This is a genomic window from Candidatus Amarolinea aalborgensis (assembly GCF_900491745.1).
GTDB lineage: Bacteria > Chloroflexota > Anaerolineae > SSC4 > Amarolineaceae > Amarolinea > Amarolinea aalborgensis.
The window spans coordinates 57,672-173,014 of sequence record NZ_UETR01000005.1; the positions used below are offsets into that span (position 1 = coordinate 57,672).

At 61.4% G+C, this 115,343-nt stretch carries 76 protein-coding genes (2 of these 76 cut by a window edge); 42 read left to right on the forward strand and 34 right to left on the reverse strand.

All coding sequences use genetic code 11. From position 1 onward, the window contains the following. From ACPQ6D_RS08440 to ACPQ6D_RS08460, 5 genes are all read left to right on the forward strand, one after another. On the forward strand, positions 1 to 497 hold the 3' portion of the coding sequence (locus ACPQ6D_RS08440) for a DUF2085 domain-containing protein (protein ID WP_423223873.1). 334 nt of this gene lie to the left of the window's left edge; only the last 497 of its 831 coding nucleotides appear in the window; the start codon falls outside the window, past its left edge; the stop codon is at positions 495 to 497. Between the two features lie 131 nt (positions 498 to 628). Next, positions 629 to 1,234 carry a Yip1 family protein gene (locus tag ACPQ6D_RS08445; RefSeq protein ID WP_423223874.1) on the forward strand — a complete coding sequence of 202 codons (606 nt, stop codon included), beginning with the start codon at positions 629 to 631 and terminating at the stop codon, positions 1,232 to 1,234. A 12-nt stretch (positions 1,235 to 1,246) separates the two neighbouring features. Then, positions 1,247 to 1,966 (forward strand): DUF4013 domain-containing protein, encoded by a 720-nt coding sequence (locus ACPQ6D_RS08450; protein ID WP_423223875.1) that lies wholly within the window; start codon positions 1,247 to 1,249, stop codon positions 1,964 to 1,966. A 231-nt stretch (positions 1,967 to 2,197) separates the two neighbouring features. After that, positions 2,198 to 3,337 (forward strand): site-2 protease family protein, encoded by a 1,140-nt coding sequence (locus ACPQ6D_RS08455; RefSeq protein ID WP_423223876.1) that lies wholly within the window; start codon positions 2,198 to 2,200, stop codon positions 3,335 to 3,337. A 39-nt stretch (positions 3,338 to 3,376) separates the two neighbouring features. Then, positions 3,377 to 5,992: an ATP-dependent DNA helicase gene (locus tag ACPQ6D_RS08460; protein WP_423223877.1), complete on the forward strand. Its 2,616-nt coding sequence runs from the start codon at positions 3,377 to 3,379 to the stop codon at positions 5,990 to 5,992. 78 nt (positions 5,993 to 6,070) lie between these two features. Here the strand turns inward: ACPQ6D_RS08460 and ACPQ6D_RS08465 are convergent, their stop codons facing one another. The 3 genes from ACPQ6D_RS08465 to ACPQ6D_RS08475 all read right to left on the reverse strand — a co-directional run bounded on the left by ACPQ6D_RS08465 (position 6,071) and on the right by ACPQ6D_RS08475 (position 12,672). Further along, positions 6,071 to 6,544 (reverse strand): rhodanese-like domain-containing protein, encoded by a 474-nt coding sequence (locus tag ACPQ6D_RS08465; protein WP_423223878.1) that lies wholly within the window; start codon positions 6,542 to 6,544, stop codon positions 6,071 to 6,073. 323 nt (positions 6,545 to 6,867) lie between these two features. Beyond that, positions 6,868 to 12,321, reverse strand: coding sequence for a hypothetical protein (locus tag ACPQ6D_RS08470; protein WP_423223879.1), 5,454 nt, complete (start codon positions 12,319 to 12,321; stop codon positions 6,868 to 6,870). A 147-nt stretch (positions 12,322 to 12,468) separates the two neighbouring features. Then, entirely contained in the window at positions 12,469 to 12,672 is a 204-nt protein-coding gene (locus ACPQ6D_RS08475) for a hypothetical protein (RefSeq protein ID WP_423223880.1), read from the reverse strand. A gap of 174 nt (positions 12,673 to 12,846) precedes the next feature. Here ACPQ6D_RS08475 and ACPQ6D_RS08480 point away from each other — a divergent pair, with 174 nt between their 5' ends. Further along, positions 12,847 to 16,785, forward strand: coding sequence for an ATP-binding protein (locus ACPQ6D_RS08480; protein WP_423223881.1), 3,939 nt, complete (start codon positions 12,847 to 12,849; stop codon positions 16,783 to 16,785). 126 nt (positions 16,786 to 16,911) lie between these two features. Here the strand turns inward: ACPQ6D_RS08480 and ACPQ6D_RS08485 are convergent, their stop codons facing one another. The 4 genes from ACPQ6D_RS08485 to ACPQ6D_RS08500 all read right to left on the reverse strand — a co-directional run bounded on the left by ACPQ6D_RS08485 (position 16,912) and on the right by ACPQ6D_RS08500 (position 23,288). Beyond that, positions 16,912 to 17,565, reverse strand: a complete 654-nt coding sequence (locus ACPQ6D_RS08485) for a hypothetical protein (RefSeq protein ID WP_423223882.1) — start codon at positions 17,563 to 17,565, stop codon at positions 16,912 to 16,914. 141 nt (positions 17,566 to 17,706) lie between these two features. Further along, positions 17,707 to 18,660 (reverse strand): UDP-glucuronic acid decarboxylase family protein, encoded by a 954-nt coding sequence (locus ACPQ6D_RS08490; protein WP_423223883.1) that lies wholly within the window; start codon positions 18,658 to 18,660, stop codon positions 17,707 to 17,709. A gap of 53 nt (positions 18,661 to 18,713) precedes the next feature. Next, complete coding sequence (locus ACPQ6D_RS08495) at positions 18,714 to 21,665, reverse strand: O-antigen ligase family protein (protein WP_423223884.1); 2,952 nt, start codon at positions 21,663 to 21,665, stop codon at positions 18,714 to 18,716. A gap of 24 nt (positions 21,666 to 21,689) precedes the next feature. Next, positions 21,690 to 23,288 (reverse strand): ATP-binding protein, encoded by a 1,599-nt coding sequence (locus tag ACPQ6D_RS08500; RefSeq protein ID WP_423223885.1) that lies wholly within the window; start codon positions 23,286 to 23,288, stop codon positions 21,690 to 21,692. A gap of 247 nt (positions 23,289 to 23,535) precedes the next feature. On the opposite strand from ACPQ6D_RS08500, the gene ACPQ6D_RS08505 reads away from it, so the two are divergent. From ACPQ6D_RS08505 to ACPQ6D_RS08535, 7 genes are all read left to right on the forward strand, one after another. Next, positions 23,536 to 25,011 (forward strand): pyridoxal phosphate-dependent decarboxylase family protein, encoded by a 1,476-nt coding sequence (locus ACPQ6D_RS08505; protein ID WP_423223886.1) that lies wholly within the window; start codon positions 23,536 to 23,538, stop codon positions 25,009 to 25,011. A 9-nt stretch (positions 25,012 to 25,020) separates the two neighbouring features. After that, complete coding sequence (locus ACPQ6D_RS08510; protein WP_423223887.1) at positions 25,021 to 26,523, forward strand: tyrosine-protein kinase domain-containing protein; 1,503 nt, start codon at positions 25,021 to 25,023, stop codon at positions 26,521 to 26,523. An 81-nt stretch (positions 26,524 to 26,604) separates the two neighbouring features. Beyond that, positions 26,605 to 28,008 carry an O-antigen ligase family protein gene (locus tag ACPQ6D_RS08515; protein WP_423223888.1) on the forward strand — a complete coding sequence of 468 codons (1,404 nt, stop codon included), beginning with the start codon at positions 26,605 to 26,607 and terminating at the stop codon, positions 28,006 to 28,008. Next, a complete protein-coding gene (locus tag ACPQ6D_RS08520; RefSeq protein ID WP_423223889.1) occupies positions 28,005 to 29,726 on the forward strand; it encodes a glycosyltransferase family 39 protein in 1,722 nt (573 codons plus the stop codon). The genes ACPQ6D_RS08515 and ACPQ6D_RS08520 overlap by 4 nt, the downstream gene beginning before the upstream one ends. Before the next feature lie 38 nt (positions 29,727 to 29,764). Continuing rightward, the gene (locus ACPQ6D_RS08525; protein WP_423223890.1) at positions 29,765 to 30,958 is read left to right on the forward strand and encodes a glycosyltransferase; all 1,194 of its coding nucleotides are present in this window, start codon (positions 29,765 to 29,767) and stop codon (positions 30,956 to 30,958) included. Positions 30,959 to 30,974: 16 nt separating this feature from the next. Then, the gene (locus tag ACPQ6D_RS08530; protein ID WP_423223891.1) at positions 30,975 to 32,081 is read left to right on the forward strand and encodes a DUF1972 domain-containing protein; all 1,107 of its coding nucleotides are present in this window, start codon (positions 30,975 to 30,977) and stop codon (positions 32,079 to 32,081) included. Between the two features lie 9 nt (positions 32,082 to 32,090). After that, positions 32,091 to 32,963 (forward strand): phosphodiester glycosidase family protein, encoded by an 873-nt coding sequence (locus tag ACPQ6D_RS08535; protein ID WP_423223892.1) that lies wholly within the window; start codon positions 32,091 to 32,093, stop codon positions 32,961 to 32,963. A 34-nt stretch (positions 32,964 to 32,997) separates the two neighbouring features. Here ACPQ6D_RS08535 and ACPQ6D_RS08540 read toward each other — a convergent pair whose 3' ends face one another. Next, a complete protein-coding gene (locus tag ACPQ6D_RS08540; protein ID WP_423223893.1) occupies positions 32,998 to 35,424 on the reverse strand; it encodes a CHAT domain-containing protein in 2,427 nt (808 codons plus the stop codon). A 698-nt stretch (positions 35,425 to 36,122) separates the two neighbouring features. Here ACPQ6D_RS08540 and bcp point away from each other — a divergent pair. From bcp to ACPQ6D_RS08560, 4 genes are all read left to right on the forward strand, one after another. Beyond that, the gene (bcp, locus tag ACPQ6D_RS08545) at positions 36,123 to 36,584 is read left to right on the forward strand and encodes a thioredoxin-dependent thiol peroxidase (protein WP_423223894.1); all 462 of its coding nucleotides are present in this window, start codon (positions 36,123 to 36,125) and stop codon (positions 36,582 to 36,584) included. 145 nt (positions 36,585 to 36,729) lie between these two features. Further along, a complete protein-coding gene (locus ACPQ6D_RS08550; protein WP_423223895.1) occupies positions 36,730 to 38,631 on the forward strand; it encodes a M14 family zinc carboxypeptidase in 1,902 nt (633 codons plus the stop codon). Between the two features lie 221 nt (positions 38,632 to 38,852). Further along, complete coding sequence (locus ACPQ6D_RS08555) at positions 38,853 to 39,521, forward strand: NUDIX hydrolase (RefSeq protein ID WP_423223896.1); 669 nt, start codon at positions 38,853 to 38,855, stop codon at positions 39,519 to 39,521. Between the two features lie 7 nt (positions 39,522 to 39,528). Further along, complete coding sequence (locus ACPQ6D_RS08560) at positions 39,529 to 41,583, forward strand: NAD(+) synthase (RefSeq protein ID WP_423223897.1); 2,055 nt, start codon at positions 39,529 to 39,531, stop codon at positions 41,581 to 41,583. Positions 41,584 to 41,623: 40 nt separating this feature from the next. Here ACPQ6D_RS08560 and galE read toward each other — a convergent pair whose 3' ends face one another. From galE to ACPQ6D_RS08580, 4 genes are all read right to left on the reverse strand, one after another. After that, positions 41,624 to 42,598, reverse strand: a complete 975-nt coding sequence (gene galE, locus ACPQ6D_RS08565) for a UDP-glucose 4-epimerase GalE (protein ID WP_423223898.1) — start codon at positions 42,596 to 42,598, stop codon at positions 41,624 to 41,626. Positions 42,599 to 42,956: 358 nt separating this feature from the next. After that, positions 42,957 to 46,430 (reverse strand): clostripain-related cysteine peptidase, encoded by a 3,474-nt coding sequence (locus tag ACPQ6D_RS08570; RefSeq protein ID WP_423223899.1) that lies wholly within the window; start codon positions 46,428 to 46,430, stop codon positions 42,957 to 42,959. A gap of 15 nt (positions 46,431 to 46,445) precedes the next feature. Continuing rightward, positions 46,446 to 49,829: a CHAT domain-containing tetratricopeptide repeat protein gene (locus tag ACPQ6D_RS08575; RefSeq protein WP_423223900.1), complete on the reverse strand. Its 3,384-nt coding sequence runs from the start codon at positions 49,827 to 49,829 to the stop codon at positions 46,446 to 46,448. A gap of 109 nt (positions 49,830 to 49,938) precedes the next feature. After that, positions 49,939 to 51,369, reverse strand: a complete 1,431-nt coding sequence (locus ACPQ6D_RS08580; protein ID WP_423223901.1) for a hypothetical protein — start codon at positions 51,367 to 51,369, stop codon at positions 49,939 to 49,941. Positions 51,370 to 52,300: 931 nt separating this feature from the next. Between ACPQ6D_RS08580 and ACPQ6D_RS08585 the strand changes: the two genes are divergently transcribed. Beyond that, positions 52,301 to 52,627, forward strand: a complete 327-nt coding sequence (locus ACPQ6D_RS08585; RefSeq protein WP_423223902.1) for a hypothetical protein — start codon at positions 52,301 to 52,303, stop codon at positions 52,625 to 52,627. Between the two features lie 744 nt (positions 52,628 to 53,371). Here ACPQ6D_RS08585 and ACPQ6D_RS08590 read toward each other — a convergent pair. The 3 genes from ACPQ6D_RS08590 to ACPQ6D_RS08600 form a co-directional block, all read right to left on the reverse strand. After that, positions 53,372 to 54,388 carry a GNAT family N-acetyltransferase gene (locus tag ACPQ6D_RS08590; protein WP_423223903.1) on the reverse strand — a complete coding sequence of 339 codons (1,017 nt, stop codon included), beginning with the start codon at positions 54,386 to 54,388 and terminating at the stop codon, positions 53,372 to 53,374. Positions 54,389 to 54,417: 29 nt separating this feature from the next. Then, positions 54,418 to 55,437 (reverse strand): alpha/beta fold hydrolase, encoded by a 1,020-nt coding sequence (locus ACPQ6D_RS08595; protein ID WP_423223904.1) that lies wholly within the window; start codon positions 55,435 to 55,437, stop codon positions 54,418 to 54,420. Positions 55,438 to 55,554: 117 nt separating this feature from the next. Next, positions 55,555 to 56,481, reverse strand: coding sequence for a hypothetical protein (locus tag ACPQ6D_RS08600; RefSeq protein ID WP_423223905.1), 927 nt, complete (start codon positions 56,479 to 56,481; stop codon positions 55,555 to 55,557). Positions 56,482 to 56,902: 421 nt separating this feature from the next. Here ACPQ6D_RS08600 and ACPQ6D_RS08605 point away from each other — a divergent pair, with 421 nt between their 5' ends. Then, a complete protein-coding gene (locus tag ACPQ6D_RS08605; protein WP_423223906.1) occupies positions 56,903 to 59,518 on the forward strand; it encodes a winged helix-turn-helix domain-containing protein in 2,616 nt (871 codons plus the stop codon). 178 nt (positions 59,519 to 59,696) lie between these two features. On the opposite strand, the gene ACPQ6D_RS08610 is transcribed toward ACPQ6D_RS08605, so the two are convergent. Beyond that, positions 59,697 to 60,446 carry a hypothetical protein gene (locus tag ACPQ6D_RS08610; protein ID WP_423223907.1) on the reverse strand — a complete coding sequence of 250 codons (750 nt, stop codon included), beginning with the start codon at positions 60,444 to 60,446 and terminating at the stop codon, positions 59,697 to 59,699. A 387-nt stretch (positions 60,447 to 60,833) separates the two neighbouring features. Between ACPQ6D_RS08610 and ACPQ6D_RS08615 the strand changes: the two genes are divergently transcribed. After that, entirely contained in the window at positions 60,834 to 61,130 is a 297-nt protein-coding gene (locus ACPQ6D_RS08615; RefSeq protein WP_423223908.1) for a hypothetical protein, read from the forward strand. A gap of 100 nt (positions 61,131 to 61,230) precedes the next feature. Here ACPQ6D_RS08615 and ACPQ6D_RS08620 read toward each other — a convergent pair whose 3' ends face one another. Both ACPQ6D_RS08620 and ACPQ6D_RS08625 read right to left on the reverse strand, forming a co-directional pair. Continuing rightward, complete coding sequence (locus tag ACPQ6D_RS08620) at positions 61,231 to 62,223, reverse strand: nucleotidyl transferase AbiEii/AbiGii toxin family protein (protein ID WP_423223909.1); 993 nt, start codon at positions 62,221 to 62,223, stop codon at positions 61,231 to 61,233. Then, entirely contained in the window at positions 62,224 to 63,048 is an 825-nt protein-coding gene (locus ACPQ6D_RS08625; protein ID WP_423223910.1) for a type IV toxin-antitoxin system AbiEi family antitoxin domain-containing protein, read from the reverse strand. Between the two features lie 276 nt (positions 63,049 to 63,324). Between ACPQ6D_RS08625 and ACPQ6D_RS08630 the strand changes: the two genes are divergently transcribed. Next, the gene (locus tag ACPQ6D_RS08630; protein WP_423223911.1) at positions 63,325 to 65,979 is read left to right on the forward strand and encodes a helix-turn-helix domain-containing protein; all 2,655 of its coding nucleotides are present in this window, start codon (positions 63,325 to 63,327) and stop codon (positions 65,977 to 65,979) included. Between the two features lie 116 nt (positions 65,980 to 66,095). Here ACPQ6D_RS08630 and ACPQ6D_RS08635 read toward each other — a convergent pair whose 3' ends face one another. From ACPQ6D_RS08635 to ACPQ6D_RS08645, 3 genes are all read right to left on the reverse strand, one after another. Then, positions 66,096 to 67,967: a peptide ABC transporter substrate-binding protein gene (locus tag ACPQ6D_RS08635; protein ID WP_423223912.1), complete on the reverse strand. Its 1,872-nt coding sequence runs from the start codon at positions 67,965 to 67,967 to the stop codon at positions 66,096 to 66,098. Positions 67,968 to 68,259: 292 nt separating this feature from the next. Beyond that, entirely contained in the window at positions 68,260 to 68,634 is a 375-nt protein-coding gene (locus ACPQ6D_RS08640) for an Ig-like domain-containing protein (RefSeq protein ID WP_423223913.1), read from the reverse strand. Positions 68,635 to 68,726: 92 nt separating this feature from the next. Further along, complete coding sequence (locus ACPQ6D_RS08645) at positions 68,727 to 69,113, reverse strand: hypothetical protein (RefSeq protein WP_423223914.1); 387 nt, start codon at positions 69,111 to 69,113, stop codon at positions 68,727 to 68,729. Between the two features lie 616 nt (positions 69,114 to 69,729). On the opposite strand from ACPQ6D_RS08645, the gene ACPQ6D_RS08650 reads away from it, so the two are divergent. Next, positions 69,730 to 72,351: a helix-turn-helix domain-containing protein gene (locus ACPQ6D_RS08650; RefSeq protein WP_423223915.1), complete on the forward strand. Its 2,622-nt coding sequence runs from the start codon at positions 69,730 to 69,732 to the stop codon at positions 72,349 to 72,351. On the opposite strand, the gene ACPQ6D_RS08655 is transcribed toward ACPQ6D_RS08650, so the two are convergent. From ACPQ6D_RS08655 to ACPQ6D_RS08675, 5 genes are all read right to left on the reverse strand, one after another. Further along, the gene (locus ACPQ6D_RS08655; protein ID WP_423223916.1) at positions 72,348 to 72,659 is read right to left on the reverse strand and encodes a hypothetical protein; all 312 of its coding nucleotides are present in this window, start codon (positions 72,657 to 72,659) and stop codon (positions 72,348 to 72,350) included. The genes ACPQ6D_RS08650 and ACPQ6D_RS08655 overlap by 4 nt on opposite strands. A gap of 274 nt (positions 72,660 to 72,933) precedes the next feature. Beyond that, the gene (locus tag ACPQ6D_RS08660; protein ID WP_423223917.1) at positions 72,934 to 74,331 is read right to left on the reverse strand and encodes a MazG family protein; all 1,398 of its coding nucleotides are present in this window, start codon (positions 74,329 to 74,331) and stop codon (positions 72,934 to 72,936) included. A gap of 223 nt (positions 74,332 to 74,554) precedes the next feature. Beyond that, positions 74,555 to 76,915, reverse strand: a complete 2,361-nt coding sequence (locus tag ACPQ6D_RS08665; protein WP_423223918.1) for a SpaA isopeptide-forming pilin-related protein — start codon at positions 76,913 to 76,915, stop codon at positions 74,555 to 74,557. Between the two features lie 215 nt (positions 76,916 to 77,130). Then, a complete protein-coding gene (locus ACPQ6D_RS08670; RefSeq protein WP_423223919.1) occupies positions 77,131 to 78,705 on the reverse strand; it encodes a YncE family protein in 1,575 nt (524 codons plus the stop codon). Next, a complete protein-coding gene (locus ACPQ6D_RS08675) occupies positions 78,593 to 78,955 on the reverse strand; it encodes a hypothetical protein (protein WP_423223920.1) in 363 nt (120 codons plus the stop codon). The genes ACPQ6D_RS08670 and ACPQ6D_RS08675 overlap by 113 nt, the downstream gene beginning before the upstream one ends. 92 nt (positions 78,956 to 79,047) lie before the next feature. Between ACPQ6D_RS08675 and ACPQ6D_RS08680 the strand changes: the two genes are divergently transcribed. Next, complete coding sequence (locus tag ACPQ6D_RS08680; protein WP_423223921.1) at positions 79,048 to 79,281, forward strand: hypothetical protein; 234 nt, start codon at positions 79,048 to 79,050, stop codon at positions 79,279 to 79,281. 268 nt (positions 79,282 to 79,549) lie between these two features. Here the strand turns inward: ACPQ6D_RS08680 and ACPQ6D_RS08685 are convergent, their stop codons facing one another. Next, the gene (locus ACPQ6D_RS08685) at positions 79,550 to 79,912 is read right to left on the reverse strand and encodes a hypothetical protein (protein ID WP_423223922.1); all 363 of its coding nucleotides are present in this window, start codon (positions 79,910 to 79,912) and stop codon (positions 79,550 to 79,552) included. Positions 79,913 to 82,071: 2,159 nt separating this feature from the next. Here ACPQ6D_RS08685 and ACPQ6D_RS08690 point away from each other — a divergent pair. Next, on the forward strand, positions 82,072 to 82,272 hold the full coding sequence (locus ACPQ6D_RS08690; RefSeq protein WP_423223923.1) for a hypothetical protein: 201 nt from the start codon (positions 82,072 to 82,074) through the stop codon (positions 82,270 to 82,272). Between the two features lie 7 nt (positions 82,273 to 82,279). Here the strand turns inward: ACPQ6D_RS08690 and ACPQ6D_RS08695 are convergent, their stop codons facing one another. The 5 genes from ACPQ6D_RS08695 to ACPQ6D_RS08715 form a co-directional block, all read right to left on the reverse strand. After that, positions 82,280 to 82,570 (reverse strand): hypothetical protein, encoded by a 291-nt coding sequence (locus ACPQ6D_RS08695; RefSeq protein WP_423223924.1) that lies wholly within the window; start codon positions 82,568 to 82,570, stop codon positions 82,280 to 82,282. A gap of 589 nt (positions 82,571 to 83,159) precedes the next feature. After that, the gene (locus tag ACPQ6D_RS08700; RefSeq protein ID WP_423223925.1) at positions 83,160 to 83,285 is read right to left on the reverse strand and encodes a hypothetical protein; all 126 of its coding nucleotides are present in this window, start codon (positions 83,283 to 83,285) and stop codon (positions 83,160 to 83,162) included. Between the two features lie 2,278 nt (positions 83,286 to 85,563). After that, positions 85,564 to 90,156 (reverse strand): SdrD B-like domain-containing protein, encoded by a 4,593-nt coding sequence (locus ACPQ6D_RS08705; RefSeq protein ID WP_423223926.1) that lies wholly within the window; start codon positions 90,154 to 90,156, stop codon positions 85,564 to 85,566. Between the two features lie 203 nt (positions 90,157 to 90,359). Beyond that, positions 90,360 to 90,749, reverse strand: a complete 390-nt coding sequence (locus tag ACPQ6D_RS08710) for a response regulator transcription factor (RefSeq protein WP_423223927.1) — start codon at positions 90,747 to 90,749, stop codon at positions 90,360 to 90,362. A gap of 330 nt (positions 90,750 to 91,079) precedes the next feature. Then, entirely contained in the window at positions 91,080 to 95,297 is a 4,218-nt protein-coding gene (locus tag ACPQ6D_RS08715; protein ID WP_423223928.1) for a C25 family cysteine peptidase, read from the reverse strand. Positions 95,298 to 95,608: 311 nt separating this feature from the next. Here ACPQ6D_RS08715 and ACPQ6D_RS08720 point away from each other — a divergent pair, with 311 nt between their 5' ends. After that, positions 95,609 to 95,950 (forward strand): FmdB family zinc ribbon protein, encoded by a 342-nt coding sequence (locus ACPQ6D_RS08720; RefSeq protein ID WP_423223929.1) that lies wholly within the window; start codon positions 95,609 to 95,611, stop codon positions 95,948 to 95,950. Between the two features lie 111 nt (positions 95,951 to 96,061). On the opposite strand, the gene ACPQ6D_RS08725 is transcribed toward ACPQ6D_RS08720, so the two are convergent. Beyond that, positions 96,062 to 96,361 carry a hypothetical protein gene (locus ACPQ6D_RS08725; protein ID WP_423223930.1) on the reverse strand — a complete coding sequence of 100 codons (300 nt, stop codon included), beginning with the start codon at positions 96,359 to 96,361 and terminating at the stop codon, positions 96,062 to 96,064. A gap of 146 nt (positions 96,362 to 96,507) precedes the next feature. Here ACPQ6D_RS08725 and ACPQ6D_RS08730 point away from each other — a divergent pair, with 146 nt between their 5' ends. Then, complete coding sequence (locus tag ACPQ6D_RS08730) at positions 96,508 to 98,613, forward strand: hypothetical protein (protein WP_423223931.1); 2,106 nt, start codon at positions 96,508 to 96,510, stop codon at positions 98,611 to 98,613. A 212-nt stretch (positions 98,614 to 98,825) separates the two neighbouring features. Further along, positions 98,826 to 101,219 (forward strand): transglutaminaseTgpA domain-containing protein, encoded by a 2,394-nt coding sequence (locus tag ACPQ6D_RS08735; protein ID WP_423223932.1) that lies wholly within the window; start codon positions 98,826 to 98,828, stop codon positions 101,217 to 101,219. A gap of 12 nt (positions 101,220 to 101,231) precedes the next feature. Here the strand turns inward: ACPQ6D_RS08735 and ACPQ6D_RS08740 are convergent, their stop codons facing one another. Continuing rightward, on the reverse strand, positions 101,232 to 101,891 hold the full coding sequence (locus ACPQ6D_RS08740) for an MBL fold metallo-hydrolase (RefSeq protein ID WP_423223933.1): 660 nt from the start codon (positions 101,889 to 101,891) through the stop codon (positions 101,232 to 101,234). A gap of 173 nt (positions 101,892 to 102,064) precedes the next feature. Here ACPQ6D_RS08740 and ACPQ6D_RS08745 point away from each other — a divergent pair, with 173 nt between their 5' ends. The 15 genes from ACPQ6D_RS08745 to prmA all read left to right on the forward strand — a co-directional run. Beyond that, positions 102,065 to 102,733, forward strand: a complete 669-nt coding sequence (locus ACPQ6D_RS08745) for a helix-turn-helix transcriptional regulator (protein WP_423223934.1) — start codon at positions 102,065 to 102,067, stop codon at positions 102,731 to 102,733. Positions 102,734 to 102,782: 49 nt separating this feature from the next. Continuing rightward, entirely contained in the window at positions 102,783 to 103,631 is an 849-nt protein-coding gene (gene sufC / locus ACPQ6D_RS08750) for a Fe-S cluster assembly ATPase SufC (protein WP_423223935.1), read from the forward strand. Positions 103,632 to 103,656: 25 nt separating this feature from the next. Beyond that, positions 103,657 to 105,072, forward strand: coding sequence for a Fe-S cluster assembly protein SufB (gene sufB, locus ACPQ6D_RS08755; RefSeq protein ID WP_423223936.1), 1,416 nt, complete (start codon positions 103,657 to 103,659; stop codon positions 105,070 to 105,072). Between the two features lie 171 nt (positions 105,073 to 105,243). Then, positions 105,244 to 106,596: a Fe-S cluster assembly protein SufB gene (sufB, locus tag ACPQ6D_RS08760; RefSeq protein WP_423223937.1), complete on the forward strand. Its 1,353-nt coding sequence runs from the start codon at positions 105,244 to 105,246 to the stop codon at positions 106,594 to 106,596. 22 nt (positions 106,597 to 106,618) lie between these two features. Then, a complete protein-coding gene (locus tag ACPQ6D_RS08765; RefSeq protein ID WP_423223938.1) occupies positions 106,619 to 107,470 on the forward strand; it encodes a sulfurtransferase in 852 nt (283 codons plus the stop codon). A gap of 115 nt (positions 107,471 to 107,585) precedes the next feature. Then, positions 107,586 to 108,044, forward strand: a complete 459-nt coding sequence (locus tag ACPQ6D_RS08770; protein ID WP_423223939.1) for an iron-sulfur cluster assembly scaffold protein — start codon at positions 107,586 to 107,588, stop codon at positions 108,042 to 108,044. Next, a complete protein-coding gene (locus tag ACPQ6D_RS08775) occupies positions 108,041 to 109,285 on the forward strand; it encodes a cysteine desulfurase (protein ID WP_423223940.1) in 1,245 nt (414 codons plus the stop codon). The genes ACPQ6D_RS08770 and ACPQ6D_RS08775 overlap by 4 nt, the downstream gene beginning before the upstream one ends. 9 nt (positions 109,286 to 109,294) lie before the next feature. Beyond that, positions 109,295 to 109,675 (forward strand): Fe-S cluster assembly sulfur transfer protein SufU, encoded by a 381-nt coding sequence (gene sufU / locus ACPQ6D_RS08780; RefSeq protein ID WP_423223941.1) that lies wholly within the window; start codon positions 109,295 to 109,297, stop codon positions 109,673 to 109,675. A 45-nt stretch (positions 109,676 to 109,720) separates the two neighbouring features. Beyond that, the gene (locus ACPQ6D_RS08785; protein WP_423223942.1) at positions 109,721 to 110,035 is read left to right on the forward strand and encodes a non-heme iron oxygenase ferredoxin subunit; all 315 of its coding nucleotides are present in this window, start codon (positions 109,721 to 109,723) and stop codon (positions 110,033 to 110,035) included. 43 nt (positions 110,036 to 110,078) lie between these two features. Then, positions 110,079 to 110,384 carry a metal-sulfur cluster assembly factor gene (locus tag ACPQ6D_RS08790; protein WP_423223943.1) on the forward strand — a complete coding sequence of 102 codons (306 nt, stop codon included), beginning with the start codon at positions 110,079 to 110,081 and terminating at the stop codon, positions 110,382 to 110,384. A 206-nt stretch (positions 110,385 to 110,590) separates the two neighbouring features. Next, the gene (locus ACPQ6D_RS08795) at positions 110,591 to 110,872 is read left to right on the forward strand and encodes a hypothetical protein (protein WP_423223944.1); all 282 of its coding nucleotides are present in this window, start codon (positions 110,591 to 110,593) and stop codon (positions 110,870 to 110,872) included. Continuing rightward, positions 110,865 to 111,266, forward strand: a complete 402-nt coding sequence (locus ACPQ6D_RS08800) for a hypothetical protein (protein ID WP_423223945.1) — start codon at positions 110,865 to 110,867, stop codon at positions 111,264 to 111,266. Before ACPQ6D_RS08795 ends, ACPQ6D_RS08800 begins: the two co-directional genes overlap by 8 nt. A gap of 98 nt (positions 111,267 to 111,364) precedes the next feature. After that, complete coding sequence (locus tag ACPQ6D_RS08805) at positions 111,365 to 113,038, forward strand: serine/threonine protein kinase (RefSeq protein ID WP_423223946.1); 1,674 nt, start codon at positions 111,365 to 111,367, stop codon at positions 113,036 to 113,038. A 254-nt stretch (positions 113,039 to 113,292) separates the two neighbouring features. After that, the gene (gene dnaJ, locus ACPQ6D_RS08810) at positions 113,293 to 114,438 is read left to right on the forward strand and encodes a molecular chaperone DnaJ (protein WP_423223947.1); all 1,146 of its coding nucleotides are present in this window, start codon (positions 113,293 to 113,295) and stop codon (positions 114,436 to 114,438) included. A gap of 23 nt (positions 114,439 to 114,461) precedes the next feature. Next, positions 114,462 to 115,343: the 5' portion of a 50S ribosomal protein L11 methyltransferase gene (gene prmA / locus ACPQ6D_RS08815; protein WP_423223948.1), read on the forward strand. 39 nt of this gene lie beyond the right edge of the window; the window shows 882 of its 921 coding nt (coding positions 1-882); it begins with the start codon at positions 114,462 to 114,464; its stop codon lies off the right edge, out of view.

Genomic DNA, 115,343 nt, shown 5'->3' on the forward strand with positions numbered 1-115,343 from the left:
TCTTCCTCGGTCTCTGGGCCTTCGATGGCGTCAATTCGTACTTGACTCTCTTCCCTGGCATGCCGCATCTGTACGAGCCGCACAATATCTTGCGCGTGAGCACCGGCCTGCTGCAAGGATTTGCCGTGATCAGCCTGGTATGGCCTGTTTTCAACCTGACGGCCTGGGCGCAGCCTGACCCGCAGCGCTCGCTTGACCATGTGCGCGAGCTGGCCCTGCTGGTGGGCGTAGGCGCGCTGCTCGTGCTGGCGCTGCAGAGCGACGTGGAAGCCATCTTGTTCCCCCTGGCGCTGATCAGCGCGCTGGGCACACTGCTGATGCTGACACTGGTGCTGACGGTAATGGTTCTGCTGATTCTGCGCCGCGCCAACCGCGCACGCGCGTGGCGGCATCTCATTATGACGCTGGCGCTCGGCCTTGCCTCCAGCCTGACCCTCATCGCGCTGATTGACGCCGGCCGCGCGGCATTGACCCAGGCGCTGGGTTTACCGTTTTAACCACGCATCCCGACTGGCCTGGATTGCCAGACGCATCGAAATTTGCTATAATGCGTCTTGTTGTTTGATCCCCACGGTTCTCCCACCCAATTCTCTCTTTTTTTCTCATCACGATCGCAGGAGGCATTGTCATGATTCAGGGTGTCAATTTCAGCGAAATGATCAACCAGAGCATCAAGGTGCTCACCCAACCCCGCATCGAAACCTTCGAGCAGTTCGAGAAGCACGGCGGCCAGCGCGAGGCGCTGACCTATGTGGCCGTGGCCGCGGGCCTGGCCGGCATCGTCGCCTTGATTGTCGGCATTATCACCGGTGGTATTGGCGGCGCCATCATCGCGTTGGTGGGCGCGCTCGTGGCCCCGTTGCTGTCCTTCTTTATCTTTGCCTTTGTCGTCAACTGGATGGGCAAACAGCAGGGCGGCACGGGCACGCAGGATGAGGTGTTCTACTCCTGCGCCCTCTACACCGCGCCCATTCTGGCCGTCACCGGCATCGTGGGCAACATTCCAGTCCTCGGTTGTCTGTTCGCCCCCGTCAGCCTGATTTTGGGGCTCTACCAAATCTATCTCGGCTACCTGGCCACGCGTTCCTCGATGAACCTGGATCAGAATAAGGCGATCATCACTGTAATCGTTGCCATCATCGCGCAGTGGATTGTCTTCGCTGTGATCACCGCGATTGTCGCCGCGATTGCGGTCGGCATCGGTGTGAGTTCAGGCGCCATCAAGCTGCAGTAGGAGGGGACTTTTTTGGACATTCAGAAATCCTTCACCTTCCCGCTCGACGATGAGAAGTGGACCAACAAGGTGCTCGTGGGCGCGGTCATCAGCGCAGTGCCCATTCTGGGCATGGCCGCCAGCGGCTACGGCCTGGACGTGATCAAGAACGTCGTCGAAGATGAGTCGCGGCCCCTGCCCACGTGGGACGACATTGGCGCGATATTCATGCGCGGGTTGATCTACACCATCGGCGTGATCGTCTACTTCTTGCCCTTGCTGATCCTCGGCTGCCTCTTCGCCGTGATTGGCGGCGGCCTGGGCGCAGCCGTGGGCGATTCGCAATCCGCGCAAGACTCTTTCGGGGCCTTGTTGGGCGGAGCCGGTCTCCTCTTCGGCTGCCTGGGTTTGCTCTACACGCTGGCCGTGCTGGTCATCCTGCCCGCGGCCACTGTACGCTTTGCCCTGAGCAACAGGCTGAGCGACATGTTCAAGTTCAGCGTGTTGTTCGATGACATTCGGCGCAATGTCTCCGGCTACCTGACGGTCGTCCTGGTCATCATCGTGGCCGGCATCGTTCTGGGCGCGGTGGTTAGCCTGGTTACCGGCGTACTGGCCTTCATCCCGATTTGCGGCTGGATCGCCGCCTGGCTCATCAGCGCCGGCGCCAGCTTCTACGTCCAGTTGGCGGCCAGCCATCTGTGGGGCCAATTCTATCGCGGCGCCCGCGCCGCAGGCACCGTCGCCCTGTAAACGAGCTGGGCGGTCATAATCAAAAAGGACGCCGACCTTGACGGATCGGCGTCCTTTTTGATTCCCCACAGTCCACCGGGCGCAAGCAACAAACGCTCACCTGTGGTTAATCCTGCTGCTGGCCGTCCTGGTGACGTCAGCCCGGCCAGGGCAGTCTAATAATTGACGTAAAACGAGAACGTCGTACAATCTGGTAAACTATAGAATAAACCACAGTCAGGAGGTCATTCGATGAGCTGGTCGTTTCGGATCGCCCAGGTCTTTGGGATTGACATCAAGATCCATATCACCTTTTTCCTCATTCTCATTCTGGGGGCGGTTCAATGGGGCGGGCCAGCCGGCCTGAGCGGCGCGGCCTTCGGCGTCCTTCTGATGCTGCTTCTCTTCACGTGCGTCACCCTGCACGAACTGGGACACAGCGTGGTGGCGCTGCATTTTGGTATTCCCGTGCGCGAGATCATCCTGCTGCCGCTCGGCGGCGTGGCCGTCATCGGCCGCAACCCCGACAAGCCGCTGCACGAACTGCTGATCGCCATTGCAGGCCCGCTGGTCAACGTTGTCATCGCCATCATTCTGCTGCTCATCAGCGGCTTTGCGATCGGTCTCAACGTGCTCGATGGCCGTGGTCTGCTGAGCGGCCTGCAGATGACGCCCTCGCTCTCCACGCTGCTGGTTTGGCTGTTGTCCGCCAACCTCAGCCTGGTGATTTTCAACCTGATTCCGGCCTTTCCGTTGGACGGCGGCCGCGTGTTGCGCGCACTGTTGGCCATGGCCATGGGTTACCCCCGCGCCACGGTCATCGCTTCTGGCATCGGCCAGGTGGCGGCCATCATCCTGGGCATCGTTGGCGTTCTCAGCGGCAACTTCGTGTTGGCGTTGATTGCCATCTTCATCTTCACCGGCGCCGGGCAAGAAAGCTCCGAGGCGCAGGCGCGCACCGTCCTGGACACCCTGCGTGTGCGCGACGCCTACAATCGGCACGCCATCTCCCTGACCGTGGGCGATCGCATGAGTAAGGTGGTGGGCCACATCCTCACCAGCTACCAGCCCGACTTCGCGGTGACCCAGGGCGACCGCCTGCTGGGCATCATCACGCGCGAGGATGTGCTGCGCGCGCTGAACACAGAAACCAGCGATCTCTATGTAACCCAAATGATGCGTCGCGACTTCGTGCGCGTCAACGCAGACCAGTCGCTGCACGAGGTGCGAGACATCATGAGCGAGAAGGGTGCGCGCACGGTTGCCGTGTACGATAACGAACAGTTCTTGGGCCTGGTGAGCCTGGAGGACATTGCCGAGGCGTTCACAGTGCTCAGCTTTGTGCAGCGCTTCGAGCAGCGGCGCACCACGGCTGGTTCGCAGCCAGCCTGAACACCCAAGCAGGTCAAGCCTGCTCTGCAAGTAGACGCCATGAGCCACCATACACCCGATCCACGAGAAGAAAGCGCGGACAGCAGCCTCGCCGGCAGCGAGTATGAACGCGGCCTGGCGCTGCTCGCCGAACTGCGCGAACGACCAGGCGCGCCAGACGAAACTCTGCAGTTGTGGCGCCTCGCGGTCGCGGGCGCGGCCGCGGCCATGACGCCACACGGTGAGCGCGGCGAAACCGCGTCAGAGATTCTAGCCGAGCTGCCACAGGCGCGCGCAGACCAGTTGATCCAGATGTCCCGCACCCTGCTCAAACAGGCCAATCCACGCGCCTGGCGCGGCGTGATTCTGCTGGCCGAGGCTTTGGCGTTGCGCGCGCGTGTGCTGCGCCTGCCCATTGCGATCGGTGAAGCGCCTGCGCGGCGCGAGCAGGCCATCGGCTTTGCCCTGGCGCAAGCCCAGCGTGCGCTGAAGCGCCGCCAGCATCAGCGCACCCTCAACATTCTGCACGACCTCCTGGCGCTGGCGCCGGACAATCAAGAGGCGCAGGCGCTGCTTGACGCGCTTGCGCAAGCAGCCGAACCGCGCGGCCGCCCATCACGCCGCCGCGATGTGGTTCCTGAGCCGTTTGGCGCGGCCGATGATCCGTTTGCGGAGACGCCGACGCCCCCTCTGTCAATTTGGGATGAAGTCGAACTGCCAGACGCAGAGCCAGAAGCGCCGCGCGCCGCCGCGCCGCTGCGCGAGGTGGATCTGCGCTTCGTCCTGGGACCAGAGGGGCCGGTGGCGCGCTACCTGGGCAACCGCTATGTCTTTCGTCCAGGCCAATTACAAATGGCGGAGACGGTGCTGGAAGCGATACGCAGCGCCAGTCATGCGCTCATCGAAGCCGGCACTGGCTCAGGCAAATCGTTTGCCTACCTGGCGCCGGCCATCTGGTCAGGCCAAAAAGTCCTGGTCGCCACCGCCAATAAGCTACTGCAAGATCAGCTCTGGCTGAAGGACATTCCCGCGCTGCAGCAGGTCGCGCCGCGACCATTCAAGGCGGCGCTGCTCAAAGGGCGCAGCAATTACATCTGCAATCGTAAGCTCGACCAGATGGCGAAACGACCGACCGATGAGCATCTCAAGGCCGGTTTTAGCGCCGGCCGCTTCATCGAGTGGGCGCAGTCCGATTCAGGCGAGATGGATGCGCTGAACCTGCCAGAACGTCTGCGGCCGCATCTGACCATTGAAAATCATGAGTGCCTGGGGAACCGCTGCCCGCTCATCCGTCTTTGCTTCTACGAGCGGGCCAAACGCCGTGTGGAACAGGCGGATGTGGCCGTGGTCAACCATTCGCTGCTGGCCCTGAATCTCAACAGCGAGACGCCTTTCTTTCCCATGCCCGATGTCGTGGTGGTGGATGAAGCGCACGAGCTGGCGAACTACACGGCCGCAGCCCTGCAGTTGACACTGACCTATGGCAAAATCCAGGGCATCATCAACTCGAATCACCTCAACTACAACCTGCCGGGCGACCTGCGCGGCCAGTTGCAGCGCGACAACAACACTCTGTTTGTAGATTTGACCGAAAATGCGCCGCGCGAGGCGTTTGGGCGTTGGGAGCTGCTTGGCGCGCAGCCGGACATGGCGCAGTTGGCGCTGCATTTACAGGAAACGGCCAAGGCGCTGCAAACGATCAAAACGCCCTACGGCAGCGAGGAGATGAACGCGGAGTTCCGGCGCTTCGTGGAGCACTTGACGCTGTCGCAGTTTGAACTGCAGATGATGGCGGCCGAAGTGCCTGCGGGTCGGGTGCGCTTCGTCGAACGCATGAATGACGGCGACCCGCGCTCCATCTTCGTAATCCAGCGGCCATTGGAAGTCAGCGATTTCCTGGCCGAACACCTCTTCGACAAGGTCAAGACGGTCATCTGTACGTCGGCCACGCTGCGCACGTCCGACGGCTATGATTACTTTCGCCGCCAGGTGGGCGCGCCAGAGCGCTGTGTGACGCTGGACGTGCCCAGCCCCTTTGACTACGTTAACAGCGTGTTGATCTACACCGCGCCCCATCTGACGCCGCCGGATCGCAACGGCGATGAGGAGACGTATCAACTCGAATTGGCGCGCGAAGTCTACCGGTTGATCACCTACAGCGGCGGGCGCGCACTCATCCTGTGCACCTCGCTGGCCCGCATGCGCTACCTGTATGACACAATCAGTCCGCACGTCAGGTATCCCCTGCTCAAGCAAGGGGATGCCCCGCGCGCAGACCTCGTGCGCCAGTTTCAGGCCGCGGGCGATGCCGTGCTCTTTGCCACGCGCTCGTTTTGGCAAGGCGTGGACATCCCCGGCGAGGCGCTGAGCCTGGTGGTGATTGACCGCCTGCCCTTTCCGGTGCCGTCCGACCCGGTGGTGGCCGGCCGTGATCGCCTGATTCGCGCCAGCGGCGGCGAGCCTTTCTACCAACTCATGCTGCCCGAAGCGACGCTGGCACTCAAGCAAGGCGTCGGCCGCCTCATGCGCTCCGAATCTGACCGCGGCGTCATCGCGCTGCTCGACTCGCGCCTCTTGCACAAGTTCTATGGTCACAGCGTCCTCGCCGCGCTCCCGCCGGGCCGCGTCACCACGAACCGGCTGGATGTCAAGGCCTTCTTTAATGCTGAATTCTGAACGCGGAATACTGAATGGGGGGAAGAGAGTCCGCGTGCAAAGTACATTCAGCATTCCCTGTTCAGCATTCCACGTTCGTTACGGCCCAGTCACAGTCGGCTGTCCTGCGGCCTGCCAGCCCTTCAACCCGCCGGCCAGGCTGGTCACCTGGGTGAAGCCAGCCTTGAGCAGCACGTCGCGCCCGGTTTGGCTGCGATTGCCGGAGCGGCAGACGACCACGACCGGCTTGTCCTTCGGCACTTCTTGCACACGGCTAGCCAGTTCGCCCAACGGAATGAGCGTTGAGCCTGGAACGTGATAGTCGTTCCACTCAGTCGGTTCGCGCACATCCAAGATGAAGGCGCCCTGGTCCCGCAAGGACGCAGCTTCATTCACGGTAATCTCCGGACGCAGCGCCTGGGCGACAGCGCCTTGGGTCGAGTTGGCGGTTCTCTGCGACAGCAGCACAGCGCCCACGATGCCGATCACCAGGACAATGGCTGCGCCTATCAGCAGCGGCGCGTTGTTGCGCGCCGCCGACGTTCGTTGTTGTTTCGCCGATTTCTTGCTCACAATTGATCTCCTTCTGGCTGTCATGCCGCCATGTCGTGGATCAAACGCTCCACTTGCCCCGGCAAAAATAGAATGTCGAAAACCAGGGCGCCTACATGACGCCTGCTCTGCGTTAGACGCAGAAGGCGCCCAAACGTTGCAACCGCGCAACGAAGTGTAAGGGATGCGCGCCGGCCAACGGCAACCTGGGGTTTGATAGAGCTGCCGCCACAACCCAACTCAGTGCAGGAGCAACGGACCTTGGGCAACAAAATGAGGCTTGCTGGGTGGGCAAGTCTCATTTTTTCATGCAGGGCGCCGATTGATGTGCTCCGCCGCGCCGATTACCGTGTGCGCGTCCACGGCCGACGGGTTGCCAGGCCAGCCAGCAACACAGCAGTCGCCAATAGGACGGCGATGCGCGGCCAAGTCGGTGTGGCGGACATCTGGACCAACCGCACAGCCGTCGGCGTCGTGTAGTCTACACTGACCGGCCCATACCTGGTCGTCACGCCGTAGATGTCCAGGGCCTCAACCCAGTAATAGTACGTGACGCCGGGAACCAAATCAGCGGCGTCTTCCCAGGTATAGACAAAACCGTTGGAGCTGCCCGGCGACTGCGACGGGATCAGCGTCTGATTCAACTGGCGCTCCGGCCCAGTCGCCGACGCGCCGCGATAGAGGTTGAAGCCGAGGTTGCCCAGTTCGCTGACGGTCTCCCACGTGACGAGGATGTGATCTGGATAGGCTTCAGCGTCGAAAGAAGCCAGCATGGCGGCCAGGGGTGAGCCGGAGAACGCCGTGTGGTCGGAGAAACTGTTGACCACGCTGGACAGCGTATTGGTGTCAACGTCTGCCTGGTTCTTGGTCGTCCAGCTCGCTCCGTCCCATACCTTGTGATACAGGTCAGCCTCGGTTTGCGCCGGCGTCCCACCCAACACCACATCGCCATCCGTGTAGGTGAAGGACGCGGCGCAGGTGAAGGTGCTGTCAGTGCTGGTGGCAGTCCAGTAGCGCGTGATGTAGGTTGGGTAGTTTGCCCCCGGCCAGTTCGGATGCCGCGCGTTCGTCACCCGCACGCAGACGGTGCTGGCGCCCAGGTCAGCCGTGAAGTTCAGCGTAGACGGCGAGTACTCCGTCGCGCCATAAGCATCCCCGACTGGGAACTCGAAGCTGCCATTGCCGCTGTAACCCTTGCACAGGAAGCCATCGCCGGCGGCCGCGCCGTCCACATCGGTGACGACCATGCTGGCCGTGGAGCCGAGGTGGCTGATGCTTGCGCCCGCGCCCAGGGTCAGGTTGTATGCCGCGACCTTCAGCAGACCATCGGTCAAGGTGAGAAGGTTATTGACTACCGTATTCCGGCCCAGGCTGACGCCGGCGCTGTCGGCGCTGGTGTTGACGATGGTCAAATAGGCGAAAGTTGTATCCACACTGCCGCCGATGCTTTGCGCCGCGGAGCCATTGAAAGCGACGGTGCTATAGTCAGGAATGAAACTGCTGCTGTTCGTCCAGTTGCCTGCGACGTTGAGAGTTGAGACACCGGTACTCAAGCTAGGTCTCAGTGTTCCCCCGTTGAGGATCACGTTTCCGGCCACATTGACTGTCGGATTGGTTGTGCCGGATGCGCCTGAGATATAGAAGTTTCCACTGCTCACCGTCAGGTTCCCGCCAACATTCAAGGTCAGCGCGCCGGAGCTTCCTGAGACATAGAGCGTCCCGCCATTCACGAGCACATTGCCGGCAACATTGTTTGTTGCGGTGGCAGAATTCGCCAGGCGCACCGAGCCAGTACCGGTGGATGTGACCGTCAAATTCCCATTAACGGTTGCTAAGTTGCCTGACAAACTCATATTGGCTGTTTGACCTGTGGAGTTCCAGGTGACATTGCCAAAGGCTTGGAATGGACTTGGCACACTACTAATAATCCCTGTAAACAAAACCGTTGACGCTACGTTCCATGCTTCCGTTGGAATGGTTCCGCCGTCTCTCGCATGTTGGTAGACACTGCCTGCGCCAAAGGAACCGGTTCCGATCATTGTAACTGTCCCAGCATTGACGAGAGTCCCGCTCACGGTCATATCGGGAGCGCGACTGCCGTTGTTGATCGTCAACGCGCGGCCACTGTTGATGGTTAGCGTCCCACCAGAATCAACTTGCGCACCCATGACGGAGATATCAGCCGTGTTAACCGTTAACGCGCCGCCGCTTTCGATCTGGAGCAGTGAATCGGCATGAGACAGCGTAAAGGCGCTCCCCGTGGTCATACTGTGACCATTTTGGATCACAAAATAGTCAGGGCCGTTAAAGTTAGCGGGTTGGCTGCCGCCACCGCCTCGTGACGTATTCCAACTTGCGAGAGCGCCAGCGTTGAGAGAACCTTGGGAGTAGTAAACATTGGCGCCGGAGGCGCCGATGGCAAAGATCGAGCCGGTGCTCCAGGTCGCCGCTGATGATTCCACATACACACCATTCGCATCACTACCGCCGGAGCCGACATATTTTTCCCAGCTCGTGCCATTGCAGTGATAGATTGCCAGGGTGTAGGGAGGAACAACGGTGTTCCCATTGGCTTCATTTGGGTCGTTGGCGGAAAAGTACAGCCGCATTCGGTACGGTCCATAGGGAGCCGTGCCGCCGCTCGACGTCAGGTCGAATTGGCGTAACACCGGCGTTGTCGGGAACGGATTGACGCCACAAGCCGAAGGCGGTTGCTGATTCGATGTAATGGTGATATTCGTGTCAAAGAGGCTGTTGCCGCTCTGTTTCTGGAGGATGACCGCATCGCGATTGCGCGCGTCTTTGAACGTAAAGGCGCCGAAGTTGATGACCGTTTGCTGCGGGGCTACGCGACGCAGTTTGCCATTCTGAGTGAATTGGGTACAGGCTCCGCCGGTCGCCGCGCTGATAAAGTCATCGGTCGTGTCCACGGTGGTGTTGGCGTTGATCGCGAGATTGCAGAAAGAGAGGGTGCCTTCTGTCTGAGCAGGCACGTTTGCCGTTACAACGCCGTTCTTGGCAAAGACGCTGGCGCCAGTGCCAGCGTTGAAGGTTCCACCCCCTGTCCAATCGCCATTGACAGTTAATGTCGAACTGTCCGCATTCCAGATTCCGCCAAAGAGATTGAAGTTGTTGACCGTGATCGCATAACTTCCACCATTCCAGGTGGCGTTGTTATACAGAGACAAATCGTTGACGGTGATGTCTCCCACGACGTTCACCGTCACGGTCCTGCTGGCCGTCGTAACGCTTTCCAGATAGGTCCCGGCATAAATCGTGACTGTGCCACCGGACGCGACATTGGTCATCGCTTCGCCAATCGTCGCATAGCACGGCGAATTGCCGCCGCACACCAGGCCGGGGTCGGCGTAGGTATTCACATTCGACGATGGAGAGACATCCACCGTCCATGCGCCGCGTCCGTGGGTGCCGGCGATCAAGATAGTGGAACCGGTGCTGTTGCCGCCGCCCATCCATTGCAGGTCGAACGTTGCAACGTTAGCGGGACCATCGCCGTTCGCGGCGCCTGCTGGCACGTTCCAAGTTGCGCCAGTATCAACACTGGCAAAGATGCCGATCTCGGTTCCGACGTAGAGCCAGGCAGCGTTGGAGGGATTGATGGCAAACGCATAGATCGGCGCCTGGGGCAAATTGCTCGTGATATTAGTCCAAGTTGTGCCGCCATCAGCCGTGCGCCACGCGCGATTAGCGCCAAAACCGGTAAATCCCACATAGACGATGTTGCTATTGTTCCGATCAATGGCAATGGCGCCAACCTGCGTCCCAGGCTTGTTAGCGCCGATATTCGTATCCACGCGCGTCCAGGTAGCGCCGCCATCTGTTGTCATATCAATGCGGCTGTTGGCATAGCCCACCCAGATCACGTTCGAGTTGCTCGGTGCAACGGCAATGGAAACAATGTTGCTGCCAATCGAAGCTTTGATCGCCGTCCATTGCGGTCCGCCCGTCGGACTGTTATAGACGTACGGCGTCCGCGCATCGTTGGTGACCCAAAGGGACAAGCCTCCCACCAGGAGCCGATTGGCGTTGTTCGGATCGAGCAAGATGGGCGCGATGAAATTCGCGGCGCCATTGCACGCATCGTCTATCCGGTACGGCGCGGCGCGGCAGACCCAGGCGCTGCCATTGTAATAGGTCCCATAAATAAAATCTGCACTCGATCCGCCATTACTACTGCGATGTACCTGAGCGTTGGTGTATTCGCTGTACAGGTAATTGGGATTGGTTGGGTCGGCGACGGCTTTGCCCCCGTCACCGCCAAACGCATAGGTCCATGCGTTGGGTGCGCCGGGCGTGCCCCTGGCTACGCCGTTGTCCTGGGCGCCGCCATACAGGACGCCGTTGCCGTTCCCCGACACGCCGTAGAATTGCGTAATCCCCAGGTTGTTGTTCAAATACACCCACCCATTATTGTAACCGGGCGGATTGTTCCCAGCCGTCAAAATGTTGCTGGTATACATGAGACCGCCGTCGTTGCCATTGAGCAGCGCGGTGCTGGAGCCGGGAATAGAGACCAGGGCATGGTGATCGGCGTGCGGCGAGGGCGGATCATCCGGCCAACCCCTGGTCCAATCGCTGATCTTGGTAAACGTCGTCCCGCCGTCAGTGGACTGGTACAAGTCGAGACCGCCGCCGACGACATGGTTCGGATCAGTGGGATCCACCCAAAGCGTATTGTCGTACCAGTACTGAGAGCTCGCACTGGCTTGATAACCCGCGTCGGCATTCACCAACGCATAGGTGTGTCCACCATCCGTGCTCTTGTACACGACGGCTGCGGGACCGGCGCTGGCATACACAATAGAGGGATTGCTTGGCGCATAAGCGAGCTCAACTCGATCAAGCGCAGAAGTTCCACTGGCCACACCGGTTGCAACAAGCCAGGTCACGCCGCCATCCGTCGAGTACCGCACTTGAAAATTGGCTCTGCTCGCGATGGCTTTCGTGCTGTCCGTCGGGTCGAACTTCACATCCTTGTAGTAGGAGCTGGATTCGACCCGAGTCCAGGTGCTTCCACCATCAGTACTGCGATATATGCCGGTGTTCGTCGCCGCGAGGAGCGTGGCGCCATTCGGTGAGATGGCAAGCCGGTTCACAAAGTACCAACTCGAATTGTTTGTGCTGGCGAGTTGATTCCACGTGGCGCCGCCATCGGTGCTTTTGAAAACACCCGCGCCGCGCACGGCATCCACGTTGAAGAAACCTTCGCCGGTGCCGGCGTACATCACATTGGCATCCGTGGGATCCAGGATCAAACTGCTGACCGCCAGGTTCGCCAGGAAATCGTTGAGCGGCGTCCAGGTGGTGCTGGTCGAACAGCAGTTGGTCGTCTTCCAGATGCCGCCGGACACGCCGCCGACAAACACAGTCGCGGCACTGATGGGGAGGATCGCCCGAATGCGCCCGCCGACGTTGCCAGGACCACTATTGGTCCAACTGAGATTGTCTATGCCGACGACGTAGGGTCGAAGGCCGTTCGCTCGCTGCCGCTCCATGGTCGCGCGCTGCGCCAGGGCCTTCATTTGCGCGCCATCGGGGATAGCGCCGCTGGCGTCCTTCATTTGATCGAAGCGGTACTGAAAGTAGTCGGCAATTTCTGCACCTTCGCCGGCGTCGGACTTGAAGCGTTCGCGACTGAGGTCTCCGTTTGGCGCGATGGTTTGAAAAGTAGAAGATGACGCTGCCCTGGTTGGCGCCTGGTCAAGCGTCCGCATTGGCAGGAAGGTAAGTATCAAGAGCAGGGCGATGATTGCCCCGCCCATCAATCTGCGGACCATGTGTGTCTTCGTCACAGTGCACCTCGATAGCGTGATTTAGTGGTAAGTTTTGTAGTATCTCGTGCAAGGCGTTGGTCGCCGTTCAAGATCGCGCCAACGTCTTGTTCGCCCTCAACGATTCCCGCAATCGCTGAACTCCAATTCGCTCTATACCACGAGTTCCGGCTCAGACGCCAACTCGCATGATCCGAACTCAGCGCGCAGAAATTCGACGAGCGCATCCAGATCTGCAAACGGGTGCTGCTCGCCGGTGGCCGTACTTTGGAGCGACGGCATCCAGACCAGGCGGCGATTGTTCTCAACCTGCCTCAAACGCAACAGGTATGACGCGTAACTGAGCTTTCGTTCCATGCTGCGCGCTCCTTTCTTCGCTCGTTGACTTAGTATACAGGCGCCCTATCACAAAATTCTCACAACGCCGCCCCAACGCTCACCGCTTTCAGTTTCGCGCCGACTGTTGTATAATCTCATTCTAAAGTTGTCGCCACCCGCAGATCACACACCACGACATGGACACGACAACCAATGCCCCACCTCACACTTTCTTTGCTTGGTGGCTTCGAGGCGCGGTTGGATGGTCAACCGATCACGACCTTTGGCACGGATAAGGCGCGCGCGCTCCTGGCCTACCTCGCCATTGAATCCGGCCGGCCTCACCGCCGCAGCGCGTTGGCCGCCCTGCTGTGGCCCGAGTTGCCGGCCAAGAAGGCCGCTCACAATCTCAGCCAAACCTTGTTACGTTTGCGACAGGCCCTGCACGAGGATGGCAGGCCAGTTCGCGCGGCGCAGCAGCCCTTTTTACTGTACACCAGCCAGGACATCCACTTCAATCCTCTCAGCGATTATCAGCTTGATGTATCTCGTTTCACAGACCTCATCAAAGCCCGTCGGGAGCATCAGCACCCCGACGACCAAATTTGCCAGGTCTGCGCGCAAAGACTGCAGCAGGCGGTGGCCTTGTACCGCGGCGATTTACTGGCCGGCTTCTCCCTGCGCGACGGCGTGTCGTTCGAGGAATGGCTGCTGATCGAGCAGGAGTTACGTCACAGGCAGGTCGTGGAGGCGCTGGCCGAGTTAGTGGTTTACTTTGAGCAGCGCCGCGCGCATGACCAGGTGCAACAGTACGCCCGGCGCCTGGCGGCTCTAGAACCGTGGCACGGCCCAGCGCAATTACAGTTGATGCGCGCGTTGGCAATGGATGGGCAGGCTGGCGCCGCGCTAGATCAGTACGAGTCCTATCGCCGCACCCTGGCCGCTGAATTCGGTATTGAGCCTTCGGCAGAAGCGGCCGCGCTGTACCAGCAAATCAAAACAGGGGAAATCCAGCCGGTCGGAGACGCCAGGGTCCGCACGCGCCTGTCGAGCGGTGGTGCACAGGCAAGAAGCGATGAGCGCCGCCAGGTCACGGCGCTGATCCGCGGCCCGAAAGCCCCGGTTGATCAGGACGATCCCGAAGCGCTCTACGAGGAAATAGTGCGCTGCCGACAGCACTGCGAGGGCATCTTCGCCCGCTACGGCGGCCAACGCGGCTACTGTCAGGGCGATGAATGTCTGATCTACTTCGGCTACCAGGAAGATGCAGCCCGCCGCGCGGTGCACGCAGGACTGGCCCTGATCGCCGCACGGCAGGCGGACAGGCCGATCGCGATTGGTGTTCATACCGACTCGATGGTCGTGCACGATGAGGGCGCAGGCGCACCAGAGTTCATCGGCGCGGCGCCTGGCGTGGCGCGTGAGTGCCAAAGAGAAGCAGGACCAGGCGAGATGATACTCTCATCGGCGACGGAACACCTGGTTCATGGCTGGTTCGACTGCGAGAATCTGGGGCGTCGGGTGTTACGCGGCTTGGCCGAACCGGTGGAACTGCACCGCGTGAAGACAGCGCCCAGCGCCCAAAGCCGCTTGGACTGGTTCGCCCACGCGCAGCGGCTGTCCCCATTTGTCGGCCGTGCGAGTGAGATGACACAGTTGGGCGCGTGCCTGGTTGCCGCGCAGCAAGGACACGGCCGGGTGATTACGCTGAGCGGCGAACCAGGCATCGGCAAATCGCGCCTACTGTGGCAGTGGAAACAGTCTCTCCCCGCGTCAGTGAGCTGGCTAGACGCCCAATGCTCGCCCTACTACCAGAATACGGCCTTGCATCCCATCGTCCGTTTGCTGGCGCAGATGTGCAGTGTTGCGCCCGATGATGCTCCGCCCATCATGCGCGACAAAATGGTCACCACCCTGGCACGGTTTGACCTGGCTCAACCAGCGACGGTCTGGCTATATTCGCTCCTACTGGGGTTGCCCACCGAAGCGCCGCCCCCGTCAACAATCGCCGCAGAGCAGCGTGAACACATGCGCGAGGTTTTCGTAGCGCTGCTGCAGCGCCAGGCAGCGGCGCAGCCAGTGGTGCTGGTCATCGAAGACCTGCACTGGAGTGATCCTACCACCATTGAGTGGCTCGATCGGTCATTCGACGCACTGGCGGCTGCCCCATGCCTGGTGGCGCTGACCTTTCGCTCCACATTCACCCCCACGTGGCTGGCCCGCGCGACCATCCTCCCCATGACGCTCAAGCCCTTGAGCCAGGAGCAGGCCCAGCACCTGGTTTCCCATCTGACGGGCCACAGCAGCTTCGGCGCTGAGGTGCGACAGCGCATCGTGGCGCAGACCGATGGGGTGCCGCTGTTTGTGGAAGAAGTGACCAAGACCCTGCTGGAAGCCAACACGAAGGCAAGTGAGGTTGCGGAGAGCTCCAGAGTCGCCCTGGCGATTCCCGCTACCCTACGCGACTCGTTACTAGCGCGGCTCGACTCGTTGGGTGCGGCGAAGCAAATCGCCCAATGGGCCGCGGTGCTGGGCCACGAGTTCTCCTATGCTGTCTTACACGCCGCGACGTCGTTTACCGAAGCCCGTTTGCGGAACGACCTGGCGCAGCTCGTCGCCGCGGAACTAATCAGCCCACAGGGCGAGACGCAGCAGGGGACGTATGCGTTCAGACACGCGCTGATTCAGGAAGCCGTCTACGCGTCGCTGCTGACGCGCACGCGCCAGGACTATCACCGGCGGATTGCGGAGACCCTGGCTGCCCACTTTCTCCCTCTCGTCGAAACGCAGCCCGAAGTCCTGGCGCAGCACTACAGCCAGGCGGGATTGGACACTGAAGCGGTTGAGTACTGGCTGCGGGCGGGCGAGCGAGCCACTGCGCAAGGCGCCACGCGGGAAGCCAGAATATTCTTTGACCGCGCCCTGGCGCGGATTGGGCCTCGGGATGACGAGCAGCGCTGGCGGGCGCTTGGGGGGCGTGAAACAGCCCTCTTCTTCCGCGGAGAGCGAGCGGCGCAAAGAGCGGACATCGCCGCCATGTTGGAGCTGGCCGAAACCAGCGCTGATGACACGCGGCGGGCGCAAGCCCAAACGCGCCTTGCGCGGTACGCCGGCTCGCTGGCCGACTATCGCCAGCAGTTGGAGGCCGCGCAGGTTGCGATCGCGGCAGCCGGCCGCGCCAACGCCTCTGCTTTGGAGGCAGAAGCGCTGACTTTCAAGGTGACGGCTTTGATGCGACTGGGAGAACGCGGGACGCTCGAACAAACCGTGGAGCAGACGCTGGCGCAGGCGCAAAAGACCGAAGATGACACTGTTCAGGCCTACGCGACGGCGGCGGCAGCGCTTTACTATTTCGAAGAAGGCGACCTTGCGCGCGCCGTGCAGTTATTATCCCAGAGCTTGGAGGCCGCCAAGCGCGCCCAGGTTCGCCACCTGGATTTGGAGAGTCAGTATTACGGACATCTTGGCTTCACGTACGCACAATTGGGTTTGTACACACAGGCGCGTGATGTGCTGGAAGCGGGACTCGAGCTGGCCGATTTGATGGGCATTGGCAGATACCAGGCCTATCAGATGCTCCACTTAGGCTTCGTACACTGGCGGCTTGGTGATTACGGCACAGCTGTCCGCATGGAGGAACAGGCATTACAGGAGTACCTGGCAACCGGCGACGCTTTTGGTCAAGCCGCGTGTCAGGCCCACCTGGGCTTCATTCTGGAAGACGCGGGGCATTGGGATGCCGCGGAAGCCTATTTGATGGAAGCCAGCGCCGGCTTTGCTCGCATCGGCGTAGACGCGGACAGGATCGAAACGCAAGCCGTAGCCGCGCGCTGCGCGCTGGCAAGGCGACGGCAGGATGAGGCGCGCCAGTTAGCGATCGAGGTGTGGCATGACCTGGTTGAACATGGCAATGCAGGGCTGGACTCGCCGGCGCGGGTATACCTGTGTCTCGCCGATGTGTTCGCAGCGGTCGAAATGCGTGACGCAGCCGTCTCGCCGGGCACGATCCTCGACACAGGCTACCGAGCACTGATCGCGGTGGCAGGCAAGATCAGCAGGCTCGAATGGCGCCAGTCGTTCCTTGAAAATGTGGCCGAGAACCGGATTTTGATTGAGCGCTGGAAGATGTGGCACGCGGCGACGCTTTCTTGACCAAAACGCTGGCTAGAGACAGGCCGCAAGGCTGCATCCACCCAAATCCAGCGTTCAGATCCTTTGCCCTTTGTACTTCGTGCCATGCACTCTGCACTTCTCTGTTCAGCATTCACCCTCCCTCCTTCACGAATCGCCCATGCCTGGCGGGTGCAGGTTGCGCACAGCCGGTTTGACGGTGGGGACAGGGAAGCGCTTGCTGCGCACGAAGCGCAGGCTGCTGTCGCGCACTTCGTAAAAGAGCAGCGGATGCCCAAAAGCGTACGGGTTCTCCTGCAGCGCCTCTTCGAAGTCCAACCAGGCGTCGGCAAAAACCAGGCTGTTGCTGATCATGCGCCAGCGGCCGGCCCGGCGAAAGAGGCAAATCACGTGCGGCGCCATCAGCAGCCCTTGCCGCCCCCAAGAAAAGGGGTCGGTGATGATGGTGACAACGAAGACCTCATTCGCTGCGTCGGCAAACGGCTTGACCTGGTTGGCGGCCAGGTACGCCAGGCCATCGCAATCGTCGCGAAAAGCGTCCCCATGCGCCCATTGCCACTCAGCGTTTGCCAGGTTGGGAAAGATATCGAACGCGCCGTTGAACGGGTCAGCTTTCCATTCGGTGTGCTGCTCCCACCACTGGGCAAACTCATGCAGATCGCCAACGCCGTGCAGAGTTGGCGGCAGCCCCGGTCGCGTCAGATTGGACAGCTTCGACAGCGGCACCTTACCGACGCGAAACCACCAGCCCAAAACCAGGGCATAGAGGGTCAACAACAGCCGTTGCCACCGAGAATACACGAAACCCCCATCAGCGCGAAGTGCAGAGTGCAAAGTGCAAAGTGCAAAATGTCGAATGCGGAATGCTGAACGCTGAATGAGGAATGGGAAGCGGACTTCCCATGCAGCATTCAGCGTTTCCCGTTAAGCTTTGCGGCTGAGTTACCCCGCCAAAAGGCCGCGCATCTTCATGCGCTGCCTGAAATCTTCGATCGTGCGCGCCAGGCCTTCGCGCACCTCAATGCGCGGCTCCCATCCGAGCACGCGCCGGGCCTTCGAAATGTCCGGCTTGCGCTGCTTAGGGTCGTCCACGGGCAGAGGTTTGTAGATAATTCCGGCCCGATTGCCGGTCAGTTCGTTGACGATGTGGGCGAATTCAAGCATCGTGAACTCGTTGGGGTTGCCGATGTTGACCGGCTGCACTTCGGCAGACATGAGAAGACGATAGATGCCGTCCACTTCATCCGTGACAAAGCAGAAGGAGCGGGTCTGGCTGCCGTCGCCGTAGACCGTCAACGGCTCGCCGCGCAAGGCCTGCGTCAGGTAATTGGGCACCACGCGGCCATCGTCCAGGCGCATGCGCGGCCCGTAGGTATTGAAGATGCGCACGATGCGCGTCTCCACACCATGATGAAAGTTGTAGGCCATCGTCAGCGCCTCCGCAAAGCGCTTGGCTTCATCGTAGACCCCACGCGGGCCAATCGGATTGACATTGCCCCAGTAGCTCTCCGGCTGCGGATGCACCAGGGGATCGCCGTACACTTCCGATGTGGATGCGATCAGGAAGCGCGCGCCCTTCGCCAGCGCCAAACCGAGGGCATTCAAGGCGCCTACGGAGTTGACCTTCATGATCGGAATGGGGATCTTAGGGAAATCCACTGGGCTGGCCGGCGATGCCAGGTGCAGCACCGCGTGCAGCGGCCCAGCGATGTAGATGTATTTCGTCACATCATGTTTGATGAATTCAAAATCCGGGCGTCCGTTCAGGTGTGCGATGTTGTCGGTATTGCCCGTGATGAGATTGTCCATGGCGATGACGCTGTGCCCTTCGGCCAACAGTCGATCGCACAGATGTGAGCCGATGAACCCGGCCCCACCGGTGACGAGAATTCGCATGCATGATTCCTTTCTGTGTCGTTGGCTCGGATCTTGAGACCAGAGATCGGAGATCAGGGATTGTCGGGGTCCGATGCCCCGTGCGCCGTCAGGGACGCTGTGGCCTGCGGCAGACTGCCGAAAACTCCTGCACACAAGAAGAAAAAGTAGGACAAATCCACCAGGAAGAGCGAGTTGTCCACCAGGCCGTGGGCCAGTCCGGCGGCAAGGCCGGCCAGGAGGCCCAGAATCGCCGCCCGTTCATGACCTTCTGCAAGGGACTGGTAGACCCGCCAACCCGTCCGCGCGACGCCAAAAAACAGCCAGGCGCCGGCGGCGACGCCAACCAAACCGAGGCGCGTCCAGAAGTCAAGCAAGATGTTGTGGGGGTGGCTCAGGTTAAGTTCCTCCCAGGCGCTGGGCAGAACATAGCGTGTGCGGTAGGCGTACAGGAAATTGTCCGGACCGACCCCCAACCAGGGAAAATCGAGCGCCATGTTCCAGGCGCCGCGCCACAATTTCAGGCGTACGAAGCTGGTGCCGGCTTGAAAATCGAGCAGGCCGGCAAAGCGCGCGGCGCCGGTCTGCAGGACAGCGATCAGTCCCAGGGCGCCAAGTCCAATCCCGCCCAAAGCCAGGCGCAAAGCCTTGCCGCGGCGCAGCAGACCGATGAAGAGCAGCCCGGCCGGCAGGCCAAGGATAAGCGCGCCACGCGAAAACGTCAAGATCAGGCACGGCAGCACGAGCGCAGCCAGGCCGCCGTAGAGCCAGCGTCGGCGACCTGCGCCGAAGGCCGCCACCGTCACCAGCAAGGGCAGCACACGTTCCAGGTAGAGAGCCAGGTTATTGGGCGAGCCGTAGAAGGCGCGCACTCGCCCCACGCCCTCCGCCTGGATGATGTCCGCGCCCAGGATGGCCTGCCCCAGGCCAACCAGCGCGACCGCTGCCGCGCCCAACGCCAGGCCATCGAGCAGATACCACAGCGCTGCCCGTCCAGAGTGCGCGATCGTGAGGAGGCGGCTGACCAGAAAGTAGAAAATCGCCGCATCCAGGAAGACGGTGCGAAACTCATGGCTGGCAACGCCGAAGTTCACCGCGCCCAGGGTGCTGAGAAGGGCCGCGGCCAGAAAGATCGCGACCGGCAGATCGAGAGGAGCCCGGAGATTGGAGATTAGAGACCGGGGAGCGGGTTGGGGTGAAAGCTCTGCTGCGGAGAAAAAGTGAGTCAGCAGGCAGGAGGCCAGGTAAAGCACAAGGCACAGCCAGGTGAGCAGTTCGGGCGCCGCGAAGGCGAAACCGAGCAGGCGGACAGGGCGCTGGAAGAAGGGCAGCGTGAAGGCGATCAGAAACAACAGAAGCTGCGCGGCCCATTCCAAGAGGATCGAGGCGGTCATCGCCAAACCGCCCGCCACGATTGGGTTCACCGTGAAGGTGTGCGAGCGGCGCCACCACCGCGCCGCGAGACTCCCGAGCAGGCCAGCAAGCAGCAAGAGCCAGCCAAGTAGACGCCAGGGACCGGTCGCAGGAAGGTCATCAGTAACCGTCAAGGCCAGCAGCGGCCATTGCCCCCAGCCCCCCACCGGGCGCACGATCACCTGGTGTTCACCGGGCGCCAGATGATCGGCCACGGTAACAGTGGCGCGTGCGGCGAACGGATCATGCAGCACCAGAATCGCCTCGCCGTTCTCCTGACGGGGTAAGGCGTTGGCCGGTTGGCCGTCTACGCTGATGACCAGGTAGGCCCAGTAGCTGCCGCGCTGCACCTCCAGGTCAAGGCGGCGGCCGGCGAAACGGAAAGTCAACGCGTCGTCCGGGGAGCGGGACGGATCCGCGGCCAGGGGCGTGGCGCGCCAGCCGCCGGTGTAGTGCAGCGCAGGCGCCGTTGGCCGATGGCGGCCAGGCGGCAGCACATCGTTGGGAGCAGACGCGGTCTGCGCCAGGGTTGCCAGCAGCGGGCGTTCGACGCCATCGGGCTGGCGCAGGGCAAAGCCCCAGTGCGCATCGGCGGCGAGCTGCGGCTGATAGCCGGCCCACAGCCAACCATGCAGCCAGGGCCAGCGCTGCGCCAGGGCCAGCGCTTGCGCCGCATACGTGATCTGCTGATCCTCAGTCACCGCAGGCCACGGCGCAGGTGTGTCAGCCGCGCCAGCAGGCGGAGCATACCAACCGCAGGCCACAGCCCACAAGGGCCTGTCGGGCAGGCCGTGGCGCAGCAGAACATTGTGCAGCAGCTCGGCGCGGCGGTAGTTGAGCCGAGCCAGGGCTGGCGCGTCCGCAGGCGCCTGGTCGAAACCGTAGGGCGCGATAGCCACCGCGTCAAACCAGCCGCTGGCCCCGGCCGCCAGCAGCTGCTCCAAAAAGGCGATGTCGCTGAGGTTGGCGCCGCCGGTTTCCAGGGTGGGCGCCAGACTGGCCGTCAACACGACGCTGTCCGGATCTGCAGCTTTGATCTGGGCATAGCCCTCACGCAGCAGACCCGCGTAGGCCGTGGGGTCAACCCAGCGCGCGCCCCAGTGCGGCGCGATGTTTGGCTCATCCCACACCTGGTAGAGGTGAATTTTGCCCGCGTAGCGCGCAGCCAGGCGGGCCGCAAAGCGACCAAAATCGGCCTGTTCCAACGGCGGCGCCAGGGGATTGGCGCGGTCCACCGCAGCCCGCGCCCAGGCCGGCGAGCCGTCAAGCACCGCCAGCAGTTCAATACCGTTGGCATTGGCTGCGGCCACAATGCGATCGTAGGCATCCCAGGTGAACTGCCCGGCCGCCGGCTCGATCTGACCCCAGTCGAAGGGCTGACGGACGGTGGTCAGGCCAAGCTGCGCCAGGCGGCTGAGGGCAGCAGAGAGAGCCGCCTCATCGTAACTGGTGAGATCTGCGTTGACGCCAACGCGCAGCCGCTCAGGCGCCCAGGGCAGCGGCGGCGGCGGCGGGGCTGGCCGGCTCAGCAGCCACAGCGCGGATACCATCGCAGCGATGCTGACCGCCAGCGCCAGCGCGCGACCGTATCTATGAACTCCTGAAGCGATCACGGCAGGCTCACCAGGTAAACGCACTCACATCCCCCAGACGACAATCTCGTGGCCTTGCCAGGACTCCACGCGGCGGAAGATGCGCTTCTCCCAATTCGACGCCAGCACATGATCAAAGATCACCAGGTGCCCCGCCTGCGCGTCACAGCGATCCATGTAGGCCCATGTCTGCGCCAAGCCGTCAACCACGGTTTTTTCCAGCGACTTACGTCGTAGTTTCGTCTCGATAACCACCCGCTGCACCGATCGCGGCGTTCCTTGGCCGTACGGCCACAGAATCAATAAATCGGTGCGTCCCCGACCGAGACCGTACTCACGCTCGATGCGCCCCCCGCCGTTGATGATGCGCTGCAAAAATGCCTGCAGCAGCTGCTGCGGCCCGACCTCTTGATAGTTGAAACGCTCCACCCAGTGCTCGCTGTGCTCACGAAAGAACTGCTGAAAGGCCGTCAGCAGCTTCTCCACATCCAGACGCCCATCATCGCCCACATACCAAGCCGGCTGCACTAACGTCTCGAAGTTGGTCTGATCGAGCTGGTTGAGCGTGCGCGGGATGATCTCGTGGTAAATGGGATTGGCAACCTGTAGCCCCTGCGCCGTCCGTCGCACCAGTCCCAAATCAAGCACGTACTGGATATCATCATCCTTCGCTGACCGTGCGAGGTTCTTCCCCAAGAGCATGGGAAGCAGAACGCGCTGCACGCGTTGTTCCTGCAATTTGTCCGCCAGTTGATCGAGATGTGTTTCGCGACGCAAGATCAGGGCTTCTTTTGCCTCCATCATCATTTCCGCGCGAATCGTTACCCCCCGGTCACGACCGGTCGGCATACGGAAACAAACTTCATAGCCCAGTGCATTGACCAACCACGGCTGCCCTTGCGTCAGTTCCCACACCAGCGCCAGCGATTGCGGCTCGAACGCCTGCCCAGTTTCCTCCGTATGCTGTGCGAAGAGCGTCTTTACATCGGCCTCGGTAAAATCGCCCAGCCGCAGCGACTCCGCCTTGATATTGAACGCACTGCCGCCCGTGATGATCGTCTGACTCTGTTCGCTGTGGATCCGATAGTCCCGCACATCCCGCACGCCGCACAACACAACGCTCTGCGGAAAACCGCCAGGTCGCTTGTAGTAGCCAGCGCGTAATTGTCGCAAGACCGAAATCAGGGTATCGCCCACCAGCGAATCTATTTCATCCACCAGGAGTACGAGCGGCTTGGCAGCGTGTGCGGCCCATCGCGTCAGGGTCTCCTCTAGCGCGGCAAACTCACCGCTCTCGGCCATGATCTCAGGCCATGCCTCAGCCGGAAAAGCATCATCAAGCGTCGTGCGTGCGGCGGAACCAAGTCCGTAAAGAATGGCCTGCATGCCCTTGGCCACGTTTTCGCGCGCAGCCTGCGCATTCTCTACATTCGTATAGACGCAGTGAAACGCACCGCCCTGGTTGAGATAATCCCGTAACGCCAGCAGGAGTGTCGTCTTACCCACCTGGCGCGGGGCATGGAGGACAAAATACTTTTGCTGCTGAATCAGCATCAGTACGTCTTCCAGATTGATCCGCTCTAGGGACGGGAGACAGTAGTGTAGGTCACGCCGCACTGGCCCCGCCGTGTTGAAAAAACGCATGATCCCGCTCCCCGTCTTGTGGCTCCGTGATGTGTATTATAGCATTGCGATTCCGAATTCTGAATTACGAACGCCTCAGCCTTCAACCTGCATCCCTTTGCACTCTGCACTCTGCACTTTGTACTCTACGCTCTGCACTCCCATTCCCCATTCATCCTTCAGCATTCCACATTCATCATTCATCGTTCCATCTTCACTCCTCCCCTCACTTGGCAGCCCTACGCATCTCGGTTATAATCTCGCCGCTATGAGCGAATCATCACGCCTGCCCACCCACGGAAGTACAAAAGAGGCCATTCTGGCGCGCATGGCGTCGTTGCGCGACCATGATGTGAACTGGCGCGCAGGTCGGGCCTGGAGCCTCGTCTTCAGCGCGGGCGATGAGGTCAGCGAACTGCTGCAGGCGGCGTACACGATGTTTTTCGCCGAGAATGGTCTCAACCCCACCGCGTTTCCCAGCCTGCGCCGCTTCGAAACCGATGTCGTGGCGATGACCGCCAGCCTGCTCGGCAGCCAGGCCGCGACCGAGGAGATTGTGGGCAACATGACCTCCGGCGGCACGGAAAGCCTGCTGTTAGCCGTCAAGACGGCACGCGACTGGGCGCGCATCCAACGGCCAGCCATCCGCACACCGGAGATGGTGCTGCCGGTCACCGCGCATCCCGCGCTGGACAAAGCCGGCCATTACTTCGGCGTGCGGCCAATTCATGTCCCGGTGACAGATGACTTCCGCGCCGACGTGGCAGCCATGACCGCGGCCATCACCCCGAACACCATTCTCCTGGTCGGTTCGGCCCCCTCGTATCCGCAAGGCGTGGTTGATCCCATCGCAGCGCTGGCGCAGGCTGCGCAAGCCCGCGGCGTGCTGCTGCACGTGGACGCGTGCGTGGGCGGCATGATGCTGCCCTTCGCCCGCCGGCTGGGCTATCCCATCCCGCCGTTCGATTTCAGCGTGCCTGGCGTCACCTCGCTTTCCGTGGACCTGCACAAGTACGGTTACGCGGCCAAAGGAGCCTCGGTGATCCTCTACCGCGGCCCGGACCTGCGTCGCTGCCAGTTCTTTGTGCAAACCAGTTGGCCGGGCGGCATCTACCCGTCGCCCACCATGACCGGCACGCGCCCCGGCGGCGCCATCGCCGCGGCGTGGGCTGTCATGAACTACCTGGGCGAAGCCGGCTACATGAACCTGGCAGCCCAGGTGCTGGCGACAGCCGATAAACTGAAAAAAGCCATTGACGCCATGCCCGGCCTGCATGTGCTGGGCCGACCAGACATGAGCGTCCTCGCGATCGGCTCCGAGCGTCTTGACATCTACGCCATCGGCGATGAGCTGACGCAGGCCGGCTGGCACCTCGATCGCCAGCAGTCGCCGCCCAGCCTGCACATGACCGTCAACATGGCGCACGTCGCCGTGGCCGATCAGTTCCTGCACGACCTGGCTCGGGCCGTGCAGCGGGTCAGCCGGCCGAACGCCCGGCGTCGCCTGGCCGCCGGCGGACTGCGCATGGCGCAGAGGGTTATTCATGCCCTGCCGCCGCGGGTTGTGACGCGCCTGACAAGCGCCGCCTCGCGCGCGTTGGGTCAAGGCAGCGGTCTGCCGGGACGCACGGCGCCGATGTACGGCTTGATCGGCGCATTGCCCAGCCAGGACAATGTGGATGACCTGGCGCTTGACTTGCTTGACCAACTGACGCGCCCGAATCTCGCATCCCAAACCAATTGAAAGAGTCCCGTGCCTGATTTCATTTTTTACGCCCATTTTCTGCGCCGCTGGGCCTGGCTGCTTGTCGTCATGCCGTTGCTATACGGCCTGGTTGCCTTTGGCTTGAGTCAGCGCCTGACGCCTGTCTACCAGGCCCAGGCCATGCTCCAGGTCAGTCCGGCGAATCCCAACAGCGCCGACATCAGCGCCATTGCGGCCAGCGAGCGCCTGGCCGCGACCTATGCGCAGATCATCGTGCAGCCCGCGACCTTGGAGGCCACGGCCGCCCGCGTCGGTCTGCAGACCGATGCGGGGGCATGGCCGTTCACAGTCACCGCCGAGCCCATCCGCGAGACGCAGTTGATTCGCCTGCGCGTCGAAGGCCCTTCGCCAACCGCGGCGACGCAGGTGGCCGATGCCGTCGCGCAAACCTTCATCGAGGCCAACCGTTCGCGCCAGGTTGCGCGTTTTTCCGCATCCAAGACCAACCTGGAGCAGCAGATGGCCGCGCTGGAGACGCAGATCAAACAGGAGGAAGCCAGCGGCGCCAACGCCGATGTGTTGTCGCGTTTGCGCCAATCGTTGAGCGCGCTGACCGCCACCTACGAGTCTGTGCGCCTGGCTGAAGCGCAGGCCACGGATAACGTGACCCTTGTCCAGCCGGCGCGTGCCTCCGCACAGGCGCTGCGCCCCCGCCCGCTGTTCAACGCGCTCGCCGCCGCCGTGATGGGCCTGGCGATGGCGCTGGCCGCGGCCCTGCTGCTCGAAGCGTTGGATGACCGGCTCAACACCACGGAGCGCGTCAGCGCCGCCACGGCGCTGCCGGTCCTGGCCAGCGTGGGGCGCAGCCAGAGCCTGAACCCTGGCAGCCTCGTGATCACCCAGGCGCCGCACACGGCCGCGGCCGAAGCCTACCGCATGTTGCGCGCCAACCTGCGCTTTGCCAGCCTCGATCGGCCGCTGCATACGTTCAGTGTGGTCAGCGCAGAGCCAGGCGAGGGCAAGACCACCACGGCCGCCAACCTGGCCGCAGCCCTGGCGCAGGCGGGCCATCGCGTCATCCTGGTAGATGCTGATCTGCGCCGCCCGCGGCTGCACACTCTCTTTGGCGTCAGCAACAACCTCGGCCTGACCACGGCGCTGCTGCCCGATGGCGACCCGTTGGCGACGCATTTGCAGACCACGACCGTGCCTGGCCTGCGGCTGCTGACCAGCGGGCCGCAGCCGCCCAATCCAGCCGAGTTGGTTGGCTCCGAGCGTATGACTGCTCTCCTGGCGGAAATGAACACGCTGGCCGATTGGGTTGTGCTGGACACCCCGCCGGTGCTGGCGGTGGCGGATGCCGCGCTGCTGGCGCACGCCAGTGATGCGACTCTGCTGGTGGTGGATGCGCAAAGCACGCGGCGCCGATCCGCGCAGCGCGCCGTCGCCCTGCTGACCGCAGCCGGCGCCCATGTCGTGGGCGCCGTGCTCAATCGGCTGCCGCTGCCCACCGGGACCTACGGACAGTATTACGGCCCAACCCCCTCCTGACCCTCACGCGAAAAGGTGACTGTGCAGTTTATCAAACGCCCAATCCAAGACTCCCCGCGGCGACAGTCTGGCCTTCGGCGTATGCCCTGGCTATCACCGGCCCTGGCTAACGCGCTCGTCTATGCGCTGCTGGCGCTGGCAAGCCTGCCGGCTGCGGGACTGCTGGCCTGGCTTGGCCCGCGATGGGTATTGGCGGGTGCGGCCGCAGCCCTGGGGCTGACGATTGTGGTGTTGACCTGGCCGGCGTCTGGCTTGTGGGTGCTCATCCTGGCCGCGGGCGCCAACCGCTATGAACTGGCCATCGGCGGCCTCAGCGTCTACGCTGAATACCTGGCCCTCGTTGTGGTTAGCGCACTGCTGGCTTTTGATGTTCTGACCGGGCGCCGGCGCTGGCGCTGGCCGCCAACCCTGTGGCCGCTGCTCGCCTGGCTGGTCTGCGGCCTGGTCGCCTCGCTGATGCACGCGCCCGACACCCTGAACAGCCTCGCACTGTGGACCAAACTGATTATCGTCGTCAGTATCTACCTTGTCACCGTCAACCTGGCGCAGACCCGCGTCGCGCAAGCGGTGTGGGTGCAGATGCTGGTCGGCGCAGGGGTGGCCGCATTTGGCCTGCTGACGGTCGTTGCCTGGCAGCGCTTCCACCTCGACCTGGGCGTCGTTTTCAAGACCGATGGCGGCATCGTTCCCACTGGCAGCCAGTGGGAACCCAACATTTTTGGCTCTTACTGCCTGGCCGTGGCCCTATTGGCCTTGCCGCTCAGCCTGGCGACCCGGCCGCGGCGGTCGGCCCTCGTATCCTGGCTCGCCCTGATCTTGGGCCTGGGCGGCCTGATCGCCAGCCTGACGCGCACAGCGTGGATAGGATTTGCCGTGGCTGGCGCGTTGGGGCTGGCCGCATGGGCCTGGCGTCGTCCCTGGGTGGCCCTGGCCGCAGGTGCAGGCCTGGGTCTTGCCGGCATCTGCCTGGTTTCGATCCTCGGCTGGTCAGACCTGCGTTTTCTTCTGCCCCAGGTGGACTTGAGCAGCAGCGGCGCGTTGGCTCAGCGCCTGGCGACCTTTGCTAACCTCTCGACCGATGGCAATGTGTGGGTGCGGCAGCAGATTCTGCGCCACGCGCTGAGCGTATGGCAGGAGCACCCCTGGATCGGCTGGGGCATTGGCGCCTACAGCCAGGTCTACTACTATCCAAACGCCAACGCCACGTCCTGGATTCCCAACCTGATCGTCCACCAACTGTACAACACCGGCATCCTCGGCCTCGGCTCCTTTCTGCTGGCGCTGGCGCTGGCGGGCTGGCGAGGCTTCCAGGCCTGGCGTCAGGCGCACGGCCGCGCCCGCGCCATGCTCGGCGGTTTGCTGCTGGCGTTGGTGGGTCTATTCGTCGCTTTTCAGGCTACGGAGGCTAGTTGGCTGGCCTACTTCTGGATCTACCTCGGGCTCTTGGAAGCGGCCGCGTCTCCTATCCTGGAGAAGGCTACGTGAAACCACCGGCGATTGAAATCGCGCCTGAGAGGCGTTCCGCCGGGCGTCCACCGGCGTGGACGCAGCGCAGCGCAGCGATCGCCCACACGGCGGCGATTGAAATCGCGCCTCAAGGGCGTTCCGCCGGGCGTCCACCTGCGTGGACGCGGTGCGACGCGGTGTTGCCCTTCATCCTCCTCCTGGCTGCATTCATGCGCAGCATTGGGTTGAATCGGGGTCTGTGGCTGGACGAAATCGCCAACGTGGGCGTGTTGACCCGTCCGGCCGTCATGGCCCTTTTCAATGTCGAGATCACCACGGCGCGGTCGCCGCTCTTCTTTGCGCTGTATCGGCCCTGGCTGGCCGCGGCAGGCGACAGCGCCGTGGCCGCGCGCTGGCCGGCGCTGCTGTGCGGGGTGCTGAGCGTGGCCTTGATTGGACGCCTGGGCCGGGCCTGGGCCGGGCCGCGTGCGGGCCTCGCCGCGGCGTTGCTGCTGGCCTTGAACCCGCTGCACATCTGGTACAGTCAGGAAGCATCGTTCTACACGCTGGTCAGCGCGCTGGCGTTGCTGGCGGTTTGGCAGGCCACATCTCCGACAAATGGCATGTCCCCGCGTCGCCTGCTGATTCTGGCGCTCAGTTTAGCGCTGCTCCTGGCCGCGTCGCTGTGGACGATCTTTCTCATCGCGGCGCTGGGCCTGTGGGTGCTGATCTGGCGGCGCGGTCAGAGCCACTCCTTCGTGACCGCGCTGGTTCTCGCTCTGCTGTTGAGCGCGCCCGCGCTGGCCGTCTACCTGCAAGGCGTGGTCGCTGGCTGGTCAACGCCGACCACCCGGCCGGGGCTGCCGCTGGCGCAAATGGCCTACTCGCTGCTCACCCTCAGTTGGGGCTTTGCGGCCGGCCCGCCGCCAGAAGCGCTGCGCCAGGCGCTGGCAGGCGGAACGGGCTTACGCACGCTGGTAATCCAACATCTGCGCTGGCTGCTGCTGGCCGCGGCTCCGTGGATCATCCTTCCCCTCGTCGCGTTCCGCGCCCGGCTTTTCCCTCGCTCTCGCCTCCCGACACAATCCAATCTCCAATCTCCAATCTCCGGTCTCCGGTCTCCCATCTCCGGTCTCCCATCTCCGGTCTCCGGTCTCCGGTCTCGTCCCGACATGCCGACCCCCGCCTTCCCCGCATTGGTTCTGCTCTGGCTGGTCATCCCCCTGCTCGGCGCCAATCTGCTGACCTGGTGGGCGCAGACGAACTTCAATGTCAGGTATGTTCTGTTTGCCCTCCCAGCGCTGCTCTTGGGAATCACGATGCAAGATCGGCGTTGGGTGGGCGTGGCGATTGCCCTGTCGGCCTTGTTTTGGCTGCGCGGCGTGAGCGATCCGGCCTTTGCGCAGGAGGACCTTCAGCAGCCGGCGCAGTTTCTGCAGGTCACGGTGCAGCCCGCGGACATTCTGCTCCTGCGCGCGCCAGAGGTCTACCTGCTGGCCCCGCTGGCCTTTTACGGCGCGCCGCCAACCGACGTCGTGTGGTACAATAGCGACACCGCGGCCAGCCAAACGCCCGTGGCCTTCATCGCTCAACAGACCGCCGGGCGCTGCCGCATTTGGCTTTGGTCCGCGCGTGCCTGGCTGGTTGATCAAAACGATGCGTTGCCGGCCGCTCTCACCGTGACCGCAGCGCCGGCTGCGAACTGGCGCTGGCCGGGCAGCGAACTGACGCTCTTTCAGCGTGCGCCATGCCCCTAGGGAAAGAGACTTCCGAAGTCCCCCAGACTTCCGAGGTCTTGAAGACTTCGGATGTCTTAAGTCGCGGTCGCCGCGTCGTTTTCATCAACGCCACGGGCTATTGGGCCGGCGCGGAAGCCATGCTCCTCGACCTGGCGACGCACCTCGATCCGGCGCAGTGGCGGCCGTTGGTGCTGCTGCCCTTTGTGGGGCCGTTCAGCAGCGCGTTGACGCAGGCGGGCGTGGCGTGGCGCGTGTGGCCGCTGGCCGCGCCGCGCACCCGTCAGGACCTGCGCTCCGGCCGGGCGCTGCTGCGCCTGGGGCTACGCCTGCCGCCATCGGTTGTGCGCCTGGCCGCGTGGCTGCGGCGCGAACAGACGGCGCTGGTCCACACCAACAGCAGCGCTGCGCTAGATGGCGCGCTGGCGGCGCGGCTGGCTGGGGCGCCGCACGTGTGGCACGTGCGCGAACGCCTGCCGCTAGGCGCTCCCTTGCGCAGCCTCTGGTGCCGGGCCATGTTGGGTCTGTCCGCGGCCGTGGTGGTCAACAGCCGGGCTGTGCGTGCACAGTGGGGGAGCCGCGCCGCCGACCTTCGCTTGCATGTCGTACCCGATGGGTTGGATCTGTCAACGTTTACGCCCCGACGCGCGGCGGCCGAGGTGCGCGCCGAGCTGGGGCTGGGCGACGGGCCGGTGGTCGGCATGGTGGCTCGCATCGCCCCGATCAAGGGGCAGGCGATTTTCCTGGACGCGGCTGCGCGTCTGTGCGCCGATTTTCCCGCCGCCCGCTTTGTGCTCGTGGGCGGCGCACTGCCGGCCTATGAACCGCTGCGCCAGGCCCTGTTCGCACAGGCCAACGCCGGGCCATTGGCTGGCCGTGTGATCTTTACCGGTGAAGTGCCGCGGGCGCAAGCGCCGGAGATCATGCAGATCTTCGATGTGCTGGCAGCGCCGACCACCACCATGGAAGGCTTTGGTCTGGTCGTCCTGGAAGGCATGGCGCTGGGGCTGCCGGTAGTGGCGACGTTGGGCGGGCCTGAGGACTTGATCGTAGAAGGTGAAACCGGCTGCCTGGTTCCAGCCGGCGACGCTGCGGCGTTGGCAAACGCGCTGGCGCGCCTGTTGCGCGATCCGGCGCACGCCCGGCGCTTGGGGAAGGCTGGCCAGGCGCGCGCGGCCAGCGAGTTCACACTGGCGCAGCACGTGCAGCGGATAGCAGCGATCTACACCGCGGTGACTCGAATAACTTCGTAATAGTTGGGAAAAACGCATGAGAATTGCACTGATGGGCGGCCGAGGCATCCCCGCGAACTACGGCGGCTTCGAGACGATGATGGAAGAACTGAGCGCGCACCTGGCCGCGCGCGGCCATGATGTGACGGTCTACTGCCGCGTGCCGCATATCCAGATCGCCGGCAACCGCTACCGCGGCGTGCGCCTGGTCAAACTGCCGACCGTGCGCCACAAGCACCTGGACACCATCGTCCACACCACGCTGAGCGCGCTGCATGCGCTGGGTCAGGGTTATGACCTGGTGCTGATGGTCATCGCGGGCAACAGCATCGTGAGCTGGATTCCGCGCCTGGCCGGGCAGAAAGTCATCCTGCACGTAGATGGCCTGGATTGGCGGCGCGCCAAGTGGGGCGCATGGGCGGCGCGCTACATCCAGGCGGCCGAACACCTGGCGCTGCGCCTGCCCAATGCGTTCATCACCGATTCGCAGGTGGTTTCAGCCTATTACCAAAACCGCTTTCAGCGCGCCCCGGCCGCGGTCATTGCTTATGGCGCGGACATCGGCCGCCTCCCGCCCGGCGAAACCCTCAGCCGCTTTGGGCTGGAGCCGCGACGGTATGTGCTCTTTGTCGGACGGCTGGTGCCAGAAAACTGCGTCCATCACCTGGTGGAGGCCTGCCAGGGCCTGGACAGCGGCTATCGCTGCGTCGTCGTGGGCGACGCGCCGTACCAGGCCGACTACATTGCGCATCTACGCCGCCTGGCCGGGCCGGGCACATTGTTCACCGGTTATGTTTTCGGCCAGGGCTACCGCGAGCTGTGCAGCAACGCCTATCTGTTCGTCGAGCCATCCGAAGTCGGCGGCACGCATCCTGCGCTGCTGGAAGCGATGGCGCTGGGCAACTGCGTCGTGGCCAACGGCATCCCGGAAAATCGAGAGGCGTTGGGCGACGCCGGGCTGGTCTACGATGGGCGGCTGGGCAGTGCGGGCTTGAAGCCGGTGCTCGATCATCTGCTGGCTTCGCCGCATACCGTGGACGCCTACCGCGCCCGCGCCCTGGCGCACGCCGACGCCCACTACCGCTGGGAACAGATTACCGATCGCTATGAAGAGCTGTTTGCGCGGATTCTGCGAGAGGCGTAAAGAAAGCGCATGTCATACCCGTCGGTCAGCCACCCCATGCGCCTGCGCTGTGTCCGTCGCGCGTGTACGATGAAGGCCGCGGCGCCCAGGCTCATGCTGTGCATCCTGTGCATCCTGCTGACTGCGTGTGAAATTCCCACACCCCAACTCCGAGACCCTACGCCCACGCTCCCCAATCCCAGCACGGCTGCGCCCACGCCAGACAACGCAAGCGCAGACAGCGGCTGGCAGCCCCTCTTCGCGGGTGCAGAAGTGCGCCGGAATCTGGGCAATGCAGCGCGTCTGGCCTTGCGCCTTGATCCGGCGGCCGTGACCTTTGCCGTGGCGTTCAACGCCAATCCCAACCAGATGCAGACGGTGGGGGCCTGGCTGAGCGCGCAGGCAGCCCTCGCGGCCGTCAACTGCGGCTTCTACCTGACAACCGACCAGGGCGAAAACCGCCACATTGGTCTGTTGGCCGGGCCGGACGGAGTGCTGTCGCCGCTGCGCAGTGGGTGGGGCGGTGTGCTGTTGGTGCGCGGCAGCCAGGCCAGCCTGGTCATCGCGCCCGCCAGCGTCAGCCGCGACCTGCGCTTGGGCTTACAGGGTTGGCCCATGTTAGTGCGCAGCGGCAAGCTGGCGGTGGGCTTGGATGACAGCGACGCTGCGGCCCGCACCGCGGCCGCCGTGGACAGCCAGGGGCGCATCCTCTTCATTGCCGATGTCACTTCCACGACCCTGGCCGAGTTTGCGCGCTTCCTGGCCGCGTCCGACTTGCAGATCGCGCAGGCCGTCAACCTGGACGGCGGCTCCTCCACTGGCCTGCGCTACCGGGCCACGCTCAATGACCAGGCCGCAGGCTATGACAGCTTCTTCGTACCGTGCGCGGTGGTGGTCAGGTAGATGGGGTTTTGGCAGATTGACCATTGAACCCGATTCAGCGAGACGCACTAATCCGAACAGAAGCTGAATAACGGGGCTGCGACTCGCCGGAACGATAGATGTCCAGCCGATACTCGTCACCAGCGCGAAACGTACGCTCGATCCAGGTGTATTCCACACCTTCGTCGCAGGTCTGATTGGCGTTCCAGGTCTGATTTTTACGCTCGAGCTCAGTCTGGAGTTGGCCATTGACGTACCAGATACGATCAAGACGCGAGTCTTTTGGTAATCCACGAAATGGAATCGTGATGTAGAACCTGGTTATGCCGCTCGGCAACGCAGCGGAAGAAGTCATACACAGTTGCAGTTGAGTATCGAAATGTGCCGCGTCACAAAAAGAGACCACTCCAAATGCAGGTTGTGACGAGGACGGAGAATCGACGCGACAGAGATAGTTTGGGTCCTTTTCGTCACGTCCATCCTGTACCCAACCGACGGTCTTCCCATCTTCCCAACGAACCTGCCACCACCATGTTCGATCTTCGCACGCAGGCCCCCCAATGACACGCAAACGTGTGTTTGGGGACAGACTTGTGATCTTTGAACTCCTGATGCCAGGTTGAGTGCGCAGTGAAAGCGGATCTCGCGCGGTACTGACCAGAGCGGTATCACCCACTTGCACGTGAGGTGGTGGTGCATTCGGGCATGTGCGATCAACGCGTGCTGTTGGCTCCGCAATCGGTATCACGATGTCGGTTGCGGTTGGCGGTGAAGACGCAGTAGCGCTTGGCGGCGGGAGTCTCGTGGCAGTTGCAGTTGATGGCGACTCCAAGGTAGTAACTGCGGTTGCTGTTGGATTCGGACCGGTTGGCTGAGTTGGCGTCGATTCTACCCCCGTTACTGGAACTACTGTATTGGCCGTCGGCATAGCTAAAGCAGTGGTCGGCGTAGGGGCAGTTAGGGTTGCCACGGCACTGGTTGCGGTGATATTGCTGGCCGTGGAGATCGAAGCGCGGCCAATTCCACCCCATGGCAGGAATCGCCAACCTATGCCACCTATGAGAGCAACCAGGGCCAACGCCAGCCCAAGCCGGGCCCATGGGCGGCTGCGCGCCGGCTGCCGGACCTGAGCCGCGGATTGTACCGGCGGCATTTGTGCAGTTCCAAGTTGGGTATTCGGAACTGCTAGGGGTGCGACCACTGCCTGGGCTTGCTGAACGCGCTGGGTCAATGCCTGGGCGCCAGCGTGCGTAGGATCGAGCGCCAGGAGTTGCTGTAGATGGGAAAGTGTGGCGTTCCAATCGTGCGCAGCAAACGCCGCTTCCGCCAGATGCATTAGGTTGGCGATCCGAGGTGATAATGGATCAGGCGCCGCAGCGCTCACCACGTCGAAAATGCGTCCATCCGGTGCGCGCAAGTACAGCACTGGAGTTCCCCATTCCAGATCGTTGCTGATGAAGATTGACTTGCGGGCCTCCCCGAGCGCAGCGTCAACCGGGTAGCCGTCTGCCAGGGCCTGATAGAACGAATGCGTCAGAACGATGGCGGTCTTGTCTGTTACTTCGAACTGCATAGCAATGACAGCGGGAATGCCTTGTTGCAGGAGACTTTGACCAACACCGCCAAACGGATCGCTGCGAGAGGCTCGTCCCCCTTCACAGGCATTCAACACCGCAAGGCGCAGGGATTTGTGATCATGTAAGAGAGTGCCGAGGCGAAAGGCATCAACGGCCTGGCTATGTCCCGTTTCATCGTTCATTAGAAGGACGCCGCCGCCGGTAGCTGGATCAAAACCGCCATGGCCAATGAAATGAAAGATATGATAGGTACGCTGGCGCAGGCGCTGCTGCATGGTGGGAAGCGTACAGGTTTCGAGGCGATCCATCTTCATCAAGCCCCGTTGTTCCAAGTCAGAGACAGCTTCTTTGAGTTTTGCCCATTCCTGTTCCGCGTCGAGTGGACTGAGATCGGAAGGGCTGGCAATCATGACCAACGCAGAGAGTGGTGGACGCACCATGAGGGGCGTGATTGCACCTGGCAGATCGAGGTAGCGCACGATGGGCGTATCAACCGAAAGTGCAAGGAAGCGGTTCGTCAGGTTGTCGAATAGATACTCCCAGGGGATATCAATGAGAGATGGTGATTCCGAGAGACGCAGACGGACACGCAAACCCTGTTCCTGGCGCTGTACAGTAGCGAGACTGCTGCGGAGGCAGGTTCCAACATCTCCGGCGAAAACCGCTCGGAAGAGCCGGTTGCCAAAACTCTCGATAAGAGCCATGTCAGGCGATTGCACGTGGCGCGTGCGCCGACGTGCCTGTCCGAGGCGGAGAACGAAATTGTCCAGTTCCAACGGCGCAAACGGCAGGGTAAAGTCAGTCATAGCCTGACCGGTCGGTGAATTGATCACACGGGCTCGATACGTGCTCTCATTTCCCTCCTCAATGAGCAGGTCGAAATCAGCATAGGCCTTGGGCGTCATGATGACCTCCTCAAAATTCCGGTTGACCGATAGGGACGTGTTTTTCTACTTAATCGATCTGGAATACATAAAACAGCCGGGGCGGCGCATAACGCCGCGAAGCAGGCTATCTGTCTGAGATGGCTAAATCGAATCTGTCAGATACATTTGTGCTGGCAATATGCGTGATGTAACTGATTTGGTCTCGGGGTGCCTGCCCAGAGTATACGTTAGCATGCGCGAACCGTCAACTCGTAAAAACACACGACTGGAAACGGACCATCCTTGATCTCACGCCAAGTAGGGGCAAACGTCAATGATGAATCGAGTATCAAGAATTCTTCAACTCAACTTACGTTTTTATCAGATGAAAAGTGTAGGTATACCTTAGCTTTTCTCGGGAAGAGAATTGTGCGACGAGACGTGTATTTACTACTAATCTACACCTGGCGTGCATTTCAGTTTTGGGGAGCGACGCGCCCTCAGCTTGTCGAAGGGCGCCCGCCGCGTCGTTTCAACAAGCGTTCGACTGAACTCACGCCGAAGTCGCAGCGATCGGCTTTTGGAGACCTACCCCCAATGTGAAATGAAATACCCTAGCGCCCGTTCGCACTTGCCCTCACTCGCTGCCTGGGGTACAATCAGTACGCGTCGCAAGCCGTTTTGTTTGCGATGGCTGCCTCCCCGTCTACATTTACCCAGAAAGGTTAAAAATACCGATGACCACCCTGAAGATTGGCGATCCGGCCCCTGATTTTGCCTTGCCCAGCGACAGCGGCGACACGGTGCGCCTGGCTGACTATCGCGGCAAGCGCGTCGTACTCTACTTTTATCCGAAAGATGACACGCCTGGCTGTACGGCGCAGGCATGCGGTTTCCGCGACGCGTACGTGCAGATCGAAGAAAAAAACGCCGTCGTGTTGGGCATCAGCCCGGACGGCGTCAAGTCGCACACCAAGTTCAAAACCAAGTTCAATCTCCCCTTCCGCCTGCTGGCCGATGAAGATCACGCGGTCACGGAGGCCTATGGCGCCTGGGGCGAAAAATCCATGTACGGCAAGAAGTATATGGGAGTCGTGCGCAGTCACGTCGTGATTGATGAGAACGGCAACCTGGCCGATATTCAGATCAAGGTGAGCCCCACCGATAGCGTGGAAAAGGCGCTGCAAGCCTTAATGTGAACACGGCTTAAACGCAAGGGCGCGAAGGTGCAAAGACGCAAAGCTATGCTCATCGCCGTCGGCACGAAAGCGCCGAACAAGTTTGACAGTCCGGAGTACGCCGGAAGGTGTTGTTTGTCAAATCGTTGGTAAGGGGAAGCGGTACATGAAACAACGGTGGTTTGTTGTGTGCTTGATGGTGGTGTTGGCGCTGCCGGCTGTGACCCTGGCCGCGCCGCCTGATGTGACCCCAGCGGGTGCGCTCACACTCCCGCCCGATCCCCCAGCGCGCTTTCATGTCAACGTCGTTGTGCGGTCGGTGCAGGATTTTGCCGACCTGGCGCGACGGCTGCCGACTTACGATGAAGCCTTCGAGGCCGGGCAGACCAAGTTGAACCTGACACAGGCTGAAATTGACGGCCTGCGCCAGTTGGGTTACGCCGTGGACGTGCTGGGCGCAGCGCCGGCGCAGCCGGATGCATGGCCGAGCTGCTATTCCAAACTGGCAGACCTCAACAGTTGGCTGGTGAGCTACGCCGCCGCCAATCCAAACCTGATCGAACTGAGCACCTACGGCAGCAGTTGGTGCCTCGCCCACGGCGGCTGCACCAACGCCGGCGGTCAGACCATCGCTGGTTACAGCTTGCAGGTGGCGCGCATTACCAACGAGCTGGGCGCGCCCACGAAAGCGGGCCGTTTCTTCGTGGACGGCGGTCTGCACGCCCGCGAGCTGCCCGGCCCAGAGTTGATGAAGACCTTCATCCAGACCCTGGTCAGCGGCTACGGCGTGGATCCGAATATCACCTGGCTGCTAGATAACCGCGAGATCTATGTCGTGCTGGAGAGCAACCCCGACGGTCGGCGCATGGTGGAACTGGGCGCCGAACCACCTTACAACAGCAGTCCGTGGTACTGGCGCAAGAACACCAATAACAGCGCGGCCGGTTCCGGCAGCTGCTCGTGGCCGCCTAACGCCTACAGCCACTATGGCATTGACCTCAATCGCAACCATGTTTTCAAATGGGATGTGGCCGGCGGCGGCTCCACAGCCCCTTGCGACCAGACCTACCGCGGCGTTGCCCCTGGCTCCGAGCCTGAGATTCAGGCGTATGAAACCCTGGTGCGCAGCCTGATCCCCGATCAGCGCGGGCCGGGCGACACCGATCCGGCGCCGCTGACCGCCACTGGCATCATGATCAACATTCACAACTATACCGATCCCGGTTCTATCCTGGTGCCCTGGGGTTGGACCACCGCGCTCCCGCCCAACAACACCGAGTTGATGGCGATTGGCAATAAGTTCAACACCCTGACCGGCAACACTTACGATGTCAGCCATGCGCTCTACCCGGTCAGCGGCAACACGCGCGACTGGGGTTACGGCGAACTGGGCGTGCCGGCCTATGTGATCGAGCTGTACGGTGATGATTTCTTCACCTCGTGCAGCCTGGTGCCGAGCGTCATCAGCACCATGCTGCCGGTGCTCAAGTACGCCGCGCTCATCGCCGACCGTCCCTACCAGCGTGCGTTTGGGCCAGATGCCAACAGCCTGGCGGTGCTGCCAGGCAGCGTCGTGTCTGGCTATTCCTTCAACCTGACGGCGCAAATCAACGATACACAAAATGGCAACCAATCCATTGCCAGCGCCGAATACTACCTGGTGGCGCAAGGCGCGGCGCCCGTCGGCGATCCGGGCACCGGCGGGGTGATGACGGCCGTGGACGGCACGTTCAACAGCCCGATCGAAGGCGTCAGAGCCACCGTCAGCACCAACGGGCTGGCGGCTGGCAGGTACCTGGCGCTTGTGCGTGGGCGCGACAGCCTGAACAACTGGGGGCCGCTCGGCGCGCAGTGGATGACCATCTGCTCGTGGGCCAACGTCAACTGCAGCGCCAACGGCGTGGATGTGCTCGATATTCAGCTCACGGCGCAGGCCGCGCAAGACTATTGGAACGAAGGCACCTACACGGCGCTGTATGACGTGGACTTCAACGGCGTCGGCGATGGCGATTTGGACGTGATAGATATCCTGACCGTCGCCGCCTACTTTGGCACGACGGGGCCGTGAGCAGCGCCGTCACGCTAGAAGCGTGATCTGTGGCTGAGCACGTCGTCACGCCGGAGGCGTGACCTACGACTGGCGCAGGGAAGCGTAATCTGCGAGGCTAAGCACACCGTCACGCCGGAGGCGTGACCTGCGACCTCAATCCACATAATCTTTGCGGCCTGGCGTCGTGGCGTCTTGGCGTTGAAACACTTTCACATCACGCCACCAAATGGACCTGACCCGTGAACAGCAGTCAGCCGAAACCAGATCAGATCAACCACATTCAGCAGGCGCTGCAGCGGCCTCTGCCTGGACTGGAAGGCCAGATGCAGATGATGCCGCAGCCGCGACCCGGCATGGAACGCGGCTTCGACCCAGCGCATCGTCCGCGCGAAGGCGGTGTGCTGCTCTTGCTCTATCCTAAAGAGGGCGAGCTGACGCTGGTGCTCACCAAGCGCACCGACACGCTGAACCATCATCGCGGGCAGGTCTCCTTTCCGGGGGGCGCGTGGGAGCCAGGCGATGCGGACTTTGTGCAGACGGCGCAGCGCGAGGCATCGGAGGAGCTGGGCATCCGGCCGGAAACTCTGATCATCCTGGGCACGCTGACGCCGCTCTACATCCCGCCCAGCGACTACCGCATCTACCCAACGGTGGCATACACGCCGCAGCGGCCCGATTTTCGTCCCGACCCGGCCGAGGTGGCGATTGTGCTGGAGATGCCGCTGGCAGAACTGACCAGCGGAAGCAACGTGCGCAGCGAAACGTGGGAATTGCGCGGCTACCCGGTGGAAGTGCCCTTCTTCGAGGTCGAGGGTCACAAAGTCTGGGGCGCGACGGCCATGGTCCTGGGAGAGTTCAGGGCCTTGGTGCGCAGCGCCGGCTTGCCCATCAACGCAGTCAGCGGCTGAGAAATCCATGATCCAACCATTTCATTCCCTTTATAGCCACGATTTTGCCCGCATGGCCGTGTGCCTGCCGTTCGTCAAGGTGGCCGACCCGCAGCACAACCTGGAGCGCACGCTGGAACTGGCGCAGCAAGCGTCAGATGCCCACGCGGCCGTGGCGCTATTCCCTGAGCTGAACCTGGCCGCCTATACCAACGATGATCAGTTTCAACAGGACGCGCTGTTGGAGGCCACGTTGGCCGCGCTCGAGCGCCTGGTGACGGCCAGCCTCGCGCTGACGCCGGTGCTGCTGGTAGGCGCGCCGCTGCGGCTGGAAGATAAGCTGTTCAACTGCGCCGTGGTGATCTATCGCGGGCATGTGTTGGGCCTGGCGCCTAAAAGTTACTTGCCCAACTACCGGGAATTCTACGAAAAACGTCAGTTCGTCGCGGCTCGCGATGCCCTTGCGCGCGAGGTTTCGCTTCTGGGGGAGGCCGTGCCGTTCGGCCCAGACTTGATCTTCGAGGCGACGACCTTGCCGGGTTTGCGCCTGCACGTGGAGATTTGCGAAGACCTGTGGGTGCCGATTCCGCCGAGCACCTGGGCGGCCCTGGGCGGCGCGACCATCCTGGCCAATCTGTCGGCCAGCAACATCACCGTGGGCAAGGCCGACTATCGCCGCAGCCTGGTGACTTCGCAGGCCGCCAAGTGCATCGCCGCATACCTGTACTCCGGCGCGGGGCCAGGCGAATCAACCACCGACCTGGCCTGGGACGGCCACGCGCTGATTGCCGAAAACGGCGAGGTGCTGGCCGAATCTGAGCGCTTCGCCGCCCGCCAGCAGCTCATCCTGGCCGATATTGACCTGGAGCGGCTGCTACAGGATCGCATGCGCACGACCAGCTTCAACGATGCGACCAGCGATGAGCGTGACCGCCTGCGCCAACTGCGGCGCATCCCCTTCGCTTTCGAGGTTCCCGGCGGCGAGATCGGGCTGCAGCGCCAGGTAGAGCGCTTCCCGTATGTGCCGCGTGACCCGCGCGTGCGTGATGAGCGCTGCTTCGAGGCGTACAACATCCAGGTGCACGGTCTGATGAAGCGGCTGACCGCCACCGGCATTCAAAAACTGGTGATTGGCATTTCCGGTGGGCTGGATTCGACACAGGCGCTGATCGTGGCTGCGCGCACAATGGATCGCCTGGGACTGCCGCGGCAGAACATCCTGGCCTATACGATGCCCGGCTTTGCCACCAGCACCCGCACGCGCACCAACGCCTGGGCGCTGATGAACGCGCTCGGCGTCAGCGCGCACGAGATTGACATCCGGCCGTCCTGCCTGCAGATGCTGCGTGACATCGGCCATCCCTTTGCCAATGGTGAGCCGTTGTACGACGTTACCTTCGAGAATGTGCAGGCCGGCGAACGCACCTCGCACCTGTTCCGCCTGGCCAATTTCAACAACGCGCTGGTGCTTGGCACCGGCGACCTGAGCGAGCTGGCGCTCGGCTGGGCCACGTACGGCGTCGGCGATCACATGTCGCACTACAATGTCAACGCATCGGTGCCCAAGACCCTCATCCAGTACCTGATTCGGTGGGTGGTGAGCAGCCAGCAGTTCGACCCGGCCACCCACGAGACGCTGCTCTCCATCCTCGACACCGAGATTTCACCGGAGCTGGTGCCGCAGACAGATGGTTCGTCTGACAAGCCGGCGCAAAGCACGCAGGCCACCATCGGGCCGTACGAACTGCAAGACTTCAACCTCTACTACATCACGCGCTTTGGCTTCCGGCCGAGCAAAGTGGCCTTCCTGGCCTTGCACGCATGGGGCGACAAGGCACGCGGCGACTGGTCCGACCTCCTGCCGCCTGAGAAACGTCACGCGTACGACCTGGTCACGATCAAGAAGTGGCTCGGCGTCTTCCTCTTCCGCTTCTTCAAGATCAGCCAGTTCAAACGGTCAGCCGTGCCCAACAGCCCCAAAGTCGGTTCTGGCGGCTCCCTTTCGCCGCGCGGCGATTGGCGCGCGCCCAGCGACTCCGAGGCCGTGGTGTGGCTGGAGGAGCTGCAGGCCAACGTGCCATAGACTTTCGAAGTCTTCGAGACCTCAGAAGTCTGGGCGCCGTTTACGCGTAGCCGTGCGGATGCGCCAGATGCCAGGCCCAGGCGCTGGCCATAATCTCGCGCAGATCCGGATAGCGCGGCGTCCAGCCCAGCTCGCGGCGAATCTTATCGCTGCTGGCGACCAGAATCGCCGGATCGCCTGGCCGCCGCGGCGTGATCGTTGCCGGGATGGGGCGGCCGGTCACTTCTTGCGCGGTTTCGATCACTGCTTTGACCGAATAGCCCGCGCCGTTGCCCAGGTTGTAGAGCATCTGCGGTCGCGTCTCCAACCCAGCGAGCGCCAGGACATGCGCGCTGGCCAGGTCTTCGATGTGGATGTAGTCGCGGATGCAGGTGCCGTCTGGCGTGGGGTAATCGTCGCCGAAGATGCTGATGGCTGCGCGTTGGCCCAGGGCTACCTGCAGCACCAGCGGGATCAGGTGAGATTCGGGGTGATGCGCCTCGCCGCGTGCAGGCGACGCGCCTGCGGCGTTGAAGTAGCGCAGCGCGGCAAAGCGCAGGCCAAACAGCCGGTGATACCAGCCAAGCACTTCTTCGATCATGAACTTCGTCTGGCCGTAAACGCTGGCCGGGCCGATGGGATCGGTCTCCGTGATGGGCGCGTCCTTGCTGGCATAGACCCCGGCCGTGGACGAAAAGACGAAGCGTGAGACGCCATGCGCGACCGCGGCGTCAATCAGCGTCGTGCTGCCGGTGACGTTGTTATAAAAGAAGCGGCCGGGCAGCTTCATAGACTCGCCGGCCTCGATGAACGCCGCGAAGTGGATCACCGCGTCGCAGGGGGTGGCGGTCAGCAGCCGATCGAGCGCGGTGCGGTCGAGAATATCGCCTTCCACAAACACGGCGCCGGCCGGCACGGCCTCCCGGTGGCCGTTGGACAAATTGTCGTACACCGTCACAGCGTGACCGGCATCCAGCAGCTGCTGCGTCACGGCGCTGCCGATATAGCCTGCGCCCCCTGTTACCAAAATGTGCATCGTAGCTCCTTATCATCGCGATTGCCCTTCCAGGATGTCGTATTATACGGCAGGTCAGGTGTGGGAGGCAAAGTAAGGGGATTGGAATCCCAAAATTCTGGCTAATTTCAACATCGGCATGTCGTATTTCGCGGATTGGATGCTGTTGTCTGCGGGAAGACAAATCAGCCCTACCGGTGCACAGGACGAGCTGTTGGCTACAGTACAGTGCCTTCGGTGGTTGAAACCGCAACAAACATGACTAAGTCGGGCCTTTGCGGACTAGCAGCAGCCTCCGTGCGAAGACTCCGCATTCGTTGCAGCGACCTCTTGCGCTGCTCCGCAGCGCAAGAGGTCGCCCGGAGGCTGAATAGTCACCTTACTTCTTCAACAACGGCAGATACGTCCACCTTACCAAAAGTGGGCCAGGTCGGTAATTGGGATCCAAAGGTTCTGGCGTGGTCCTCGGCGGTTGCGCGGCCGCAATCATGGTGCGGATGAACTCATCCCATGCGGTATCGGCGGCAAAGGTGAGCTCAGTGGCGTTATAGTAATCGAGCAGCCATTCGTTTCGGCCTAGCGGCAAGTAGATGGACAGGCCATGTGCCCCATCCAAGTCCCAGTATGCGCCGTTGCCCCAATAAAACCCGCTGGCATGGCGTTCATGCACCATAAGCTGCGCGCTGATGGCGTCCATGACGCCTTGTGCGGCGGCTTGCACCGTGTCGCTCGGAACGTTCTGCTTGACCAACCGTGCAAAGTCATAGGCATCAACGTAGCCATCGGTATCCGTTAGCCTTAAGTCCACGTTAGAGTCAAACCGCTGCGAGGAGACAAAGCTCGTCATGATCTGGTGGCGGTAGGCGCCCACGGCCCCGTTTAGGGCGCGTGCCAGGACATCCACCGCGTGGGCCACCGACCCCATGGCATCCAGATTGTAGGCCGCCATGGTGCGTGGATAGCCGTACAGTGATTCATGGTATTGATTCACCATGCGAATCGCCAACTCCCTGGGCTGCATGTCGGCCGTCATCGCCGCCAGGTAGTTGGTGTATGGGTAGCTGGAGAAGGTTTCATTCTCAGAGGAGACCAGGTAATGCACGAAGGAGCGGATCGGGTAAAGGTTTTCTGCCATACTCATCAGGCAGGCATCGAAGAAGACCACGTCCAGCGGATGGGCGCCATTGTTGGTGATCGCGCCTAATGCACCGGCGAGCCTCGTGGTAGAGAGGTACGCGCCGCCGCTGGAGTCATCGAAGCTCATGCCGCCGTGAATCCAGTTCTGTGGGCCAGGCGGAATACTGGGCGACCAGCCGTTACCATGATCTACCAGGGCCAAAAGGGTATAGGCGCCGTTGTAAGTCGCACGGGCGTCAGTCACGAAGTTGACCAAAGTCTGTGGATCGCCCATGTTCCGTTCGCCGAGCGGCCACCGATTGACATTATCCGTGTAGGTTGCAAGCACGTAGGGGTCAGTATCCGGCTGCACCAGGTAGCGGACCGTGTCGCCGACCTGACTACGATCCCACAACGCCAAGATTCGGATACAAGGATTGCCGGCGGCGTCTTCCAACTTATTGAATAACTCGAACGTCATGAAATCCAGGTTGTTATCTCCGTTGAGATAGATCAACACGGTCCACACGGGGGCGCTGCAAGGAATCGGCCTGGTAGTAGGAGTAGGAGTAGGTGTGGGGGTCGGAGTAGAGGTCAAGGTGGGGGTAGAGGTCAAGGTGGGGGTAGAGGTCAAGGTCGGGGTATCTGTCGCCACACGCGAGCCTGTTGGGGTTACGGTTGGTGTGACGCTGGCGGTCGGCGTGAGGCTGGGCGTCGCCGTATGGGTGGGTGTCGACGTCGGGCCTAGTGTGTACTGCCAGACGCCGCTGTCGCGTGTGCCAGCGAACAGGGTGGGCGACGAGGCAAGCCCCCAGGCCAAGACGCGAATGTCCACGGCTTCCAGGCCATCGTTGTATTCCGTCCACGAGCTTCCGCCATCGGTCGAGCGGAGGACACCGAGCCACCAGGTGCCAGCATAGAGGGTGTGATTGGCTGCATAATCTGCCGAAAAGGCCACCGTCCGCACAGGCGCCCCCATGTTGTTATCGGCTTGTGCCCAGGTGCTCCCGCCATCGGTAGACTTGAACAACGAATCATAGGTGACTGCAAACAGGGAGTGGTCAGCGCTGTAGCGTGGTGAAATCGCCAGGCTATCCACGCTGCGAGTCCCCAGCCCCGTGTTTGACGATTGCCACGAAGCGCCGCCATCGGTGGACCTGGCCACACCGCCGGTGTGCATGCCGGCGAAGAGGGTGCGCGGCGCGACAGCTTCCGACACGAAGGCTAACGCATTGATCTCCAGGTCGGCCAGGCCGTTGTTGGCCGGCGCCCAAGAGCCTCCGCCGTCGGTAGAGCGATAGACGCCCCCACAACAACTTCCGGCAAACAGGGTATGATCGGAGGCGAAATCAGGGGAGATCGCCAGCGCCCGCACAGCAAGCGCCCCCAATCCGGTTCTGTGCCAGGTGTCAGCCCCGTCGGTGGAGCGGAATACACCCTGCGATGCCATGCCGACGAAGAGGGTATGATCGGTGGTGAACGCGGGTGAAAGGCCCAGGGCCTGGACGGATTGATTCTCAAGCCCTGTGGTGGCGACCTGCCAGGAAATGCCGCGGTCACTCGACCGAAAAACCCACCCGTCTTGCGTGGATGCAAAAACGATCCCATCGGCGGCGAAGTCCGGCGAAGCCGCCAACTGCTGCACCGCCACGTTGGTGATGCCGTTATAGGCCGGGTTCCAGAACGCGCCTCCCGTGACCGACTTGTAAACGCCGATGCCGTAGCAAAACCCAGCAAACGCGGTCGCATCGCTTTGATAAGCAGGCGAAAGCGCCAAGGAGGCCACGGCGCCCCCCGAAAGATTACTTCCGGCGGCGCGCCACGACTCGCCGCCATCCGTGGATTTGAACAAGCCGTTCCACTGCGTGCCTGCATAGATCGTCTGGTCGGTTGCGTAGCGGGGTGAGATCGCCAACTCACTGACCAAGGTCGCCGGTAATCCCGCATTGCTCGCCTGCCACGAAGCGCCGCCGTCGCTGGATCGGAAACCGCCATACCAGGTTCCCACGAACAGGCGGTGATCCGCGGCGAAGTTCGGCGAGACGGCCAAGCCTTGTACCGTCAGATCGGTCAGCCCGTTGTTGACGGTGTGCCAGGTGCTGCCTCCGTTGGTGGACTGAAAAAGCCCCGCGTAAAAAGTGCCGGCATAGAGGGTAGCATCCACAGCATAGCCCGGTGAAATCGCCAGGGCAGTCACCCAGGGGTCGGTCAGGCCATTCACAACGGCGTTCCAAGATGCGCCGCCGTTAGTAGACTTGAAGGCGCCGCCCTCATTCGTGCCTGCGAACAGCGTCCGATCGTTGGCGTAGCCAGGGGAGAGCGCGATCGCCTCGATGCTCCAGTCAGTGATGCCGGCGCCGCTTTCAGCCCAGGTGTCGCCGCCATTCGTGGACTTGAAAACCACGGCCCCCGTGCCAGCGAAGATCGTCCGGTCGCTGGCAAAATTCGGCGAAATCGCCAGCGACCGGACCTCGTGCGCCCACAGGCCGGTGTTAATCTCGCGCCAGGAACCGCCGCCGTCCGTAGAACGAAAAACGCCGGCCCCGTCTGTGCCGGCGAAAAGTGTGGCGTCGCTGGCGAAAGCCGGAGAGAGGGCCAGCGCTTGCACATCGCCGCCGTACATTCCTTGATGCCCAGGGGTCCAGCGGCCCATGCCCGATTCAGGAGTAGGGGCTGACGCAGCCGTAGCAGCAGCCAGCAGCAGGACAATCAAACTCAAGAGTGCTTGCCTAGACATAGTGCCTCCCAGAAATCAACCTGCCCATTTGACTAAGAGCGCCTGCGCGGTGTCAAGCGCTGATCGGTTCTCGGTCTGCTCCGCCAATTTGACTGCCTCGGTCAGGCAGTCCTTTGCCAAGGCGGCATGGCCCAGAAACGCGTGAGCCTGGCCCAAGAGAACGAGAATTGCTGGCCGATATTCCTTCTCCCCCACAGCCTCGCTCTCACGCAGCGCCTGATTGAGCATCATCAACGCATCCTCGTGCTGCCCGCGATCGAGGTTTAGTTCGCCCAGGTTCGAGCAACTTGCGACAAGGCCCAAAACGTTGCCGAGATCCCCGAACGTTTGCCGCGCGACCCAGTAATGCATAGCGGCGTCGTCGAGTCGTCCCAAAACATGCAGTGCAACCCCCAAGTTGAGGCTGGCGCCGGCGATGCCCGACTGCTGCCCTGCGGACTGGAAGTGCTGCAAGGCTCCCTCGTGATATTTGATTGCTTCTTCGTAATGGCCCAAGTTGCGTTGAGCAACGCCCATGTGATCGTAATCCTCATAGGCTCGATAGGTGAGTCCAAGCTCGCTATGGATGCTATAAGCAAGTCGGTGCTGCTCATACGCATCCGCGAAGCGCCCCAAACCGTAGAGCGCGCTGCCCAGGTGCCTGTGCAAACCGGCTGCGTCAATTCGGCTTTCAACATCGGTCTCGCGTGCAATGAGCGCCAGGGCGCGCTCACATCGCGCAGCGGCCTCACGGTTATTCCCCAAGCGATACAATGTCAAGGCAGACTCGGCCAGAAGGCGCGCCAGTTCGCGTTCGCCGTCCGGCGTCGTCAGCAGAGCGATTCCTGCCTCGCAGGCAGCCAATGCGCGCGGGTAGTCGTTCAGCAGCCTGGCGCATTTGCCGATCAGCCGGCGCAGCCGCGCCTGCGTCAAGGCGTCTTGTGTAGCCGTGGTCAGCCTGGCATAGCCCAAATCCGTCAGGTATTGCACGTAGGACATGCCAGCGGGCGCCTGGCCGAGGGTTTGGCGGCTCAGCATGATGAGCAGATCTTGCGCGCCCCATCGTTCCAGGTAATCTGGCAACGCATGATCGAATAACACAGCCGCTGCTTTGGCGATCTCTCCGGCTTCGATGGCATGATAATGCGCTTCCACCAGCGACGTCACATCGGTCAGGCTCTGCCACCTGACTTGCGGCGGCAGAGGCAAGGAACGATAGTGGTCGTAGGCGGCCAGATGAGCCGCGCGATGGGCTTCAGGATTTACTTCCACTTCCAGCAACTCCTTTGCCAATGGGTGCAAACGGTAGAAGCGAGCGACGCCCGCCACGTGACCGTTGAGCAATGACCGATCAACCAGGCTGCGCACGACCGGTAGACCCACGTGGGGCCCGCCGGCCAGGGTAACCAAGAACGCCACCGGCTGCGGCCGGCGATAGACAAAGAAAAGCGTCAGGAATGCCTGTTCAGCGGGGCGTAGCCGACCGAATAGGCGTCGCGCAAACGAGGCAATACTGCCATGCCATAGACCAGCATCTGCCAGAAGTTCGGTCAAGCCCCAGGTTTGCGCCTCGCTTGCCAACAGACGCAACGCCAGGGGATGCCCGCCAAGGTCCGCCACAACCCGCGTCAGCATTCCCCGTGCGTCCTCCTGCAGACCAGACTCCTGCAACAGCGAAACACCGTCAGGTACGCCCAGGCCGGCCAGCTCAAGAGACGACTTGTCCAGACCAGCGCCCAAGGCTCGACTATCGCGGAATTTCGGCGGCACACGGCTGGTTGCGATCAGGCTGGCCGAGTGCTGGCGCGTCAGCAGCGTTTGAAAGAAATTCTCCACGCCCGCGTCACGAAAATGATCATCGTCGTCCAGGAGGCTTTCCAGATTATCAAACACGAGCCACAAGGGAGGCAGTTGGAACAGGCGGCCGGTCAGGCGTAACAGATCATCTTGGCCCGGCATTCGTTGATCCGTGCGATAGGCCAACAGCGCAGGCCAATTCAGATAGGCTGCAAACTTAGCCAGCAGGCTGTCTAATGTCGCATCCGGTTCCGTGCAAAAGTCCAGCCATAGCGGCGGCGGCAGTTCGGCCGGGGCCATTTCCAGCAGCGCGCGCACGAGGGTTGTCTTGCCGATGCCGCCAATGCCGGTGACCAGCGTTGCCCGGTGTGCGCGCACGTGTCGCAGCAGGTCAGCCAACTCGTTGCGCCGGTTGGCCAACGTCTGTGTGCGCAGCTCGGTGGGCAGATCGGGCAACGCTGAGGCGTTGTAGACAGCCTGGATAGCGGGTGTTCCGATGTCAGATGGCGAGTCGCCGGCATTGAAGATGCGGCCATCGGCCGATCGCAGGTAAAGCACGGGTGAGGAGAAGCCTGCGTCATTGGGAAACTTGAGATGACAGGCATTGCGCGCCAGCGTCGCCGCGGCATCTACCTGCCCGGCCCATGTGCCTGCCGTCAGGCGCCGATAGAAGGTCTCCGCGAACTGCAGCGCCACATCGTCGCGCACGACGTCCTGCATGGCAACGACCGCGGGAACACCGGCTCTCAAGATGGCCGGCGCCATGCCGATAAAACCGTGGCCGCTGCGCCGCCCCTCGACAGCCGCGCCCTTGCATGCGTTCAAGACAACCAGCTTGATGGTTGCATGATTGCCAAGCAGCGACTGCATCTGAACCTCATCCACCCATTCCTCATCGTACCGTGCATCAGCAGGGGCCACGGCCGCGTTGAAACGCAGCAGGCCCCGCGCCGTGGCGCCTATGTCCCTCTCGAAGTAGCCGTGACCAATAAAATGCAAAATATGATAGCTAGACGCCGACAGCGCATCATCCAATCGCTGGATGGGAACTCGGCCCGTGAGCAGATCGTAGGGCAGCCGAACATTCTGCAAGGCCAGGGTGATAGTCCGCTCTTCCTCCTCTGTGGCCAGCCCTGAGCCACACGGAATGACGATGAGCGCTTTTGGCCCCCCTGGCACGGTCAGCGACTTCACGCTGCCGTAGTTCAGGCTCAGAAGCTGCCGGGTCACCAACGTCTTGACCTGCGTCGCCAGGTGAGTGTCGTTCCAGGCCAGCAATTCCCACGGCAGCGTGGCGATCTCCGGCGCAGTTTCGTCGAAGTCGAGCCGTAGGCGCAGCGCAGCTCCTTCGACCGGTTCGATTCGTTGCCTGTAGATGCCCAGAAAAAGTTCGCGCACTTGACCACTAAACAATGCGCCAAAGAGTGTATTGCCGATCTCGCGCAGCAACGCCTGATCGGATGCGCTCATCCGCTCAAGCTGCACCCTGAACTCAACCGCTGTTAACCTGGCCCAATCCAGCGAACCGCTGGCCAGGCCACTGCCAGGCGCCTGTGCGGTTACCCGGTAGGCCCCTGGGGCGTTCTTGATGACGCGGACGTCGAAATCAATGATAAGAGACATGGCGCGCCTCGCGACAAAAGGGTTTTCTGCACCAATGGCAGCCAATGCTCACCCGCACCTGCGCGGGCGCAAGTGCGGGCGTCAATCACGGTAGTCTTTTCATCGTTTGTTAGTGGATCGAATTCATGCTACCCCCGGCAATAGGATATGCCTGGTTCGGATTGCCATCATTGAAGTGGAAGGTGTACGAACCGGGCAGAAGCTGCATATCCTGCGCAAAGCTCCGCCAGCCGCCCGCATAATACTGGACGGCAGACCCGCTCTCAGAATGCACCAGTCCCGTCTGGAAGGTGACCGTGGGACTGGCCGCGGTGTTTTGACCGCCCTTCTCCTGGCGGGCAAAGGCGTAGCTCATGCTGAAGCTGTAGGTGAGCGGCAGCAGCTCTTTGCTGGCCTGCCCGCCCGCGGTCGCGCCGAAGTCGCGCCAGCCACCCGCGTAATACTGCACCGTTCCCGTGCCCGCGCCGTCGGGCATCAGGTTGCCCGCGCTGTCGCGCAGCTCCACGGTGACGTGCGCCGTCTGGAAGGTAACCGTGGGATTGGCGGCCACGTTCTGGCCACCCTTCTCCTGGCGGGCAAAGGCGTAGCTCATGCTGAAGCTGTAGGTGAGCGGCAGCAGCTCTTTGCTGGCCTGCCCGCCCGCGGTCGCGCCGAAGTCGCGCCAGCCGCCTGCGTAGTACTGCACCGCGCCCGTGCCCGCGCCGTCGGGCATCAGATTCCCCGCGCTGTCGCGCAGTTCCACGGTGACGTGCGCCGTCTGGAAGGTGACCGTGGGATTGGCCGCGGTGTTTTGACCGCCCTTCTCCTGGCGGGCAAAGGCGTAGCTCATGCTGAAGCTGTAGGTGAGCGGCAGCAGCTCTTTGCTGGCCTGTCCGCCCGCGGTCGCGCCGAAGTCGCGCCAGCCGCCCGCGTAGTACTGCACCATCCCCGTGCCCGCGGCGTCCGGCATCAGATTCCCCGCGCTGTCGCGCAGCTCCACGGTGACGTGCGCCGTCTGGAAGGTGACCGTGGGATTGGCCGCGGTGTTTTGACCGCCCTTCTCCTGGCGGGCAAAGGCGTAGCTCATGCTGAAGCTGTAGGTGAGCGGCAGCAGCTCTTTGCTGGCCTGTCCGCCCGCGGTCGCGCCGAAGTCGCGCCAGCCGCCCGCGTAGTACTGCACCATCCCCGTGCCCGCGGCGTCCGGCATCAGATTCCCCGCGCTGTCGCGCAGCTCCACGGTGACGTGCGCCGTCTGGAAGGTGACCGTGGGATTGGCCGCGGTGTTTTGACCGCCCTTCTCCTGGCGGGCAAAGGCGTAGCTCATGCTGAAGCTGTAGGTGAGCGGCAGCAGCTCTTTGCTGGCCTGTCCGCCCGCGGTCGCGCCGAAGTCGCGCCAGCCGCCCGCGTAGTACTGCACCATCCCCGTGCCCGCGGCGTCCGGCATCAGATTCCCCGCGCTGTCGCGCAGCTCCACGGTGACGTGCGCCGTCTGGAAGGTGACCGTGGGATTGGCCGCGGTGTTTTGACCGCCCTTCTCCTGGCGGGCAAAGGCGTAGCTCATGCTGAAGCTGTAGGTGAGCGGCAGCAGCTCTTTGCTCCTGCCCGCCCGCGGTCGCGCCGAAGTCGCGCCAGCCGCCCGCGTAGTACTGCACCGTGCCCGTGCCCGCGCCGTCCGGCGTCAGGTTGCCCGCGCTGTCGCGCAGCTCCACGGTGACGTGCGCCGTCTGGAAGGTGACCGTGGGATTGGCGGCCACGCTCTGGCCACCCTTCTCCTGGCGGGCAAACGCGTAGCTCATGCTGAAGCTGTAGGTGAGCGGCAGCAGCTCTTTGCTCGCCTGTCCGCCCGCGGTCGCACCGAAGTCGCGCCAGCCGCCCGCGTAATACTGCACCGTGCCCGTGCCCGCGCCGTCGGGCATCAGGTTGCCCGCGCTGTCGCGCAGCTCCACCACGACGTGCGCCGTCTGGAAGGTGACCGTGGGACTGGCCGCCGTGTTTTGACCGCCCTTCTCTTGACGGGCAAAGGCGTAGTTCATGCTGAAGCTGTAGGTGAGCGGCAGCAGCTCTTTGCTGGCCTGCCCGCCTGCGGTCGCGCCGAAGTCACGCCAGCCGCCGGCGTAATACTGCACCGCCCCCGTGCCCGCGCCGTCTGGCGTCAGGTTGCCCGCGCTGTCGCGCAGTTCCACCACGACGCGCGCCGTCTGGAAGGTGACAATCGGGTTGCTGGTCACGTTCTGGGCCATGTCCTTGGATGCGTTGGCGTAAGTCATGCGGAAGGTGAGGTTACCCCTGGTCGTGGGAATGTCGGTGACCAGGGCGCCACTCGCATCGGTGCTGCCAGGGATGGTCTGCCAGCCAGCGTCGTAATACTGCGCCGACGCGCCGGCCAGACCGTGACCCTGGCTGTCTAGCAGCTTGACGATCACACCCTGCGGGGGCGGCGGGTTTTCCGTCGGCCACGCAGGCAATCCGGATAGGTAGGACGCGTTGTAGCGATGAATGGCGAATCCGCCAAAGCTGATGTGCCCGCCAAAGTGCGTAGCGACCAGTTGCGCTTCGCTGTTCAGCGCGGCTTGTCCCTCTTCGTAGAAGGTCACTTTTTCCGGGCCGCACTCGCTGGGCGCGCAGTTCGCTGTCTCAAGCCCCACCAGAATGAGGTTGGATTTGAGCAGCGTGTCCGCATAGGCGATCTCATCCTGGTCGAGGCAGATGAGGCCGTCGCCTTCCGCGCAGGCCGCCGTCCCTGCGAAGTCCCGGTAGCCCATGACCACGATGTGGTCGAGGTTGAGATCGGCGATGTGCTGATACACCGGCTTGACTGACCCTCCCACCGGGAACGCCACCGCCGTGTCCCAGAAGAAGCGGATGGCGGCCGCGAGCTGCAGGTTGCTGGGCAGGAAGGCGCGGGTGCATTGGTAGAGCGTCAGGAGGCTCTGGTAGGCAGCCTCGCTCTGCGGCTCCGGCGGCTCCACATCGAGGATCACGCCGTCGAAGCGAGCCGTGGGATTGGCGGTGTCGTAGGCAACAACTTCGGCCATGCGCTGCAAAGGCCAGGACGATGGGCTGCACCCGATCGCCGGCCAGTCGGTATTTCCATACGCCGCCCAGACGGCAAGGCCGTGGAGGTGAGCCTTACTGATCAGGTCCGCGATGTCGCTGTCCTCGTACATTCTGCGTCCCGCGCTGTTGAGGGCAGAGCGGTAGACGCTGAGATAGAGATCTGTCACCCCGCTCGCGGCGCTGCGCTGGACAAGGGTATCACGCGCGGCTGGCGTGCTGACCTCATCGGAGAAGATCCAGAGCGCGTGCACATTGGCCTCGGCGCTGACTGGGAGATGGTTCCAGAGGCCGACGCTTCCGAGAACGACCACAGCCAAGAGCATAAACACTATTGAACGCTTCATACCAAAACCTCCTTGCGGAACGCAGACGCGGCATCTGCCGTACGAACGGCAGATGTTGGTAGGGACAATCCCAGGGGCTGCGCTAAGTAAACCCCAAAAGTCGCCGCGCAGCAAGCCTTTGACCGATACAAAACCGATACAAGTGAGATGAGCTATCTCGAATTAGTCCATGACCGCCAGATCCCGGCCTGGCCGCAGCTCGATTTCGTAGTGAGCCACCTCTTGCTGCACGCGCATGCCCACGCGCTGGTATAGGCGTGTGGCGCCGGTCTTGTTCCGGGCATCAACAGACAAACCGACGCGCGGAACGTCCCGTTGCTGCAGCGCTCGAAACGTATGCAGCAGAAGCGCCTGGCCGAGCCCTCGACGACGGTAGGCCTGGCGTACACCGAGTGTGGGAATCCAGCCCATCTGGGAATCGAGATCATAGCGTTCCTGTGAGTTGATCAGCCCGGCGATTTGTTCGCCATCCAGCGCCAGGAACCATAACTCAGGCTTTAGCCCAGCCGCATCGAAGTTGTAACGCTTCCAGCGTTCGAAATCCTCCTCGAAAGAACGCTCGACGTATCCAATATGCTCGCGGAAAGCCTCGTCCTGCGCCCAGTAAACCGCCTCCAGGTCTTCCGGGTAGCGTAAGGTGCGTACGACGATCCCTGCCGGCCATTCTGGTGCAGGGATGGGTCTGTCGAGGTCAGTGATCATGCGCCAGGAATAGCGATACAGGTTCATGCCCATGCCCTCGAAGAGATCCATGCTGGGCCGATGAGCAGCCGGTGCGGCGACGTGCGGCGCAAAACGTACATCCGCGGGCAAGCGATCGAGTGCACGCCGCGTGGTTGTCAAGGCCCAGGCAAGCAGCGCACTGCCAATGCCCCGACCTTGCCACTCGGGGTGGACGCGACCCCAAATCCAAGGCCGGACCGGAGGATTGAAGTGATCCCACAACTCGACGCAGCCGACCATTGCCCCATCGGAGGCAACCACCACGCGCGTGCTGGCTGTGAGATTGATGCCGGTCTGCTGCCATTCCTCCCGATAGCGTTCAACCGTGTTATCGCCGGCGCCCGTGAGTTCAGCCTCGGCGGCGTTAAACATCGGGACTAGGTGCGGTAGATCCTCGAACCTGGCCGGCCGCACCTGGTAGCCGGCTTCGGCAAGTGGCTTGAACGAATCATTCATGTCTACATTTCTCCTTTGGTTTGTGCGAACTACTGACGCGCTGTTTTCACCACCGCGAGAATGGCATCGAGGACTAAATGCGGCTGATCCCACTGAATACCATGACCAGAATCTTCTGCGACGATGACCTGTCCATTCGATGACATCGCCGCGTAGTCTCGCTGAATTCCTTGCCACACGTCCTCAAGCCGGTCGGCCAAATCGGCCGGGAGATCTGGCCAGTTCGCGGCTGGTTTCTTGGCCTGCGTCAACGCCACGAGCGGTGTGTCGCCCAACCTGGTAGACTCAAATTGGGCGGCGACTTCATCCCAATTCGAAAGCTCACAACAATCCTTCCACGAAGCCACATCGGCAACGAATGTCTTGCGCAACGATGTGATTTCGGGGTTCTCGGACGCGGCCGGGGCCGGCAAGGCTGCCAGATAGCGCGCAGAGTGATTGGGGTAGGCGCTGTCAACGAGGACAACCCCCGCCACATCGTCGGCATAGCGTATGGCATAGGCCACCGCGAAAGCGCCGCCAATCGAATGACCGACCGTGATGATCGGGCCTTCGATCTTGAGAGCTTGCCGAAGCGCGTGCAGATCAGCCGTCACTTGATCCATCGTGAGCAGCCCAAAGTCAGCGCCGCTCTGACCGGTATTGAAGCGATCGTACGCGCAGACCTGTGTCTCGGCGGCCACGTAAGGCACGATGGAATTCCAGGTTGCCGTATCTGTGGCGGAGCCATGCTCCAATACAACCGTCGGGTTGCCTTTCCCGTAGCACGCAACATACAACTTGTGACCATTCACCTTGATCTTGTCTTTGATGACCGCCGCCGGCATCGGCAACAGCTTGAAGCCAGGCTTCTTGATCGGCGTTGGCGCAAGCATATCCGCAGGTGCAATCGTATTGGTGGGTGCATCCGCAGGTGCAACCGTATTGGCGGGTGTAGGTTGTGAAGTCGCAGTTGGTAGAACAGGCGTTGCGGCGGGTGAACAGGCATTCAGCATGATCATCCATAACAGAACTACGACGACAAACCTGATACGAAGCAAGGTTTTCATGACGTTCTCCCTCCCGTAAAAGCAAGCCCTTTCAGATGCGGTTCGAGTAGGCAAGAGGTGGTTTTTTGACACGCTTGAGTTGACAAACACGAAAGCGCCAAGGGCCGCCGATCGCCATCAGGGCGCTATCGTGAAGTCAACTTCGATGCGCCAGCCGTCACCCCAACTTGCCGCCGGTATCACCGCGTCACGCATCTCGATTTTGTAAGTGTAGCTCCCGGCCAGCGGCGCGCCCGACGGGCCCCAGTCCGCATTGTCGGCGACGAAGACGGGGAAGTGACTGGCGCCATCAACGTTGAAGCCGTTCTGGCCCGGGGCAAACACGCCGTAATCAGCCATGGAGGAGTCGAACGTCCGGCCGTTGTGGACCGACTCCGCTCCGGTGTAGATCGGGAAGAGGCGGTTAGCGATGATGGGACCGCTGGCGAAATCGGGCGAAGAGCCGGTCGTGCCCGGGGCTGGCACGTTCATCCATGCCAGGAACACGCCCATCCCCTCGGAGAACTCCGATGTGGTGAAGCGCACCCCCTCGTGAAAGCCGGCGGCGACCACACCAGCCGCCAGCTCGGCGGTGTAGGGCGGCGCATGCGGCGCGCCGGGGCCGACCAACACGTCCGGGAAGGCCCTGTGGTTCGGCCCCGGGAGAATGGATCGGGCGATTTCACCGAGTCCGCCACCCGGACCAAACGGCGCCGCAAACAGGTGGAAGTCAACCGGTTTCCATGTGGGATGGCCGATTGGCTTCAGGCGCACGGCCAGCAGCGGCGAGGTGTCAGCCGCTGGCTCAGTCGGCGCGGTTACCGTCGGCGCCGCAGTCGGCTCAACCACCGTCGGCGCCGCAGTCGGCTCAACCACCGTCGGTGCCGCAGTCGGCTCAACCACCGTCGGCGCCGCAGTCGGCTCAACCACCCGTGGCGCCGCAGTCGGGTCGACCACCGTAGGCACGACCGCGGCGACCGGCGGCGTTGGCGCGGGGCAGGCCGTCAGCGCCAGGCTCGCCACAATCAGCACGACCAAAGGCATGGCCCATTTCTTGGTAGGCATTATCGGTTCCTCCTTGTGACATGGCTTGCAGATAACTCGCGTTTGTGCCCAACGATCGCGGGGTGATTCGCCGTGAACATGAAGTGCGGTGACGATAGCGGGGTTGCTGACAACTACGACTGCGAATAGTAAACCCCAAAAGTCGCGGCGTGGCAAGCCTCTGACCGATACAAAACCGATACAAGTATGGTAACTGCTAACCCGGCGCGCGCCAGTTTGGACAGGATGAACAGGATTCTCGCCTTGCGGTTGCGAACGACAATCGGCATAAAGGGCCAAATATCCTGTGAATCCTGTCTATCCCTGGCAGCCTGAGTAGTCACCAACTGTGGTACAATGGTTCCAGCGGCTGCATGCGTTTGCGACTGTGGGTAGGAGTCGGAAGCTGGATGACGTTTGATTTCTTGGCAAAGGGAACCTGATGGGTCAGACGATGATCTTCAACCAATGGCTCAAACAACGGCGCAAGGCGCTGGGCCTGACGCAGAAAGACCTCGCGCAGCGGGCGGGGTGCGCCGAGGTGACCCTGCGCAAGATCGAGGCCGGCGACTTTCACCCCTCTGCGACGTTGGCCGCGTCCCTGGCCAGGGCCGTGGGCGCGAGAGACGCCGATCTACCCGGTCTCGTGACCCTGGCGCGCGGTCTCCACAGCGACCTCGCTTTGACCGCGCATCGGCTTGTGCCAAGCCATCCCCACAATCTGCCATCCCAACTCACGCCGCTCATTGGCCGCGACCACGACATCGCCGCGCTGCGCAAGCGGCTGCGCGCGGGGGAACGGCTGATCACCCTGCTGGGGCCGCCCGGCGTCGGCAAGACCCGCCTGGCGCAGGCTGTGGCAGAGGATGTGCTGGAACAGTTCGAGGATGGCGCCTTCTTCGTGCGCCTGGGGCCGATTTCCGATCCTGACCTGGTGGCCGCGACGATTGCCCAGACCCTGGGGCTGCAGATGAGCGGTTCCAATCCACCGGCCTTGCAGTTGCGCGCCTACCTGGAGGAGAAGCACCTGCTGCTGGTGCTCGACAACTTCGAGCAGATCATCGAGGCCGCGCCGTTGGTGGACGACCTGCTGCGCCGCTGCGCCTGGCTGCATGTGCTGGTGACCAGCCGCCAACCCCTGCGCGTACGCGGCGAGCGCCAGGCGCCGGTGCGGCCGCTGGCCCTGCCCGCCGACATCCCCGGCGCCAGCCAAGCCGCCGCCAGCGACATGCTGCGCTATGCCGCGGTGGCCCTGTTTGCGGAACGCGCTGAGATGGTGCAGCCCGACTTTGCCGTCACCGACAGCAACGCCGCGGCCGTCGCCGAACTGTGCCGCCGGCTGGACGGCCTGCCGCTGGCGATCGAGCTGGTCGCCGCACGCGTCCGGCTGCTGTCGCCGGTCGAGCTGCTCACGCGGCTGCACGGGCCGTGGATGCTCTCGATGGACGGTCTGCGCGACGTGTCGCCGCGGCAGAAGACGCTGCGCGGCGCGATTGGCTGGAGCTACGACCTGCTCACTCCGACCGAACAGACCCTCTTCACACGCCTGGCCGTCTTCGTCGGCGGCTGCACGCTGGAGGCGGCAGAAATGCTGTGCGAAGACGTCCTTTCTTCCGCGCAGATCCTCGACGGCATCGCCTCGCTGCTGGACAAGAGCCTGCTGCATCGCGAAATTAGCCTGCATGGGGAGCCGCGCTACATCCTGCTTGAGACGGTGCGTGAGTATGCTTTGGAACGCGTGGTTGTGAACGGCGAAAAGGACGCACTACGGGAACGGCATGCACACTGCTTCCTGCGCATTGTCGAGAATGCTGACCTGGCAGACGTCAGCCCCAGGCGACTTCAAGTGAATCGCCTCATTGACGACGAGATTCACAACCTGCGCGCAGCGTATACCTGGTTCATCGCAGATGATGTACAGGCCGCGCTGCTGCTAACTACGTACCTGCTTTACTGGTTTAATCAACGAGGTCCGCATGCGGAAGGAATTCGTTTGATCGACGAGGTCCTCGCCTTGCCCGGCGCTTCGGCCCGCACGATTCCCCGGGCAAGGGCCTTGTATGAGACAGGTATCCTCATGCTATACAATGGTGAACACACCCAAGCTCGGGCCTGCGTAGAGGAGAGTCTGGTTCTCAGCCAGGAACAGGGGTATGGCAAAGGAGAAGCCGCCGCCTTGATCGGCCTGGGCCGAATGGCGCTGTGGTGGTGGCAAGACCAGGACGCAGCTAGGCAGTATCTGGAAAGGGCTCTCTGCTGTTACAGAGAACTCCATCACTCCGGAGGCATCTCATTGGCCCTGATGTACCTCACCAAGATCGCCATGTTTCGAGGAGACTTTGCTCGAGCGCAGGCGCTAGGTGAGGAAAGTCTCGCCATCGCACAGCAGGCGGGTTTGAAGTTCACACAGCCGCTGACCATACTTGGCGAGATTGCCTACGCAAACGGCGACCTGAGTCGTGCACGATCGCTCTACGAGCAGAGTCTGGCAATTGAGCGGCACAGTGGAGACGTTGACATCAGCCTGGAAACCCTTATCGGCCTGTCGCTTACCACAATTCGCCAGAAGGAATTCGCTGCTGCCCATACTTTTCTGGATGAATTGATACAGCGCGAGAAGAGATTTGGGAACGAGAATGACCCCAACCTCTGTGGCAGTTATCTGTTCCTGGCAACGCTGGTTCAGGAAGAAGGCGACTACGACAACGCGGTCCGCTGGTATCGGGCAAGTCTGCCCGGAGTGAAGGTCGACAGAGATGAGTGGGGTGTCTGGGGTACGGGTTTGGCTTACCTGGCGATGGCGTTGGACCAGTATGAGTTGGCTGCGGCCTTGCTGGGTGCAACTGAGAGTTCAGACGAGGAAAACCATCGCCTTTGGCCAATCTACCAGAACGAATGCAACCAGCTCATCGAGACGACTCGCGCACAACTGAGTACAGCACGCTTCGACGCCGCGTGGGCGGAAGGCCGGGTAGCCCCATTTGAAGCGGTCGTGGAAGAGGCGGTCTCGACCCTGGAGACGGCGCAGGCCGTGAAGGGCCAACCTGCGCCTACCTGACAAACTTGTGAACGTGTGGGTCGCGGCTCAGCCTTCCCCATTTCAGGGGTTGGCAATCCCTGTCGCGCCATATCATGGTGCCATGGCGTTCGCTCACCGGCTGGCTCGGACAGGCGGCTGGGAGGTCGTTCGGCAAACCCAGCCACCCGTCCCCAACGGGGTCACGTGCGCATCGCCATCAGGGGCCGACGGTGAAGCGGGCCTCGACGCGCCAACCATTGCCTAACGCATCGGTCATCGTGATGGTCCACTCATAACTCCCGCGCAGCTGCGCGCCCGGCGGGCCGAAGTCGGCATTGTCCACGAAAAACATCGGAAAGTGGCTGTGGCCGTCAACGTTGAAGGGTGGGTCCAGGTTGACATCCAACTTTGGCACATCCGTCGCCCCCAGGAAGGAAAACGGCGCGCCATTGTGCGCCGACGATCCCTCAACGTGGATCGGAAACAGCCAGTTCGGGATGATGGGGCCAGAGGTGAAATCAGGCGAGGAACCTGTCGTACCCGGGGCTGGCACATTCATCCATACCAGGTACACACCCATACCGTTTGAGAACTCCGGCTTATTGAAGCGCACACCCTCGTGGAAGCCTTGCGCAGCCACGCCAACCGCCAGCTCGGAGGTGTAGGGACGCGCATGTGGATCACCGGGGCCAACAAAGAGGGCGGGGTGGAAGCGGTGGCTCGGCTCTGGCAGCAGGGCTAAGGCTGTCTGCAAGAACTCGGCGTAGCCACTGGCCGCAGTGCCGATAGGCGCCGCGAATAGGTGGAAGTCGGCCACCGTCCACCTGGGATGGCCGATCATTCTGAGTCTTACACCCTGGGTGGGCGGGGGCCCGGCAGCCAGGCCGGCAGCAGGCAACAGCGCCATGGCGACTGCCACAAAGAGCAGCAGCGCAAAACGTAGATGCTTCGGGTGTCTCACGGTCATGGTAAACCTCCAAATTCGAAAAGATGTGGCTCCTAACCAGTCGTTCCTGGATGCCGATAGTAAACCCCAAACGCGCCCACGTGGCAAGCCTTAAACCGATACAGAACCGATACAAATGAAGAATGTCACCTTGACCAAAACCGAGCCTGTTGTGGATGGTTGCCCTATCCACAAACCTGGGGTATAATCTGCGCCAGCCCAGACCGAGAAAGCAGACTTTGGATGAAGAGCCGATAGATTGGCGATAGCCGTGTTGCCGGTGTGCACCGTCATTGACCAGGTGCCGGTCAATGGAATATGGTCAAACCGAGACCCACAGCCGGAACATACCACATCGGTTAGAATGACATCAAGTGGCTGTGAACCAGCTATGCAGTGAGGTGGCACGTGACGATTGAAACGACCGCAGTGATTCAGGCCAGTGTCCGGCGAATGTTCCCCGACACCACCATTGATCAAGCGTTGGCAGAGTTGTTGCTGGAGCGTGTGCAAAGAAATCTGGTCAAGTACCGCAGCATGGCTCGCCAGTTTGAGGTCAGGTACGACCAATCTTTCGACGAATTCCGCAAAGCGGTGTTGCGCCAGCACCCTGCGGCTGACGTCGAACAGAATTATTTCGACTGGGAATTGGCCGTCACCGGCATCGCCGATATGGAAGAGCAGATCGCCCGTATGCGGCGGTGACCCTGTTTGCGGACCGCGCGCAGGCGGTGAAGCGTAGTGAGATCGTATGGCACATTTGGCGCCAGCACGACAGCTCTTTATCACTTTTGATCTTGCGGATCTATGCGCCAGCGAAGAGAAGAATGTCGTCTTGGCGCATCGCCGCAGCTTCCGATGTGATAAGTAATCCTTCCATCAACCGCGCAATCGGGTACTCGATCAGGGCCAACGTCTCGCCCACGTGCTCCGAGACGGGTCCGCCCAATAGGTAGCGAGCCAGATGCAGGAACTCTTCGTCCCGGTCGTCCAGGTTCTCGAGAAAAGTGAAGCGATCCAACACCGACTGGCTGGCCTCCCGCCAGTCGAACGGTTGGTCAGCGCGGATCAAGCCGCGTACATCATCCGCAAAGCCGCGACGTCGCAACTTTTCCTCCACATTTGTACGGAAAGCTCCGTAGTTAAACAACATTCTGGCGCGGTAAAAATAGTACAGTGTCATTTTGCGCAATGCCCGCTCGTCCAGGTCAAAGGCGCCGATCTGCGCCAGGTCGTAGATGTCGCGGCCCTTACGGCGACCGTACAGTGCGCGCAGCTTTGTAGCAGTCAGCTCCTCCAATCGGTAAGTGGTGATCAAGGTCGTATTTGCGCCGTCGGACAAAGCCAGCGGTCGTTCTTCGCGACCGAGGATTGGTACGCGCTCGATAAAAGAAATCTCCAGCTTCAGATGCTGGCGCGGGCTACCGCTGAGGGGTGCAAAGTCAGCGCGAATCGTGCTCTGTTCATAGCGACGATAATCATGCGCCAGATGGTAACCTGCCTTCTGACCGGCTAACAATGTCATAACCTGGTTGGTGAGCTGCGCACGCTCTGCCAAGACCTGAGCCTTGGAGCCGACCGCGTTGAAGTCCAGGTCGACCGACAGTCGATTGACAGCCGGGAAGAACAGCTTGTTGAGCGCGGTTCCACCTTTCAGATAGAGCCGGTCACGCAGGAATGGATCACCGTATACCGCGATGAGAGCCTGCGTCAGGCGATAGTCCAACTCAGCCAGAGTCAGGTCAGGAATCTGGTGGTCGTCCGCCCAGGTACGAAGTAGGTGTGGGGTGAGACGCATTTATGGTTCCAATGCCAGCATGATGTTTTCGCGCACGCGCCAATGCGGATGTACAGGACCAGGTTCAGGGCCGTGTGGGTCGAGTTGGTAGACGCGAGGGGCAATCAGGGTCGCCACCCCGTCCAGTAACCTCTGCGGCACCAGCAGGTGTGTTGACAGCTTTTCCAGAATATATCCTAAGCGGTGCACCAGGGCCTGGTTGGTCATGTCCGGCAAATAGGACAATAGTCGTTCCGGGTCAGCCTCCGGCAGCAATACGCTGATCGTATGTGCGACGTCGTCTATCCCGCCACACAGGTCGAAACGATCGAGGCAGTCCAATAGCGTCTTTTCACGGTCAGAGATGCGGAAGAAGGAATCGTGGTAGCGTGTCTCCTGAATGCCAAAAAACTTGGTACGCTGAACCTGGACAAAAATGATCTTGGCCCGGCCCAAGGTGATTGGACGACGCTGTCTGGGCAGCGCAACCAGCAAGGCCTGCGGCAGTTGGTCAGCGGCACCGTAGATAAATGCAGCGCTTTGGTAGGCGACATAGTACTCAGAAAGCCCCTCGCGTTGCAGCAGTTCATCCACGACTTGAAATGGATCGGCCACAAACGTCTGCCGACCGAACAGGACATCCGCAGAGACTACCACATACCGGCCGCGGCCGACGCGCTGCAGCGCTCCCTTACGCGCCATACTAGCCAACAGCTTCGGGGCATGCGAGGGTGAGACTGCCATTACATCGCTGAGGCGCTTGACATCCACCACATGCAGACCTTTGCGCAAGGCCGCGAAATAAGCCGTTTGTTCGAGATGACTGAGTTGAATCTGGTCAGGCATGATGGTCCTTTTTCAGTATGCACAACTTAACCAGATTAGTCTTGTTGTGCATACTGAATGTAGTATATGCCAACATCCGCCCACCGTCAACTTCGAGGTGCTCAGCTTGTTTATCACTACTTCGCAATACACTCATGTTCTCCCGTGCATGAGCGGATGACCGAAATAGAAATCGCACATATTGTGGTAAAATGAAGTACGCGGCCACGATCAAACGTGATAACGTGCGAGACTTGGAAGATTGACGGTACTTGACTTCCTGACAGAGGAAAGCCCATGAGCAAGTTGATCTCCTTCAACCAGTGGCTCAAACAGCGGCGCAAGGCGCTTGGCCTGACGCAGAAAGATCTCGCGCAGCAGGCGGGCTGCGCCGAGGTGACGCTGCGCAAGATCGAGGCCGGCGACTTTCACCCCTCCGCGACGTTGGCCGCCTCCCTGGCCAGGGCCGCAGGTGCGAGAGACGCCGATCTACCCGGCCTCGTGACCCTGGCGCGCGGTCTCGACAGCGACCTCGCTTTGACCGCGCGCCGGCATATGCCGAGCCGGCCCCACAACCTGCCATCCCAACTCACGCCGCTCATTGGCCGCGACCCCGACATCGCCGCGCTGCGCAAGCGGCTGCGCGCGGGGGAGCGGCTGATCACCCTGCTGGGGCCGCCCGGCGTGGGCAAGACCCGCCTGGCGCAGGCCGTGGCCGAAGAGGTGCTGGAACAGTTCGAGGATGGCGTCTTCTTCGTGCGCCTGGGGCCGATTTCCGATCCTGACCTGGTGGCCGCGACGATTGCCCAGACCCTGGGGCTGCAGATGAGCGGTTCCAATCCACCGGCCTTGCAGCTGCGCGCGTACCTGGAGGAGAAGCACCTGCTGCTGGTGCTGGACAACTTCGAGCAGATCATCGAGGCTGCGCCGCTGGTGGACGACCTGCTGCGCCGCTGCGCCTGGCTGCACGTGCTGGTGACCAGCCGCCAACCCCTGCGCGTACGCGGCGAGCGCCAGGCGCCGGTGCGACCGCTGGCCCTGCCCGCTGAACTTCCCGGCGCCAGCCAACCCACCGCCAGCGACGTGCTTGGTTATTCCGCGGTGGCCCTGTTTGCGGAACGCGCCGAGATGGTGCAGCCCGACTTTGCCGTCACCGACAGCAACGCCGCAGCCGTCGCCGAACTGTGCCGCCGGCTGGATGGCCTGCCGCTGGCGATTGAGCTGGTCGCCGCACGCGTCAGGCTGCTGTCGCCGGCCGAGCTGCTGGCGCGGCTGCACGGGCCGTGGATGCTCTCGATGGACGGTCTGCGCGACGTGTCGCCGCGGCAGAAGACGCTGAGCGGCGCGATTGGCTGGAGCTACGACCTGCTCACTCCGACCGAACAGACCCTCTTCACGCGCCTGGCCGTCTTCGTCGGCGGCTGCACCTTGCAGGCCGCGGAGCTGATGTGCGGCGATGACGCTACGCTCGGCCCGCTGCTCCCATTCTCCCTGTCGCCCACGCAGGTTCTCGATGGCATTGCCTCCCTGCTGGACAAAAGCCTGCTGCACCGTGAGACCAGCCTACACGGCGATCCGCGTTACGTCATGCTGGAGACGGTGCGCGAGTATGGTCTGGAACGCGTGGCGTTGAGCGGCCAGGAAGCGGCGCTGCGCGCGCGGCATGTTCACTGCTGCTTGCGGCTGATCGAAAATGCTGAACAAGCCGACCTCGACCCTGGCCTCATTCTACTCTGTCGCCTGCTTGACGATGACATTCAAAACGTGCGTGCGGCGCTGGCCTGGTCTAGAGAACACAACGTCCAGGCTGCTTTGCTGCTGATCGCGGCATCCTTGCGCTGGCTGGGTGACCGTGGTCCTAAGTCGGAATCAGTGCGTTTGATCAACGAGGTTCTCGCCTTGCCCGGCTCGTCAGCTCATACGATTCCTCGTGCAAAGGTTCTGTTGCAGGCAGCACGTGGACTTGCGGAAGGGAGTACAACGACAGAGGCTCAGGCCTATGCAGAAGAGTCCCTAGCTCTAAGTCAGAAGTTAGGGTACAGCCAAGGAGCAGCCGATGCTTTGCTCGCCTTGGGACGAATTGCCCATACCGGCTGGTACGACCAGGACACAGCCCGTCACTATCTCGAAAAGGCCCTCACACACTACAAAACACTGGGCGACGCAGCCGGTATTGCGCACACCCTGGTGGTGTTAAGTGAAACTGCTCTCGCTCAAGGAAATTTTCCACTGGCGCATGCACTGGCCGAAGAATGTCTCTCCGTCGCGCAGCAGGCCGGTTTTTCGTACCCATGGCCGCTCGCTGTCCTGGCCAACCTGGCCTGGGCCGAAGGAGACCTGCATGGGGCACGGTTGTTGTACGAACGGCATTTGGCAGCTCAGCGAACACGAGGGGTCAAGGGCAGCCTTGTTTTCGCACTAACGGAGCTGGGAAACGTAGCTACTCGCCAGGGAGATTTTGTCGCCGCTCACGCCTTCTTGGATGAGGCGTTCGTGCACCTGAAGGAAATGGGGGACGAGGAGTTCACGGGCATGTGCTACCTATATTTGGCAGCCTTGGCGCAGGCCGAAGGCAACTACGGGCGAGCAATCCAGTTGTATCGAGCGAGCCTGGTGGGACTCAGGTACTTTCAGGGGGATCGGAGTTGGTGTCTCCTAAATCTGGCCGCGCTGGCCGCGGCGCTGAGCCAACACGAGGTGACCGCCAGACTGCTGGGTGCAACTCATGCCGTGGACGAGACCATCGCACGCCTCGCTCCCATCGAACGCGACGACTACAATCGCCTCGCCGACGCGACCCGCGCGGCCCTGGGCGCCGCGGCCTTCGACGCCGCCTGGATGGAGGGCCGGGCGGCTGCCTTTGACGTAATCATCGAGGAGGCAGTCTCGGCCCTGGAAGGCGTGCTGCGCGTCGCTGACCAGCCCTTATCCGCCGACAGATTGGCGCCATGACGCAAGGTCGGGACGACTGGAGTCGAACTCTTTGCGGGTCTATCCTCGTGATCCAATGGGGCTTGACCGCAGGCTCGACTCCAGTGTCTTCTTAACCGGCGACGGCCTTGCTTCTTCTACTGACCGCGCGCCTTCTGCTTGGCGTTCCAGTCCAGCACCCAGGTGTACCACTTCTCCCCGCCCAGGCTGGGGTAGGTGCGCTGCAAGTAAGGCTTCGTGACGCCGACGCTCACGCCGTAGTAGAGAGGCGCGAAGGCCGCGGCGTCGTCAACCAGGATTTTCTCGGCGGCATGGTACAGCGCCTGACGCTGCGCCGGATTCTCGATCTCCTGGGCCTCCTTGGTCAACTGGTTGAAACTCTTGCCATCCGGCCCCAAGGGCGCGTTGGCATCCTTCTCCCAACTCAACTGATTGGCGCCCTCGTTGCTGTTGAACACCTCGTGCACCCAGTTGTTCTCGTCCGCATAGTCAGCGCACCAACCCAGGTACCAGGCCTGTGACCGCCCAGACAAGGGGGTTGAGGGTTGGATCGTGGTGAGGAAGACCTTCAGTTCCTGGTTCGCGATCTCTACGTTGATGCCCAACCCTTGCTTCCACATCGCCTGGATGGCCTCGGCAATCTGGCGGGGTCGGTCCGAGGTCGTATGCAAGAAAGTGATCGTCGGAAAACCCTTGCCGTCCGGGTACCCTGCCTCCGCCAGCCACTGCCTGGCCTGCGCCAGCGCCTTGTCATAGCCCCAACCGCCCATCTCTGTTGGTAACGTCCACGGCGCAATATCCAGGGCGCCCGCGGCGCTGCCAAAAATGGAGCTCGGGGCGAAGGTGTTGGCGGGAATCTGGCCGCCCTTGAGCACGTTCTCGATCAGGCCCTGGCGGTTGATCGCGGCCGAGAGCGCCTTGCGCACCAACACGTTGTCCATCGGCGGCTTGCTGTTGGTGAAGCCCACATAAACCGTGCACGCGCTAGGGACGCGGTAGAACTCCTTGCTCAACACAGGATCGGTCTTGACGCGCTCGATATCTCCCAAGGGCACGCCCACGGTGTCTAGCTTGCCGGCCTCGTACATGGCGAAGGATGGCGCTGTGTCAACCAGCATACTCATCTCGATGCGCTCGATATTGCCAGCCACATGGCTCCAGCCGTACCAGAACGGGTTCTTCTCGAGCACCATGTGATCGTCGTGTAACCAACTCACCAGCGTGTAAGGGCCGTTGGTGACGATGGAGCCAGGCTCGGTCCAGCGTTCGCCCTTCTCCTCAATCGCGGCGCGGTACTGGGGCCGGTTGACCCACATGCCGGCGATGGCCGGGAAATAGGCAGCCGGGGTATTCACGGTCAACTGCACGGTATAAGCGTCGGGAGCGCTGGCCCCGACGCCATCCACCAGGGCCTGCAGCTCGGCCGCGCTCAATTTGGCAGCGTCCGCGATGTTCAGCGCCTGGCAGCCGGCGATGATGTAGTCCACGTACGCGTAGTCCGAAGCCGTGCGGGGGTCGCACGTGCGCTTGACGCCGTAGACCACGTCGGGCGCGGTGACCGGTCCTAACTTCTGCACCCCGCCGGCCGGCGTGTAGCGCACCCAGGAGACGTCGTCACGCAGCTTGAACGTGTACGTCAGCCGGTCCGCGGAGACGCTCCACGCTGTCGCCAATTCCGGTGCGACGCTGCCGTCGGCGTTGATGTCAGTCAGGCCCAAGAATAGGTTCTCAACGATGTCACCTGACTCTACCTCGGCGACCAGCGAGGGATCCACGGATTGTGGCTCGCCGCCCAGGTTGATGTGCAGGGTTACTTTGTTGCCGGGCTGGGGCGCCGGAGTGACAACCGCGGGCGCGGTCGGCGCGACCACCGTCGGCGCCGTGGTCGGCTCAACGACGACGGTCGGTGCGGCCGGTGCAACCGGCGGCGTTGGCGCGGGGCAGGCGGTCAGCGCCAGGCTCATGGCGATCAGCACGACCACAGGCATCGCCCATTTCTTGGTAGACATTTTCGGTTCCTCCTTGTGACATGGCGAACATCAAGTGCGGTGACGATCAGCGGGGCTGCGGGTAACAACGACTGCGGATAGTAAACCCCAAAAGTCGCCGCGTGGCAAGCCCCTGACCGATACAAAACCGATACAAGTATAGTAACTGCTAACCCGCCGCACCAGCGCTGAAAATGGTAACGGCTAACCCGGCGCACCAGCGCTGAAAAAGGAAGGGGCCGCCTGCATGGGCAAGCGGCCCCTCGATTCGTATCGGCATTTCCTGCCTGCGCTGGAAGAAACTCATCTCAGGTCAAGGCACGATTTCTGGCCAATACCAGACGAACCATTCAGCCTTGCTCTCGGCTCGGCCATCGCTGACGACGTCGCCGCCGTGAGCGATCAGGCCTTGCGCATTCCCCCCTGCGGGCCAGTCAATGAAGACCCGCACTTCCTTGCCGTTCATAATCTCGGCTTTGCCGCCTTCAACCAGCGGCAGGCTGGAGATCGTGAGCACGTCCCCATCGGGATCCACGTCGTTTTCCAGGACCGGAATCGTGAGGACCTGGACGGGATGGTACAACAGGATGACCTCATCGTCGTTGGCGATGGGCGGCTGGTTGCGCGGGCCTAACGCCGGCAGACCAGACATCAGAAACAGGGTGACAATCAGCGTAATCAATCGCATGGTAGACCTCCTTCATCGCATAACAGGGCACACAAGACCGGGCAGGGCGTGGCAAGCACGACAGCCTGCCCGGCACATCGGGTATCGCCCATTTAGTGGATATGGAACAGGCAGCTGATCTCAGAGGCGCCGTTTGGCAGCACGGTCGCGGCATAGGCTTCTGAGAGCAGGACGTCCTCTCCGTAGCGGGTGACACAAGGGATCTTGGTCTCGTAGTAGCTCAATTTGATCGGGTGCTGGGGCAGAACCGCGCCGGGCGGCAACATGCCGACACAACCGATCTGAATGAAATTATCGGCCGTCTCCGTCATCTGCACCTTCGATTCTGTCGCTTCTTGGGGTCTGGCGGCGCCATCAGGCAGCCGGCATGGCTGACCGACAGACACCAGGTAGAACGGCGCCGGCGGCTTGGCGTTGGCCGCCACTGCGGTGACGCTGAACACAACGATCAGTAGGGAGAGAATGGACAACTTTTTCATACGGTGCCTCCTTCGTGCGAAATCAAATGGCTTATACTGGGGTTGGCAAGCTCGTGATATGTCGTGACCACCTCCTTTACAAAGAACCACACGGGCGGTTGTTGAAGATCAACAATTTATCCAAACATATGGCCGACATAACGACAGGTTTTCTTGAGCGGACAGGATGCTACCGCGATGGCAGTCGGCTTTGAGCCGACTTGAGCTATCAGCCTCGAATTCATTCGAAGGCGGGTTCCGCACGAGATTGCTCGCTGCTTGGTCGCTACCGCCTTGAACGAAAGCCTTGAATCTTGGGTTTGCCGTGCAAACGCCTTGAACTGAAGTTCAGGCTGATAGCTGAAGTCCGCTGAAGCGGACTGGGCGAAACTGGCGGGTGACCGGCCTGATTGTCGGTTTATTTTGTTAATTTTCAAGAGTCAGCCGCCGCAGGGCGGCTTCGTAATCGTTGCAGCGACCTCGGTCGCCCGGATACGTTGGTCGGCCAGTGACTCTATTAAGCCACAGTCGCGCCCCGGATGACAGCGCAAACCGATAGTCAAACCGATACAGATGTGATATAATCGCGGCAACTGACTATCGGTGGCTGTTCGAACCCTATGAATGGGGTGACCCGATGAACTCGATTCAAACTTTTGGACAGTGGATTAAGCAGCGGCGCAAGGTGCTGGGCCTGACGCAGAAAGAGTTGGCGCAGCAGGCGGGCTGCGCGGAAGTGACGCTGCGCAAGATCGAAGCCGGCGACCTGCAACCCTCAGGACAACTGGCTGCCTCCCTGGCTGCGGCCGCAGGTGTGGTGGACGCTGATCTGCCCGCGATGGTGAGGTTTGCGCTGGGCGAGGGCGCAGGGCATGCGCCGGCTGGCCGCTTGAGCAAGCCGCGGCGTCCCCACAACTTGCCCGCCCAGCTCACCCCGCTGCTTGGCCGTGAGCTTGATATCGCGGCCGTGCGCAGCCGTCTGCGCGAGGGGGCGCGGCTGATCACCCTGCTGGGGCCGCCGGGCGTGGGCAAGACCCGGCTGGCCCTGGCCGCCGCGGAGTCCGTGCTGGAGCAGTTTGAGCACGGCGTCTTCTTCGTGCGGCTGGCGCCTGTCTCCGATCCTGAGCTGGTGGCCGCGACCATCGTGCAGGCCCTGAACGCCTCGTCGAGCGGGCCGAACCCACCGGCCTTGAAATTGCGCGCCTACCTGGAAGAGAAGCATCTCCTGCTGGTGCTGGACAACTTCGAGCAGATCATCGAGGCTGCGCCGCTGGTGGACGGCTTGCTGCGCCGCTGCACGTGGCTGCACGTCCTGGTCACCAGCCGGCAACCGCTGCGCATGCGGGGCGAGCGGCAGGTGCCGGTGATGCCCCTCACCCTGCCCGCGCAGTTCCCGGGCGTCGCCCAGCTCACCGCCGCCGAAGCGCTGCGTTATCCGGTGGTGACCCTGTTCGCGGATCGCGCCGCCGCGGTGCAGCCCGACTTTATCGTCACGGACAGCAATGCCGCGGCCGTGGTGGAATTGTGCCGCCGGTTGGACGGCCTGCCCCTCGCCATCGAGCTGGTCGCGGCGCGCGTCAAACTATTGCCGCCGGCCGACCTGCTGGCGCGCGTGCGCGGGCCGTGGATGCTCTCTGTAGATGGCCTGCGCGACGTGTCGCCGCGGCAGAAGACGTTGCGCGGCGCCATCAGTTGGAGTTTTGACTTGCTCTCCCCATCCGAGCAAACCCTGTTCACACAGTTGGCTGTGTTCGCCAACGGCTTTACCCTGGAAGCGGCGGAAGCGCTGTGCGAAGACGAGGATACGAAATTCCGGGTTCTGGACGGAATCGCCTCGCTGTTGGACAAGAGCCTGCTGCGCCGTGAGATCGGCCCGCGCGGCGAGTCGCGTTACAGCTATCTGGAGACAGTGCGCGAGTATGCCCTGGAACGGCTGGCCCTGAGCGGCCGCGAAGCAGGGCTGCTTGCGCGCCATGCCGGCTACTTCGTGCAGCTCGTGGAACAGGTGGAGAGGGCAGATCCGGACCCCGGGCGCATCCAGCTTCACCGCCTGCTCGACAATGACATCTACGACATCCGGGCTGCCCTGGCCTGGGCCGCAACCCACGACGTCCAGGCTGCCCTGCACCTCACCGCCGCTCTCTTGGAGTGGCTAATTGCGCGCGGGCCTTATGTCGAAGCGACGCGGCTGATCAACGAAGTTTTCGCTCTACCCGGCGCTTCCGAGCACACGATCGCGCGCGCCAAGGCGTTGAGCCTGGCGGGATTGCTACTCCAATTTGTGGGTGAGAATGTCCAGGCCCAGGCCTTTGCCGAGGAAAGCCTGGTTCTCAGTCACGAGTTGGGCTACGGTAAAGGGGAAGCCGATGCCTTGCTGGCTTTGGGGCGCATTGCGAAGGACGAGGGCGACCGGGACGCGGCCCACAGGCATCTGGAAAACGCGCTGGCACGCTACCGAACCCTGGACGCCCCCGGCGGCATCTCCCAGTCGCTGGCGCTCCTGGGTGAAATCGCACTTGAACAGGCAGACTTATCGCGCACGCGGATGCTGTGCGAAGAGAGCCTCGCCGTCGCCCAGCGTGCAGGTTTTGCGTACCCCTGGCCGCTCGGCATTCTGGCCAACCTGGCCTGGGCTGAGGGTGATCTGGCGCGGGCGCGCTCTCTCAACGAGCAAAGACTGGCAGGTGAACGCCAGCGCGGCGTCAAAGGCTCCATCGCGCACACCCTCTTGGAGTTGGGAACCGTGGCCACCCGCCAGCGCGACTATCCGGCCGCTCACCTCTTTCTCGACGAGGCGTTCGCCCTCCAAAAGGGACAGGGCCACGAGCACTTTCTGCGCGCCGGCTACCTGCGCCTGGCCGCGCTGCTGCAGGCCGAAGGCAACTACGGACACGCAGTCGAGTGGTATCGGGAGAGCCTGGCGGGCGCAAACCACTACCCCTGGACGTGGGGCCCTTGCCTTTTGAACCTGGCCGCGCTGGCTGCAGCCCTGGACCAGCACGACTTAGTTGCCAGGCTGCTCGCCGCGACGGAGACCGTGAATGAGACAGGCACGCGTCTCCTGCCCATTGAACGTGGCGACTACAACCGGCTGGCTGACTCAGCCCGCGCGTCCCTGGATCCCGCGGCCTTCGAGGCAGCCTGGGCGCAGGGGCGCGCGTTGACATTCGAGCTGGCCGCCGAGGAGGCGATAGCACACCTGGAAGCTGCGCTGCAGGTTCAACCACGATCTACCTGGAAGATCGGAAATGCAGGTTAGCGGCCGCCGAGGAAATTCGGACAGGCGGTATCATCGAAATCCACGCTCTCGCCGTCAGCGCTGATAGGACTGCAGGCGTCGCAGCCGTCTTGGATTGGCGTGTTGGCGACGATGGTGTTCTTCAGCGTCACGGCGCCATCGTTTTTGATGCTTACGCTCTCGACGCCGGCATTGTTGCCAGCGAGGGAGCTGGTGTTTACGGTCATCGTCTCGCTGCGGCGGTTCTTGATGACGCCGCTGGTTACGAGTGCGATGAGGAGTGTGACCGCCAGTAACACGAAGATGGTTCTCATGGGATTGGGATGCATGATCTGATTTCCTTTTTGGCGTCAAAGCCGCCGCCATTTGACAGCGATATGCACTGGCGGTACAATGCCGCCCGTTGTCTGATCCCCGACCCATACGATCAAGTTATCTCACCGCCAGCGGCAACGCTGCCCGGTGTTCCAGCGGGGCGCCAGTCTCACCCACGGATCCGTGAGGCTGCAACAGATTCTGTGCTTGCTCCGGCGAGTAGTGCAGGCAGAGAAACTCAACGGCGAGTTTGTCTACCTGCACTCTTTGTTTTCAGACATTGCTTGCTCATTCCCACCACATCTCGCGCGCGGCAGCTTGCAGCGCACTTAGCGTGACGCCGGCGGCTTGCGCGCGGGCCTCCACCGCGCGCACCTGTGCGGCAAAGCGTCCATTGGCCTGGCGCAAAGCCCGTTCGGGGTCCACACCGCGCGCACGGGCTTGGGCCACCAGGGCAAAGAGCAGGTCGCCAAACCCCTCCTCATCGGCCGGCGGCGCCGCGGAATCGAGCGCGGGCGCGCCGGCCCAACCGATACGCGCCGCGCGGCGCTGATAAATCTCAGCCTGCATTAAGGCTGGCAGCGCGGACGGTACGCTGCCCAGCGCGGATTCGACCTCGCCCTTGGTCTGGCGCTCGGCCGCTTTGATCTTCTCCCAGTTCTGCAGCACTTCATCCACATTCTGCACGTCCAACCCGCTGAACACGTGCGGATGGCGGCGGATCAACTTGGCGATGACATGGCTGAGCACATCGGCCAGGCGAAACTCCCCTTCCTCAGCCGCAATCTGCACCTGCATGGCAAGGTTGAGATAGAGATCGCCCAGCTCTTCCGACAGGAGATGCGCATCCCCGCTTTCGATCGCGGCCACCACCTCGTACGTTTCCTCAAGCAAGGACGTCACCAGGGACTCGTGCGTCTGCTCACGATCCCAGGGGCAGCCGTTGGGCGCGCGCAGGTGCGCCACAATCTCCTGCAGGGCGTCGTAGCCGCCGGCATGGGGCAGCGGTGGAATGTACAGCGCGGTCAAATGATCGAAGAAGCTGCCGGCATGATCGAGCTCGTGCAAAGGAAGCTGCACGAGCTGGCTGGCCGGCGTGCCCGCGGCATGCACCAGGGTCAACGGATGATCTTCCGGGTAGGTGTTGAGCAGCACCAGCTTGACCTCGCCGGCTAACAGGCGGCTGTAGAGCTGGCCCAGGATTGCCGGGCGGTCGGGGTCCAGCGGCGCGTGGTGCTTGCTGGCAACCACCATGGCGTCGGCAATTTGCAGCCCATCCAACGCATCCACGCGCAGCGCCGTCAGCAGCGGCTCGATGAAGCTCAAGCCCTCGACGATACGCACCGTCAGGCCGCGGGCGGCCGCGCCTTGTTGAATGAGTTCGGTCGTTGTTTCGCCCACGGCCGGATGGCCAGGCACGGCATAGACCACGCCCTGCGGCCGTGTCGCCAGGTCAAGGATACGCGCGCTGATCGTCTGGTAAACATCGGCAAACGCGTCGGTCTGTTCATAGACTTCATCGAAGCTGACCAGGCGCAGTCCAGGTACATCCCGCAGCGCGTCCACCGTCGGATGGCGCGCGGTGCGCAGATAGACCTCGGACGCCTGCGTCAGAGTTTCCCAGGCCTCCTGCGTCAACAGGCGAGGGTCGCCAGGCCCCAGCCCCACAATCGTGATGTTGTTCATGGCAACGGTTATGACCTCAGCAGAATGGCGGGCGCAAAACGCCAGCACGCAACCATACCACAGGCTGCCCCGTCAACCAAATGCGACAAGGTGCAGCAACTCCAAATGTCGCGCACATTCAACCACAAGGAACGCAGAGAGCACAAAGAAACGGGAGATTAGCCGCAAATTGGCGGCATCTCTGTGCTCTTTGTGCCCTCTGTGGTCAAAAACGCGTTCAGTTCTAGCGCAACCGAGAGGCTCTACGAATTTCTAGCAACGCTGGGAAGTCGTAGAACACGCTGATCGTGTTGCTCAAGCGGTTGCCCACGTAGACCAGGTTGTTGCTCGGGTTGACCACCACGTCAAACGGGTAATCGCCGACCGGCCGCACACCAATCGGCTCGCGCAGCACGCCGCTCAACCGCGTGACGCTGTCATCTTCTGCGTTCACCGCCATGATGTGCCCGTTCGTGGGATTGACAGCCAGAGCAGCGCCGCTGTTGCCGCTGCTCCCCACCAGCACTGATTCAAGCTGGGTGGCGCCGCCGCCGCTCAGGCGATAGAAGCGCACGCGCTGATCAGGCTCGCCGCGCACGGCATAGGAGACAACCATCTGGTTGCGCGTCACATCGAGCGCCATGCCAAACGGCTCGCCGCCGGGGAAGAGGGTGAGAAGCGGCTCGATCAAGTTGGTGGCGCCATCCACCGATACGACGCGATCAATGTCGCGCAGCCCGACGTAGATGCGATTGAAGTTGGGGTGCACGGCCAGGCCCCAAGCGCCGGCGCCAACAGCGACCGTGGTCAACAAGGTATCGTTGGCGCTGTCAATCACGGCCAGGCGCCCGTCGCCATGCAGCGTCACATACACGCGGTTGGTGATCGGGTTGACCGCAATCCAGCATGGTTCGCGATAGGGCGCCATTGAGATCGTGCGGACCACGGTGTTGGTGGCCGCGTTGATGACCGATACGCTGTTGCTGCCGAAATTCGCCACGTAAACCTTGTTCGTGGTCGGGTTGTAGGCAGCCCCAAACGGCTGACTGCCGATCGGGATCGTTGTCACCACACTGTTCGTCGTGGTGTCCACCACGTAGACCGAATTGTGCGCATTGCTGGCGATGTAAAGCCGCTGGGCGTTGGGGTTCAGAGCCATCCCATGCGGACGATCTATACCGGTGATGTCCGGGAAGACGACCGGGGTGGGCGTCGGGGTGGGGGTGCGTGTGAGGGTTGGCGTTGCCGTCGGTACCAAGCGGTTGCGGAAACGCACCTCGATGCAGCGCCCGGTCTGCGCCAGGGTGACATTGAACTGCGGCGGGGAGAGCGGCTGCCACCCAGGCTGCATCTCTTCCCACAGGGTGTAGACGCCCCAAGGCAGATTGTCGAAACGGAAGCGGCCGCTGGCGTCCGTCACGCTGGTGTACAGCGGTTCGGTCTCGTCACTGAGACGGGCGCGGATCGTCCATCCGCTCAGGCCAGCGTAAGCAGCGTTGACCTTCGTGCCGACGATGCATCCGCGCGGCACCAGGAAGTAGCTGCCGGCGCCGAGCGGAAAGAAGCGCGGCGCCGGCGTGCGCGTAGCCGTTGGGGTAGGCGTCGGCGTGCGCGTCGGCGTGCGGGTGGGCGTCACGGTGGACGTCGGCGTTAGTGTGGGCGTTGGCGTCGGCGTGCGGGTGATCGTCGGCGTTGCCGTGGGGGTGAACGTCGGCGTCTCTGTGGGCGTCGCGGTCGGAGACGGCGATGGCGTATTCGTCGGGGTGTTCGTGGGCGCCGCGGTCGAGGTATCGGTTGGGGCGGCGGTGGGCGTATTCGTCGGGGTGGGCGTCCACGGCCAATTGCCAAAGAACAGCGTGGCCGTGACATTATTCTGAATCTGCACCGTCTGCACGGGCGGCGCGATGCTCGGTTCGTAGCCAGACGGCCAGGCGGTCTCGCGCACGATGTACGCGCCGACACCGAGATGGGTCAAGGTGATGACGCCGCTGCTCGTCGTGGTGCGCGTAAAGACATCAGAGAAAGGCGGCGGGAACTGCAGCGTAAAGACCGCATCGGCCAGGCCGTTCTCTCCAGGCTCCTGCACCCCGTTGCCATTCAAGTCTATGAACTTGACCAGGCGCAGGTCACCCGTGTCCTGCGTCACAAAGAAGACCACTTCTGCGGCTGCTTCAAATCCATTGTCAGAGAAGTACTCAATTCGTGCGGCGTAACGCTCGTGGGTGAGCGCGAGCGGCAGGGTGTAGGTCACGGGCAATTGAAACAGGCGGGTTACGTTGAGGCCGGTTGCGCCAGCGTAGGTGGCTGATTCAAGCACCTGATTGGTATCGAGGTTGCGCAGGACGTAACTGACCTGGTTGGGTGCGGCGCTGCCAATGCCCACCACGCTCCATTGCAGCGTCTCGAATTCGCCTGGACGCAGGGCCGATGGCGGCGCGGGCGAACCCGCCAAAAGGACTGAGCCATTACTCGGATCAACCGCGCCCTGGAGCATCTGGTGCAAAGGAGACGGCACAGCAGCCGGCGAAGTGGCAGCGACGCCTAAGACCAGAACAACCATCAGGCTGAGCGCAAGAAGAAAAGCCATTGTCATGTGTCGTAGCATAGGTATTCTCCTCAACAAGACGAGGGCACGCACTGATCTAACCATGTAGCAAGACGCAGGTCAGACATCACAGGTGACGCCGTAGGAAGCGGCGAACATAACAAGCAAATTGGGGATTGTACGAGTGAGAAATTTCTGCTCGCACAATCCCCAATAAGCGCTGCATGTGATGGCCTCTGCATTCTGGGCTGCAGAGGCCATGCTGGTTGTGTGGCTTAGTTATCCGTGAAGATCGTCACCTTGCCTTCGTCACGAGAGCCAACGTAGACGCGGTTGTTGTTCGGATTCACGTCCAACATGAACGGGTTGCGAGCCGTGGCCACCGTGCGCAGCAGCGTGAAGGTGCTGGTGGTGTTGTTATAGCCGTAGACGCGCACCTGATTCAGCTTGCTGTTGACCAACAAGACATGGCCCGTGGTGGGGTTGACAATCAAGCCGCCGCCGCCGTCCGGCTGATCCTGCGGCATATCCACCTGTCCAGCAGGGAACAGACCCTGCGCTGTAGGCCGATAGGCCATCAGGCGGAACGGAATGTCGCCCTCGCCAATGATGACGAACACCCGATCGAGGGTAGGTGCATAGTGGATGGCATACGGGATCGCACCCACAAACGGCGAGACCGACTGGTCTTCATAGACGTTGCCCGTGACGCCATCGAGCGTAGCCACATTGCCGGTGTCACGATTCGTCGTGTACACGCGGTTGAGGCTCTCATTGATGGTTGCGCCCCAGGCGCCCACGCCGCCAGACCACTTCAGCGCAAGACGCCGGTCTTCGACGCCGCTGATGATGCCAACAACGTCCCACGCGTGGCTGACGCTGTAGATCCGGTTGGTGGTCTGATTGACATCCACGAACGTCGTCTCAGGTCCGACGGCAACGGTGGCGATGACCGTATTCGTGGCGCCGTTGATAATTGACACCGTCCCGTCTACGTAGTTGTTGACGTAGACCTTGTTCGTCGCGGGATTCACGACCACGCCGAATGGTTCATCACCGACACGAATCTTGGTGATGATTTGCATGGTGCTGGCGTTGAGCACGAACAACTCATCGGTGTCCCGACTGGACAGATACAGGCGGTTGGTCAAGGGGTTAATCGCAACGCCCTTCGTATGAATGAGACCCGGCACGACAATATCACCACCACCAGGCGGGGTCGGAGTAACGGTCGGCGTACGGGTCACGGTCGGCGTCGGCGTACGGGTTGGTGTGCGCGTCGGCAGCGGTGTCGGCGTGCGAGTCGGGGTATTCGTTGCAGTCGGCGTCGGGGTCAGGGTTGGCGTCGGCGGCAAAATGTTGATGATACCCGGCACGTATTGGCGGAATGGTCCTCGCTCCGCGCGGATCGAGTAACCGAGGCAGTCGCCGCGATTGTAGAAGTCACGCACCATCAGGTAGTAAGTTGCCTGCCGCGGTGCAATGAAGACGATCTGTGACGCCACCCCGCCGCCGGGATAATCATCATTCGTGATGAGCAGCGTGGTGCCATCGGTGTCATACAGGCGCATGATCGTATCCGCACCCAGCGTCAGATTGAACGTGGTGAAGGTGTAGATGCGATTGGCCTGCAGATTGACCTTGAACCAGTCCTGGTCGCCGGTCACATGGAAGTTGTGCACCTGCGCCGAGCCGTCCGTGGGCAGGAGGGTGGCGTTGGTGAAATCGTTGTCTGGCTCATACTGATCGGCCGGGCAAGAAGGCGTCGCCGTCGGGGTTGGCGTCGGTGTATTGGTCGGCGTTGGTGTACGCGTCGGCGTGTTGGTCGGCGTATTCGTCGGCGTATTCATCGGCGTGTTGGTCGACGTGTTGGTCGTATTCGTCGGCGTATTCGTCGGCGTATTCGTCGGCATTATTCGTCGGCGATATTCGTCGGCATTCGTCGGCGTATTCGTCAGCGTGTTGGTCGGCGATGTTGGTCGGCGTGTTGGTCGGCGTGTTGGTCGGCGTATTCGTCGGCGTGTTGGTCGGCGGTGATCGGCGTATTCGTCGGCGGTCGGCGTATTCGTCGGCGTGTTGGTCGGCGTGATTCGTCGGCATTGATTCGTCGGCGTGGTGGTCAGCGTATTCGTCGGCGTGTTGGTCGGCGTATTCGTCGGCGTGTTGGTCGGCGTATTCGTCGGCGTACGTAAGTGTTGGTCGGCGTATTCGTCGGCGTGTTGGTCGGCGTATTCGTCGGCGTATTCGTCAACGTGTTGGTCAGCGTATTCGTCAACGTGTTGGTCGGCATGCGCAGTGGGGTGTTGGTCGGCGTGTTCGTCAGCGTCGGCGTCAGTGTTCGTCAGCGTCGGGGTGTTGGTCGGCGCGTGTTGAGTGCGGTCAGCGTGTTCGTTGCAGTTGGCGTCGGCGTGGTTTGTCGGTCATAAGGCGTCCAAGTGGGCGTCGCGGTCGGTGTGATCGTCAGCGTAGGTTAACGATCGTCAGCGTCAGCGTGTTCGTCGGCGTATTCGTCGGCGTGTTGGTCGGCGTATTCGTCGGCGTATTCGTCGGCGTGTTGGTCGGCGTGTTGGTCAACGTATTCGTCGGCGTATTCGTTGGCGTATTCGTCCGGCGTGTTCGTCGGCATTATTCGTCGGCGTGTTCGTCGGCGTATTCGTCGGCATGTTGGTCAGCGTATTCGTCGGCGATGGTTCGTCAGCGTATTCGATCGGCGTGTTGGTCCAACGTATTCGTCGGCGTGTTGTTGGTCGGCGTATTCGTCGGCGTGTTGGTCGGCGTGTTGGTCATTCGATCGGCGTATTGGTCGGGGTTGGAGTTGACGGTGCCGTTCCTGACGGTGTGGGGGGTCGAGGGTTGGCGTATTCGATTGGCGTCGGCGTGTTGGTTGGCGTTAGCGTCGGCGTGTTCGTCGGCGTATTCGTCGGCGTATTCGTCGGCGTGTTGGTCGGCATTCGTCAGCGTGTTGGTCGGCATGTATTGGTCGGCGTGTTCGTCGGCGTGGTCGGCGTGTTCGTCGGCGTATTGGTCGGCGTGTTCGTCGGCGTGTTCGTCCGGCAATGTTCGTCAGCGTGTTGTTGGTTGAGCGTCGGCGTATTGGTCGGCGTGTTCGTTGACGTCGGGTTGGCGTTGGCGTCGGTGGTTTCAGGGTATCCGTCGGCGTCGGCGTCGGCGTCGCGGTCACCTAATCAACGTCGGCGGTCGGCGTCCTCGTCGGCGTCCGGCGTCTGGTCGGCGTCCTGGTTGCGGAGGGCGTGGGGTTGGCGTCGAAGCACAACCACTCCAATTGAATTCGAAGGTCTGAACAATCCAGTCCAGGTCAGGCGAGTTCGTCTGCTTCGACTCCACCTGGATCAACTGCCAGGTCGTTGTCACAGGAACGGTAATGGTCGTGCTGTACGTCCATATAGTGACCACCGGTTGGCAGCAGATGGGTTATCAACGATAGGCGTACCAGTCACAAAGGGTCAGCAGTAATCGGCGTGGTGTTGGTGATGCCCTGCAATCCCCACAAAGCGTGCCGCCGGGCGGCTGAACGCCTCCAACGACCGACCATGTGAGAGCTTGCCGTGCGCTGCCCGGAACGGTCAGGTCATAGGCATACGCCAGAAACTCAGTTGGATCCGTGCCGGCAGCCGGGGTGGAATGGGCCAAAGTGACCACGCGCAATGTCAAGACCGTCGTTGGGCCAGACATGGTGAAGACAAACAGCCAGTCTGTTTGTAAACAACGACCAGGGCGGCTCCATTGCTGGAATTGCCGATGGCAACGCCAGAGATCGGGTAGCTCGCAGCGCCGGGCCTGACACCAGGGCCGTGAGCATCAGCCAGTAGGCGGTGACTGTAGAGAACATTACTCCACTTACCGGAATAGTCTCCATCCAGATATCTGGGCATGTGAGTTGAAGGTGATGTTGAAGTGGATGCGTTGCGCTGCCGTCAGCGTTATTCCAATAGAGATAGGCCTTGAAGACGGTGCGGGATCGTGATATTGATCGTTCCCGGGTAGCATACCGTCCCAGACCAACGCCGGAGCAACGATGCCGTAGCCGCCATCAGGTTGATCCAAGCACGTACCCCCCCCAATGCGCGCGGTCTGCAGCGGGCATCATCGAAATGCCCTCAGCGTCGATCTGCGCCGACGGGGGGTGGCCGGGCGCGAATCGGGCCAAGCATCAGCACAATGGCCCATCGGCATCAGCCAGGGCTGTGAACGAATCACCTGCCGGGCTGGCTTGCGCGTGTGAGCGCCTGGCGGATCGGAGCCTGTATGGGATTTCCGGGTGAAACGTAGGCCACCTCCTGTGTCGTGAACTGTAAGTCTATCTGTGGCAAATCAGAAAAAAAGGCAAAGAGCTAGGTGGTACAACCTCACCAAACTGCTGCCATTCTTCTATCCAGGTTGCATGACGATCAAAACCTTGCGGTTACTACACAACAAGGCGTTGGCAATCTACTTCTTTCTAAGACATTAGGCATGGCGCTAACGTTGCGCAGAAGGGTATGAAAACCCGACGCCAATTTTGTGACTCCGCAACCGCCGGATATACCAAATGCTGCCCGCGCTGACCGCTTCGATCAATACAAATCGCCGCTGTGCCTGACGGATCTATGACCTCATGCGCGCTGTAGCGCTATAGCAGGCGGGAATCATGGCATCGTTAATAGCGTCCGAAGTCCGGTTGCGGACACACTATTATACACATAATACCCTGAAACGTTCAACTCACGGAAGCGATGTCAGAAGCGGCGCGCACCTGCGCGCGCCTTCCATGGGCGGTGGAAGGCGCGGGCCGACAGATGTGGGGACAATGTAGCCAGGGTGAGATTGAGGATGGCTTGTCCTGGCAGAGTAGTGACCAGGCGTCATCGGCGTCGGTAGCGACCAATACCAGTTGAATAATCACGGGTATGGCAGGCCGCTTGGCGGAGCCATTGGCGCCATTGGCCCGTGCGCATCGCTCGTGTTGGTGGTACGGTGAAGCCGCCAGGTGAATGCCAATGACAAACGCCTGCAGGCCGATGACGGGCGATTCATTGAGAATGCCGTCGCCGCTGACATCTGCCCATACAAACCCGCCGTTCGCGGTCGCCGCCGCCACTGTGATGAATTACCGTGGCGCTGTTGTTTTTTATCAGGCGGCGTTCCGTTGAGTCGCCTGTGACCTGCGCCGTGTTGGTAATCACGGTTGGCGGTGTGATAGCGTTGCTGACGGTGGCATGGACGGTGATCGTGCGCTGCTCGCCCGCGGCGGGCTGGCTATGGTCCGTTCAAGATTACTGCCTGCCATAACTGGCGTCCGGCTGGCTGGCGCCAATATCATGTTCGTCAACTGCGAAGGCAGCGTGTCCGTGATGCGCACCGTTGAAACCAATTGGCCAGTATTGCTGATGATCAGCCGTGTAGAAGTCTCCGGCTGACCTGCGGTCACACTCGGCCGGCTACACAGTCTTTACTGGCGTAAAGTCCGCCCGTGGGCACGGCCAGGGTCAATGCGGGATCGCCAAAAGAACGTGGATTATCAACGAAACAACTGAACGTGTTCGAACTGTTGAACGGTTTGAGTTTACCGGCCGTTGGCGGACCTTCTAGAACGCCTTGCTGGAAAATGGCCTCGTAGAAGCCGGTGTACGAAACATTATGTCCGGTATGCGCCAAACCGGTGCAGGAGACCGAGCGCAGCGTCGCGCCGCCCAACGCGTGCGCACGACCGTTCACCCACCGACTTGTAGCCGGGGACGATGTAGTATCCTTCAAGGGCAGGTGTCGGAATCATCCACCCGGCCAGCGGCCAGCGTTCCTCCTTGTCGGCATCCGTCGTACGGAAATATCGCTCGCCGCCCCAGTACCCGGAATGGATGAATGGCCGTTGTAGTTCACAACAGCACGCTGGTGTCTCATTCAGCGGCGCAGTGCGTAATGCGCTGCTGCTGGCGTAGTTGACACGATAGTACATTTTTGCCTGGTAAACGCCGCGGGCAAAATTGAGTTCGCAACCGGGTCGCTGTGCTCAGCGAAATTGCCAGCGCCATCCGCGTCATCGCGACAAAGATGACATTCCGATTCCACGCCCAGTTGGATCCTGGGCCTCGTAGCTGATGGCGCGATCCACCATTCCTGCGCCTCGCCACGGTGTTGACGAAACGGCCCAGAACCATATCAGGCACTCATGTTTGGTTGTCCACGTCCACGTAGCGATTATCAGCCGCAGTTTCGCTGCAGAAGAATCGCTCGCTAAGCGAAAGGCCGGAACAGGCACGATCCCGCAATGCCGGTGAGCCAGCGCTGGTCATGGTCGCGTCGCCCATCAGCAAACAGGCTGCGGTCGTGGATGCCGGATGGCGTACAAGGTCAAGATAACGTCGCCCTGCTGGCTCATCGGGCCGTAGCTGAACTCGTCGTAGATGTCTTGCACATCCGGCAGCCGTGACATGATTGTGGCTGAAAACGATACGTCATACCGTTGAGTTGCCTGTGCCAGAAATCGTGATGCGTAATGACCAGGTAATCTGCACCGTGGTCCAATGCCTTCAGGTGCGAGGAGTGTCCAGAGAATTGAAACTGTCAGGCGTCAGAAGGCGGAATCAGCCATAAGACATCGGCTGTGCAGGACCGCGCGCGTGTCGGTAAACTCAATATAAGAACGCTGCTGCCGGTGACCGCCGCGCGTTGACCAGGCGCACGGGATGGGTCGCCGAGGTCACGTCGAACGCCGACAGCGTGGAAGCTTATTGAAGCCGCCAATGTGTTGTAGGCCAGGACGCCGGCGCCATCGCGTCTGGCGCGCGACGGCTACTCGCGCCTGCGGGGCATCGTAATAGTTCAGTTCAAACCAATCGGTAAACCACAGTCCTGCGTGCCCGCCGATGACCGTTATTGTTGCCGTCAATGTGTTCGTCGCTTGCAGAAGGGCTGATCAAAGCTCAGGGTGGTGTTTACTCAACTCCTCATCCCAGGAGACGTCACCCAGGGAAAACGCCGTTCGGGTAAAATGTCGCAACAGAAGATGATCCGGGAGCGACAAACGGATTGCCCCAGCGCGCCGCATGACCACGTACAGACCGGCCGCATGCGATCCAGCAACCGGGCAGCGAAGTTCGAAACTGAGCGTCTGTAGGACAGGTGTTTGGCGCAGACGAAATTACAAAAGAAGTAGTTTACTGAATACCAGTGATCGCCGCCACTCGGTGCTTGAGGAGCTTGCCATCGTACAGCTCATTGTTCTCGAAATGGGCCGTAGTGGCAAATGATGTAAGGCTCCTCCAGCCAGCGCAACATTGCGCTGAGACATGCATCCCGGTGGCTTCGCCATAGACCAACCAATGAGTGTTGACGTCGGTGTAAGCGTGTGTACTGGCGACCGTAAAAGGTTATAGTCGCCTGGGTCAGAATGCCCATCCGCCTCGCCCACAACATAGATGGCAATTTCAGACCGCCACAAACATCCTGCCACCAGCTTACAGCAGGTTCAAAGGTGCTGACCGGTAAGCCAGCTCTGCAAATCGTTATAAGTCCAGCCGGTAGATGCCTTCACGGGCGACTTGAAGCCTGTAACTGACACCGGTGGCTGGAACCTGAGGAAGAGGAGTAGGCAGAGGTCTGCGCCTAGGCGGCTACCAGAGCAAGATCGCGGCGACCAGGAAGAGCAACATGCAAAGCTAAAGATTGTAGGGATTGTAGGTTTCTGTCTCATTTGTGTAAGCATCTCACACAGCTTTCAAAGCCGTTCGTCATCGTGCGGGAGTTTCGCGGGCACTCACATCTTGCCACACCGATTTTTTGAGTGACATGGGGACGCTCACGAGGCCCTGGCCTACTCACGAAAAACATTGGACATCAACACGACATGAACGAGTGTTTTCAACTGGCAGGTACGCATCAAGTGTAGGATACTTCAACATCCCAGTCAATGTCTTTACCTTACCTTTGGCTTACAGATCGCCGCATCACAGGTAATTCTGCGCCCTGGCGATACGCAGGTCATGAAAACAGAAGCCCTGCGCTTGGAGCAGAGCTGTGTCTGATGCGAAACGATGTCAGCATCGTGTTAGTCCAGCAAAATCTGGCGAACAGTTTCGGCGCTGATTGATTCTACAATGTGCATGATTGCTGATGAGATGCTCGTAAACGCTGCAATGACCAACGATCAAAGGCTAAACCGCTCCTCGCGGGTTTGAGTGGGCCAATGTCATGATCTGTTCACGCTGCGCCTCGGAGGGGAACACTGGCGGCCAGGCGGGTGATTTACCGACACGACCCGCCAAGCCGCGTGTGTTGAACCGATGGATCATTTTGCGCACGTTGATCGGATGGCCAACATCGGTGCTAATATCAGGAACCGTTTTGCTGGCGGCCGATAGCAGAATGATACCGTGCGCTGGCCAATCCAGGGGCGTGTGGCCGCTTCGTCAGTGCCCGGCGCTCGTCTGCTGAGTTCACGCACAGCATGATCCGTACTCGTTGTCCCATCTTACATTCATCCCGGATCTGAGGTCGGCTTCGTTGAATCAGGCGATGCAGATTTGATATATGATTGTATATTAGCCAAAAGCCCATCTCCTCAACTTTGCACTGCGTCGCTATCACATAAAGTCCACAAAAAAAAGCGGGCGCTGACCACCACGGGGCAGCTGCCCGCCTTTTCAGTTGCTAGATGGATACCCGGCATTCTTGCGAACACCGGGTATCAGTCGTCCTCCGCAGCCGACGGGTTAGCGCCGGATCGAAGGGAAGAACATGCGCATGGCGCTGGCCGGCCCCAGCCGCCACGGGCCGAGCATTTCACTGCCTGGCCTTGTTGCCAGCCAGTAGAAATACTCTCTGGTGGGGACGGCTGACCGGTCGGTGAAGGAGTAGACGGCGCCTGCGCCTTGCGCCGGAATCAACGCCTCATTGATGCGTTCGCGTTCGCCATCCACGGTTGACGCTCGATAGAGATCGAAGCCTTCGACGCCATTTTCGCTCATGGTTTCCCATGTCAGCGTTGCAGCGCCGTTCTGCCAGGCGGCGTTGAAGCGATGCAGGTTGATGCCCGTCGGCCCAATGTAGCCGAAGTCCACGGACAAGTCGCATTGTCCCGCGGTCAGCGTGATGACGCGTGGGCTTGAGGTGGTGCGGACGAAATTCGGGCTGATCGAGACCGGCACACTGATTGTATAGGTGCCGGGCAGCAGGTTGCTCACCCGATAGACACCCGCAGGTGTACTGCCGCTAAGGAGCGAGGCCGTGAAGCCGTTTGGCCCTACGACCGTAATCGGTACGCCGACGATACCGGTGGATTCAGCGCAGCTCAACGGGTTGTTCGGATCGGAACAGCCGTCTTGAACGCCATTGCCGTTGGTATCGGTGTAGATGATGTCACCCAGACAGGATGGATTCCAGAAACCAAAGTCAACCGTTGTGTTCGTCTGTCCGGGGGGCAGCGTCAACGGCGCAATATGGGTGGTGGGGTTGCCATCCGAGTCCTTCGTGTCGTCGCCGCCCTGATCCTGCGGGCTGCTGTTCCAGCCGGTGAGCACGCCTGTGCCAGTGAAGTTGTTCGGGCCAATTTCGATACAGTAGTTGCCAGCGGGCAAGTTGGAGAAGGTGTACAAGCCCGTGGGACCGGTTGTCGTAGTCGCCTGCGGCGTCCCGGTGCAGGTCGAATTGGGGTAGAGCCGCACGGTCACATTGCCGACGCCTAGTTCGCCGGCGTCCTGAATGCCGTTGCCGTTGATGTCGTTCCAGACGAAATCGCCAATCTGGCCCGGTTTCCAGAAGCCGAAGTCAATCGTGGGGTTGTTCGCGCCGGCCGCCAGGTTGATCGCCGGGCTGTTATGCGTCACGGGGTCGCCATCAGAGTCCTTGGTGTCGTCGCCGCCCTGATCCTTGGGGCTGCTGTTGAAACCGACCAAAACGCCGGCGCCGGAGAAATTGCCGCCAGCAATCTGAACACAGTAGGTGCCAGGCAGCAGGTTGGCGAACTGATAGAGGCCGCTGGCGCTGGTAGTAGTCGAACTCTGCGCGCCGCCCGTGCAGGCGCCATTGGCGTACAGGTTGACCGTCACATTGGCCAGACCTGGCTCGCCCGCATCCTGGATACCGTTGCCGTTGTAATCATTCCAGACAAAGTCGCCCAGACTGCTTGGGTTCCAGAAGCCAAAGTCAATCGTTGGGTTATTGACGCCCGCGGCCAGGCTAGTCGCCGGCGAGCGGTGCGTCACCGGGTTGCCATCCGAGTCGCGCGTGTCATCGCCGCCTTGATCTTGGGGACTGCTTGCCCAGACGACCAGCACGCCAGCTCCGCTGAAATTGCCAGCGGCAATTTCAACGCAGTACGTGCCAGGCACCAGGTTGCCGAAGGTGTAGACGCCGCTGGCGTTGGTTGTCGTTGTACTTTGGGGCGAGCCTGTGCACGTCCCATTGGCGTACAGGTTGACAGTGACGCCGGGAATGCCAACTTCACCCGCATCCTGAATACCGTTTGCGTTGAGATCGTTCCATACGTAATCGCCCAAGCTGGATGGGTTCCAGAAGCCGAAGTCAACCGTGTTGTTCACGACGCCGGCCGTCACAGTCGTCGGTGGAGAATGGTGAGCCGCGTCGCCATCCGAGTCCTTGGTGTCGTCGCCGCCCTGGTCCTTGGGGCTGTTGTTCCAGCCAACCAATGGCCCGGAGCCGGAGAAGTTGATACCGGCAATCTCGATACAGTAAGTGCCAGGCACCAGATTGCCGAAGCTGTAGGCGCCGCTGCCATTCGTCGTGGTCGAATTGACCGGCGTGCCCGTACAGGAACCGTTGTTGTAAAGATAGACCGTCACATTGCTGACGCCAGGTTCGCTGGCATCCTGGATGCCATTGCCATTTAGGTCATTCCACACAAAGTCGCCCAACGTGGCTGGGTTCCAGAAACCAAAGTCAATGGTAGAATTGTTCGTTCCAGCAGGCAGGTTCGTGGCCGGACTGTTGTGCGTGACAGGGTCGCCATCCGAGTCCTTGGTGTCGTCGCCGCCTTGATCTTTGGGGCTGCTGTTCCAACCCAAGAGAACGCCCGCGCCGCTGAAGTTCGTGCTGTCCACCTGCACGCAGTACGTGCCGGGGATCAGGTTGCTAAAAGTGTAGAGACCGTTGACATTGGTGTTTGTGCTTGCCTGGGCAGTGCCAGTGCAGGCGCCGTTATTGAACAGGTTCACCTTCACATTGCTGACGCCCACCTCGCCGGTATCCTGAATACCATTGGCATTGACATCATTCCAAACGAAGTCGCCCAGGCTGCTGGGATTCCAGAAGCCGAAGTCAACCGTGTTGTCGGTCACGCCTGAAGCCAAGGTCACTGGGGCATTGTGCGTGACAGGGTCGCCGTCCGAGTCCTTGGTATCGTCACCGCCTTGATCCTTGGGACTTGTGTTCCAACCGGTCAAGACGCCGGTGAAGTTACTAGGCGCAATCTGGATACAGTAGCTGCCGGGCAAGAGATCAGTGAACTGGTAGAAGCCGCTGACATTAGTCGTCTGCGTCGCTGAGGGCGAGCCAGTGCAGGTGCTGTTGGGGAACAAGTTCACCAGCACGTTCTGCAGACCAGGTTCGCTGGCATCCTGAATCCCGTTGCCGTTGAGATCATTCCACACAAAGTCGCCGATGCGGCCAGTCACGCGGACGTTGGCTGGATCATTGGCAGTGACATTGGGGATATTAGGCAGCGACGTGCCGGTTGACGTGCTTGGCGTACCGGTGGCCGTACCGGTGTTCAGGGTGTCCGCGTTGAGCACAGCCGTGGTTGACACGAACGTGGAGGTGCTGCCTGGCGCCAAAGGCCCAGGGATCGTGCCGATGATGCCCGGAATCTTGTCGTCGGTGATGACGATATTGACCAGGTACGTGTCGCCGGTATTGGTGACGCGGTAGCAGTACTTGACAGTGGAGCCCGTCGGAACATTCAAGTTGTCAACCCCAGGACAGGCTCCAAATTGCGTCGTCACCGTCTTCTCCAGGGAGACCGAAGGCTTGACGATCGTCACCTGGGTGGTGCTCGTGCTGGGCGGCGGGTTACGGTCGTTCTCATCTTTGGTATCGGAGGTGATGATAAAGGCCGTGTTGAGATTCGGTATCAGGCCGTTCGCCACGGCGGCATCGAAGACGACTGTCACGGTGAACTGCTGGCCGGGGAGCAGGTCCTGATTGAAGCCGTTAGGCGCGGCGGCAGTCAGATCGTTCCAATCAATCGTGCCCGCTGGCTCGCTGAATGAATTGGGCGTCGGCGCGGCGCTGTTGTAATTCAGATGCACCGTGTCGAACGAGTCGCGCAGGTGCACAACCATCAACTTGGTGTTACCTGTGTTGGCGACATTGATGCGGAATGTGGCTTGCCCGCCTTCCAAGACGTAGTTATTGCTCGTGAGCGTCTTGGTCACCTGGACTGTGGGGCAGGCCAACGGGACTTCGACAGCCTGCGCAATCCATTCGAGGGCGGCGCCGTTGGTGTCCTTGGATTCAACCTGCACCGCCAGGTACTTGTGGCCAATGGGGAGGCTGGCGGTGGATGAATAGCTGTCCCAGTAATTGCCCTGGGCGCCGACAAAGGGGTTATTGGCGACCAGGGTCGCGCCATAAATGTCGCCAGGAGGCGCCACGAGGCCAGAGGTGTACCACAACGCTGATTCGTTAGTGGCAGGGTTCAGATTGCCGCCGCCGACGACTGTCTTGAGTTTGACGGTGCGCACAACGGACGCCGTATCGAATGGCCCCACCACGACCGGGATGCTGCCGACGCCGGCCGGCGGGCCGCTGCGCGTCTGCACCATATCCATGCCCGCGTACAGGTAGACGGCCTGGCTGCCCGCGCTGACATCCCTGTAGACCACAACGAGCTGCGCGCCTTCGGTCTTCAGGACGGGCGATGTAAACGCGTTCAAGCCTGCCACCGTGTACGTGTGACTGCCGGCTGCGATGAAACTGGTTACATCGGCGCGGAAAGCCCACGCCCACTTGGCTGTCTGCCAGAAAGCAGGGCCGCCCATGTCAATGGCGACGATTGGATTGATCGCCAATGCATCGCGCTGGAATGTGATATTGGGGTCGCCGCCTGTTGTATCGGTGGAGTCATAGCCTACATAGAACAGATAGGCCTGCACCACGGTGGCAGTCGCAGGGATGGTCAACGACATCGTGCCCGACGTGGCGCCATTGAGGCCAACGCCCGTTGCGGCAACGGCGTAATTCGGATCTGCGCAGGTGCCAACCTGGTATAGCAGATCGAGGGGGGTGTCTGGGTTCCCAGCCAGGGCAATGGGCGCCTTGGGCAGCAAGAAAAGTGTTCCAACGAACATGAGCACGAACAGTGTCCGTACCACCAATTTTGCCGGGCTATCTGGCGCCCGGCGACTGGCTAAAGCCATCACGAGATGCATCATCATTCCTCCTGTTACCAATGTGTTTGCGTGCGGGCCGCAAACCATTCATTCCTTCATTCTTTGAATATCTTACTCTTGATCGAAAACAACTGGGGGAGGACAAACTACCCTATCGTTTCTTAATGGCTGCATAACCTCCCCTGAGAACGGCGCAGAAGAGCCTCAGTCCGCGCCATGACCACGCGCATGCTCCATGGATACGGATGAAGGCCATCGGCGCCCATCTGGTATACACGAACGACATCGGCGCTGGCAAAAGCAGACGTTAGAATTAGTAATGGCCCCCTCCAATGCTGGCGCAGCCATTCACACAGCGCAAACATTTGCGCATCATCGCTGCGCAGCTCAACCACTGTGATCTCGCTCTGAGAAGCCACTTGCAAAATGCGTTCGCGTGAGTGACTCGCAGTCGCGATCTCCACGTGATACCCATGTTCGCGATACGCTTGAGAGAGCAAATCGGACGATAATGGTGGTTCAGTTTGAATGATTAGAACGCGATTGTTCACACCATTACTCCCTCTCCGTAGACCGTGCGATGCAACATCTGTCCGAGCATGAGCTGGGCCGATAACTGAGAGGGACTGCAGAGTCGTGCGCAACGCGTGGTGTGACATGTTCAACCTACACTGCAAGCGGGGATGGACTTCCCTTTTCCACATGAAGGAAAAAGGCGCACTGCGCGTCCGCTTGCCCATTCTGCGTGAATCAGCGCCTGGCGCTCCAAACGAACGCGCGCAGCAAAGGCGGATGTCATAGATACCAAGTGTACGCATGATCGCACTATTCATGCATGAGAAAGTATAACTTGTCAACATGTCTCGTCAAGCGAAATGACCTTACTGTTGGCTTACAGGTGCCATTCCTGGCGTCAAACGGCCCATGGATGGCAAAAAGGTGACAAGCGACGTGGTCACTCGGACGTCATAGCGAAAGCCGCACCAGGGCTCTCCCCGCCCCGTGATTCGGATGAAGTATTTCCCAGTTGTTGTTGCTGTCCAATCAATGCCAGACCAACGGCTTTCTGGCAAGAAGTCATCATTCTTCGCCAGTTCGTTTCCCAGGCTATCGTACAAACCCATGATGGTGTCTCCATTTTCGGAGAGATTATAGGTTCGCAAATAGTAAGTGATGCCAGACGCGGCGTTGAACCGAATCCAATCGGCATCCCCTGCGCGATGGCAGGTGTGGTTCAACTGCACACCTGGCGCTAACAGCACGCTGGCCTGCTGCATGGTTCCATCTGGCTCATACGCATCTATGACGTTCACCAGCAGTGCGGCGCTGGCGCGGTTATTGGCAGGATTGCTGTCCAACCAGGTGGTGCTCAGGCTGGCAGCGCCGGCAAGGAGGCTCTGGCTCACCGTCAAATTCGGGTCAACAACCGCGCTGATGATGACCTGCCCGCCGCTGTTCATGGGCAAGTCCGGCAAGCGCCAGGCAAATGGCGAACCAGGCGCCGGCGTCAGCGCCGGACCGACAAACGTGACCGTGGGCGCCAACAAGCCGCTCGGCAGCGGGAAAGTGAGGAGGCCCTGAACCGCCAGGCCAGGGCCCTGATTGCCGTAGCTGATCGTAAAGGTCACGCGGTCGCCTGGTACGATCATGCCTGTCGGCGCGGCCGCCAGGCTGACGGCCAAGTCGGCTGGCGCCACGGGAAGGATGTAGGATTGGCCGTTATTGGTCTGTGAACGCTCGCGCCAACTGGTTTGCAGACGGCCTCCGAAGGTCAGCGGCAGATCGTTTGGCGTCACCGCCAGGCTGAGCCGTGCGCTGACCTGGATCGAGCCGGACGCGCCAGGCGCCAGCGTGCCAAGCTGCCACCGATGGGGCGTGTTGGGGTCTGGGGTGATGGGAACCGACGCTTGAATCGCCACATTTTCCAGGCGACTCGGCAGATCGAGATGCAAATACGTGTTGGGGGCAGCGGCTGGCCCTGCATTGGTGAACTGCATGGTGTAGGTCACCATGCTGCCTTGCACCAGCGGTGAGGCAGGCAGCACCTGATCGCTCACCTGCAAATCGGTGTCAATCAAAGCCACATTCATCGCCGGGTCGCCAAACAAGAGGAATGTATCAAGCAAATCGAGAAAACGAGGATCGCCCCCATAAAGGTTCACCTTGCCGGCCGTGGTGGCGTCGCCCAGGTTCGGGTTGCCATTGATGAAGACCGAGGTGTAGAAACCGCGTTCGAGGTAATCATGTCCGTGCGCCACGCCTAACCCAGTGGGCGACCAGCTCGCCACCGCGCCGCGTCCGTTGACGCGCACCACGGCCTCGCCCAAGGAAGGGAAGCGCGGATCTTGATAATAGCCGTCATAGCAGGTCATGGGGAGCATGATCGGCGTGCGTTCAGCGTTGTTCAACAAAGGCACCTGGGTCGTGCTGAAAAGAATCTCAGCCGCCCACCAGGGAATGGATGAATGTCCAACGTAGCTGATGATGAGCGCGCCTTGGTTATAAGCATTGACGATTGCCTGGCGCGTCGGCAAAGGCGAGGTGTAGGGCGGCTGCCCGTAATAGATCTTGTTCACCACGTAGGGGGGGCGCACCAGCACATCGGCCACCGCATTGGAAAGTTCCCAGAAATTGCCCGCACTATCGGGATTGTCAGAGATAAAAAGATGGCGCATGGTCCAGTCGCCGTTGATCGGCATCGTTTCATACGCCACGATCTTGCCCACCATGGCATTGATCTCGTCATAGGTATTCACAGGCAGGCGTCCGATCGCCATGTCCGGGAGGGCGTCATCGCCGACAACTGTGACCAGCCGGTTATCCGTGGCGGTTTCACCCACATAAGGATCAACCATTTTCAGATAAGGGGGAATGAAGTTGGGCACATTGCCGCCATAGAAATTCTTGAAATCGTAATGACCATCCCCCACAAGCAGAACAAAACGCGGCGCTGGCGATTGCCAATGGTAGAAGGCGTAAGCGAGGAAGTCGTGGAGGGCCTCGGCATCGAACACGCCGCCGCTAAACTCGTCATAGACATCCTGCACATTGACGAGCGCAACCCGCAAACCCTGGCTCTGGCGCAAGTTGACCAGGGGCGTCAGCGCATCCAAGAAGTTCGCGTGGCTGATCACAATCAGGTCTGCCTGGTTGCTCGTGGAGGCAAGGCTGGACGGCGCATCCGCGCTGACCGAGCGCGGGGCCGCAGCCAGTAGGCGGTTGATCGCAAGGTAGCGCGCCGACCGTCCACCGTCGCTGAAGCGCAGATCGGCCGTATTCCCAACCGGATCCAACGCATAGTCCGTCAAGCGCACTGGCGCAAGCGGGTTGCTCAGATCGAGCAGGATCAGGTTGCTGCCGCTGAATCCGCGCACCTGGTAGAGGGGCTGCGCGCCAGAAAACATGAACTGATCATCGAGGGCGTTGCCAGCCTGCCAGTAGCTAACCTCGTACCATTGAACATAGCCCGACTCCTGCGCCAGTCCAGTATCGGTGACGGAATTTAGTTGAAATACGTTGTTGCCTGTCTGCAGCAGGCTTTGATTGAAGACGTAGGTTTGATCGAAGGGACTCATGCCATCAAAATAGGCATGTCCAATGACGACGCCGTTGACCAAAAAGCGCAGATGATGGTCGGGGTTGATGAAATAGTCGCTGCTTTGACCATACAACACCGGACGCAGGGTGGCGGTCAGCACGCCGCTGACATCGGGGAGCAATCCAGGCAGCGTGACCGTGATGGTGTGCGTGGGCACTTCGCCGCGCCGTCCGGTTGACCAGCTTGTCCAGTACCAATGATCCGCGCCTTCTTCACGCGGCAGATCACTCAGGTAAAAATGCGATTCGCGAAAGCGCAGCATTTGCCGAAACGACGATGTCGGCGCGCCGGCCTGCGGCGCCGCGGCGCGCGTCGTCATGCGCAGGCCTGGCGCAGACCCTCGCGTCAGCCAATACACATTGACATCGGTATAGTGCGACCGCATTTGTTCGCCGTAGAAAAGGATGCGATCGGTGGCGTCGAATCGGCCGTCGCTCTCGCCTTCGACCAGGATCGCCACTTCCTGCTGATCACGCCACAAACGAAAACGCCGCGGGTCGGTTGCGTCTACAGGCATGCCCGCATCGCGCAGCGTATCATAATCGAGCGCAACCAGGCCGTCATGGTCCACTTCGATACGCCAGCGCTCGCCTGTGTCCGCCGGGCGGCTGATGTTGGCCGCGGCAGGCCGGGCGTCCAGCGGAATCTGAGCCGGCGACAGGCGCCAGGCCTTGCCTTGCTCATAGTTCAACACCTGGCTGCGCAAGATAGACTCGTAGGGCGATACCGAAGCGGCGTCGGTCGCCATGACCGGCTGTCCAATGAAGTCTACTCGAACCTGCAGATGACGTACGATGCGCAGCGTGCGCTGTGCAAGATTGACCTGGAATGGGTGCAGCGACACACTGACGACGCGTTGGTCACGCAGGTAACCGTCGCTGTCCACACTGACAAGACCATCCGGCAGCCAGGCATTGCGCTGCGCAACCTGATCGTCGAGCACGTACGAGTCATCGAGGCCGGCTGGCCGGCCGGTGAAACTCTCGTCGGACGGCGGCAGCGCTGGGCGCGCCGACGTATGGGGAACCGGCGCCAGCAAGCCATTCAGCCCGACAGTCTCCTCATCTGAACGCAGGACCGTGACCTGGATGGTCGCTCCAGCCAGCGCCGCCAACAGGACGCGGCGCACCGGAATCTCCGGCGCTCCAGGGTCGCCCATCGGCGTGGTATCCGGGGCGGTGAGGCGCAGAAAGTCGGCGCCATCGAGCGTCACCGGCGCCATCTGGTAGGCGTTCGTGCTGAGATCGAGAATCAGCCCCGTGGCCCCGGTCGTCATCTGCAAGGAGTTGCCGCCGGCGTCGGCCGCAGGCAAGGTCGTCGTGGGCGCGTTGGCGGGCGACAAGGCAGCCGCAGTCGGGCGAAAGAGAAACACAAGGAGTAGGCTGGCCGCTAACACGCCTGTGACGCCCAAGCTGGAAGCAAACCTGGCAATGATCGTTCTGGCCCGCTGGTCGCGCTTGACCGGCAGTCGGCGCATGGGCAATCCAAATTGTGTGCGCATGATCAAACCTTTCTTGATGGCGTCGGGGTGAACGGCCATCGTGCAATACTGTGATCCATTGGGCTGCAATACGGGCGCGTTCATTAACCACCCAACAACCACCCAACAACCACCCAACTCCTGTACGGCAAGACGTTCATGCTCGATGAAGGAGACGACCCGCTTGCTGACAAATCCTGTCAGGGCCAAGACCAATTTAGCGGGGCATTTGTCAAAGGGTTGAGCTTCGTGTATAATGACGCCCGTTTGTGACCTATTGGTACATGATGATAGCCAAACATAAATACTGGAATGAAGATGCGGAGTAGTCTATGCCACTGTATGAGTACGAATGTCGCAACTGCGGAATTCGCTTCGAGCGTCAGCAGCGCATGGTTGATGCTGCGCTAACGCTGTGCCCCGAATGTGGCGAAGATGCGCTGTTTCGGGTCATTCAACCGGTAGGCATCATCTTCAAAGGCTCAGGCTTTTATGTCACAGATAATCGGGGCAAGAGCAGCACCGGCCCATCAACAGCAAAAAACGACGCCGCCAAAGAGACCAGCAAAGAAGCCGCCGCTGACGCCAAGAGCGACGCAAGCCAGGCCACTCATTCAAAGCCGGACAGCGGCCCAGCGCCCTCGACTCCAGCGCCGCAGCCGGCTCCTGGTTGAGTTGTTTGTGCGCGTTGGCGCACGCTTTCCATTAAAACTAGCACCGAATTACAAGCCCCATGGCGTCGGCCATGGGGCTTGTAGTACGTATTCAGGGCGGCGACAACCGCTTTACAGTTGAAAGCGCCCACTGGCTTCGACGACCTTCTGCTGATAGTTGGTCACATAGTTGAGCAATTTGCTGTGCAGACGCTGCCAATCCTGGCTGTTCAGAATATGCTGCATCGTATCCAGGTCGTCGGTGACGCCGCCGGTCAGGATTTGCGGCCCTTTGCCGTAGATGGTATACCAGGCCTCCGTCGGTTGAATACCGAGGCGCATCAGCCCAGGGGCAAACTCCCGCACGATGAACTCAAAATACGGCTGCTCGCGCCCCATCTTGATATCCCAACTCATTAGCAGCTTAATCATATTTGTTCACCCATCTCTCACGTTGGCTCGGCAGCCGCATCAACCCAGGAACCATGCCGATTTCTCAACGTTTACCTGAACGTAGATCAAACGTCTACCCACAGCAAACTCTCATCCAGCCATCGGTGCGGGAGCGAAAGCGTGCCATGATAAATGATAGCATACCAGATTCCAGGGCTTTAGGCAAGTTCCCTTTTTTGCACCGGCTGAACACGCTCGCCGCCGCCCGGCGCGCGCGACTCGCAGTGGGCAGTCTGCTGAACGTTGCGCTGCTTATCGTCCTGCTGTGGCCGTCGCATGTCATGGCCGCGCGGCGACCGCAAACAGCCGCGCCGGTAGACACTCTCTCGGCCAATGCCACGGTGACGATTAGCCCGCGCACTAGCACCCGCATCCGTCTCGATGCGATGCGCGTCGATGTCGTCATCGCGCAGGATGACCAGGGCGCTTGGGCCGATATTACCACCTGGCTGCGCTTTCAGAATCCCCTCACGCGCACGCTCACCCTCGATGCGGTGGTGCAACGCGCAGATGGCACGCCGCCGCTCAAATCTCTGCAGCTGACGGTGGCCGATGTAAGCCAGCCGTTGACAGCCGATGGGGACTTCCGCTGGCGCTGGGCGACTCCGCTTGCCGGGCAGACGCGGCTTGAGGCCGTGCTGACCTATCGGGTTGCGCTTGGCCAGGGCGCAGCCGGCCGCCTGCGCTACGAGACGGTGCGCGCGTGGGGCAGCATCGGAAGCGCACGCCTCACCGTGCGCTTCCCAGACAAGCCAGATGCCGATCAACTGCTGTTTGTGCGCCCAAGCGGTTATGTCAATACGGACGCGGTCTTCACCTGGAGTTATGACAACGTCCCAGAGATCGCGCCGCTTGACCTGGCCTTTCTGACCACGCCCGTCTGGCGCCAACTGCGGCAAGCGCAGAAGGACGCGGCCGCGTCTGGAGCGACAGATGCCGCGCTGGCGCTTGGGCGTTTGTATGCCCGGCTGGCGCGCATTGAATCGCCGCAGAAAGCCTTCTTCGTGCACTACTACCCGCAAGCCATTGCGACGCTGGATCGCGCCTGGCAGGATGCGCCTGAACGCAGCGAAACCGCGCTGCTCTTGGCCGACCTCTATCAACAACAGGCTGACCGGGCCGCGACAGAGGACGAACAGGCGGCCTATCGTGCGTTGGCGGCGGAGTTCTTGGCCGCGGCGCGACTCAAAGGCCCTCCCAATGCCGACCGCGACGCCGAATTGGCTGCGCTCTATCTTCAGTTAGCTGAGCGCGCGCAGCGCGGCGACGCGTGGACGTTGTGCGCCCAGTATTTGGACGCGCTCGACCAACTGCCCGCACCGGCGCGGGACGGACTGCCTGCCGATCGTGTGCTTGGCCTGCGCCAGTTTGTGGCGCTTGAACAGGCCATGCAGAAGATGCATGATGGCGACCTGGCCGCGGCGCGCGCCATCGTGGAGCAGATTTGGGGCGCAGCGGCGCTGACCGCGCCCGGCGCCAGGCGCGCCACCTTCAACGCCCAGGTGGCTGATGTGGCGCTGGAACGCGGGCGCCAGTTCATCACCATGACACTGCCGCTGCGCCCCGCGCCTGAGACGGACGCGTTCGAGATGACACATGCCGCCCTTGCCAAACTCAACGCAGAATCAGGCGTCACCGCGCGCATCACTGCCGCCAGCCCTGCGCCGATTTTACAAATGGTCATAGAATTCAGCCCGGATAGTGAATGGCAGGCGCGGCGCGACCAGCTGGCCGCCCAAGTCGCCGCCAACGCGGACCTGGCGTTGCTCCATGCCTTGCTGGCGTCGCCCACACCGGTCATGCAAGAGACCGAGTCCTTTTTCTGGCGCACGCGCCAGCTCAGCGAAACGGTTGACTTACCGCAAGCACAGCGCGTATGGCTAGAACAAGCCGCGCGCTACCATCAGGCCATCAGCGCCCTGGCGCCCGAGCCAACAGGCAACGACGTCCTCACCTCGACGCTTTCCCTGGCGACCATTCAGCGCAGTCTCTGGGAAGAAGAGGCCGCCGCCTGGGAAGCCCTGGCGCACGCCAGCGAAGTGCGCTATCGGCTGACCATGGACAGCGCCCAGCAGCCGGCCATTTCGCAGACTGCGGTCGGCCGGCCGGATCAGCCGCTGCACATCAGCCTGAGCGTGCGTGACTATCGCGTGGAAACCGTGCTGGGAGCGGCGGCTGGCGTCATCCTGCTGACCCTGCTGGCGGCGTGGGCGTGGTGGCGCGCAGGTTAGATGAGAAAAAGATGAAGAAGTGATTAGACTTTCGGCGCGACGACCGAGACCGTAGGGCATCGTACTTACGATTAGTAAGGCCTGGCGGTAGACTATGAGGCGAGCAGGTGCGAACTGCGCCTTTTCCTGAGGCGGACAGGCGAGGCCCATTCCCGTTTGCCGCACCCATGACGAGTGAAGCGAAGCCAGTCAACCGCAACGAGAGAACACAAATGCAAGCACCAGCAAATTTGACTTTACGCCCATCGCCCGAAGCCTCCATCCTGGACGAGAACCAACGAACGGCAATTCATGTCAGCGGGGGATGGGTGGCCTTTGTGCTTTTGACCATCATGGTTCTCAGTCTGGCCTGGGCAGTCGCCGCGGCCGGCTGGGCCGCTGGCTTGTCTATTTTGCAGTGGGCGGCGCTGGGCGGCGTCCTGGCCGGCGCTGGCTTGGCGCTGACGCGTTGGCCGGGCGCATTTGGCCGCCTCTACGCCCTCATTGTGGGCACGGCGTGGGTCATCGTTCTCACATCGTCGCTCATCATCTCCGACCTGACCATGTTCGAAAAAGTGCAGTACATCTGGCATCAGCTCTACCTCTGGACAGAGGGCGCGCTGTCCGGTAAACCAATTGCCAACAACCTGGTGTTCGTACTACAGGTGGCCTTTCTCAGTTGGTGGCTTGGCTACCTGGCAGCGTGGGCCATTTTTCGCCAGGGCCGCGTATGGCGAGCGGTCATTCCCGTGGGTCTGGCGATGCTGGTCAACGGCTATTACGGCCCCAGCCATTTGCGCACCTATCTGCTCATCTTCCTCGTCAGCGCGCTCCTCTTGATTGTGCGCGCCAATCTGACGCGCCAGGAGGAGGAATGGCAGGAGACGGGCATTCGCTACGCCAGTGACATTGGCGTGGATTTTCTGCGCGATGGCGCCATCTTTACGGTGCTGGTCATTCTGATGGCGTGGGTGACGCCAACCGCGGCCGCCGGCGGGCAGTTAAGTCCGCTGATGAGACCCCTGGAGCGGCCGTGGGAAACGGTGCGCCAGGAATGGGGGCGCCTGTTTAGTTCACTGAACTACCAGCCCAGTTCACTCGCCAGCGCCTTTGGCCGCAGCATGACGCTTTCCGGTCCGCGCACCCTGGGCAACAACGTGGTGATGGACATCAAAGCGCCCAATGGCAACTACTGGCGCGGCGTCACCTTCGATACGTACAATGGCCGTCAGTGGATCAACAATGATGCGGATGCCATCGCCATCGGCAAGGATGAGCCGATCACGGCGCCGACATACAGTGCACGCCGCGTGATCACGCAGACCGTGACCACCTACCTGCGCGGGGAATCGGTCCTCTTTGCCGCGCCGCAGCCGATTGGCGCGGAAGTGGCAGGCAGCGCGGATGTAACTTACATCCCAAACCAACAGGCCGGCGGGCAGCCAGCGAGCGCTGGCCGTCAGCCGACAAACGAGGCGCAGCCCGTGGACATCTCGCGTATGCGCAGCCGCCAGCAGTTCAAAGAGGGAAGTTCCTATCAGGTGGTTTCAGCCATTAGCACAGCCGATGAGCGTTCACTGCGCCAGGCCGGCGTGCTCTACCCGGCCTACGTAAGCCAGCGTTATTTGCAGTTACCGGAAGACCTGTCGCCGCGCATCAAGGCGCTGGCGGCCGAGCTGACGGCCAACGCGGCCAACCCATACGACAAGGCCGTGATTCTGGAGCAGTTCCTGCGCACCGAGATCAAATACAATGAAAAAATCGCGGCGCCGCCGGCTGACGTGGATCCGATTGACTACGTGCTGTTCGTGACAAAAGAAGGCTACTGCGATTACTACGCCTCGGCGATGACGGTGATGGCGCGCAGCCTCGGCATACCGGCGCGTTTCGTCGCTGGTTACTCGCAGGGCGACTACGAGGCAGAGACGGGCGTTTACCGGGTGCGCGAAGCGAATGCACATTCCTGGGTGGAAGTCTACTTCCCCAACTACGGTTGGATCGAATTCGAGCCAACTGCGGCCCAGCCGAGCATCGTGCGTCCAGCGCAGCCATCCACGCCCACCGATGCAGAAAAGGCGGCGGAAGAGGCTGCACAGAAAGACGCGCGGGATCTGCGCTCAGAAGAAAACAAGTTTGGCGAGGGTGAGGATGTGCCAGGCGGCGACCTGCCGGCTGGGCAGACGCTTGCCAGTCTACCGATCGCTGGTCAGATTGGCGTGGGGATCGCGCTCTTAGCCGTGATGGCCGCGGCCATCGTGCTCCTATCCCGCCGTGCACGCACGCGCCAGCCGGCTGTCCTGCCGCCAGATATGACGCTGCGCATCTACGAACGGCTCGACCGTTGGGCGACACGCGTCGGGCTGGGCCGTCGCGTCTCACAAACGCCGTATGAGCATACGGGTATGCTGATCGAAGCCCTGCCGGAAGGCGCAGCGCCCATTCGCCGCATCACCGATCTCTATGTACAAGAGTGCTTCAGCCCGGTCGCCGTCACCGCGCGCGATCTGCAAGCGCTGTTCGCCGATTGGCAGTCGCTGCAGCCCATTCTGCGCCGCTATTGGAGCGACTACCAGAGCAAGCTGCCGCTGCAGAAGCGCGTCCCCAGCCTGCGCCGTCGCAACCGATAGGTTGGTCGCAGCTCAGGTTTGCTTGCACTCCAAGAGGATCACCTGGGTTTCCTCCGGTAAGTCGGCCGCAGTGATCTTGAGCATTTCCTGCACCGGGGGTTCGGGAAGGCCCATGGCCTTGAGGAATTTCTCCACCGGATCCAGTTTTCCGGTATAGAGCGGCGTCTGGTAGTGCATCGGGATCACAATGCTCGGCTCCAGCAGGCTGATGACTTCGGCCGCGCGCGCGGCGTCGAGCGCGGCGCCTCCACCCACGGGCACCAGCAAAACATCCACTTTTGGCATGGCTTCCACCTGGGCCTGCGTTGGAATCTGCCCCAGGTCGCCCAGGTGACAAACCGTCAGTTTGTCGAATTCAAAAACAAAAATCGTATTGTGCTCGGGCAGCGACGGTTGGTCGTTCTTCTCCTGCTTGGCGGCCGCGTGCAGCGTGGAGACGCCGGTGATAAAAATCCCGCCAATCTCATACTCGCCAGGTCCCGTCAGAACCATTGGCTCCCCTTTGATAGCTTGTTGACTGTTGTGCCCAGGCGCATCGTGACTGACCGTCACGACGTCGGCGCGCAAACGCGGCAATGTGTAACCGATTGATTTGTCATACGGATCGGTCACGATCGTTGTCTGTCGCTCGCGCAGGCGAAAACAAGAATGACCGTACCAGGTGATTTCCATGTGCGTGAGTCCTCCTCATCAGCAATCAACCGCTATTATACCCGAAGATGGGTCAAAAGAAAAAACGTTCTAGATGGAATCTAGTAATTTTAACAGATAGATTTGACAAAATTGTCTAAAGAGGTTACAATCGGGCTGTGAGCAGAGCAACGCCATACGAAAGGAGCCAATAGATGGCCTTACTGCGAGCCTTACAAGACAGCCCAGCCGGCCATATCGTCGAGATTTTGCAGCGGAATGGCCCGTTGAGTATCAAGGAAATCGAAGAACGAGTCGGCGTGACCAAGACAGCCGTGCGCCAACAGTTGACCAGTTTGATGGCCGACGGTATGGTGGCGACGCGTCTGGTGCGCGAAGGTGTGGGGCGTCCCCATTACGTCTATCTCCTGACCGATAAGGCGCGCGAGGTCTTCGCTGACTACTGCGACGAACTGGTGATGTCGCTCTATGAGGAGTTGCTGGCCGAAGTCGGCCCCGCGCAGGTTGCCGTGCTGCTCAATCGCGTGGGCAGCCGCCTGGCGACGAAGTATGATCAGCCATTGCGCGGCAGCCGCCTGGGCGAGCGCGTGCGGTCGTTGGCCTCCGCCCTGGACGACAAGGGCATCCTGACCGATCTGCACTCGACGAGCAGCGGCTTCATTTTGAAATCGTACAACTGTCCGTATCATGAGCTGGCGCAGGAGCACCGTGAGATCTGCCAAATGGAGCAGACGATGATGTCCGAAGTGCTGGCGGCGAATGTCGAACTCACACAGTGTATGATGGACGGCCACCGCGGCTGCGAATTCACGGTGTTGCCCAGGTCGTCCGCGATTCAACTTGATACGCAGATTGCGAACTGAACGAAACAAGAAACGTAACGAATCAAAGAAAGGGGCTTTTTTGCCACATATGACGTCCGAATTAGTCATCAAAGATTTGCATGTAACCGTCAAAGACAAGGAAATTCTCAAGGGTGTCAACTTGACAGTGCGTCAGGGCGAGACGCATGCCCTGATGGGCCCGAATGGTTCCGGTAAGAGCACCCTGGCCTATGCCATCATGGGCCATCCGCATTACGTGGTCACCGAGGGAGACATTTTGCTGGATGGCGTGAGTGTGCTGGAGATGGAGCCTGACGAACGCGCCAAGGCTGGGCTTTTCCTCGCTTTTCAGTATCCCACGGCCATTCCAGGTGTGAGCCTGGCCAATTTCCTGCGCACCGCCGTGAGCAACGTACGTGGTCACACCGCGAAGGCCAAGGCCGAAGCCGCGGCCAACAACGGCAACGGCCATGCCAAACCCATCGGCTCAGAACTGATGCCGATGAAAGAATTCCGCAAGGACATGCGCGAGAAAATGGCGTTGTTGGGGATTGAGTCTTCTTTCGCCAATCGCTATCTCAACGATGGTTTCTCGGGCGGCGAGAAGAAGCGCGTGGAAATTCTGCAGATGGCAATGCTTAGCCCCAAAATTGCCGTCCTTGACGAGACCGACTCTGGCCTTGACATTGACGCGCTGCGCACCGTCGCCGAAGGCGTCAGCAAACTGATTGGCCCCAACATGGGCGCGCTGGTGATCACCCACTACCAACGCTTGCTGAACTACATCAAACCGGAATTCGTGCATGTGTTCTTCAACGGCCGCATTGTGCTCTCAGGCGGGCCCGAGCTGGCTTTGGACCTGGAGTCGCGTGGCTATGACTGGGTGCGCGAGCGCTTCGGCGAAGATATCGCCGCGTACCTGACGCATCACGACTAATTCTAATCAGAGAGAGGTTTTACCGATGGCAACTGAATCCGATCGCGCGATACTCGATGACGTTAAGCAGGAGTATCAGTACGGTTTCTCCGATCCTGAGAAATACGCCTTCAAGTCCGGTCGCGGCCTGAACCATGCGTTAATTGACACTATCTCGGACTTCAAGAATGAGCCAGACTGGATGCGCCAATTCCGACATCAGTCGCTGGACATCTTCTTGTCCAAACCGATGCCTAACTGGGGTGCGGATCTGAGCGGGATTGATTTCGACAACATTTTCTACTACGTGCGCCCCTCCGAAAAGCAAGGCAAGAGTTGGGCTGATGTGCCATCCGACATCAGGAACACGTTCGACCGTCTCGGTATTCCAGAGGCCGAGCGTAATTTCCTGGCTGGCGTAGGCGCGCAGTATGAATCGGAAGTCGTTTACCATTCGCTGCGCGACGAGTGGCAGAAGCTGGGCGTTATCTTCTTGGATACGGACAGCGCCCTGCGTGAGCATGAGGACATCTTCAGGGAGTATTTCGGCACCATCATTCCGCCTTCTGATAACAAGTTCGCCGCGCTCAACAGCGCGGTCTGGTCAGGCGGCTCATACGTCTATGTGCCGAAGGGCGTCACGCTGGACATTCCGCTGCAAGCCTACTTCCGCATCAACGCCCAGAACATGGGCCAGTTCGAGCGCACGCTGATCATCGTAGAAGAAGGCGCCAATGTGCACTATGTGGAAGGCTGCACAGCCCCAATCTACTCCAGCGACAGCCTGCACAGCGCGGTCGTCGAAATTATCGTCAAAAAGGGCGGCCGCTGCCGCTACACGACGATCCAAAACTGGTCGAACAATGTCTACAACCTGGTGACCAAGCGCGCCATGGCGCACGAAGATGCGCGCATGGAGTGGATTGATGGCAATCTTGGCTCCAAGGTGACGATGAAGTACCCGGCGGTCTACATGGTTGGGCCGCGGGCGCATGGCGAAATCCTCTCGATTGCCTTTGCGGGCAAAGGCCAACACCAGGACGCGGGCGGCAAGGTGGTGCACGGCGCGCCTGACACGACCAGTCGTATTATCTCGAAATCCATCAGCAAGAACGGCGGCCGCGCGTCGTATCGCGGTCTGTTGAAGGTGGCCAAGGGCGCAGTTCGTTCCAAGTCCAACGTCGTGTGCGATGCGCTGTTGTTGGACGAAGAGTCTCGTTCGGACACCTATCCTTACATTGAGATTGACGAAGACGATGTGCAGGTGGGCCACGAGGCCTCGGTGAGCAAAATTGGCGAAGAACAGCTCTTCTACCTGATGAGCCGCGGGCTGAGCCAAGACGAAGCTTCGGCCATGATCGTGGCGGGCTTCATCGAGCCGATGGTCAAAGAACTGCCGATGGAATACGCGGTCGAAATGAACCGCCTCATCCAATTGCAGATGGAAGGCTCGATCGGCTAGCGCGCTCGCGCCAACGACCACGTGGTGCGGTCCATGGCTGCGCAAGCCAGGGCCAGTCGCGGCGGCTGAAAGAAAACCGGGTTTTGCGCAAAAGCCCGGTTTCCGCGATTGGCAAGCCATTGACCGAGCGGCCAGCGGTGAAGGCAACAAGACGATAAGAGGAATCAACCTGTGACGGCAATAACGAAAGAATTAACTATTCCAATGAGCATCAGCCGCGAAGCGGTGGAGACGCTGGCCGCGCTCAAACGCGAGCCGGATTGGATGCTTGACCGGCGGCTGCTGGCCTGGCGCTTTTTCGAAGAGATTCCAATGCCCACGGGCATGGAAGAAACCTGGCGCCGCACGCGCCTCACCGGCTTCAAGCTGGACGCGGTGCAGCCGTTCGCGCCGGAGCGTGACGTGCGCGTGGCAAAACAGACCGATCTGCCAGCCGCCATTCAAGCGGAACTGGCGACGTTGAGCACGAACGCCGGCGCGGTCGTACACCGCGATGCGGACCTGCTTTTCTCCAGCCTGCGCCCTGACCTCGAAGCCAAAGGCGTCATCTTCTGCGACCTGCACACCGCGGTGCGCCAGCATCCCGACCTGGTGCAGAAGTATTTCATGTCCGAAGCCGTAGCGCTGCCCGACGATGACAAATTCGCGGCGCTGCATGCAGCGCTGTGGAACGGCGGCACGTTTCTGTATGTCCCACGCGGCGTGACGATTGACACCCCCTTGCAGGGCTTGATCGCCCTGGATGAAGCGGGCGTCGGCAATTTCTCGCACACGATCATCGTGGCGGAGGCCGGGTCCGAAGTCACTTACCTGGAAGAAATGGTCTCGTTGCAAGAGCGAGACAGCCAGGACTTTCACAGCGGTATTGTCGAAATCATCGCCCAACCCGCGGCGCGTGTCAACTACATCAGCCTGCAGAGTTGGGGCAGCCAGGTTTTCAATTTCTCGCGCGAGCGCGCGGTGGTGGGTCGCGATGCGCACGTGCGCTGGGTCACCAGCCAATTGGGCAGCCGCTTGACCAAGACCTTCCAGCAGGCCGATCTGATGGGCGCGGGCGCGTCGAGCGAGATGCTAGGCGTGCTCTTTGCGGCTGGCCGCCAGCATATTGACCTGGACACGTACCAACGTCATGTGGCGCCGGACACCGTCAGCGACCTGTTGTACAAGGGCGCGCTGCGTGACCGGGCGCACGCGGTTTGGCGCGGCATGATTCGTGTGGAACCCAATGCGCAGAAAACCAATGGCTATCAGAAGAATCAGAACCTGATCTTGAGCAAACACGCGCGGGCGGATTCTGTGCCAGGCCTGGAAATTTCGGCCGATGATGTGCGCTGCACCCACGGCGTGACCGTGTCACAGGTCGAGCCTGAATATCTGTTCTACCTGATGAGCCGCGGCCTCAACAAAGAGCAGGCGGAGCATATGATCGTGGCCGGTTTCTTCGAGGAAGTGCTGGCGCGTATCCCGTTGGAAGGCGTGCGCGAAAAACTAGAAGCCGCCATCGGTCAGCGCATTGGCATCTAAAAATTCTAGACTGGAGACTATTATGAGCGACAAAGGCTACGCCCGCCCGGACGTGCTTGTCAGCACCGAATGGGTCGCGCAACACCTGGACGATCCCTCCGTGCGTGTGATTGAGTCGAACGAAGACATTTTGCTGTACGACATCAAACACATTCCCGGCGCGGTGCAGATTGACTGGCAGCGTGATTTGAATGACCCCCTGACGCGTGACTACCTGGGACGCGAACAGTTCGAGGCGCTGATGGCCCGGCACGGGATTGGCAACGACACCACCGTGGTTTTCTACGGAGACAAGAACAATTGGTGGGCCTGCTATGCGTTCTGGGTGTTCCAACTGTTCAGCCACACGAACGCGCGGGTGATGGACGGCGGCCGCGCCAAGTGGGAAGCCGAGGGCAGACCGATGGTGCGCGAGACGCCGAGCTACGCGCCAACCACGTACAAAGCGCCGGAACGGGCCGACTACCAGATTCGCGCCACGCGTGAGCAGGTGCTTGAGCACGTGCGTCAACAGCGCCCGCTGGTAGATGTGCGTTCGCCGGGCGAGTATTCGGGCGAACTGCTGCACATGCCGGCCTATCCGCAGGAAGGCGCGTTGCGCGGCGGCCATATCCCGGGCGCGCGCAACATTCCCTGGGCGCGGGCAGCCAACGCCGACGCCACCTTCAAGACGGCCGACGAACTGCGCGCGATCTATGAAGAAGAGCAGCGGCTCAAGGCCGATGACAACGTCATCGCCTACTGCCGCATCGGCGAACGGTCATCGCATACCTGGTTCGTCTTGACCTATCTCTTGGGCTATCCCCATGTGCGCAACTACGACGGCAGTTGGACGGAATGGGGCAATCTGGTCGGCGTGCCGATCGAACGCTAGTGCAAAAAAGACTTCCGAAGTCTACGAGGCTTCGGAAGTCTTGCCGTTTTTCATCAATCGCAGTAAAATCGGACTGCTGTTCGCGGTTCGATTTCTTACAGTAAAGAGGTATGCCGTGGATCGGCAAGCAAAAATAGATTTCATCTTAGAACATTACGAAGATCCGCGTCACTACGGGCCAACCGACCCGGCTGATGTGGTGATGCAGGGCGGCAACCCTGGCTGCGGTGACATTATCACCGTCTATTTGAAGACCGATGAGCATGATCACGTCAGCGCGCTGAGCTTTGAGGGCGCGGGCTGCACCATTAGCCAGGCAGCCACTTCCATGGTGATGGAAATGTTCGAAAACAAGACTCTCGCCGACATCGAAGAGACGCCGCAAGATGTCATCCTAGACCTGCTTGGCCGCGAGATTGCGGCCACGCGGCTGCGCTGTGCAACGTTGGGGCTGACCACCGTCAAGAACGCGGTGACTGAACTGCGACGCCAGCGCCTGGCGCAGGAGTATGGGATTGTGTTGCCAGACGCGCGCGGCCATGGATTCGTGCCGGTAGATGAGGTGGCAGGGTGAACGCCGCCGCCACGCGGCCATACGATGTGGAAGCCGTGCGCGCTCAGTTTCCCATCCTCACGCGCCAGGTGCATGGCAAGCCGTTGATCTACCTGGATAGCACAGCCAGTTCACAAAAACCCCACGCGGTGATTGACCGGCTGGCAGCCTACTATGAACATGGCAACGCCAATGTGCATCGGGGCGTGCACACGCTGAGCGAAGAAGCGACCGCGGCGTTTGAAAGCAGCCGCGCCAAAGTCGCGCGCTTCATCAACGCGGCCAGCAGCAAAGAAATCATTTGGACGCGCAACACCACCGAAGCGATCAACCTGGTGGCGTACAGTTGGGGCAGCGCCAACCTCAAGCCGGGCGATGAAGTGCTGATCACGGAGATGGAGCATCATTCGAACATCGTACCCTGGCAGCTGGCCTGTCAGCGCACAGGCGCCGCGCTGCGCTACGTGCCGGTGGATGATGAAGGTTTCTTGCGCCTGGACCTGCTCCCTGCCCTGTTGACGCCGCGCACCCGGCTCTTTGCCTTCACCGCGATGTCCAACGTCCTGGGCACGATCAATCCGACGGCGGAGTTGGTGGCCGCGGCGCATGCGATGGGCGCGCTCGCGCTGGTGGATGCCGCGCAAAGCGTGCCGCATCTGCCCGTGGATGTGCAGGCGCTGGGCGCGGACTTTCTCGCCTTCTCCGGGCACAAGATGTGCGGGCCGACCGGCATTGGCGTGCTCTACGGCCGCCGCGATCTGCTGGACGCCATGCCGCCCTTCATGGGCGGCGGCGACATGATCAAAGAAGTGCATTTGGACGCCTCGCGCTGGAACACGCTGCCCTGGAAGTTCGAGGCCGGCACCCCAGCCATTGCCGAAGCCATTGCGCTGGGCGCGGCGGTTGATTTTTTGAGCGACCTGGGCATGTCCCAGATCCAGGCCCATGAACACCGGTTGGTGGCCTACGCCATGCAGCAGTTGAGCCAGGTAGAAGGGCTGCACATGCTTGGCCCGGCCGCGGCGCACCGCGGCGGCGTGGTGGCTTTTACGTTGGGCGACATTCACCCCCACGACCTGGCCGCGATTCTGGACGGCGAAGGCATTGCCATTCGCGCTGGCCATCATTGTGCACAGCCGCTGCATGAACGCTATGGCCTGCCCGCCAGCGCCAGAGCCAGCTTCTATCTGTATAACACGGCTGCTGAGGTAGACCAGTTAGTGACCGCCTTGGATAAGGCCAAGGAGATGTTCGCACTGTAGGAGCATGGCATGGACGCACTTTACCGGGCCGAAATTCTGGAGCATTATCGGCGCCCGCATCACTACGGACACATCGAAGAACCGGACATCACCCATCATGATGCCAACCCGTTTTGCGGCGATGATATCACCATTGACCTGAAGATCGCCGACGGCAAGGTCGTAGATGCCGCTTTCCGCGGCAAGGGCTGCGCCATCAGCCAGGCCTCGGCCTCGATGTTGATGGATGAGATTATTGGCGCATCCCTGGATGACCTGAAGCAGTGGACCAAAGAAAATGTCCTTGACCTGCTCGGCATCGAAATCGGCCCGGTGCGCCTAAAGTGCGCGCTCTTGCCGCTGAAGGTAATGAAGGCGGGCGTGTGGGGCCTGGAAGACATGGATGAGTAACACGCAGCGCATCGAGCAGTCAGAGAGGAATGCTGACAAGCACCTATGGCAAAGTTCGTAAAAGTGGCCGCCCAGGCTGACATCCCGCTGGGCGGAAAGAAATTGGTCGAGATTGACGGCGTGGCCGTGGCCGTGTTCAACGTCAACGGCGCTTTCTACGCCATCGAAGACCTGTGCACGCATGATGGCGGCAACCTGGTGGAAGGCGACCTGCTGGGCAGCGAGATCGAATGCCCACGACACGGCGCGCGTTTCGATGTGCGCACGGGGCGCGCCACCAAGATGCCCGCCTTCGAGCCAGTTCCCACGTACGCCGTCAAGATTGAACAAGACAGTGTGCTCGTGGAAACGCTGGATTAGCGCAGGACAAAACAGAAAAACTGTAGATAAGGAACTGGAAAAGATGCCAACGCCTGAAGAAATCCGAGAAGTACTGAAAATCAACGTCAAAGACCCAGAACTCATGTTGAACATTGTGGACCTGGGGCTGATTTATGATATTGCCGTGGAAGACAAATCCGCCACCATTTCGATGACCCTGACCAGCCCAGGGTGCCCGGCCGGGCCGATGATCTTGGGCGACGCACAGCGTTATGTTCACCAAGCCTTCCCAGAGTTGGAGGAAGTCAACATTGACCTGGTGTGGACGCCGTTCTGGAATCCTGGCATGATGAGCGAGGACGCCAAAGAAGAGTTGGGGATATTCTAGCGACTGTCCTCTCCCCGCACAACCGACAGAGCCAGTCAGGCGCCGCCAACCCAGGGCGGCGCTTTTTCTTTTGCCATCGCCGCTGTTGACAACCTGCCCGCCGGTGGGAAGCACGCAGGCCCCAGAATTCCACATGGTTTCGACAGGCGCCAACCATTGTGGTAGAATAGGATTTGTAAACTGACTGCAACAACCGGAGCCTGGCAATGCGAGATGCTGATGTGTCTCACGTACTTGAGGCAGTACGTCAAGCCTTGATGCCGATTCGATGGAAGGCTGGTAAGGCAGCTTCTCATTTGACCAAGCGAATCCGATTAGGACATCTTCCTGTCGGGACCAGCCTGGATGAGTATAATGCTGTGATTTTGGTCATGATCGGAATGGATAGCGTGATGGAGACCGCCTTTCCGCTGCGCGACCCGACCACTTATCTGGCCGATCCGGCGTATTCGTACCTCGGCCGCCTGCAGGAGCTATGGCATGAATGATCTAGTAGTGCAGTATGCAACAGATGTTGAGTTCCCTGATGTCAGTGGCGCCGAACACGTGGAAATGCTGTTGTTACGTGACCGGCTCGCCGATCTGCAGCCGACGCTTACTACTCTGGAGAGACAGGCATTAGCCGCTGCTGATCAGCGTTTGCTAAGCCAGGCGGCGGCGTTTAGTCGCGAACTCGCGCGCTTTGTTGACCTCTCACAGCGTCGCCAGACCACGATCACGCCGCCTCAGCGCTGGTGGTGGTATCTCGATGTTCTTGCACAACTGCCTGTGCTGGGACAGTTCGCCGACAACCCGCCTACGCCTGACCAGCCCCCCTCGTTCATCGCCGCGCATTCAGCTCCAGCCAGGCGCCGCTCGAGCCGAGCAGTCGCAAATCGGTAAGGGAACTGGTCACGAACTACGAACGAATTCAGAAGTAACCCATAGCACCCCTCGCTGCAATGACCTGGCGAAAGCCCGGTGAGATGGGAGAACAAAAGATGCCTTTAGAACCTGGTTCCATTGTTGAGAATCGCTATCGTCTTGACCGTATGCTGGGCCAAGGCGGCATGGGCGCGGTCTACAAGGCCTGGGACATGCGCCTGGCCCAATGGGTGGCCCTAAAAGAGAACACCCTGGCCACGACCGATGCGCAGGCCCAGTTCGAGCAGGAGGCCAAGGTGCTGGCTCGCCTGCGCCATCCCAATTTGCCGCGCGTCATTGACCACTTCATCACCGCGCAGGGCACTCAATACCTGGTGATGGATTTCGTCGAAGGCATGAACCTGTCCGAGCTGCTGCGCAGCCGCGGCCGCTTGATGCCCGAGGAGGTGATGCAGTGGCTGGGGCAAATCTGTGAGGCGCTCAACTACCTGCACAGTCAGAATCCACCGATCATTCATCGCGATATCAAGCCGCAGAACATCCGCATCACGCCGGATGGCCGCGCGCTGCTGGTGGACTTTGGCCTCAGCAAGGTGGGAACGCAGCAGCAGCGCACCGCGACGGGCGCGCTTGGCGTCACGCCGGGCTTCTCTCCACCGGAACAGTACGGCGCGGCCCACACCGACCACCGCTCAGATATCTATGCCCTGGCCGCCACGCTGTACGCGCTCTTCACCGGCGAGACGCCGCCTGACAGCATTCAGCGCGCGATTGCCAATGCCGTGCTCAAACCCCCACGCCAGATGAACGCCGCGATCACCCCGGCGCTGGAAGCTGCGCTCTTGCACGGGCTGGAGACGCAGCCGGGGCGCCGCCCCAACAGCATTGTCGCCTTTCAGCAGGAGATCGAAGGCGCGCTGCGCAGCGCGCATACGAACCTGGCGCCGCCGACGGTGATCGTAGGGCGCCGCCCTGACAGTACGCCGCGTACCGCAGCCCCGCCCACGGCCGGCCGCGCGTCGGTCCCGCGACCGCAGACCGGGCCGCGGCCGGCCCGCGGCTTCCCAGTGTGGGCATGGTTTGCCATCGGCGGCGGCGCGGTTGTGCTGCTGCTGGTCGTCGCGCTGACGATGGCCTTGGGCGGCGGCCGCGCCGCGACGACGCCGACCGCGATCGCCCTGGCTACGGCCACGCTGGCCCCAGGGCCGACCGCAACGACGGCGACGAGCGCCGACGGCGCAACGGTCACACCCGCGGGCACGCGCACAGAACAAGGCCAAACGACGAACCTGGCGACTGCCACACCGACCCAGATGGCGATCGCCACGGCGACGTCGGCGCCGACCGCGACCCCGGCGCCGTTGGCGACAGCGACCAAATCCAATCCAACCCCTGCCGCGGCCAAGCCTACGAATACGCCTGCGCCGGCCGCGCCGACCCCGAAACCTACCCCACGTGCGGTGGTGACGCCCTGCCCCGATTATTTACACAAACCCAAGCCGGGCATGGGCCTCCTGTTGATCGAGAATCACCTTGGTGAGCCACTGCACATTGACCAGGCAAATACTCCGAACAAATGGGACTTACCGCCCAAACAAGGAGACACACCTGCGCGCCTATTGCTCGACTTGGCGCCGGGCGATCATGATTTCGTTGACAATACATCCGGCGGCGGTGGGCATATTCGGGTGACGATCACAGCGGGAAGCGCCTTCGTATCTCCGATCTGGTACAACGATCGTACGGAAGAATTGGTGTACCCGTTGGATATTCCCAACGGCTGCCGTTAATGCCCACGCCTGTTGGGGTCATGTCTTTTACACGGGCGCAAATCGGCACCATCTCTGCGTTCTATGTGATCTCCGTGATCAAAAACCAAACGGGCGGCCCTGGGTGGCCGCCCTACTGCGCCCGCAGGCGCGGCTTTGACAAAAGCGTCTGATCGTCGTATGATTTGCTGGCACTCAGGGGGTCTGAGTGCTAAGCACAGGAACGCCGTTTCTGAACAGGCTCGCAGTGTAGGAGATGGTTTAACGAACTGGGTATGAGTACAAAAAGAGATTACTACGAGGTGTTAGGAATCGAGCGCAGCGCCGGCGACGACGACATCCGCAAAGCGTATCGCAAATTGGCGCGCCAGTATCACCCTGATGTCAACAAAGCCGCGGACGCCGAAGCCAGGTTCAAGGAAGTCAACGAGGCGTACGAGGTGCTGAGCGACCGCGAGAAGCGCGCGGGCTATGATCGCTATGGTCATGCGGGGACGCAAGGGGGCGCCGGGGGTTTTGGCGCCGGCGGCTTTGGCGATTTCAGCACCATTTTTGACGAGTTCTTCGGCGGCTTTGGCACGCGCAGCAGCACGCGCAGCCGCATGGCTCCCCGGCGCGGGGCCGATCTGCGTGTGGATGTCACCTTGACCTTCGAAGAGGCTGTGCGCGGCCTGGCCAAGGAGCTGCAAATTACCCGCCAGGAGCCTTGTGCGCGCTGCCAGGGCAGCGGCGCGGAACCGGGCACTTCGCCGCTGCGTTGTCCGCAGTGCAACGGCGCGGGCGAGGTGCAGCGGCGCCAGCAGAGCGTCTTCGGCACGATCGTCACCAGCGCCACCTGCCCGCGCTGCAACGGCGCGGGTGAGATTGTCACCACGCCCTGCACCGAGTGCCGCGGCGCAAAGGCCGTGCGCACGACGCGCACCCTGCAAGTGGACATTCCGGCCGGCGTGGATGATAACACCCAGATTCGTCTGAGCAATGAGGGCGAACCCGGCTTTCGCGGCGGGCCGCCCGGCAATCTGTTTGTGGTCTTGCATGTGCAGCCGCACGCGCTGTTCGAGCGCCGCGAGCAGGACATTTACCTTAACCTGCCGATCAATTTTGTCCAGGCATCGTTAGGCGCCGAGATGGAAGTGCCTACGCTGGATGGCTCCGTCAGGTTGACCATTCCGGCCGGCACGCAGCACGGGCATACGTTCCGCATGCGCGGCAAAGGCGTGCCTTACATCCGCCAGAACAATCGCGGCGACCAATACGTGACTGTGCAGGTGGTGATGCCGCAGAAGCTGACCGAACGTCAGCGCCAGCTGCTGCGCGAACTAGGCGAAAGCCTGGGCACGCCCGATGTCAACAAACCGTCCAAGGGCCTTTTCGATAAGCTCGTGGATGCCATCACCGAAGCGTTCAAGCCGACAGGTTGAAAGAAGACGGGACGGGGTTTGCCGTGAATTGGCTTGAAATCAGTGTGTTGGCGGACGGCGAAGCCGCAGAAGCGATCAGCGAAGTTTTCAACCGTTACGCCGACGAGCACGAGGGCACCGCGGGCGCCGTGGTGGAATTGACCGGCTTCGACAGCCGCGGTGAATTGACCGCGCCGCTGATGAGCGTGCGCACCTATGTGCGTCAAGGCCCGCAGGCCGCGGCCCTCGTGCGCAAGGTTGAAGAAGCCCTCTGGCACCTGCAGATGCTCTACGCCTTTGCCGAGCCGACCGTGCGCGAGGTGGCCGAAGAAGATTGGGCCAACGCCTGGAAAGCGCATTACCAGCCGATTCGTCTGGGTGAACGCCTGTTCGTGGTTCCCAGTTGGATCGAGGCGCGCGCACAGCCCGGCGACATCGTGATTCGGCTTGACCCGGGCATGGCCTTTGGCACCGGCGCCCATCCGAGCACGCGCCTGTGCCTGCTCAACCTGGAACGTCTCGTGCAGCCCGGCGCAGCGGTGCTCGACGTCGGCACCGGTTCGGGCATCCTGGCCATTGCCGCCGCCAAACTGGGCGCACGCGCGGTGGTTGGCACGGACATTGATCCCCTGGCCCTGCGCATCGCCGGCGAGAATGTGGAGATCAACGGGGTGGCCGGCCAGATCAGCCTGTTGGCAACGCCCCTCCCGCCGCGGCCGCAGGCTGCTGACGAGCGTTTCGATATCGTCGTCGTCAACATCCTGGCCGAGGTGATCATCGCGCTGCTGGACGAGGGGCTTGACGCCTGGCTGCAACCGGCCGGCCATCTGATCTTGGGCGGCATCATTGACACCTGGGCCGATGCAGTGCTGGCCGCGCTGGCGCGCAACGGCTTCACGGTCGCGACGCGGCTGGACGAAGGTGAT

Excerpts from the sequence above, each read along its gene's own strand:
- sufU (WP_423223941.1), top strand. The coding sequence starts at position 109,295 with ATGGACGCACTTTACCGGGCCGAAATTCTGGAGCATTATCGGCGCCCG.
- ACPQ6D_RS08720 (WP_423223929.1), top strand. The coding sequence starts at position 95,609 with ATGCCACTGTATGAGTACGAATGTCGCAACTGCGGAATTCGCTTCGAG.
- ACPQ6D_RS08605 (WP_423223906.1), top strand. The coding sequence starts at position 56,903 with ATGGGTCAGACGATGATCTTCAACCAATGGCTCAAACAACGGCGCAAG.
- ACPQ6D_RS08700 (WP_423223925.1), bottom strand. The coding sequence starts at position 83,285 with ATGTCACGGCTGCCGGATGTGCAAGACATCTACGACGAGTTCAGCTAC.
- ACPQ6D_RS08460 (WP_423223877.1), top strand. The coding sequence starts at position 3,377 with ATGAGCCACCATACACCCGATCCACGAGAAGAAAGCGCGGACAGCAGC.
- ACPQ6D_RS08640 (WP_423223913.1), bottom strand. The coding sequence starts at position 68,634 with ATGCGATTGATTACGCTGATTGTCACCCTGTTTCTGATGTCTGGTCTG.
- ACPQ6D_RS08490 (WP_423223883.1), bottom strand. The coding sequence starts at position 18,660 with ATGCGAATTCTCGTCACCGGTGGGGCCGGGTTCATCGGCTCACATCTG.
- ACPQ6D_RS08560 (WP_423223897.1), top strand. The coding sequence starts at position 39,529 with ATGATCCAACCATTTCATTCCCTTTATAGCCACGATTTTGCCCGCATG.
- ACPQ6D_RS08480 (WP_423223881.1), top strand. The coding sequence starts at position 12,847 with ATGCCCCACCTCACACTTTCTTTGCTTGGTGGCTTCGAGGCGCGGTTG.
- ACPQ6D_RS08690 (WP_423223923.1), top strand. The coding sequence starts at position 82,072 with ATGGACGGTGATCGTGCGCTGCTCGCCCGCGGCGGGCTGGCTATGGTC.
- ACPQ6D_RS08505 (WP_423223886.1), top strand. The coding sequence starts at position 23,536 with ATGAGCGAATCATCACGCCTGCCCACCCACGGAAGTACAAAAGAGGCC.
- ACPQ6D_RS08650 (WP_423223915.1), top strand. The coding sequence starts at position 69,730 with ATGAACTCGATTCAAACTTTTGGACAGTGGATTAAGCAGCGGCGCAAG.
- ACPQ6D_RS08580 (WP_423223901.1), bottom strand. The coding sequence starts at position 51,369 with ATGAGCTACGCCTTTGCCCGCCAGGAGAAGGGCGGTCAAAACACCGCG.
- ACPQ6D_RS08625 (WP_423223910.1), bottom strand. The coding sequence starts at position 63,048 with ATGCCTGACCAGATTCAACTCAGTCATCTCGAACAAACGGCTTATTTC.
- ACPQ6D_RS08595 (WP_423223904.1), bottom strand. The coding sequence starts at position 55,437 with ATGAAAACCTTGCTTCGTATCAGGTTTGTCGTCGTAGTTCTGTTATGG.
- ACPQ6D_RS08445 (WP_423223874.1), top strand. The coding sequence starts at position 629 with ATGATTCAGGGTGTCAATTTCAGCGAAATGATCAACCAGAGCATCAAG.
- bcp (WP_423223894.1), top strand. The coding sequence starts at position 36,123 with ATGACCACCCTGAAGATTGGCGATCCGGCCCCTGATTTTGCCTTGCCC.
- ACPQ6D_RS08540 (WP_423223893.1), bottom strand. The coding sequence starts at position 35,424 with ATGACGCCCAAGGCCTATGCTGATTTCGACCTGCTCATTGAGGAGGGA.
- ACPQ6D_RS08535 (WP_423223892.1), top strand. The coding sequence starts at position 32,091 with ATGTCATACCCGTCGGTCAGCCACCCCATGCGCCTGCGCTGTGTCCGT.
- ACPQ6D_RS08655 (WP_423223916.1), bottom strand. The coding sequence starts at position 72,659 with ATGCATCCCAATCCCATGAGAACCATCTTCGTGTTACTGGCGGTCACA.
- ACPQ6D_RS08790 (WP_423223943.1), top strand. The coding sequence starts at position 110,079 with ATGCCAACGCCTGAAGAAATCCGAGAAGTACTGAAAATCAACGTCAAA.
- ACPQ6D_RS08800 (WP_423223945.1), top strand. The coding sequence starts at position 110,865 with ATGAATGATCTAGTAGTGCAGTATGCAACAGATGTTGAGTTCCCTGAT.
- ACPQ6D_RS08500 (WP_423223885.1), bottom strand. The coding sequence starts at position 23,288 with ATGCGTTTTTTCAACACGGCGGGGCCAGTGCGGCGTGACCTACACTAC.
- ACPQ6D_RS08795 (WP_423223944.1), top strand. The coding sequence starts at position 110,591 with ATGCGAGATGCTGATGTGTCTCACGTACTTGAGGCAGTACGTCAAGCC.
- ACPQ6D_RS08675 (WP_423223920.1), bottom strand. The coding sequence starts at position 78,955 with ATGCCGACGAATCACGCCGACCAACACGCCGACGAATACGCCGACCGC.
- ACPQ6D_RS08785 (WP_423223942.1), top strand. The coding sequence starts at position 109,721 with ATGGCAAAGTTCGTAAAAGTGGCCGCCCAGGCTGACATCCCGCTGGGC.
- ACPQ6D_RS08600 (WP_423223905.1), bottom strand. The coding sequence starts at position 56,481 with ATGCCTACCAAGAAATGGGCCATGCCTTTGGTCGTGCTGATTGTGGCG.
- ACPQ6D_RS08735 (WP_423223932.1), top strand. The coding sequence starts at position 98,826 with ATGCAAGCACCAGCAAATTTGACTTTACGCCCATCGCCCGAAGCCTCC.
- ACPQ6D_RS08455 (WP_423223876.1), top strand. The coding sequence starts at position 2,198 with ATGAGCTGGTCGTTTCGGATCGCCCAGGTCTTTGGGATTGACATCAAG.
- ACPQ6D_RS08550 (WP_423223895.1), top strand. The coding sequence starts at position 36,730 with ATGAAACAACGGTGGTTTGTTGTGTGCTTGATGGTGGTGTTGGCGCTG.
- ACPQ6D_RS08635 (WP_423223912.1), bottom strand. The coding sequence starts at position 67,967 with ATGTCTACCAAGAAATGGGCGATGCCTGTGGTCGTGCTGATCGCCATG.
- ACPQ6D_RS08645 (WP_423223914.1), bottom strand. The coding sequence starts at position 69,113 with ATGAAAAAGTTGTCCATTCTCTCCCTACTGATCGTTGTGTTCAGCGTC.
- ACPQ6D_RS08715 (WP_423223928.1), bottom strand. The coding sequence starts at position 95,297 with ATGCGCACACAATTTGGATTGCCCATGCGCCGACTGCCGGTCAAGCGC.
- ACPQ6D_RS08570 (WP_423223899.1), bottom strand. The coding sequence starts at position 46,430 with ATGTCTAGGCAAGCACTCTTGAGTTTGATTGTCCTGCTGCTGGCTGCT.
- ACPQ6D_RS08530 (WP_423223891.1), top strand. The coding sequence starts at position 30,975 with ATGAGAATTGCACTGATGGGCGGCCGAGGCATCCCCGCGAACTACGGC.
- ACPQ6D_RS08475 (WP_423223880.1), bottom strand. The coding sequence starts at position 12,672 with ATGGAACGAAAGCTCAGTTACGCGTCATACCTGTTGCGTTTGAGGCAG.
- ACPQ6D_RS08805 (WP_423223946.1), top strand. The coding sequence starts at position 111,365 with ATGCCTTTAGAACCTGGTTCCATTGTTGAGAATCGCTATCGTCTTGAC.
- ACPQ6D_RS08670 (WP_423223919.1), bottom strand. The coding sequence starts at position 78,705 with ATGAATACGCCGACGAATACGCCGACCAACACGCCGACGCGTACACCA.
- ACPQ6D_RS08745 (WP_423223934.1), top strand. The coding sequence starts at position 102,065 with ATGGCCTTACTGCGAGCCTTACAAGACAGCCCAGCCGGCCATATCGTC.
- ACPQ6D_RS08725 (WP_423223930.1), bottom strand. The coding sequence starts at position 96,361 with ATGATTAAGCTGCTAATGAGTTGGGATATCAAGATGGGGCGCGAGCAG.
- ACPQ6D_RS08620 (WP_423223909.1), bottom strand. The coding sequence starts at position 62,223 with ATGCGTCTCACCCCACACCTACTTCGTACCTGGGCGGACGACCACCAG.
- ACPQ6D_RS08515 (WP_423223888.1), top strand. The coding sequence starts at position 26,605 with ATGCCCTGGCTATCACCGGCCCTGGCTAACGCGCTCGTCTATGCGCTG.
- ACPQ6D_RS08740 (WP_423223933.1), bottom strand. The coding sequence starts at position 101,891 with ATGGAAATCACCTGGTACGGTCATTCTTGTTTTCGCCTGCGCGAGCGA.
- ACPQ6D_RS08765 (WP_423223938.1), top strand. The coding sequence starts at position 106,619 with ATGAGCGACAAAGGCTACGCCCGCCCGGACGTGCTTGTCAGCACCGAA.
- galE (WP_423223898.1), bottom strand. The coding sequence starts at position 42,598 with ATGCACATTTTGGTAACAGGGGGCGCAGGCTATATCGGCAGCGCCGTG.
- ACPQ6D_RS08730 (WP_423223931.1), top strand. The coding sequence starts at position 96,508 with ATGATAAATGATAGCATACCAGATTCCAGGGCTTTAGGCAAGTTCCCT.
- ACPQ6D_RS08665 (WP_423223918.1), bottom strand. The coding sequence starts at position 76,915 with ATGCTACGACACATGACAATGGCTTTTCTTCTTGCGCTCAGCCTGATG.
- ACPQ6D_RS08630 (WP_423223911.1), top strand. The coding sequence starts at position 63,325 with ATGAGCAAGTTGATCTCCTTCAACCAGTGGCTCAAACAGCGGCGCAAG.
- ACPQ6D_RS08660 (WP_423223917.1), bottom strand. The coding sequence starts at position 74,331 with ATGAACAACATCACGATTGTGGGGCTGGGGCCTGGCGACCCTCGCCTG.
- ACPQ6D_RS08585 (WP_423223902.1), top strand. The coding sequence starts at position 52,301 with ATGAATGGCGAATCCGCCAAAGCTGATGTGCCCGCCAAAGTGCGTAGC.
- ACPQ6D_RS08705 (WP_423223926.1), bottom strand. The coding sequence starts at position 90,156 with ATGTTCGTTGGAACACTTTTCTTGCTGCCCAAGGCGCCCATTGCCCTG.
- ACPQ6D_RS08590 (WP_423223903.1), bottom strand. The coding sequence starts at position 54,388 with ATGAATGATTCGTTCAAGCCACTTGCCGAAGCCGGCTACCAGGTGCGG.
- ACPQ6D_RS08610 (WP_423223907.1), bottom strand. The coding sequence starts at position 60,446 with ATGACCGTGAGACACCCGAAGCATCTACGTTTTGCGCTGCTGCTCTTT.
- sufB (WP_423223936.1), top strand. The coding sequence starts at position 103,657 with ATGGCAACTGAATCCGATCGCGCGATACTCGATGACGTTAAGCAGGAG.
- ACPQ6D_RS08575 (WP_423223900.1), bottom strand. The coding sequence starts at position 49,829 with ATGTCTCTTATCATTGATTTCGACGTCCGCGTCATCAAGAACGCCCCA.
- dnaJ (WP_423223947.1), top strand. The coding sequence starts at position 113,293 with ATGAGTACAAAAAGAGATTACTACGAGGTGTTAGGAATCGAGCGCAGC.
- ACPQ6D_RS08470 (WP_423223879.1), bottom strand. The coding sequence starts at position 12,321 with ATGGTCCGCAGATTGATGGGCGGGGCAATCATCGCCCTGCTCTTGATA.
- sufC (WP_423223935.1), top strand. The coding sequence starts at position 102,783 with ATGACGTCCGAATTAGTCATCAAAGATTTGCATGTAACCGTCAAAGAC.